This window comes from Paenibacillus sp. J22R98 (assembly GCF_059383835.1).
Window position 1 is genome coordinate 115,344 of record NZ_JBXENW010000004.1, and the last position, 115,343, is coordinate 230,686.

Annotated in this window: 100 protein-coding genes, 2 pseudogenes and 1 riboswitch (2 of these 103 cut by a window edge); of the genes and pseudogenes, 9 read left to right on the forward strand and 93 right to left on the reverse strand. The window is 49.0% G+C overall.

The window, feature by feature from the left end:
• The 20 genes from AC50Y3_RS13885 to AC50Y3_RS13980 form a co-directional block, all read right to left on the reverse strand.
• On the reverse strand, window positions 1–513 hold the start of the coding sequence (locus AC50Y3_RS13885) for an NADH-quinone oxidoreductase subunit N (RefSeq protein WP_494819327.1). Its footprint begins 1,050 nt before the window's first position; 513 of the gene's 1,563 nt are visible here — the first part of the coding sequence; the start codon lies at window positions 511–513; its stop codon lies off the left edge, out of view.
• Between the two features lie 3 nt (window positions 514–516).
• The gene (locus AC50Y3_RS13890) at window positions 517–2,148 is read right to left on the reverse strand and encodes a complex I subunit 4 family protein (protein WP_494819328.1); all 1,632 of its coding nucleotides are present in this window, start codon (window positions 2,146–2,148) and stop codon (window positions 517–519) included.
• Entirely contained in the window at window positions 2,148–4,016 is a 1,869-nt protein-coding gene (gene nuoL / locus AC50Y3_RS13895) for an NADH-quinone oxidoreductase subunit L (protein ID WP_494819329.1), read from the reverse strand. The genes AC50Y3_RS13890 and nuoL overlap by 1 nt, the downstream gene beginning before the upstream one ends.
• 4 nt (window positions 4,017–4,020) lie before the next feature.
• Window positions 4,021–4,323, reverse strand: coding sequence for an NADH-quinone oxidoreductase subunit NuoK (gene nuoK / locus AC50Y3_RS13900; protein WP_090982274.1), 303 nt, complete (start codon window positions 4,321–4,323; stop codon window positions 4,021–4,023).
• 1 nt (window position 4,324) lies between these two features.
• Entirely contained in the window at window positions 4,325–4,843 is a 519-nt protein-coding gene (locus tag AC50Y3_RS13905) for an NADH-quinone oxidoreductase subunit J (RefSeq protein WP_494819330.1), read from the reverse strand.
• A 3-nt stretch (window positions 4,844–4,846) separates the two neighbouring features.
• Window positions 4,847–5,302: an NADH-quinone oxidoreductase subunit NuoI gene (nuoI, locus tag AC50Y3_RS13910; protein ID WP_494819331.1), complete on the reverse strand. Its 456-nt coding sequence runs from the start codon at window positions 5,300–5,302 to the stop codon at window positions 4,847–4,849.
• A gap of 76 nt (window positions 5,303–5,378) precedes the next feature.
• Window positions 5,379–6,389, reverse strand: coding sequence for an NADH-quinone oxidoreductase subunit NuoH (gene nuoH / locus AC50Y3_RS13915; RefSeq protein ID WP_494819332.1), 1,011 nt, complete (start codon window positions 6,387–6,389; stop codon window positions 5,379–5,381).
• Window positions 6,389–7,489: an NADH-quinone oxidoreductase subunit D gene (locus AC50Y3_RS13920; RefSeq protein ID WP_494819333.1), complete on the reverse strand. Its 1,101-nt coding sequence runs from the start codon at window positions 7,487–7,489 to the stop codon at window positions 6,389–6,391. The genes nuoH and AC50Y3_RS13920 overlap by 1 nt, the downstream gene beginning before the upstream one ends.
• 6 nt (window positions 7,490–7,495) lie before the next feature.
• Entirely contained in the window at window positions 7,496–8,635 is a 1,140-nt protein-coding gene (locus AC50Y3_RS13925) for an NADH-quinone oxidoreductase subunit C (protein ID WP_494819334.1), read from the reverse strand.
• Entirely contained in the window at window positions 8,632–9,150 is a 519-nt protein-coding gene (locus AC50Y3_RS13930) for a NuoB/complex I 20 kDa subunit family protein (RefSeq protein WP_090982261.1), read from the reverse strand. The genes AC50Y3_RS13925 and AC50Y3_RS13930 overlap by 4 nt, the downstream gene beginning before the upstream one ends.
• A complete protein-coding gene (locus AC50Y3_RS13935) occupies window positions 9,135–9,521 on the reverse strand; it encodes an NADH-quinone oxidoreductase subunit A (protein ID WP_494819630.1) in 387 nt (128 codons plus the stop codon). Before AC50Y3_RS13935 ends, AC50Y3_RS13930 begins: the two co-directional genes overlap by 16 nt.
• A gap of 731 nt (window positions 9,522–10,252) precedes the next feature.
• Window positions 10,253–11,236 (reverse strand): FTR1 family iron permease, encoded by a 984-nt coding sequence (locus AC50Y3_RS13940; protein WP_494819335.1) that lies wholly within the window; start codon window positions 11,234–11,236, stop codon window positions 10,253–10,255.
• A 113-nt stretch (window positions 11,237–11,349) separates the two neighbouring features.
• Window positions 11,350–12,837, reverse strand: a complete 1,488-nt coding sequence (locus AC50Y3_RS13945) for a copper amine oxidase N-terminal domain-containing protein (RefSeq protein WP_494819336.1) — start codon at window positions 12,835–12,837, stop codon at window positions 11,350–11,352.
• 96 nt (window positions 12,838–12,933) lie between these two features.
• Window positions 12,934–14,130, reverse strand: a complete 1,197-nt coding sequence (locus AC50Y3_RS13950) for a hypothetical protein (RefSeq protein ID WP_494819337.1) — start codon at window positions 14,128–14,130, stop codon at window positions 12,934–12,936.
• A gap of 339 nt (window positions 14,131–14,469) precedes the next feature.
• Entirely contained in the window at window positions 14,470–16,356 is a 1,887-nt protein-coding gene (locus AC50Y3_RS13955; RefSeq protein ID WP_494819338.1) for an ArnT family glycosyltransferase, read from the reverse strand.
• A gap of 54 nt (window positions 16,357–16,410) precedes the next feature.
• Window positions 16,411–17,172 (reverse strand): glycosyltransferase family 2 protein, encoded by a 762-nt coding sequence (locus tag AC50Y3_RS13960; RefSeq protein ID WP_494819339.1) that lies wholly within the window; start codon window positions 17,170–17,172, stop codon window positions 16,411–16,413.
• A 45-nt stretch (window positions 17,173–17,217) separates the two neighbouring features.
• Window positions 17,218–18,696 (reverse strand): alkaline phosphatase family protein, encoded by a 1,479-nt coding sequence (locus AC50Y3_RS13965; RefSeq protein ID WP_494819340.1) that lies wholly within the window; start codon window positions 18,694–18,696, stop codon window positions 17,218–17,220.
• The gene (locus AC50Y3_RS13970; protein WP_494819341.1) at window positions 18,693–19,634 is read right to left on the reverse strand and encodes a lysylphosphatidylglycerol synthase transmembrane domain-containing protein; all 942 of its coding nucleotides are present in this window, start codon (window positions 19,632–19,634) and stop codon (window positions 18,693–18,695) included. Before AC50Y3_RS13970 ends, AC50Y3_RS13965 begins: the two co-directional genes overlap by 4 nt.
• A gap of 184 nt (window positions 19,635–19,818) precedes the next feature.
• Window positions 19,819–20,865: a GDP-mannose 4,6-dehydratase gene (locus AC50Y3_RS13975; RefSeq protein ID WP_494819342.1), complete on the reverse strand. Its 1,047-nt coding sequence runs from the start codon at window positions 20,863–20,865 to the stop codon at window positions 19,819–19,821.
• Window positions 20,837–22,216 (reverse strand): UDP-glucose dehydrogenase family protein, encoded by a 1,380-nt coding sequence (locus AC50Y3_RS13980; protein WP_494819343.1) that lies wholly within the window; start codon window positions 22,214–22,216, stop codon window positions 20,837–20,839. Before AC50Y3_RS13980 ends, AC50Y3_RS13975 begins: the two co-directional genes overlap by 29 nt.
• A 231-nt stretch (window positions 22,217–22,447) precedes the next feature.
• On the opposite strand from AC50Y3_RS13980, the gene AC50Y3_RS13985 reads away from it, so the two are divergent.
• Window positions 22,448–23,989 carry a carbohydrate binding domain-containing protein gene (locus AC50Y3_RS13985; protein WP_494819344.1) on the forward strand — a complete coding sequence of 514 codons (1,542 nt, stop codon included), beginning with the start codon at window positions 22,448–22,450 and terminating at the stop codon, window positions 23,987–23,989.
• A gap of 69 nt (window positions 23,990–24,058) precedes the next feature.
• Here the strand turns inward: AC50Y3_RS13985 and AC50Y3_RS13990 are convergent, their stop codons facing one another.
• The 45 genes and pseudogenes from AC50Y3_RS13990 to ychF form a co-directional block, all read right to left on the reverse strand.
• On the reverse strand, window positions 24,059–25,048 hold the full coding sequence (locus AC50Y3_RS13990) for a copper amine oxidase N-terminal domain-containing protein (protein ID WP_494819345.1): 990 nt from the start codon (window positions 25,046–25,048) through the stop codon (window positions 24,059–24,061).
• A gap of 79 nt (window positions 25,049–25,127) precedes the next feature.
• The gene (gene galE / locus AC50Y3_RS13995) at window positions 25,128–26,165 is read right to left on the reverse strand and encodes a UDP-glucose 4-epimerase GalE (RefSeq protein ID WP_494819346.1); all 1,038 of its coding nucleotides are present in this window, start codon (window positions 26,163–26,165) and stop codon (window positions 25,128–25,130) included.
• Window positions 26,166–26,244: 79 nt separating this feature from the next.
• Entirely contained in the window at window positions 26,245–27,402 is a 1,158-nt protein-coding gene (locus AC50Y3_RS14000; protein ID WP_494819347.1) for a DegT/DnrJ/EryC1/StrS family aminotransferase, read from the reverse strand.
• A complete protein-coding gene (locus AC50Y3_RS14005; RefSeq protein ID WP_494819348.1) occupies window positions 27,392–28,045 on the reverse strand; it encodes an acetyltransferase in 654 nt (217 codons plus the stop codon). The genes AC50Y3_RS14000 and AC50Y3_RS14005 overlap by 11 nt, the downstream gene beginning before the upstream one ends.
• A complete protein-coding gene (locus tag AC50Y3_RS14010; protein ID WP_494819349.1) occupies window positions 28,042–28,635 on the reverse strand; it encodes a sugar transferase in 594 nt (197 codons plus the stop codon). Before AC50Y3_RS14010 ends, AC50Y3_RS14005 begins: the two co-directional genes overlap by 4 nt.
• Window positions 28,636–28,676: 41 nt before the next feature.
• Window positions 28,677–30,194 (reverse strand): lipopolysaccharide biosynthesis protein, encoded by a 1,518-nt coding sequence (locus tag AC50Y3_RS14015; protein ID WP_494819350.1) that lies wholly within the window; start codon window positions 30,192–30,194, stop codon window positions 28,677–28,679.
• Between the two features lie 174 nt (window positions 30,195–30,368).
• Window positions 30,369–31,301, reverse strand: a complete 933-nt coding sequence (locus AC50Y3_RS14020) for a glycosyltransferase family 2 protein (RefSeq protein ID WP_494819351.1) — start codon at window positions 31,299–31,301, stop codon at window positions 30,369–30,371.
• Window positions 31,302–31,373: 72 nt separating this feature from the next.
• Window positions 31,374–31,532, reverse strand: a pseudogene (locus tag AC50Y3_RS14025) (DapH/DapD/GlmU-related protein); the annotation flags it as partial.
• A 105-nt stretch (window positions 31,533–31,637) separates the two neighbouring features.
• Window positions 31,638–31,892 (reverse strand): annotated as a pseudogene (locus AC50Y3_RS14030) (hypothetical protein); the annotation flags it as partial.
• A gap of 18 nt (window positions 31,893–31,910) precedes the next feature.
• On the reverse strand, window positions 31,911–33,398 hold the full coding sequence (wzy, locus tag AC50Y3_RS14035) for an O-antigen polysaccharide polymerase Wzy (protein WP_494819352.1): 1,488 nt from the start codon (window positions 33,396–33,398) through the stop codon (window positions 31,911–31,913).
• Window positions 33,388–34,491, reverse strand: coding sequence for a glycosyltransferase family 1 protein (locus AC50Y3_RS14040; RefSeq protein WP_494819353.1), 1,104 nt, complete (start codon window positions 34,489–34,491; stop codon window positions 33,388–33,390). Before AC50Y3_RS14040 ends, wzy begins: the two co-directional genes overlap by 11 nt.
• A gap of 218 nt (window positions 34,492–34,709) precedes the next feature.
• Complete coding sequence (locus AC50Y3_RS14045) at window positions 34,710–35,606, reverse strand: glycosyltransferase family 2 protein (RefSeq protein ID WP_494819354.1); 897 nt, start codon at window positions 35,604–35,606, stop codon at window positions 34,710–34,712.
• Window positions 35,607–35,619: 13 nt separating this feature from the next.
• Window positions 35,620–36,669 carry a glycosyltransferase gene (locus AC50Y3_RS14050; protein ID WP_494819355.1) on the reverse strand — a complete coding sequence of 350 codons (1,050 nt, stop codon included), beginning with the start codon at window positions 36,667–36,669 and terminating at the stop codon, window positions 35,620–35,622.
• A 9-nt stretch (window positions 36,670–36,678) separates the two neighbouring features.
• On the reverse strand, window positions 36,679–37,788 hold the full coding sequence (locus tag AC50Y3_RS14055) for a glycosyltransferase family 4 protein (protein WP_494819356.1): 1,110 nt from the start codon (window positions 37,786–37,788) through the stop codon (window positions 36,679–36,681).
• 96 nt (window positions 37,789–37,884) lie between these two features.
• Window positions 37,885–38,769 (reverse strand): UTP--glucose-1-phosphate uridylyltransferase GalU, encoded by an 885-nt coding sequence (galU, locus tag AC50Y3_RS14060; protein ID WP_494819357.1) that lies wholly within the window; start codon window positions 38,767–38,769, stop codon window positions 37,885–37,887.
• A gap of 159 nt (window positions 38,770–38,928) precedes the next feature.
• On the reverse strand, window positions 38,929–39,615 hold the full coding sequence (locus tag AC50Y3_RS14065) for a hypothetical protein (protein WP_494819358.1): 687 nt from the start codon (window positions 39,613–39,615) through the stop codon (window positions 38,929–38,931).
• 38 nt (window positions 39,616–39,653) lie between these two features.
• Complete coding sequence (locus tag AC50Y3_RS14070) at window positions 39,654–41,468, reverse strand: polysaccharide biosynthesis protein (RefSeq protein ID WP_494819359.1); 1,815 nt, start codon at window positions 41,466–41,468, stop codon at window positions 39,654–39,656.
• 119 nt (window positions 41,469–41,587) lie between these two features.
• Window positions 41,588–42,280: a CpsD/CapB family tyrosine-protein kinase gene (locus tag AC50Y3_RS14075; protein ID WP_494819360.1), complete on the reverse strand. Its 693-nt coding sequence runs from the start codon at window positions 42,278–42,280 to the stop codon at window positions 41,588–41,590.
• Complete coding sequence (locus tag AC50Y3_RS14080; protein WP_494819631.1) at window positions 42,261–43,025, reverse strand: YveK family protein; 765 nt, start codon at window positions 43,023–43,025, stop codon at window positions 42,261–42,263. Before AC50Y3_RS14080 ends, AC50Y3_RS14075 begins: the two co-directional genes overlap by 20 nt.
• A 122-nt stretch (window positions 43,026–43,147) precedes the next feature.
• The gene (locus tag AC50Y3_RS14085; protein WP_494819361.1) at window positions 43,148–45,508 is read right to left on the reverse strand and encodes an S-layer homology domain-containing protein; all 2,361 of its coding nucleotides are present in this window, start codon (window positions 45,506–45,508) and stop codon (window positions 43,148–43,150) included.
• Window positions 45,509–45,601: 93 nt separating this feature from the next.
• A complete protein-coding gene (locus tag AC50Y3_RS14090) occupies window positions 45,602–46,387 on the reverse strand; it encodes a tyrosine-protein phosphatase (RefSeq protein ID WP_494819362.1) in 786 nt (261 codons plus the stop codon).
• Window positions 46,388–46,544: 157 nt separating this feature from the next.
• Window positions 46,545–46,943 carry a F0F1 ATP synthase subunit epsilon gene (locus tag AC50Y3_RS14095; RefSeq protein ID WP_494819363.1) on the reverse strand — a complete coding sequence of 133 codons (399 nt, stop codon included), beginning with the start codon at window positions 46,941–46,943 and terminating at the stop codon, window positions 46,545–46,547.
• Between the two features lie 26 nt (window positions 46,944–46,969).
• Window positions 46,970–48,388 carry a F0F1 ATP synthase subunit beta gene (gene atpD, locus AC50Y3_RS14100; RefSeq protein ID WP_494819364.1) on the reverse strand — a complete coding sequence of 473 codons (1,419 nt, stop codon included), beginning with the start codon at window positions 48,386–48,388 and terminating at the stop codon, window positions 46,970–46,972.
• Between the two features lie 107 nt (window positions 48,389–48,495).
• Window positions 48,496–49,356, reverse strand: a complete 861-nt coding sequence (atpG, locus tag AC50Y3_RS14105) for an ATP synthase F1 subunit gamma (protein ID WP_494819365.1) — start codon at window positions 49,354–49,356, stop codon at window positions 48,496–48,498.
• 126 nt (window positions 49,357–49,482) lie between these two features.
• A complete protein-coding gene (atpA, locus tag AC50Y3_RS14110) occupies window positions 49,483–50,997 on the reverse strand; it encodes a F0F1 ATP synthase subunit alpha (protein WP_494819366.1) in 1,515 nt (504 codons plus the stop codon).
• Between the two features lie 16 nt (window positions 50,998–51,013).
• Window positions 51,014–51,562, reverse strand: a complete 549-nt coding sequence (locus AC50Y3_RS14115; protein WP_494819367.1) for a F0F1 ATP synthase subunit delta — start codon at window positions 51,560–51,562, stop codon at window positions 51,014–51,016.
• Window positions 51,559–52,041 (reverse strand): F0F1 ATP synthase subunit B, encoded by a 483-nt coding sequence (gene atpF / locus AC50Y3_RS14120; RefSeq protein WP_494819368.1) that lies wholly within the window; start codon window positions 52,039–52,041, stop codon window positions 51,559–51,561. Before atpF ends, AC50Y3_RS14115 begins: the two co-directional genes overlap by 4 nt.
• Before the next feature lie 102 nt (window positions 52,042–52,143).
• Window positions 52,144–52,368, reverse strand: a complete 225-nt coding sequence (atpE, locus tag AC50Y3_RS14125; protein ID WP_494819369.1) for a F0F1 ATP synthase subunit C — start codon at window positions 52,366–52,368, stop codon at window positions 52,144–52,146.
• 71 nt (window positions 52,369–52,439) lie between these two features.
• Window positions 52,440–53,192: a F0F1 ATP synthase subunit A gene (gene atpB, locus AC50Y3_RS14130; protein WP_494819370.1), complete on the reverse strand. Its 753-nt coding sequence runs from the start codon at window positions 53,190–53,192 to the stop codon at window positions 52,440–52,442.
• Window positions 53,192–53,602: an ATP synthase subunit I gene (locus tag AC50Y3_RS14135; RefSeq protein ID WP_494819371.1), complete on the reverse strand. Its 411-nt coding sequence runs from the start codon at window positions 53,600–53,602 to the stop codon at window positions 53,192–53,194. The genes atpB and AC50Y3_RS14135 overlap by 1 nt, the downstream gene beginning before the upstream one ends.
• The gene (locus AC50Y3_RS14140) at window positions 53,602–53,868 is read right to left on the reverse strand and encodes an AtpZ/AtpI family protein (protein WP_494819372.1); all 267 of its coding nucleotides are present in this window, start codon (window positions 53,866–53,868) and stop codon (window positions 53,602–53,604) included. The genes AC50Y3_RS14135 and AC50Y3_RS14140 overlap by 1 nt, the downstream gene beginning before the upstream one ends.
• Window positions 53,869–54,058: 190 nt before the next feature.
• Window positions 54,059–55,207, reverse strand: coding sequence for a non-hydrolyzing UDP-N-acetylglucosamine 2-epimerase (gene wecB, locus AC50Y3_RS14145; protein WP_494819373.1), 1,149 nt, complete (start codon window positions 55,205–55,207; stop codon window positions 54,059–54,061).
• Window positions 55,208–55,258: 51 nt separating this feature from the next.
• Entirely contained in the window at window positions 55,259–55,888 is a 630-nt protein-coding gene (gene upp, locus AC50Y3_RS14150; protein WP_494819374.1) for a uracil phosphoribosyltransferase, read from the reverse strand.
• Window positions 55,889–56,033: 145 nt separating this feature from the next.
• On the reverse strand, window positions 56,034–57,110 hold the full coding sequence (locus tag AC50Y3_RS14155) for a UCP032817 domain-containing protein (RefSeq protein ID WP_494819375.1): 1,077 nt from the start codon (window positions 57,108–57,110) through the stop codon (window positions 56,034–56,036).
• Window positions 57,111–57,286: 176 nt separating this feature from the next.
• Window positions 57,287–58,078, reverse strand: coding sequence for a sugar phosphate isomerase/epimerase family protein (locus tag AC50Y3_RS14160; RefSeq protein ID WP_494819376.1), 792 nt, complete (start codon window positions 58,076–58,078; stop codon window positions 57,287–57,289).
• Window positions 58,079–58,688: 610 nt separating this feature from the next.
• Complete coding sequence (glyA, locus tag AC50Y3_RS14165) at window positions 58,689–59,936, reverse strand: serine hydroxymethyltransferase (RefSeq protein WP_494819377.1); 1,248 nt, start codon at window positions 59,934–59,936, stop codon at window positions 58,689–58,691.
• 32 nt (window positions 59,937–59,968) lie between these two features.
• A complete protein-coding gene (locus tag AC50Y3_RS14170) occupies window positions 59,969–60,577 on the reverse strand; it encodes a TIGR01440 family protein (RefSeq protein WP_494819378.1) in 609 nt (202 codons plus the stop codon).
• A gap of 15 nt (window positions 60,578–60,592) precedes the next feature.
• Window positions 60,593–61,060, reverse strand: a complete 468-nt coding sequence (gene rpiB, locus AC50Y3_RS14175; protein ID WP_494819379.1) for a ribose 5-phosphate isomerase B — start codon at window positions 61,058–61,060, stop codon at window positions 60,593–60,595.
• Window positions 61,061–61,176: 116 nt separating this feature from the next.
• Window positions 61,177–61,259: riboswitch (ZMP/ZTP riboswitch) on the reverse strand.
• Window positions 61,260–61,388: 129 nt separating this feature from the next.
• Window positions 61,389–61,964, reverse strand: a complete 576-nt coding sequence (locus AC50Y3_RS14180; protein ID WP_494819380.1) for a low molecular weight protein arginine phosphatase — start codon at window positions 61,962–61,964, stop codon at window positions 61,389–61,391.
• A 105-nt stretch (window positions 61,965–62,069) separates the two neighbouring features.
• A complete protein-coding gene (locus AC50Y3_RS14185) occupies window positions 62,070–62,630 on the reverse strand; it encodes a manganese efflux pump MntP (RefSeq protein WP_494819381.1) in 561 nt (186 codons plus the stop codon).
• Between the two features lie 417 nt (window positions 62,631–63,047).
• Window positions 63,048–64,211, reverse strand: a complete 1,164-nt coding sequence (locus tag AC50Y3_RS14190; protein ID WP_494819382.1) for an L-threonylcarbamoyladenylate synthase — start codon at window positions 64,209–64,211, stop codon at window positions 63,048–63,050.
• Between the two features lie 90 nt (window positions 64,212–64,301).
• On the reverse strand, window positions 64,302–65,030 hold the full coding sequence (spoIIR, locus tag AC50Y3_RS14195; RefSeq protein ID WP_494819383.1) for a stage II sporulation protein R: 729 nt from the start codon (window positions 65,028–65,030) through the stop codon (window positions 64,302–64,304).
• A 1,131-nt stretch (window positions 65,031–66,161) separates the two neighbouring features.
• Complete coding sequence (prmC, locus tag AC50Y3_RS14200) at window positions 66,162–67,178, reverse strand: peptide chain release factor N(5)-glutamine methyltransferase (protein WP_494819384.1); 1,017 nt, start codon at window positions 67,176–67,178, stop codon at window positions 66,162–66,164.
• A 332-nt stretch (window positions 67,179–67,510) separates the two neighbouring features.
• On the reverse strand, window positions 67,511–68,584 hold the full coding sequence (prfA, locus tag AC50Y3_RS14205; RefSeq protein ID WP_494819385.1) for a peptide chain release factor 1: 1,074 nt from the start codon (window positions 68,582–68,584) through the stop codon (window positions 67,511–67,513).
• A 164-nt stretch (window positions 68,585–68,748) separates the two neighbouring features.
• Complete coding sequence (ychF, locus tag AC50Y3_RS14210; protein WP_091224928.1) at window positions 68,749–69,849, reverse strand: redox-regulated ATPase YchF; 1,101 nt, start codon at window positions 69,847–69,849, stop codon at window positions 68,749–68,751.
• Between the two features lie 233 nt (window positions 69,850–70,082).
• On the opposite strand from ychF, the gene AC50Y3_RS14215 reads away from it, so the two are divergent.
• On the forward strand, window positions 70,083–70,229 hold the full coding sequence (locus AC50Y3_RS14215) for a hypothetical protein (protein ID WP_177186699.1): 147 nt from the start codon (window positions 70,083–70,085) through the stop codon (window positions 70,227–70,229).
• A 129-nt stretch (window positions 70,230–70,358) separates the two neighbouring features.
• Here AC50Y3_RS14215 and AC50Y3_RS14220 read toward each other — a convergent pair whose 3' ends face one another.
• The 5 genes from AC50Y3_RS14220 to AC50Y3_RS14240 form a co-directional block, all read right to left on the reverse strand.
• On the reverse strand, window positions 70,359–71,126 hold the full coding sequence (locus AC50Y3_RS14220) for a MerR family transcriptional regulator (protein ID WP_494819386.1): 768 nt from the start codon (window positions 71,124–71,126) through the stop codon (window positions 70,359–70,361).
• Between the two features lie 91 nt (window positions 71,127–71,217).
• Window positions 71,218–72,447 (reverse strand): molybdopterin-dependent oxidoreductase, encoded by a 1,230-nt coding sequence (locus tag AC50Y3_RS14225; protein WP_494819387.1) that lies wholly within the window; start codon window positions 72,445–72,447, stop codon window positions 71,218–71,220.
• 153 nt (window positions 72,448–72,600) lie between these two features.
• Window positions 72,601–72,912, reverse strand: a complete 312-nt coding sequence (gene trxA / locus AC50Y3_RS14230) for a thioredoxin (protein WP_090982163.1) — start codon at window positions 72,910–72,912, stop codon at window positions 72,601–72,603.
• Between the two features lie 65 nt (window positions 72,913–72,977).
• A complete protein-coding gene (locus AC50Y3_RS14235; RefSeq protein WP_091225085.1) occupies window positions 72,978–73,403 on the reverse strand; it encodes an RrF2 family transcriptional regulator in 426 nt (141 codons plus the stop codon).
• 158 nt (window positions 73,404–73,561) lie between these two features.
• Window positions 73,562–74,449, reverse strand: coding sequence for a DUF72 domain-containing protein (locus AC50Y3_RS14240; RefSeq protein ID WP_494819388.1), 888 nt, complete (start codon window positions 74,447–74,449; stop codon window positions 73,562–73,564).
• A gap of 199 nt (window positions 74,450–74,648) precedes the next feature.
• Here AC50Y3_RS14240 and AC50Y3_RS14245 point away from each other — a divergent pair, with 199 nt between their 5' ends.
• On the forward strand, window positions 74,649–75,284 hold the full coding sequence (locus AC50Y3_RS14245) for a DsbA family oxidoreductase (protein ID WP_494819389.1): 636 nt from the start codon (window positions 74,649–74,651) through the stop codon (window positions 75,282–75,284).
• Between the two features lie 220 nt (window positions 75,285–75,504).
• On the opposite strand, the gene AC50Y3_RS14250 is transcribed toward AC50Y3_RS14245, so the two are convergent.
• From AC50Y3_RS14250 to AC50Y3_RS14260, 3 genes are read right to left on the reverse strand one after another with little or no spacing between them, the layout of a single operon-like run.
• The gene (locus AC50Y3_RS14250) at window positions 75,505–75,828 is read right to left on the reverse strand and encodes a DMT family transporter (protein ID WP_494819390.1); all 324 of its coding nucleotides are present in this window, start codon (window positions 75,826–75,828) and stop codon (window positions 75,505–75,507) included.
• Between the two features lie 16 nt (window positions 75,829–75,844).
• Window positions 75,845–76,213 (reverse strand): DMT family transporter, encoded by a 369-nt coding sequence (locus tag AC50Y3_RS14255; protein ID WP_494819391.1) that lies wholly within the window; start codon window positions 76,211–76,213, stop codon window positions 75,845–75,847.
• A gap of 18 nt (window positions 76,214–76,231) precedes the next feature.
• Window positions 76,232–76,816, reverse strand: coding sequence for a TetR/AcrR family transcriptional regulator (locus tag AC50Y3_RS14260; protein WP_494819392.1), 585 nt, complete (start codon window positions 76,814–76,816; stop codon window positions 76,232–76,234).
• A 291-nt stretch (window positions 76,817–77,107) separates the two neighbouring features.
• Here AC50Y3_RS14260 and AC50Y3_RS14265 point away from each other — a divergent pair, with 291 nt between their 5' ends.
• Window positions 77,108–78,853: an alpha-glycosidase gene (locus AC50Y3_RS14265; RefSeq protein WP_494819393.1), complete on the forward strand. Its 1,746-nt coding sequence runs from the start codon at window positions 77,108–77,110 to the stop codon at window positions 78,851–78,853.
• A 1,120-nt stretch (window positions 78,854–79,973) separates the two neighbouring features.
• Here the strand turns inward: AC50Y3_RS14265 and AC50Y3_RS14270 are convergent.
• The 9 genes from AC50Y3_RS14270 to AC50Y3_RS14310 all read right to left on the reverse strand — a co-directional run bounded on the left by AC50Y3_RS14270 (window position 79,974) and on the right by AC50Y3_RS14310 (window position 92,106).
• A complete protein-coding gene (locus AC50Y3_RS14270) occupies window positions 79,974–80,738 on the reverse strand; it encodes a GTP cyclohydrolase II (protein ID WP_494819394.1) in 765 nt (254 codons plus the stop codon).
• Between the two features lie 119 nt (window positions 80,739–80,857).
• Window positions 80,858–82,672 (reverse strand): ABC transporter ATP-binding protein, encoded by a 1,815-nt coding sequence (locus AC50Y3_RS14275; protein ID WP_494819395.1) that lies wholly within the window; start codon window positions 82,670–82,672, stop codon window positions 80,858–80,860.
• Window positions 82,665–84,491: an ABC transporter ATP-binding protein gene (locus tag AC50Y3_RS14280; RefSeq protein WP_494819396.1), complete on the reverse strand. Its 1,827-nt coding sequence runs from the start codon at window positions 84,489–84,491 to the stop codon at window positions 82,665–82,667. Before AC50Y3_RS14280 ends, AC50Y3_RS14275 begins: the two co-directional genes overlap by 8 nt.
• Before the next feature lie 77 nt (window positions 84,492–84,568).
• Window positions 84,569–85,717: a DUF4097 family beta strand repeat-containing protein gene (locus AC50Y3_RS14285; RefSeq protein WP_494819397.1), complete on the reverse strand. Its 1,149-nt coding sequence runs from the start codon at window positions 85,715–85,717 to the stop codon at window positions 84,569–84,571.
• A 15-nt stretch (window positions 85,718–85,732) separates the two neighbouring features.
• Window positions 85,733–86,131, reverse strand: coding sequence for a DUF2089 domain-containing protein (locus AC50Y3_RS14290; RefSeq protein WP_494819632.1), 399 nt, complete (start codon window positions 86,129–86,131; stop codon window positions 85,733–85,735).
• Window positions 86,132–86,884: 753 nt separating this feature from the next.
• Window positions 86,885–88,522: an alpha-amylase family glycosyl hydrolase gene (locus AC50Y3_RS14295; protein ID WP_494819633.1), complete on the reverse strand. Its 1,638-nt coding sequence runs from the start codon at window positions 88,520–88,522 to the stop codon at window positions 86,885–86,887.
• A complete protein-coding gene (locus tag AC50Y3_RS14300) occupies window positions 88,522–89,361 on the reverse strand; it encodes a sugar ABC transporter permease (RefSeq protein WP_210660868.1) in 840 nt (279 codons plus the stop codon). Before AC50Y3_RS14300 ends, AC50Y3_RS14295 begins: the two co-directional genes overlap by 1 nt.
• Window positions 89,358–90,671, reverse strand: coding sequence for a carbohydrate ABC transporter permease (locus AC50Y3_RS14305; RefSeq protein ID WP_494819398.1), 1,314 nt, complete (start codon window positions 90,669–90,671; stop codon window positions 89,358–89,360). Before AC50Y3_RS14305 ends, AC50Y3_RS14300 begins: the two co-directional genes overlap by 4 nt.
• Before the next feature lie 133 nt (window positions 90,672–90,804).
• Entirely contained in the window at window positions 90,805–92,106 is a 1,302-nt protein-coding gene (locus AC50Y3_RS14310) for a sugar ABC transporter substrate-binding protein (RefSeq protein ID WP_494819399.1), read from the reverse strand.
• Between the two features lie 487 nt (window positions 92,107–92,593).
• Between AC50Y3_RS14310 and AC50Y3_RS14315 the strand changes: the two genes are divergently transcribed.
• Window positions 92,594–93,625: a LacI family DNA-binding transcriptional regulator gene (locus AC50Y3_RS14315; RefSeq protein WP_494819400.1), complete on the forward strand. Its 1,032-nt coding sequence runs from the start codon at window positions 92,594–92,596 to the stop codon at window positions 93,623–93,625.
• 81 nt (window positions 93,626–93,706) lie between these two features.
• Here AC50Y3_RS14315 and nagZ read toward each other — a convergent pair whose 3' ends face one another.
• The 8 genes from nagZ to nirB form a co-directional block, all read right to left on the reverse strand.
• Window positions 93,707–95,029, reverse strand: a complete 1,323-nt coding sequence (gene nagZ, locus AC50Y3_RS14320) for a beta-N-acetylhexosaminidase (protein WP_494819401.1) — start codon at window positions 95,027–95,029, stop codon at window positions 93,707–93,709.
• A 174-nt stretch (window positions 95,030–95,203) separates the two neighbouring features.
• Entirely contained in the window at window positions 95,204–96,028 is an 825-nt protein-coding gene (locus AC50Y3_RS14325) for an alpha/beta hydrolase family protein (protein WP_494819402.1), read from the reverse strand.
• A 101-nt stretch (window positions 96,029–96,129) separates the two neighbouring features.
• Complete coding sequence (locus tag AC50Y3_RS14330; RefSeq protein WP_494819403.1) at window positions 96,130–96,825, reverse strand: DNA alkylation repair protein; 696 nt, start codon at window positions 96,823–96,825, stop codon at window positions 96,130–96,132.
• A gap of 113 nt (window positions 96,826–96,938) precedes the next feature.
• Complete coding sequence (locus AC50Y3_RS14335) at window positions 96,939–97,667, reverse strand: hypothetical protein (RefSeq protein WP_494819404.1); 729 nt, start codon at window positions 97,665–97,667, stop codon at window positions 96,939–96,941.
• Window positions 97,668–97,868: 201 nt separating this feature from the next.
• Window positions 97,869–98,636 carry a uroporphyrinogen-III C-methyltransferase gene (gene cobA / locus AC50Y3_RS14340; RefSeq protein WP_494819405.1) on the reverse strand — a complete coding sequence of 256 codons (768 nt, stop codon included), beginning with the start codon at window positions 98,634–98,636 and terminating at the stop codon, window positions 97,869–97,871.
• Between the two features lie 66 nt (window positions 98,637–98,702).
• A complete protein-coding gene (locus AC50Y3_RS14345; protein WP_494819406.1) occupies window positions 98,703–99,584 on the reverse strand; it encodes a uroporphyrinogen-III synthase in 882 nt (293 codons plus the stop codon).
• 50 nt (window positions 99,585–99,634) lie between these two features.
• A complete protein-coding gene (gene nirD / locus AC50Y3_RS14350; RefSeq protein WP_494819407.1) occupies window positions 99,635–99,973 on the reverse strand; it encodes a nitrite reductase small subunit NirD in 339 nt (112 codons plus the stop codon).
• A gap of 55 nt (window positions 99,974–100,028) precedes the next feature.
• Window positions 100,029–102,494, reverse strand: coding sequence for a nitrite reductase large subunit NirB (gene nirB, locus AC50Y3_RS14355; RefSeq protein WP_494819408.1), 2,466 nt, complete (start codon window positions 102,492–102,494; stop codon window positions 100,029–100,031).
• A gap of 428 nt (window positions 102,495–102,922) precedes the next feature.
• Between nirB and AC50Y3_RS14360 the strand changes: the two genes are divergently transcribed.
• The 3 genes from AC50Y3_RS14360 (at window position 102,923) to AC50Y3_RS14370 (ending at window position 107,211) form a co-directional block, all read left to right on the forward strand.
• Window positions 102,923–103,432 (forward strand): ANTAR domain-containing response regulator, encoded by a 510-nt coding sequence (locus AC50Y3_RS14360; RefSeq protein ID WP_494819409.1) that lies wholly within the window; start codon window positions 102,923–102,925, stop codon window positions 103,430–103,432.
• A 270-nt stretch (window positions 103,433–103,702) separates the two neighbouring features.
• Entirely contained in the window at window positions 103,703–104,944 is a 1,242-nt protein-coding gene (locus tag AC50Y3_RS14365; RefSeq protein ID WP_494819634.1) for a nitrate/nitrite transporter, read from the forward strand.
• 128 nt (window positions 104,945–105,072) lie between these two features.
• The gene (locus tag AC50Y3_RS14370; RefSeq protein WP_494819410.1) at window positions 105,073–107,211 is read left to right on the forward strand and encodes a molybdopterin oxidoreductase family protein; all 2,139 of its coding nucleotides are present in this window, start codon (window positions 105,073–105,075) and stop codon (window positions 107,209–107,211) included.
• 352 nt (window positions 107,212–107,563) lie between these two features.
• Here AC50Y3_RS14370 and AC50Y3_RS14375 read toward each other — a convergent pair whose 3' ends face one another.
• From AC50Y3_RS14375 to AC50Y3_RS14385, 3 genes are all read right to left on the reverse strand, one after another.
• Entirely contained in the window at window positions 107,564–108,211 is a 648-nt protein-coding gene (locus AC50Y3_RS14375) for a molybdenum cofactor guanylyltransferase (RefSeq protein WP_494819411.1), read from the reverse strand.
• A 132-nt stretch (window positions 108,212–108,343) separates the two neighbouring features.
• Window positions 108,344–113,494 carry a S8 family serine peptidase gene (locus tag AC50Y3_RS14380; protein ID WP_494819412.1) on the reverse strand — a complete coding sequence of 1,717 codons (5,151 nt, stop codon included), beginning with the start codon at window positions 113,492–113,494 and terminating at the stop codon, window positions 108,344–108,346.
• A gap of 185 nt (window positions 113,495–113,679) precedes the next feature.
• A complete protein-coding gene (locus tag AC50Y3_RS14385) occupies window positions 113,680–114,789 on the reverse strand; it encodes a glycoside hydrolase family 172 protein (RefSeq protein ID WP_494819413.1) in 1,110 nt (369 codons plus the stop codon).
• Between the two features lie 132 nt (window positions 114,790–114,921).
• Between AC50Y3_RS14385 and AC50Y3_RS14390 the strand changes: the two genes are divergently transcribed.
• Window positions 114,922–115,343, forward strand: partial view of a helix-turn-helix transcriptional regulator gene (locus tag AC50Y3_RS14390; protein WP_494819414.1) — the 5' end (the start) only. It continues 475 nt past the right edge of the window; 422 of the gene's 897 nt are visible here — the first part of the coding sequence; its start codon is at window positions 114,922–114,924; its stop codon lies beyond the right edge, outside the window.

Consider the following 115,343-nt stretch of genomic DNA (forward strand, 5'->3'; position numbering starts at 1 on the left):
CCCGACAAGCACATAAGTCGTAATACTTAACAGCTCGAGCCCGATGTAGAGCGTGATCAGATCCCCCGAGGAAGCCATAATCATGGCACCGACGACTGCCGGAAGAAGCAAGTAATAGAATTCGCCTTTATCCACGATGTCAGACCGTTTCACCGTGCCCAGACTCATCAGCACGATAAGTGCGGTTGCCACCAGGAACACGATTTTGAGCATGCTGGAGAAATAATCGATCCGGTAGCTGTCAGCCATGATTCGAATGACAGTGCTCGTTGGTTGACCGGCTGCTTCCGCATCCGACGCCTTCGAAGCCATATCCAGCATCCGCCATACGACAAAACCAAGCGAGGTCAGAATGCCGCCCAGCGTCAACCAACCAATAATGGACGAACGGCGCGGCAGGAATAAATCCAGTACAGCCAGCACTATCGTAAAGGCGATCAATATCCATTCCGGGGCGAGATAGGCCGCATCGCTCCAGGTGAGCGATTGCAGCTGTTGTTGTGCGACGTCCATCGTCTACCTCCCCGCCTTCTCTGTAAGTTGCTGAAGCAGCATGTCAAAGCCATGCTTCATCGGCTCCGTCAGAACAGCCGGGTACACCCCGATCAGTACGATGAAAGCTAGCAGCGTAATCATCGGCACCGCTTCAACAAGGCGCACATCCCGTGCTGCCCCGAACCGTTCCGGCATCGAGCCGAAGGTAATGCCAAGTATACTCCGAAGCACATAGATCGCGGTTAGAATAACGCCGAGTACCGCAATGCCCGTAATCACGCGCATGGAATCAAACAGTCCCAGGAACGAGAGGAACTCGCCCACGAATCCGGACAAGCCCGGCAACCCGAGCGAAGCCATACCAGCCGTCAGCAGAATGCCGCTCATAAACGGCATGCTTCTCGCCAAACCGCCGAGATCCTTCAGCTCAGTCGACCCAGTACGCTCGTAGATGCTGCCAACTACCAAGAACAGCAGCGCGGAGATAAAGCCGTGCGAGATCAATTGTATGAGCGCGCCGTTCAGCCCGATTTCATTAAAGGAAGCGATCCCGAGCAGCACGATCCCCATATGGCTAATCGAGGAGTAGGCTAGCACGAGTTTGAATTCTTTCTGCACGAGCGCGAGTATCGCGCCATACAGAATATTGACGACACCGAGTATGGCAAGCGCCACCGCCCAATCCTTCGCCACCCCCGGGAACATGAATACCCCGAATCGGAGTAACCCATATGCCCCCATCTTGAGCAGAACACCGGAGTGGATCATAACGACGGAAGGCGGCGCTTCGGCATGTACCTGCAGCATCCACGTATGGAACGGGAAGATCGGCAGCTTAATACCGAATGCGATCAGCAGCAATAAGAAGATGACCCAGCGCATCCGTTCCGAGAGATAGAGCGGATTATCCTGTCCTTGCATCTGATCCGGCGACATATTCACATAGGAGTCCGGATTCGTCAGATTCGAGCTGATCACTTCGTAGCTGCCGCTGTAGCTCAGGTTCGTCTGCTGTTTATCCGGCAGCTGCTCCACTTGGAAACCTGCCGTTGAAACAAGAAGAACGAACGCTAGCAGCATGATCGCAGAACCGATCCCGTTATAGAGAAGAAACTTATTCGCCGCTTTCTCGCGGTTCATATACCCCCAGATCCCGATTAAGAAGAACATCGGAATAAGGGTCATTTCGAAGAAGACGAAGAATAAGAAGACATCGCGTGCCAGGAATACGCCTATCATCCCGATCTCAAGCAGCAAGAACCAGATATAAAACGATTTCCAGCGTTTCTTCACATGTACGGAAGCCAGCGCAGCCATGACACCCACAATCGCTGTGAGCAGCAGCAGCGGCAGCGATAGACCATCTACGCCCATATGATATTGGAAGGAGAACGAATACGAGCTTACGTCGCCTACCGCTTCTTTGTTAAGCGAGGTATTGATCCAAGTTGCCGTCTCTTCATAGACCTTTCCACCCTTGGTGCCGTCATAATCGGCATACAGCCATAACGACAGCAGCAAAGGAAGAATCGTAGCCGAGATCGCAGCCACCTTCAGCCAGCGGCTGCGATGCTTAGGTAGAAGCAGAAGCACCAGAATGCCCAGCAGCGGCGAAAATGTAATGAGAGATAGAATCGGAAGATCAGCCAGCATTACCAGAACCTCCTTCCGACGATTGCGACAATGAGAACGACGAGACCCAGCAGCGTAACCAGACCGTAGGTTTGGATTTGCCCCGATTGCAGCCTTGTTCCGCCGCGGCCAAACAGCACTGCCGTTCCGCCAGCTACGCGAACAAGTCCATCAACTACGTAGTCATCCACCATATTCAGCAGCTGGCCGAGCCCGCGCAGCGGACGTACCAGCAGCATGTCGTACAGCTCATCCATGTAATATTTGTGCTCAAGGAGCCTTACCAGCCATGGCGCTCTTGAAGATACGGCATCGCGTGCAATAGTTCCTTTAACGAAGACCAGCCAGCCCAGATACAAACCTAGCAGACCGACAGCCGCGGAAATGACCATAACGAGACCGCCGCCGCCGTGCTCCTGCTCGGCACCGTCCGTTAACCAGGTTCCAAATGTGTCGTTCCAAGGCGTTTGAATAAACCCTGCCACAACCGCGAGAACGGCTAGGATCATTAACGGAATCGTCATCGAGGACGGTGACTCATGGGCATGGTCGCCCTTCGGCTTGCCCATAAAGACGAGGAAGAACAGCCTCGACATATAGAATGCGGTGAAGAAGGCCGCTACTACGCCGACCACGAAGAGCACCGGTTTCTCGTGAAGCGCCGTATTGAGAATCATATCCTTAGACCAGAAGCCGGAGAACGGCGGAATACCGGAAAGCGCGAGCGCTCCGATACCGAATGTCCAGGTGGTAATGCGCATTTTGGAGCTTAAGCCGCCCATCTCGTGAATGTTTTGCGTATGTACGGCGTGAATGACGCTGCCCGCTCCGAGGAAGAGCAGTGCTTTGAAGAATGCATGGGTGAAGAGATGAAAAATGCCGCCCGTCATCGAGCCAAGACCAAGAGCCATCATCATATAACCTAGCTGGCTGACCGTAGAGTAAGCGAGAATTCGCTTGATATCATTCTGAGCTACACCGATGGTAGCGGCGAATATGGCGGTAAAGCCGCCTACATAAGCGACAATATCCATTGCCGTCTGGGAAGCTTGGAAAATATCAAAAGTCCGTGCAACGAGATAAATCCCTGCAGCAACCATGGTTGCGGCATGGATCAGCGCACTGATTGGCGTCGGGCCTTCCATCGCATCCGGAAGCCAGACATGGAGCGGAAACTGACCGGATTTGCCGACAGCGCCGATGAAGATTAATACCGCAATCCAGGTTGTTACTCCCGCCGCGATCACTCCCGTACCTCCGTCAAAGGCATTGCCGATCCCCACAAAATCAAGCGCATGATCCGGCATGTACCAATAGAGCAGCAAGATACCAAGGAGCAAGCCCGCATCGCCAATCCGCGTCACGATGAACGCTTTCTTGGCCGCGGCTTTCGCCTCCGGTTTACTGTACCAGAACCCGACCAGCAGGAACGAACATACGCCTACCAGCTCCCAGAAAATATAGAGCGTCAGCATATTATCAGCCAGCACGAGGCCTAACATCGAGAACGTAAACAGCGCTACATAGCTGTAGAAAACGGAAATCCGTTCGTCGCTCTTCATGTAACCCGCGGAGTATACATTCACCAGAAAGCTGACTAACGTCACGACTACGAGCATAATCGCCGTTAAATTCGTGACCTCGAAGCCCGCATTCATCACGAGGCTGCCGAGTTGAATCCATTTGAACGCATATTGATAATAAGCAGATCCATCTGCCATATGCTCGATCAATACGAGAATCGACAGCACCAGAGCTGCGAAGGAGCTAATTGCGCCGAGCGTCACCCCAAGCATCCGCTGTCCGCGCCCGAAGGCAAGCAGCAGCAGGAAAGCCGCGAACGGAAAGAGCGGAATCAGCCAGGCTGATTGTGAGAAACTTGTATCCATGCCGTTACCTCCTCATTTCGTCATACTCATCCGCATTGACAGTCCCGCGCGCGCGGAACAGCGCAATCAGTACGGCGATACCGACAGCCGCCTCAGCAGCCGCTACGGCAATGCTGAACAGGGTGAACATTTGTCCTGTCAGCGAAGGGACAACACCATACTTGGAGAATGCGACGAGGTTGAGGTTAACTGCGTTCAGCATGAGCTCGATGGACAACAGGATAATAACGGCATTCCGTTTGACAAGCGCACCGTAAAGTCCAATACAGAACAGAATCGCGGCCATTGTTAAATACGAGGATAACATCCTATTCGGCCTCCTTCTTCGCCAGCACGATCGCCCCGATAAAGGCAACCGTCAGCAGCACCGATACGAGCTCGAACGGAATGACATAACCGGTAAACAGCAGCTTGCCGATCTCCATCGTGTTGTCTCCCGACTGCATAAGCGACTGCTCCGGCTCCGGAAACTCGGACTGACGGATGGCATAGAACAGAATGCCGAAGAGCGCAAGGGCGCCGATTGCCGTCAATGTTTCGCGAAGCGGTTTCACCCGCTCGGCCTCCGCCTCCTGATGCTTCGTCATCATAATGCCGAAGATCATCAGAATGGAGACCGCTCCCGCGTAAATGAGCACCTGCACAAAGGCCAGAAACTCCGCTTCAAGCAGAACGAACATCCCGGCAATGCCGATGAATACAGCCGCAAGCGAGACGACCATGTGTACGACTTTGGTGAAGCTGACCATCAGCACGGCACCGCTAATGATAAGGACGGAGAACACGAAGAAGGCGACGAACTCACCGGAAAAATTGAAGTTGAACATCGTCTATTTCGCGCCCCCCTTGGCCGCTGCAGGGGCACCGATATTGTTATTGTCTTGGCGGACGTTGCGGTTGTTCTCATCCAGCCATTTCAGATCCTTGAACAGCTCATCCCGGCTGTAAGACGCCAATTCGAAATTCCCCGTCATGACGATCGCTTCGGTCGGACAAACTTCCGTGCACAGATCGCAGAGAATGCAGATTTCGAAATTGATGTCATAGGTGTCGATGACCTTCCCTTTTTTGTCCGGATCCGGGTTCGCTTTCCCTACAAGCGAAATGCACTCCGTCGGACATATACGTACACACTGATTGCACACGATGCATTTGTCCGGCTCAAAATGCTGGATGCCGCGGTAGCGATCCGGCATGATGATCGGCACATCGGGATAGGAAGTGGTAACTTTTTTCGCGGTCATTGATTTGAGCGTAACACCAAGCCCTTTTAAGAGACCTTTCATTCCAGTTCCCTCCTGAACATGACTGCCATATTTACTAGAAACGCTTCTCTCAGAGCGATCTGCCTGAGCCGGAAGCTTACTTCACGAACAACTCCATATACACTGCCGTTAGAAACACGTTCAGAATCGCTATAGGCAGCAGCACTTTCCAGCCCAGTCCCATCAGCTGATCAACGCGGATACGCGGCATGGACGCCCGGATCCAGAACAAGAAAAAGACGATCGACGAGAATTTGAGCAGGAACCAGATGATCCCCGGGATCCAAGTCAGGAACGGTGCCGGCGCATGCCATCCGCCTAGGAACAATACCGTCGTGAGTGCCGCAATGGCATACACGTATACATACTCTGTCAGCATGAAGAATGCAAAGCGGAAGCCGCTATATTCGACGTGATAACCGGCTACAAGCTCCGATTCTGCCTCCGGCAAGTCAAATGGCGTACGGTTTAGCTCCGATACCGCCGCAATGACGAAGATCACGAAGCCGATAATTTGCGGAATGAAGTTCCACTGCCAGAACCAGTCGCCCTGCTGCTCCGCAATGGAGCGGAGGTTAAGCGAGCCAGACATCATGATGACGCCGACTACGGAAATGACAAGCGGTACTTCGTAGCTGATCATTTGTGCAGCGGAACGCATTCCGCCAAGCAGCGCGTATTTGTTATTGGAGGACCAACCGCCCAGTACGATCGCAATGGTCGAGATGCCCGACAATGCCACGTAATAGAGCAAGCCCACGTTAATGTCGGCAAAATATAGCTTTTGCGTATACGGGATAACCGCCAGTACGGCAAAAGCAGGCACATACGCAAGCGCAGGAGCGAGAATGAAAAGCACCCGGTCTGCTTTGCGCGGAATCGTATCTTCTTTAATCAGCAGCTTCGTAATATCGGCTACCGATTGCAGCAGCCCCCATGGGCCAACGCGGTTCGGACCAATCCGGAATTGCATCCAGCCGATAACCTTCCGTTCAAAGAAGATCGCATAGGTGACAAAGCCGAGTACAATCACGAGCAGGATGACGCCCCATAGGAAGAACAGCAGCGCGTTTCCCCATGTCAATGTTTCATCGAGCCAAGATCCCATCAGCAGTCAACCTCCCCTACGACAATATCAATGCCGCCCAGAATGGTAATGAGGTTCGTCATGGTTTCCCCGACTAGCAGCTTCGGCAATATTTGCAGGTTTACGAAGGATGGACGACGGAATTTAAGCCGGTATGGCTCCGCTTTACCTTTGGATACGATATGACAGCCGATCTCGCCTCGCGGCGATTCGATCGCGACATAGAGTTCGCCGGCAGGCGGCCGTATAACGCGCGGAACCTTGCCCATAACATCGCCTGATGATGGGAACTGTTCGACGGCTTGCTTTAAGATGCGAAGCGATTGGCGGATCTCTTCAAGGCGGATCAGGTAGCGATCATAGCAATCGCCATTCTTGCCGACCGGTACATCGAATTCGAAGCGGTCGTACAAGCTGTACGGCTTCGCTTTCCGCAAATCCCAGTCAACGCCTGTGGAACGCAAATTCGCACCGGAGAGTCCGTAGTCGATCGCGGTTTGCGCATCGTAGCGGCCAATGCCCTTAATCCGCGCCAGGAAGATTTCGTTGCCGCTGATGAGCTTGTTATACTCATCGAGTTTACCTTCCATATAAGGAATAAACTCGCGCACTTTCTCGATCCAGCCCGGAGGCGCATCCCATTTAACCCCGCCAACGCGCATGTAATTGTACGTTAATCGCGCGCCGCACAGCTCGTTAAACAAATTGATAATGATCTCGCGGTCGCGGAATGCAAAGAGGAATGGACTCATGGCGCCGATATCAAGCAGATACGTGCCCCACCACACCAAGTGGCTGGCTATTCGCTGCAGCTCCATGACGATCAGTCGCATAAACTCTGCCCGCTCCGGAATTTCAAGCTCCATCATCGTCTCTACCGCATGGCAGAGCACATAATTGGTCGTCATCGCCGAGACGTAATCCATCCGGTCGGTATAAGGAATGATTTGAGTATAGTTCAAATCCTCCGCAAGCTTCTCGGTCCCACGGTGCAGGTATCCCATGACCGGCGTTGCTTCCGTAATGACTTCGCCGTCCAGCTTGACGACAATACGGAATACGCCGTGCGTGCTGGGATGCTGTGGGCCGACGTTAAGCAGCAGTTCTTCTGTACGAATCACGGCTCATCACACCTCCGGGTCTAGCGGTTCGTAATCTTTGCGCAGCGGATACCCAACCCAATCGTCCGGCATCATGATGCGGCGCAGGTCGGGATGACCCGGAAAATGAATACCGAGCAAATCATACACTTCGCGCTCATTCCAGTTGGCCGTGTTCCAAACCGGAACAACGGACGGAATTTGCGGATTGTCGCGATCCGTCTTCACTTTCACAGTCAGCTCCCGCTTCGATTGCAGCGATACCAGGTGATACACGGTTTCCAGATGCGTCTCATAATCGACGCCTGATAAGTTCCGCAAATAATCAAATTGTTGCGATTCATGCGACTTTAACAGCTCGGCACTTTCTAGCAGACGATCCGTCCGAATGACAAGCGTCGGCATATGACCGTTTATTTCATTTATGTAGGCTTCCACGATGGCATCATCAGAAACGAGTGAACGTATGAGGGCCGAAGCTTCATCCAGCTGTGGCTGCTTCGGTGACGGAGGCTTCGGTTCAGCCGGAGCGGCTTCGCTCTCGGCTGCTGCTTTGGCCGCCGCCCGTGCTGCGCGCGCTTCCTCGGCAGCTTTGATCTTGGCTGCCTTCTCCGCATCGACATCGCCGGCCGGAGCATCGCCGCTTCCTTCGCCGCCGGCTGCGGCTTTGGCCGCAGCCCGTGCTGCACGCGCTTCCGCGGCAGCTTTCAGCTTCGCTTCGCGCTCCGGATCCACGGCCGCTTGCTCCGCTGCGGGCGGATTCGCCGGCGCGGCGGACGCTTGCTCCGCCGCGGGTTCGCTCGCCGCAGGTGCCGCGGGCTCGCTTGCCGGAGTCGCGGCCGCGGGTTGCGCTGGGGGCTCACTTGCCGAAGCTAACGCAGCAGGCTCGGCAGTTTGCTCGCTCGGCGCTGCTGCTGACACTGCTGGCTGCTCGCTCGGCGCAGCATCTGCGGCCGGCTGAGCCGCCGGCTCACTTGCCGGCGCCGTCACATCAGGCTGGGCCGCGGGCTCGCTCACCGGAGCTGCCACATCAGGCTCGGCAGCTTGTTCGCTCGGCGCTGCTATCGGCTCAGCTGGTTGCGCCTCCGCAGGGGCTGCGCTCTCCGATTGCTCCGATTGATTCGGCTGCTCCTTCTGGCCCAGTTCCTTCTCTTTATCATCACTCATCGATTCGTCACCCGCTTCCCGGTCTTCGCCTCGTAGCGGATCTTCTCTTGAAGCTTATTGATTCCATAGATAAGTGCTGCAGGATTCGGCGGACAGCCCGGTATGTACACATCAACAGGGACGATCTGATCGACGCCCTTCATAACCGCGTAGGATTTCACATACGGTCCGCCTGCGGTCGCGCATGAACCCATGGCGATTACCCATTTGGGCTCTGGCATTTGATCATAGAGCCTGCGAAGCAAAGGTCCCATCTTCTTCGTGACCGTACCCGCCACAATCATAACGTCTGACTGACGAGGAGATGTGCGGAACATCACGCCGAATCGGTCCAAGTCATAGTGGGATGCACCCGTACCCATCATTTCAATCGCGCAGCACGCCAGTCCAAAAGTTAGCGGCCAAAGCGAGTTGCTCCGAGCCCATGCCTTAAGTTCCTCCAGCGTCCCCATAAATACGTTGCGTTCCAGTTCTTTGCGTTCTTCAGGTGTGATCGACTCTAAATTGAATTCCATTTGAGCACCTTCTTTTTCCAGGCATAGAGTAATCCAATTAACAATAATCCTGTGAAAATGGCCATTTCAACAAGCACAAATAAGCCGAGCTGCTTATACGCAACGGCCCAAGGGTATAGGAAAACGGTTTCGACATCAAAGATAACGAACATGAGCGCAAATAAGTAGTAGCGCACATTAAAACGGACCTGACCCTCCCCAACGGGCTCGTTCCCGCTCTCGTAAGTGGTCTTCTTCTCTTCATTCGGTTTGTGCGGACGCAGTATACGGCCGACAGCCAATGCAACCACCGGAAGTAGGATACCGAGTAGAATGAAGATCGTCACAATCACGTAATTGTTGATGTACTTCTCCACACATTTCGCCTCCATGGTTATGAGTCTATAGGGCGGGATAGGTGCTGACGCCTTGGTCAATTTTCCCTCACAATTATAACAAACCCTGCCACTTGCGTCTATGATGTAGTTGGATGCGCTTCCTTTTTACAAAAAAGGCCAGAATCTGCAGGTTTTCCCCATTAGAATGTACATGGGTTGGAAATTTTATGCAAATAAAACTATTGAAAAAGGGTAGGTAATCGCAGAGAGACGTTTTGGGGCTGGGATCTTGATGCTTCAAAATTCTAACGAACCGTAGAGGTCTTATTTAGCCGAATTCCGGCACTTCGAAATTCTAACGAACCGTGGAGGTCTTATATTGAAATAATCGATTCCCAAATCACCAAAAACCATCAAATAGGACCTATACCGTTAGTTAGAATATTTTTGGAGCTGTTTTGGGGCAAATAAGACCTCTACCGTTCGTTAGAGAATTCTGGATTCTGCAGCCCGCATACCGAGTGCCTAGAGCAGCACATCGCGCAACTTATCTCACAGTTCGCACCTTGTACTTAACACCTCACACCCAAACGTTCGGACTGCGCTCTTCACACCTCACGCCTCGCATTCCACATCCCGCATTATTCAATGAGAAATTCCCGAAACACGTCAAGTTGTTAATAGTAGAACACCGTCCCAGCCAAGCAGACGCCCCCTACCCCAACACACGAAAAAAAGCTCCCTCTGCGCCAAATATGGCGAAAGGGAGCCCCTAACACGATTCACTACACTGCAGTTGTGATATCTTTATCAATCGACTTTTTTGGGCCTTCTTGCGGAGTGCCCTCCATAGAAGCGCTCTTATCCGCCGACTCTGCCGACTCTGCAAGTTTCTTCTGCCTCGCTAACAAGACAAATACGAAGCCGTAGTACATCCAATAGAGTACGAATTCCTCCAGCGACGGATCTTGGGTATAACCAAGGAACGCCTTGAAGAAAATGCCGATTTGGCCGTTCAGAATCGGATGATGGCCCGTATCGCGGATATAGTTCGTCTCGTCTATCGGGTGCTCCGGCATGAACCAGGTCAGATCATACATCGCGCCAACCTCGCCGCCCGGCGTATGATAGACGCTGCCGATCAGCTTCAAATCCTGCATGACGCCAACCGCTTGGACGAACAATCCTGCTGCAATCATGATCAGAAATACGCTCGTAATTCTGAAGAACGTGCTGATCTGGATTTTTTTACTGCTTTTGAACACGACGATCCCAAGCACGCCCGCCGCAACTAACCCGAACAACGCTCCCCAGCTTTGCAGCACCTTGGAAATGTCGCCGGAGGAGATGGCAGCAAAGAAAAATACAGTCTCCACGCCTTCCCGAAGGGTAACAAGGAAGGAATGCACAATCATATTCAGCGCGCCGCCGGCCGTAAGAATAAGCGCTACTTTTTGCTGCAGCTTACTTCGCATCTCCCGATTCTGCTTACTCATAAACAGGATCATATGGGTTAACAATCCCGCAGATACCAGCAAAATCCCAATCCGCAAATATTCCCGGCTGCCCATTGTCGCATAACCGTCCAGCACGATTTGGAAGACCAGGGCTACGCCAAGGCTGGCGATAATCGCCATAACAACCCCGAGCCACACCCACTTGTTCCACTTCGACTGGCCGATTCGATTTAAGTACGAAATGATAATGCCGACAATCAAGATGGCTTCGAACGCTTCGCGAAATGTGATGAGAAAGGCTTGCAAATTCATGCGAAGAGTCACTCCTTACCGTTCATAAAATGAGCTAACCCGCCCTGCAAAGAGGACGGGAAGCGGTGGTTGCGGGCAAACGAAAAGCCCCTACTTATTGGATTGCAATAACTCTATTTGATTACGATAACATGACCTTTTTCGAAATAGATATGGTTCCCGGAAAGCTCGGCAATGGCGCGGAGCGGCAGGTAGGTCACGCTGTCTTTTACAACTACCGGTTGATCCAGCTTGAAGTCTGCAACAGGCTCGCCGTTCTTCAGGACTGCATCGCTGCCAATTGTAAGAGCAAGCGTAACGCCATCTTTCGTTACCGAAGCGGTTTTCGTCGTATTGTTGAAATCAACTTGGAAGCCCAGCAATTGCAGGTAACGAGTAGGTACGAGCGTACGGCCGGTAGCTTTCTGGATGAAAGAAGGCGTTACTTCTTGTGCCGTGCCCGATACCGCTACTTCTTTGTCGCCGACATTGAAGGAAATGCCGTCAACCGTAGCTGCATAAGCAGCCATTTTGTAGCCGATTGCGCGAACTGCATCTGCATTGCCTGCAGCGGAAGCTACAAGAATTTCGTCAGTCAGGGATTTCGCTTCTTTGTATGTTGCACCAAGGAACGGCTCAAGAGCAGCGAAGAAACCATAAAGCTCACCGCCTGTACCAGCTGCGCCAGCTACATCGCCCTTCTCGAGTTTCTCAAGAACTTCGATTGTGTACGCACTTACTTTTGCAATGTTACAACGGATGATTGCCTTCTTGATCGCATCATAGTTGAATTGTTTCGCATCGCCGGAAGCGAATGCTTTGTATACGAGATCTGCGTCAGGAGCGTCTCCACCTTTCAGGTAGCCATATACGCTCATGTAATAGAAGTAGCCTTTGATGATTGCCGCAGGTTTCTCAGCTGCAGCGACCTTTTGAACATCATCGGCTGCTGAAAGTGTTGCAAGGGCAAACACCTTGATCAACGTTTTATCGAGCAATTGACGGTGAACGTTAAGCGATATTACGTCTTTCTTCTCGATATCCGCTTTGAAAGCAGGGAACAACGTTTCAGTTACCAATTTGGAAGTAGAAGTGCCGAATTTGCCGTCTGTTGCTTTCACTGTTGCATCGATGGCAGCGTTGTAAACAGCCAGTGTTTTGTCAATGAACTCTTGCGCTTTGACTGTGTCGCCTGAAGTAAGGGCACCTTTCGCACCTACGTTTGTCAGGTTTTTGATCAGGAAGTAGAAGTACCATTGCAGACCTTTATCAACGGCTTGCTGTGTTTGTTCATATGTAAGCTTGCCTGCTACTGCGTTCTCCAGAACGAAGTTGACATTCTCATTGATGACAGGGTCGCCGGCTTTGATGCTGTCGTCAACGCCTTTAACGTTAAGCTTGAAATCCGCTTCGAATTGTTTCTTGATATCGGCTACCGGTTTCTTCTGAGCAAACATGTCGAGCAGGTTTTGGTAAGCTTTCAGTTGGGGTGCTACATCGGTATTTACCGGTGCTTTCTGTGGTGCATCATCAGCAAATGCAGTTGCTGCGAAAGTAAATACGGCAGCTACCAGCATTGAAATCGTAAGAAGGATGGATAAAGACTTCTTCATTCGGTTCATCGTTTTGAACACTCCTTGTTTAATTAGGTATGATTGCCGCTTGCACTTGGAACTGATTATTTGCGCTTACTCTTGCACTTACGCACTTCCTCTTGCTTAGAAAAACCCTTTGCGTCTTGCCCACCAAACCGCACCTGCTCCAATGATGAGGACGCCGCCGATTACACCGACAGTGACGCCCGTATTGGTTTTGTCCGTACGCGCCATTGCGGCATGTTCCTTCGTGCCATCAATGGTCTCAGGCTCTGCTGCCGCAGCTTCGTCCGCTGCTGCCGTATTGTCAGTCGCAGCTGCATCGTCTACTGCATTGTCAGTTGACTCCGAAGCATCGGAGGCTTGATTATCAGCTGTATCAGCAGGCTCTTCGGCTGCTGCCGTTTGATCATCCGCCGGTGCTGCTTGATTGTCACCTGTTGAAGCTTGATCATCAGCAGGCGCTGCATCCGTAGGAGCGGCTTCTTCAGCTGCCGGCTTGTCACCATCGGCTGTTTCCGCTGCATCCGGCGCTGCCGCAACCGGCTTGTCAGCTGGCTGTTCCGTCTGCTTTGCAGGCTCAGTCGGCTTAGTAACCGGTTTATCAGGCTTCTGCGTCGTGCCTTTATCTGTGTTGCCTGAGTTCGTGCTTGGTTTTGCGGTTGTACCTTTATCTGTACTTGTACCGGCACCGGCAGCCGGTTTGGTCGGCTCCTTGTACGCGGTATAAGGAAACAGCGGTTTAAGCGAGCTGTAAATCCGGTTGACAGCATCTTTCAATGCTTTCTCGTCCGCGTCCTTCTGTCCCACGCCGAACAATCCCGGATTGCCGATGGCATCAAGCGCGACATCAAAGTCGTCGCTTAAGCTGCTCATTTTGGCAGAGGAGAGTTTGGCTTCCGCGTAAGGAGTCAGCGTAACGAAGGTTGCGCGTGCTTTGGCAAGCAGCAACTTCGCATTCGTGTAATCACTTACATCCTTCAGCGTGTTCTCGAATCGCCGATCAAGGTTCATGATAAGAATCGCCTTGTAATTGGCAATCGTCTCCTTCGCTTTGAGAGACTTGAAGTTTGCATCTAGCGTAGCGGCTACCGAATTGCCGAAATGAGCGGCAATTTCTTCACGTCTTTCTTTATGAGCTGCCAGCGCAGTGTTCCAGTCCGCAGGAGATTTGCTGAGCGAGGCTACAACAATCTTAAAGGTTTCCGCGACATCCTCTGTATTGGCATCGCCATATGAATAGGCCCACGCCCCCGTTGGTGCAAATGAAAAAAATAGCGCCATGACCAGCATTATGGTCTTTGTAAACGTCAAACGCATGATTGCATATCACCTTCCGTCAGACATAAATTCATATAAAATTCATATTGCAGATGACCCGTTAACAATGATAATCATTTTCAACTGAGGTGTCAATCACTTTTATTTCCTGAAATTGCCTCACCAATATTCTGGTAGATTGGTCCTATTTGGGAGAGAGAGAAGAATGAAGGCGGAAGCCATGGGCTTTGGTGGCGAGTCGTGTTTATGAGGCGGTTGAGAGTGACGGATGCTAAGGCTGAACATGCGATGGTCTAACGGGAGGTTCGAGGAAGTACTGTGCAAAGTAGAAAAGGTGTATTTTGAACGGAGAAAAAGAAAACCCCGCCGCCCGCGAGGTTATTTCTTCGGTTTCCCTATCCACTTGTATAAACGAATCTCGTTATAGACCGGCTCAAACAGCTCCTCGCTCCGATAGACCGCGACCGGCTGCACGCAATCCCGCAACGAGCCCACCTGCGCTTCAAACCCCTTGAGCACATGATCCGTCAACAGAATCGTCGCCTGCGGATCCGCCTGCACATCGGCGATAAAATAATCATAGGTTTCGATTCTACGGTTGGTTACCGGCGAATGGAGGTATTGCAGCACACGCATCTCTTCCCACGTGTAGACGACGAATCGGCTTGAGGGATTGTCGCCGGCCAGTTGCTGCAGCCCCTGCTCCAGCTGATACACAGCGGGCAGCTCCTGCGCCTGCCTGGCGACAAGCGAGCCGCCCACAACCGCCTGCAGCGCAATGATGCAGGCGGCGAGCAGCGCGGCCGCGGCCGCCAGCGCGCGGCGCACGCGCAAGCCGCGCTCCGCCGGCGCCGCGGGCTGCTGCGCAGCAGCGGATGCACCGGGCACCGCCGGTGCATCTGGAGCGGCGGGCCGCGCTAGCGGCGCTGCCGCGCAGAACAGCGCAAGCAGCAGCCACATCACGCCGATGAGCGGCGTGATGTGGCGTGGCTTGTCGATGTTCTGCGCCAGCAGCGCCCAGGCGCCGTAGGCGCTCGCGAGCGCAGCGAGCGCCCCCGGCAGCGCCGGGCGGCGGAGCCATGCCGCCGCCCGGGGCGCCAGGCGCGGCGCGCCCGCGCTCGCGCCGCCGCGGGGCGAGCGTGCCGCGCCCGCGGAGAGCATGGCGGCGAAGAGCAGGCCCGCCGCCGCATAGAGCAGTGCTGCAGAGCGGGCGAACATCCCGCTCCACAGCACATTATCGCCCGCGAAGCGCAGTGCGCGCTCCGCGAAGCTCAGCTTGCTGCCGGCGGATGCAACCCCGCCGCCCCACTCGCTGAAATGTCCTGCGGTAAATGCGGCGGCGAGCTGGATAAACCCGAGCAAGCCGCCTTCGCTAAGCGCCAGCCCGGCCACCCACAACAACTGAAACACAGCGGCCAGCGCACCAAACAGCACAATGCGAGGCCACAGCCTATTCCCCTGTCTTCGCCAGTTCACGCAACTCACGACCAGCAGCCATACCAGCGCCAAGCCAAAAGGCGCAAACGAAAGTCGGATTCCCATCAGCAGCCCGAACGCGAACAAAGCTGCTACCATCCTGCCCCATGTGGACCGCTCCATCGCCCGCCACCAGCTCCATAGAAACCACCACAAGAGCGCGATACCTGCCGCCTCCGACATCGGCCTGACCGATTGCAGCCACAAATAAGGCGCTGTCAGCACTAAGAGCACGGTCAGAACGGACCACAGCGGAGAAAGCATTCGTCTCGCAAGCAGCCAAATCGGAATCGTCGCCAGCGCGGTCAGCCCGATGTTTAACGTCTCAAACGCATAAACAGCATTCGGGATGAATCGCTGTACAGCCAATGCCCCCATGACGAAATACGGATAACCCGGAAAATGAGGCTGCATCGCCAGCAGATCGAAACGATCAAGCGCCAGCACAAAATCAACCTCATCCCAGCTCGCCGCATACGGACTCCTGTGCATGAAGCTGTAAACCACCCACAGGATAACCCCAACAAGAAGAAAAGCCGGTGCAGCCACCGACTCCAACGTCATTTTGTTATCCAGCTTGCTTGCTCCACGAGTTTCCCCGCTTCGACCACCTGTCTGAACCTGCTGCCGCACCTTTCTCCCCCCTTTACAACTGTTACTCATTTCACTCGGTGTTCCCCTTATTTTCACTTCGCGTTTCAATAAAGGTTTCACTTGGTCTTTTCTTTCCACAATTGTTTCACTTAGTCTTTTCTTTATTTCCACTCCGCATTTCAATAATAGGTTCACTTGTGTTTCACTTTATTACTTCACTTGTTTCACTCACTATTTCACAAAACCATTTCACTTCGTCCCACCAGGCCCAATTACAACCGTGCCAGCCTGCTTATGCCGCACACCGCGTTTGTTCCCCACCGGGCGACGCATCTCTTTCCAAACCGCCGGAAGCACATTGAACATGTACTTGCGAAACTTGATGAAGGATTCCCCGTGCGTACGTACTTGGTACGTGATCGGCACTTCTTTCATGACAAAGCCCTGGCGCACCAAATTCAGCGTCAGCACCTGAGCGTAATTGTAATCATGAATGATTTCGGCATGCTCCATAGCTTCCCTTGAGAAGCCGCGCATCCCGGATTGGCCATCCCAGATCATCCGGCGCAGCAGCACTGCCTGCAGCAAGGTGAAACAGATATTGCCCAGACGGCGATGCAGCTTCATCCCGCGAATGACGCCTTTGAAACGCGAGCCCATCGTGTAATCGGTATGTCCCTCTCGAATTGGCGCGATCACATCCGGGATTTCATCAGCCGGATATTCGTTATCCGCATCGATCATCAGCCCAATATCCGCACCGAGCCGCACGCAAGAGGCAAGCCCCTCGCGCACCGCAGCTCCAAGTCCTCGATTTCGGGCAAAAGAAACCACATGGTCCGCTCCCGCTTCCCTTGCTTCTTGCACCGTTCCATCCGCGGAACCATCGTCAATGACAAGCACCTCAACCTGCCAATCCGGATGAAAATCACGCGGGACTCTGGCAATGACCTTGCCGATGTTCTGTTGTTCGTTATGTGCCGGAAGGAACACAATCAATTTCTTTTTCACGTTGCCCAGCTTCCTCCTATCCAAAATTTACAATAGATTAAACTTTCACTTATCCGATTCAAAAGCATCCGAGAGCACCGGTCCACGGCTATGACTCGGCAGCGGAGCACCAAGCAAATAACTAAGCGTCGGCGCGACCGATACGAGCGAGTGCTTCGCCTCAACCTTCACACCTGCACGCACATGAGGCCCATACATAAAGAACGGAACGAAACGCTCTCCTTCATCGAGATGACCATGCCCGCCAATGCCATCCGCTTGTCCATGATCCGCACAGATAATGAACGTAGCATCCTTCGCGTGACCTTGAGCTGTAAGCCATCCCACAAACTCAGCGATGAGCGCATCGGCTTCCTCAATCTTTTGCCGATATTCGTCGTACAGCGCTCCCATGCTATGACCGGTTTGGTCCGTCGCAATAAATTGCACGACGAGCAAGTCCGGATTCTGCTCCGCCATAATAAGCTTTGCACGTTCCATGATGTTGCGGTCCGCTTTGTCGTTATGCATAACGGCCGTCACGCTCTCCACGTCGTCACCCATCGAGTCGATCAGATGAGCGATGCCGAGCAGTCGTCCTTTTTTCCCCACCTTACGCAGGCTGTCGAAGATCGATTCGACTTTAATCCCGAGCTTCCATACCATATTCGAAGTAATCCCGTGCTCGCGCGGATACGTCCCGGTAAACATTGACGAGAAACAGACTACTGTACGTGCAGGATAAAGAGTTTCCATTTGCGTGTATTCCGTACCTTCTGCGCGCCATTTCTTCAGGAATGGGGCATTGGCCTCTTCGAACCGATCCTTGCGCATCCCATCGATGACAAGCACAAACACCTTGCCGCTGCTCGCCTCTTCAGGCTGGGCTTGTACCGGTACCGTATAGCCCTCCACTTCTTTGGGCTTCCAGTCAAACAGATTGCGATGCAGGATCCATGCGTAGAGCGCTACACCCAAGAGGAACAACACATAACTGCTCCATGTAAAATCAACCTGTGCCCCCGCTCCATCCGCGTCCGCCCAGTAGGAGCCTGCCGTATCCATAATAAACAGCAATAGCAGAAACTTCGGCAGCTGCTCTTGGGCATTGCCGCTTGTGGAATCGCTATTTTTCAGGACCAGCTTCCAAAATCGCTTAAAGTTCCACCACGAGGTACCGATGCGCAGATGATAATAGAAGGTGCCCCAGAAGTAGATTGTGAAGAACAAGAACAACCCAATCGCCGTCGTATACAGCCCCATATCCAGATACGCATCCCGCCACAGCACGAGCGCACCGATAACCGGGAACCACAGATAATTACGCAGAAACAGCGGAAAATCAAAATGAAAATAAAGGGCAAACAGCGGCAGCGCCGCCAGAAGTCCAAGTCCAAACTGCTCCCAGAAGCTACCGTCTCCCCAAGCATTCATGTGGTAGAGCAGAAACACACCAACCGTAAAAATCGGCGTAAACGGCTTGCCCTCATTCAACAAGTTCCAGCACCTGGCTGCAACAATTTCAAATCCTGACGCTTTCTTCACGATTTCTTCTGCCTCCCTCTATCCTTTAAGCCGAACCATTCCTTTAATTCCCTCCAGGAAACAGCTCCAAGAACCAACGCTGCCGCTCCTGCGGTATAGGCAAACCCAAATTTATAGCCATGCGATAATAACGCAGCTGTATACCCGTCACTACCGGCAATGCCGAGCAACCCAAGCGAGGCCGTTAAAGTCGTCTCATAGGTTCCGATACCGCCAGGCGTCACATGGAACAGCTGTCCCGCAATCGTCATGCTATTAGCCCAAACGACTTGCAGCAGGCCAACCTGCAAATTGAGCACATGAACCACACCATATACAACCGCACCTTCCAGCACCCAACTGGCGAGTGTAAGCAGCGCAACTGCCGCTCCCCTGCGCGATCGAATCGTCGTCCACAGCCGTTCGAAATGCCGTTGAAACGGTTTCCACTTCCGGCTTAGCCATGCAGCCAGAGCCAGCATGACCGCTCCCAGAACAATCATTACAAGTAGGAAGCGCGGAGAAACCGCCAATCCCAGCGTGATCGCTCCGATCGAACCAATAAACAGCAGCGAAACCATATCCAGCAGCCGCATCATCGCCACAGAGTGAAGCGCATCATCAAACCGCATCTTCGATTGCCGAGCCAGCATCCCTGTCCGCGCCAAATCTCCTAATTTAACAGGCAGTATATGATTAACCAATAGACTAACAAGTAAGGGATACATGTATGTACGCAGCCGATCCTCGTTCTCCCGAGCCACATATAATCGCCAAGCTACCGCTTTCAGCCAAAAGGAACAACTATATCCTACCGTCATTGCTGCAATCCAGCCAGGCGAATGGAGTAGTCTCTTTAAAGCTGCATCAATCTGACGGCCATGAAACCATTGCAGCGACAGCCAAACAAATACGACTGTCATCACCAGACCGCCGCCAATAATTACTGCTCTTTTCATTTTGTCACCTGTATCCTGTTACTCTGTTCTATCACCCTGCTCTATATCTACCGAACAGCATTGTTGAGAACAGTTATCAATTAAGTATAAAGGCCCTGTCGAAGCCCGTCAATTTATATTCCGCGCGACAGCAGAAAAACAGCCCCTTCGCCCCATATCTGGGGCAAGGAGCTGCTTCTAGATTTCATAATGCGGTATTGTTTTCCAACTTTTTAATTCCATAATAGTCGACATACCATGCTGCAAATCTTTCTAATCCCTCTTCAATGGGGGTCTCCGGCTTAAATCCGATTGCCTTCTCTAGAAGCACAGTAGATGCATAGGTGGCGGGTACGTCACCTGGCTGCCGCGGCTTAAATATTTTATGAAAGTCGACCCTTCTGCCTAATGTTTTGCTAAACGCCTTCTCAAGCGTTTCGATAAACACCATTAGCTTCACAGGCTTGTTATTGCCAATGTTATAGATCTTATGAGGGAGCGGTCCAACAGGCGGATTAGGCAGCAGTCGCTCTATACCAACGATAATATCGTCTATATAAGTAAAATCTCGGAAGAGATCATTGTCGGCATCGCCGTTGTTGTAAATATGGATGGGCTCACCTGCAAAATACTTATCCGCAAAGGAATGGTAGGCCATGTCCGGCCGTCCCATCGGACCATAGACCGTAAAGAACCTCAGCCCTGTCGATGGAATTTGGTATAAGTGGCTGTAGGAATTTGCCATGAGTTCATTTGTTTTTTTCGTCGTGGCATAGAGGGATACTTGGTGATCTACCGCATCCGTTTCTTCAAACGGCACTTTCTCATTGGTTCCGTATACCGAGCTCGATGAAGCATAAACCAAATGCTCTACAGGATGATTCCTACACGCTTCAAGAATGTGGAAGAAACCAACAATATTGCTCTGTATATAAACGTCAGGATTCTCAATCGAATAACGCACACCTGCTTGGGCTGCTAAGTTGATTACGATTTGCGGTTTATACATTTCAAAGACAGCATGGATCCCCTTATCCGAAATATCAGCTTTAACAAAAGTAAACTTCGCATATGCCTGCAGCTGCTCTAAACGAGTATATTTTAAACTGACATCGTAATAGTCATTGATTTGATCAACACCGATTACCCGACACCCTTGTGCCAACAGCTTCTTCGCTAAGAAATACCCAATAAAGCCGGCCGCACCAGTAATTAAATAGACCTTACTCGTGTCTAGCTGTTTGATATTCACTTTCCTTGCTCTCCTTTGCCCTGCTTCTCCTGGTTGAATTCCTTCCGATTGAGTAATATTCGACACCGGCTTGCTCCATTGCCTCTATCTCATACAGGTTTCTTCCGTCGAACACCAGCGGCGTTCTCATTCGTTGGTTATAGTCTACCGGTGAAACAGCTTTGATCTCATCCCACTCCGTAAAGATGAAGCAGACATTCGCATCTTCGAGTGCTTCCATTGCATTTGTAACGAACGTTAACCTGCCTTTTCCTTGCTCGCCTTCTGGAAATTGTTTGGAGAAATTTAACGTTCCTGCAGGGTCAAAGGCGTAGACATCTGCACCCTGATCTAACAACAATGGGACATTCGCTAGCGATGCTGCTTCTCTCACATCATCCGTTCCAGGTTTGAAAGTAAGCCCCAGTACAGCTACCTTCAGTCCGTTAAACGTAATCAGTCTTGCACTTGCTTTATGATAAAGTATTGTTTTCTGATCATGATTCACATCGATCGCCGCCGATACCGTTCTCAATTCATAACCATGCTGCCTGGCCATGTACTGCAGCGCTTTTGTATCCTTCGGAAAACAAGATCCGCCATATCCGATGCCTGCTTTTAGGAACCTGCTTCCGATCCGGGTATCGAAGCTCATGCCTTCTATTACATCCTGAATATCCGCTCCAACCCGCTCACACAGATTCGCAATGTCGTTCATATACGAAATTTTGAGAGCTAGGAAATCATTGGAGGCGTATTTGATCATCTCCGCTGATCTACGCGTGACAGATACGATTGGCAAACGGAATGGCTCGTATATCTTCATCAGTAATTCCTCTGCCCACTTGCTTGCGGTCCCAATAATAATTCGTTCTGCATGCAGGGTGTCGTGTACAGCGGAGCCTTGCGCCAGAAACTCTGGGTTTGATGCAACTTCAACCTTCACATCATGTACCAGAAAATCATGGATAAACTGCTCCACCTTATCGTTTGTGCCAACCGGTACGGTCGACTTCACAATGACGAGGCAATCCTTGCAGATCGATTCCGCGATTTGCCTTGCAACGGTCGCTATATTCGCAAGATTCGCCGAACCATCCGGCTGCTCCGGGGTACCGACCCCAATGAAGATGGCATCTGCATCCTTATAAGCATATTGATAGTCAGTCGTAAAATCAATTCTTCCCGCTGCAATGTTCTTCTGCATTAATGCTTCTAGGTTGACCTCATATATTGGCGATACGCCTGACTTCATCGCATTTACTTTATCCTCGTCTACATCGACACAAATCACTTGATGGCCAACTTCGGCGAGGCATACGCCGGCGACCAACCCCACATATCCAGTTCCCGCAACAGCAATCTTAAACATTGTTTTGACATCCCTCCGCCATGGCCGAAGCGTTCGTTTCCCCCAATTATAACAAACTTATATCTCGTACAATTTTAAATTTAAATATTCTATTCCTATTCCAGATTGCAAAAACCTTACCTTTAAATGACCTATTTCTACCCTTTACATAACAATATTCTCTATACGGAACTTCATTATTAGTAAAAAATAGATAATGTAAGCGCTTTACATATGAGAGGAGTGAAATTAATGAAAAAGAATTCACGCTTTATGTCTCTATGTTTGTCACTTGCAATGCTGTTTGGCGCACTAATCTTACCATCTTCGGCCGGAGCGGCGTATGGCGATCGCATTACGATCACCGGTACGAACTTCTATGCAGGCGGTCAGCAGATCTTCATGAACGGAGCCAACACGCCTTGGAACAGCTGGAATGATTTTGGCGGATCCTTCGACTATACGTGGTGGGATAATCATTTCCAGACGCTTCGCAACAACGGAATCAACTCCACGCGGATCTGGATCACCTGCAATGGCGAGGTCGGCATCAACATCAGCGCCAGCGGCGTCGTATCTGGTGCAACAACTGCTCACTGGAACAACCTCGACAGTCTCTTCCAAATCGCGCAAAACCGCGGCGTTTATGTCATGGCAACGTTAATGTCCTTCGACCACTTCAAAAATACCCACACCAACTACAACAGCTGGCGCAATATGCTCAGTACAAATGCCAATATCGACTCCTACGTGAACAATTACCTCATTCCATTCGTGAATCGCTACAAGAGCAACCCATGGCTCTGGTCCATCGACCTGATGAACGAGCCGGATTGGGTGTATGAAGATGCCGCTGCCGGTCAAATCGCATGGGCTCGCCTACAAACGTATTTTGCCAAAGCAGCCGTCGCGATCCACCAGAACAGCAACATTCTAACCACGGTCGGCTTAGGCATGGTCAAGTATAACAGTGCTACTCAATCCGGCTCCACAGACAACAAAATCAGCGATGCTGCCCTGCAGGCCCAAGTCAGCAACACGCTCGCAAAGGTCGACTTCTACTCCCCTCACTACTATGGCTGGCAAGACCCTTACTTCGGCATTCCATTCTATATGACGCCTACCGCGTTCGGTATCGTCCATGATCGCCCTGTCGTGATTGGCGAATCTCCGGCGCTTGGCTCCACCGGTCATACCATAACAAGCGACTTTGCTAATGCTTACACAAACGGATACGCAGGTGTTATGCCTTGGACGTCTAACGGCGTTGATGCCAACGGCAGCATCACGAACCTCGGACCTGCTACACAAGCATTCCGTGACGCACACTACTCCCTGGTATTCCCGCCAGCAACTACGGATGCTGCAAAGTTCAATTTCGAGAACAATTCCCTGCAAAGCTTCTTCGGCCGAAATGGTCTAGCCGTGTCCGCAAGTACAGACCGCGCCTATGCCGGCAGCTATTCCTTAAAAATGACCTCTAGTGCGACTGGCGTGGCTACCTACTATGCTCAGCTCGATAATCCAAGCGGCTTAAGCGCAAACACGACGCTTTCCTTCCGCGTCTGGGTACCAAGCGGCGCGGCCATTGCATCCATCCAACCTTATGTGCAAAGCAATAACTGGACCTGGTACGGCAACTATCAAACCTATGCAAGTTTGACGAAGAACGCATGGAACACCATCACATTAACGATCCCTTCCGGCGCAGCCACTCCGATGAAGAACATCGGCGTTGAGCTCGTCACAACCGGCGCTTGGAGTGGAAGTATTTATGTAGACAGCATTAACTAGAGAAAAAGGCTCCCCATTTGTCATTAATGACGATGGGGAGCCTTTCTTGTAATGACTATGGCTGACGGATTAGGCCATGCCTTTCATAATTTCTCTTCCGGCTTCAACTTGACTGTTAAACTCATCGCGGTACGATTGAATAATATCCGTGCTATAACCGTTAGCCTTCAGCTTCGCTGAAGTTTCGTCAACAATGGTATTGAACGAAACTGTACATGCATCTAGTTTAGCATAACCTTTATTTTTCAAGCTTTCCTTCACTTTCGCATCATCAGTGCTAATATATTGCATACCAATATCCATCAGTGCTGCTTGGCAGCTGTTTTGCAAGGAAGTCAATCGCGCCTCTGCATTAGCTGTAATGGACTCGTAGGAAGGCTTCGTCGTTCCGCCTCCTGGCGCTCCACCACCTGTTGATCCACCGTTGGATCCGCCCGTATTACCACCGTTAGAACCGCCTGTGCTATTGCCGTTATTCGAACCAGCATGCTCAGCCCGATAAGCAGCGGACTCAGCAGAAATCTGCTTCTTCAGCGCATCCCACTGAATAGCTGTCCCAACCGCTTCCGACATGAAGCGTACCGGTACATACAGTGCTCCGTTAACAATGTAGCCCGATTGTCCATTAGGCAGCACTTTCGCTTTACCATCCACAACAACCTTCACAGACTTCGGTGCAAGCTGCACCGTCACTCCACCCTTAGCCGATACTTCACTGCCATGAGCAATTACATTAGTTAGATAATCTTTCAAAACAACAGCTTCTTGTTTACTTGGATCGGATACCGTCACTTTCGAAGCCGCCGCATCCCATTGAACCGTCTTCTGCAGTGCATACGATACAAAACGCAGCGGCACATAAGATGTCCCATCTACAGCGAACACATATTGCCCATCAGGCAGTACAAGCGTCTTGCCGTCAAACACCATGTTGAATGAGCTTGTCTTTACTTTGATCGCAGCAGACGGAGCTGCTGCTACAACGGAATGAAGCATGAGAATAAGAGCGAGTGACAGGATAAGGGATAGAGATAGTTTACTAGACTTTAGATTTAACATTTGAATACACCTCATTATAGTGTTATGTGGCAAAATAACTATCTATTTAATGACCCACATGGTATCTAATTTAATCAAACTAGGCCTTTTGCGCCTCTTGAATGATCTCTTTATAACCATTTGGATTATTTAATTGCCACCGCCAAGCGTCAGCACACATTTCTTCAATTCCTCTCTCTGCTACCCAACCCAACTCATTTTGGGCTTTACTCGGATCTGCGTAACAAACGCCAATATCACCTGGTCTTCGATTATTTATTGAGTATGGAATTCTCTTACCTGAGGCTTGCTCAAAGGCACGAATCATTTCTAGCACACTATGACCTTTACCTGTACCAAGGTTGTATGCCTCTACACCAGTATTGGTCATCACTTTATCTATAGCCTTTAGATGCCCCAAAGCTAGGTCCACCACATGAATATAATCCCTTATCCCTGTTCCATCAGGAGTATTATAGTCATTTCCAAAAACCTTTAGACTATTAAGTTTACCTACGGCAACTTGTGTAATATACGGTATGAGATTATTAGGGATGCCATTTGGATCCTCACCAATTCTACCACTAGTATGGGCTCCAATTGGATTAAAATATCGCAATATTGATATGCTCCAACTTTTATCTGATATAAAAAGATCCCTTAGAATTTCTTCGATCATTAATTTTGTACGACCATATGGGTTAGTCGCTCCTAGGAGAAAGTCCTCTGAGATAGGCCCTGGCTTAGTTGGTGAATAGACAGTAGCTGAAGAACTAAAGACCATTTTCTTGACATCAAACTCCTGCATTACGCGGCAAAGAGAAAGAGTTCCAGTTATATTATTTTCATAATAACTAATGGGCATTTGCACAGATTCACCTACTGCCTTGTAGCCAGCAAAGTGAATAACAGCACCTATTTTATTATCAGAAAAAATTTTTATTAGTTTGTTTTTATCCAATAAATCTGATTCATAAAACTTTATTTGTTTTCCTGTCAATTCTTGTACCCTTTGCAAAGACAGAGTACTACTATTAGCCAAATTATCTACAACAATTACTTCATAGCCTTTATTTAACAATTCAACGCAGGTATGACTACCAATATATCCGGCCCCTCCAGTTACTAATACTTTCATTATTAACTCCTCTTTCTAGCAAAACGAATTATTTAGATATTAACCGTTTCTAAAGACTGACTGCAATTACTCTGTAATTTCATCTAACCGTTGATGAAAGGCAATGTCTCACGCTTTCTATTACTAGCTCCTGTTCTTCTAAAGTCATGTTAGATCCAGACGGCAGACAGATTCCATTTTCGAATAACTTGTCAGACACACTACATTCAGGGCTATGGGAATAATATTGATTCTCTTGGAAAAGTGGTTGTAAATGAAGCGGCTTCCAAACTGGTCTTGCCTCAATATTCTGTTCGGTGAGATAGTCGCAGATTTCAGCTGAAGTAACACCACATCGGTCAGGATCAATGGTCAAAGTAGTCAGCCAACGAGTAGATTTACAATAGCGCGCTTCAGGCATAAAAGTTATACCTATGTGAGACAGCTCTCTATAGTAACGATTAAAAATATCGCGCCGCGAAGCTACTCTTTCGTCTAGTACTTTTAATTGTGCTCTTCCAACACCCGCTAGTATATTACTTAGACGGTAGTTATATCCCATTTCACTATGTTGATAATGTCGAGCGGTATCTCGAGCTTGAGTAGCCCAAAATCGAGCCTTATCCAGTAAAGTCAAGTCATCAGAAACCAACATTCCTCCACCTGAGGTAGTTATAATCTTATTGCCATTAAAAGAGTAAACTCCAAATTTTCCGAAAGTTCCACTTGATTTCCCATTATATGTAGCTCCTAAGGATTCCGCGGCATCCTCTATAATTGGCACGTTATAATAGTCACATAGGTCAATTAAGGATTTAAAATCAGCACTTTGCCCATATAAATTAACAATCAATACAGCCTTAGGTAGTTTTCCTGTTTTCTCAGCATCTTCAAAAGCTCTTTTTAAGGCAAGGGATGACATATTCCAAGTGTCAGGTTCAGAATCTATAAATACAGGTTTTGCATTTAGGTATAAGATCGGATTTGCACTCGCTATAAAAGTAAGTGATGAACAAAAAACCGTATCACCTTGTTCAACTTCTAGTAATCGAAGGGCCAAGTGAATAGCAGCTGTTCCAGAACTTAAAGCCACAGCCCCTTTACTGCCAACATATTCTGCTAATTCTTTTTCAAAAGCATCTACGTTCGGGCCAAGTGGTGCAATCCAATTTGAATCAAATGCCTCTGCGATAAAACTCGATTCTTGACCACTCATATGTGGTGCTGAAAGATAAATACGTTTATTATTACTCTTCATTATTATGCTCCTTCTCACGAGCTTCATTAATTACTTTACCAGGAACACCTACAACCTTGGCACCGTTTCCGATATCTTTTATTATTACTGAACCGGCACCTACTATAACCTTATCGCCAATAGTAATTTGTTGAATGACACAGGAACCAATCCCAAGCCAACTAAACTTCCCAACTTTCACTTCTCCAGCAAGATTCACTCCAGGTGAAAGATGAACTCCTTCTCCAAGGATGCAATCATGTTCTACCGTACATCCAGTATTCAATATAGTCCCGAATCCTATCCTGGCTCCAGCATTTACTGTAGATTTGGCAAAAACAACAGTTCCCTCATCTATTTGTGTGAAATCACTAACATAAGCTGTTGGATGAATTATCGTTGGTATTGAGAATCCCATTGCCTTAAACTCGTTTAACAATTTTAATCGCAACTGATTATTTCCAATTGCTACAATTAGATCATCATAATGATTAAGTAAGGATAGAGCAAACTCTATCTTTCCAATCACTGGCCAAATTATTATATCATCCATAGGAAATCGGTCATCAAGAAATGCAATATTGGACCATCTTCTGGTGGCATATGCCACATCTGCAACGACCTTCCCGTGGCCCCCCGCGCCAACAATCAATAATTTCCTCATTGCGTTTTCCCCTTAAAAGGTCCGGTAGTTACATGGCCATGTTGAGTTATCCCCTCTGACTTGACAACCTTTAAGACGGTTAAGAAAAGGATCTTTAAATCTAGCAAAAAAGATTGATTTTCCACGTACCAAAGATCAAGTTCGAATTTAGCTTCCCAACTAATCGCATTTCTTCCATTTACTTGAGCCCACCCTGTGATGCCAGGCCTTACATTATGCCTTTTCATCTGTTCAGGAGTATAAAGAGGTAAATACTCCATTAATAAGGGCCTTGGGCCTACCAAACTAATTTCTCCTCGCAATACATTTATTAATTGTGGAAGTTCATCTAAACTAAGTTTTCTCAACATTCTTCCAAATGTCGTCAACCGGATGTGATCTGGCAATAGATTACCCTGCATATCTGTCTTATCCGTCATTGTACGAAATTTATAAATATAAAATGGTTTCCCATAAATACCAGGTCGTTTTTGTTTAAACAAAACTGGTGATCCCAATTTATATTGAACAAAAAAAGCAACAATAATAATAACTGGAGATAAGATCAACAGCAGTAATGATGAAACCAAAAAGTCAAATAACCGTTTCATTAACGAATCTCCCTATATAAATATTTTGATTATGTACTCAATCATTTACTAAAAAATTTATTACCTAGAAGGTTTCTAAGTCTTAGAATTAAAGCATTCATGGTTTCCTTTTCAAATAAATAATTAATAACTATGACCACAAACCCAACCCATAAAGAAATTAAGATCGAGGTATAAAACCATTGCAGTAGATTAGTAGGCTCTATTGAATAAACCGAAACAAACGGTAAAGATGCTATTAAAACAATCCCAATTATCCTAATCAATCTTTTAATTGTTTCTTTAAGAGGAGTACGAGTTATTCCCGCAGAATATATCATATCTATCGATCTATATCCAAAACCAATAACACTTCCGATTAGAACACCTTTTAAGCCCCAAAGATTAACTAATATAGTTGATACAACAATAGTTATAACGGCTTGTATAATAGCTCGATGTCTTGTCTCTCTAAAATGTCCCGCTGACATAATAATTGTACTTTGTGGAACTTTCCAATTATCCAATATCCCAACAATAAGAAACAAAATAAATATAGTTTTATTAATGTAATTTGCATCAGTTATGTCTAAAGTGTAAATTTTTATAAATGAGATTCCTAATAATAACGTGCAGGTATATACAAAAGTTAATACGATATAATATAAAAACTCATATTGAGAATAAACTTTTGATAATGTATCTACTTCTTTGCGAGCAATAATTTGCCCAAAACCTGCTGTAACACCATTATTAAATACTCCAACTGTCATATTTATTCCCAGAAAAAGCATTGCATATATCGAATAAACGCTCACTTCAGTTAGTGAACCAAAAATAGTTATTAATATAATAGGCGAACCTGAAACAACTAATGTAGAAATTTGATGAATCAATATATCAAATCTCTTTGTATTAGCTTCTAGATCAGGATTGACATTGAAGTCAATATATTTGAAGTTTCTTTTTGTATACCATACTATGAATACTGTCTGAATTAAGTTAGCAACCAATGAGAATAAAAACACTAATGAAATACTAATTTTATAACTGATGGACACCGAGATTATTGTTGTACTAATTATTAAGTGTATTATTCTGGTGAAAGATACTACATAATTATGTTGAGCCGCTGTCAATAGCACATAATATTTGGAAACCGTGAAATAATTAATGATTCCCGCAGCCCCAATAACAAATATCAATAGCACTACTTCTAGTTTTGATATATTTTCAGTTTTTATGAACAACGGATATATTACCATCATTAATATCAATAATCCGCTGAAATAATAACCTATTTGAGTATATGATTTCTTTGCCGCTGACAAAATACTATTTATCTTGGACAAGTTATTATTAGCAAGTGGATTATATAATGAATATACAAGAGAACCTGCTAACCCCATTTCAATAATATATAAATATCCTATAAACTGTGATACTGACGCTCTAAGTCCATTAATTGCTGATCCATAATTATTCATTATTAATCTCGGTATAATAAGACCAACAATAAATGAGATTATTTGTAATAGTGTAGCTGTGCTAGTATTATATATAGCTTTTTTTGTACGCATTAAGTTACCCCTTCTAGCAATTACTATTGCTTATCAAGTTATTGCTAAGGTAGATACTTCAGAGCTCATTCTCAATTGGATTGATTCTGAATACTTTTATCCTTACTTTTGATTGCTTTTTTTGATCTCTAAATATGAATTAGAGTTAAGTACGGGCTTGTCCCATATAGATTCTTATTTCAATCTTTGAAGGATTACATCATATATCTTAAAAATATAGTATTTACTTTTAAAACAGGATTTTATTACACTACCCATTCCTACAATAAGCCTTCCTTTCTTTATTAAATCTATACCCAACTCGAAACCATCAGCTGCTCTGGTGAATTGAGTTCTTGCAATCGGGGTAGCACGTTTATCTGATTGTTTTAGTAATGTAGAAACCAACCGGGAATCATCCAGTTTTTTGCTATTGTACAATTTTTTTATTCCCCTTGTATTTAAAAACTGTTCGAGGCTATAACTCCGCGAGATACTGCCAGCCCTTATTCTATACATTAGTAAATTTTGATTTATCTTACCTATTTTATAACCTCGAAGCAAACATCTTAGTGAAAAGTCATAATCCTCACAATGTAATACTTCTCTATATCCACTTAACTTATCGTAAACTTCTTTTTTTACAAACCAAGTAGGATGTGTTGATATATTTGCATGTTCCATCTTTTTTTGTAATTCTACAAACGTAAACTCTTCTCTACTTGTCTCATCTAGGTACTGTGAATATTCATCCATAAGAAGCATGCTAGAAAAAATCAAATCTAAATTATTTTCTTCTAGATATTTCTTTTGAATTAGTAATCGATCCCTCATCGATATATCATCTGCATCCATTCTCGCTATATATTTACCATTACAATGTCTTAATGCGTTATTTAGACTTTTAACGAGTCCGATGTTTTGTTCATTTATTATGACCTTTATTCTATTGTCATAGTTCTCATACTGATATAGTAGTTCCTTAATTTTATCGTTATTAGGGTTATCAAGGACTATAATAAATTCTATATTTTGATACGTCTGATTTATGATTGAATCTATACTTTCTGTCACCCAACTTACTTCTTCATTATACGTACTCATAATAACTGAAACTAGATCTTTCATTTAGGTTATCCTTTCAAATCTGTTATCTTATCATAAGTATAAGTAGTATAAATATATCCTCTATTTCTAATTCCTATATTTTATTACTCTTGCAGGTACTCCTCCGACAATTGCATATGGTGGCACGTCTCTACTAACCACGGCTCCTGCACCAACAATTGCACCATCACCAATATGTGTACCAGGCAAAATGACAACTCTTACTCCTATCCAAACGTCATTCCCAATAATAACCGGGTTTACATTTTGAAAACCTTGTTTACACATTGGTATATCAGTACTCTCAAAATTGTGATTTGAAGTATATATGATACAATCAGGGCCCATCATTACATTATCACCAATCCTAACTCCCGTACCAATTACAGCACGAACTCCTATTCCTGAATTATTTCCCAATATAACACTCGAATCAAATTCCGCACCTTTTTCTATATTTACATTACTCCCGCATTGTTTTAATATTAGCTTTCCACATAACTTGCGCAGACTTTTTGCACCAAAATTAAATCTAGCATCCGAAAGAGGTAAGTGCTTAGCCAAAATATTGTAAAATACTTTTCCAATAATTTCTTTTACTTTTTTACGCATTCGTTCTAACCCTCACTTCTATTTTGACTCATATTGATTTCCATATCTATGTAACTTAAAAGGATTCGAATTGCGTCGTTCCACCAGAACTGAATACATAATATATACAGCGAATATAAAGCACGCCCCCCAAATACTATTACGCAATAGAGCACTATACGAACCACGAACCCATATCATTAAACTAAACGTCGGCATTATCAGATAAGCAACTTTAAGGAACTGTCCTTGCTGCAGATAATTTTCGAATTTACTAGATAATGTGCCTATCAATATCCCTAGTAATACAGCTGAAACAACTACTGGTATAAATCTAAAACTGTAGTACAATTCAGCAATATAGGATCCACCTATTGCATCAGTATTTAGAAACAAAACAAAATTCGATTTTTGATTGATCTCTGTGAAAAAACCATTGTAATTTGGTAGTACAGATGCAAAACTCGTTAAAAATTGCGCTCCATTTGAATAATTTATTTCGTTTGGGACTTTCAATACTGTGATACATACAGTATAAATAGTTGCTCCGAATTCTTCTAATATATTGTAAATTGGATTGTTATTTAAACTATACATAAATGCTTTACTTATGGATTCATAGTTTTTCAGCCCACTGCTCCTTATATCTGCAACAGTATTAAGTAATACAACTAAAAATGAACCGGACAATAATATAGTAAACCCATTCTTTAATGATATTTTAATTTTTGTGGAATGGAATAGAACATATATAAGTAATAACAATGAGATTAGCTGGTATATTCGACTTCCACTCAACATCGTAATTACTTCGTATGTTGCATAAGTTAAGTAGATTATGATTGATTTTTTAGGCTTATTACTATATCCCATAATTAATAGTGCAAATCCTATTAAATGAAACCGTGCAAACTGGCTCATTACTCCGCTAGTTTCCACTCTTAGCACTTCTCCATAGCCAGCCCCTATTGCAGCCATTAATTTATTAATCGAATAATAAACTTCAATTGGAAATGTAATCAATAGAATTATTATACCTACTTTAATCAACAACTTATATGGTACAATTTCTTGTGTCGCATACGACTTTGACTGACTAAAGTATTGACTTCTATTTCTAGTTATCACCTTTGAAAACAACATTCCTAAAGATACTAATGAAATCATTGCTAGACTGAATGTCACAGCCTGCCTATATGTATCAGTTGAAATAATTAACGAAACATCAAATGAATACTGATAATTATTTGGTATACCTTTCAATATAACTTGCCCCATATGGAAAATATAGGAAATTACAACAAATATACTCGAAATACTTGTTAAGTTTATTCCAGCAGACTTAAAACAAATAAGTGTTATAAAGATATGAGATATTACTATCCAAAAGAATAATCTATTCCAAGATTCATAATCCGTTAGTTTTTGATTGTTTGCCACAAAAAAAATAACAATTAAATAAATACAATATAATGTAATTATAGTAACAGACAATAACTTGTTCCCTTGAATATTATTAATTTTCATATATTTTTTCCAACTGTCTTATTGTAGTAAAAATATCAAATCCACTTGATAACATCTCATTTGATTTATTTTTTCTCACTATTCTTGTAGAATCCAGAATTTTTTTCGCCCATACCTCTGCACTTTCTTTTAATGAAATGAAAGTAATTAAATCACTCACTTTAACCGCTGATGTTACATTCTTTGAAACTATTGATGCTACCCCCGATGCTTGTGCCTCTATCATTGTTACTGGAAATCCTTCATATAGCGATGGAAAGACTACTATATCAATCGCTTGTAAAAGTTCAGAAACATCATTCCTCATTCCAGTAATTGTTACACTATTTAGCAATTTTAATTTTTCTACTTTATTTTCAATTACTCCCCTCAACTCACCGTCGCCAACAATTAACAGTGCTACATCCTCATTCAATTCTTTAAGTTCTTTAAATACATCCAAAAGAAAATCATGATTTTTAGCTGCCGTAAGCCTCCCAATATGTCCAACAACTATTTTCCCATTCACTCCTAGCTCTTTGCGCACCGTTTCTCTCACTTCTTCATTGAAAGCAAATTTCTTGATGTCAATTGCGTTATTTACTATTATCCCCTTTTCCTTAAGTGTTTTTTTTCCATATAAGTATTCACCTGCATCAACCCCACATGCAATAAAATCCGTTGCATACTTTTTAATCATTTTCTTCATAAAAAATGAATATACTTTATAGAGTAAATTTTCTTTCCGACCACTGTCAGTACTATGAGAATGAGATAAGCGACTCTTTATCTTCAGATCATTTGCAACTTTTAAAGTTAATCCATTATTCAATAATGTGTGAGTATGAACAACATCGTAGTTACCCTCAATTAGAATTTCCTTTAATTTATTCATATAATTTCTATACCCTTTATGGGGCGGGTCTATATGAATTACTTTAGATCCTAAACTAATAGCTTCATTCTCATACTCTCCTACTGATTCACCAAACACCAAGTAGTCACACTGAAACTTATCTTTATTCAAATAACGAGAAAAATTCATAGCTATGTTTTCTGCGCCGCCTATATGTAATGATCCTATAACTTGTAAAATTCTTTTTTTTTCTTTCATTTCACATCAATCCCTTTTATCTTAATATTATAGCCATTCAAATATGGGCTTGAATGTTGAAGAGAACAGTAATTTAAGAGACTTTAAAGTCAACATTATCTTATAGTGAGGACATCGATTAAAAAGTATTAATAATAATAAATTCGAATGTATTAAAATTTATGCGAAAATGTAGAATTAAAGAATAACTTATATAAAAGTATCAATCAAACTAAAAATTACATATATTTCAGTTTCCACAAAATATATAACCCAAAACCAAACGGTAAATTAATAAGTATTAAAAGTATCCTATCGCTCTCTTGTAACATACTTTTAATTGATTTCTTTGCAAAAAAACCATACGCAATATAAAGCCAAGCATTCTTCATTTTAATTTCTAAATTTATACTTGATTTAAAATATTCCTTTGCATGAATCATTCCACCTACTGGATTGTTAACACGCATATTTCGCCCGGATTTTGTCAAGCCACCTTCTAGATACTCACAAATGTATATTAATTTGTTAATGTATATTGTATTGTATTCACGCGCTACTTTAACCCAAAGATACCCTTCGCCAATAAACTTCTCACCAGTGATTTCTGGGAACGGAAATTCCTTTAATATGCTTGTTCTAATAATCTCGCACTTATCCCCTTGGATGTTTCCGTTGATCCGACATGTTATATGATCAGAACAATACTCATTTTGAGGAAACTTTGAACCAACAGCTGTAAGCTCACCATCAACTTCTTTTCCTTTCAGAAAAGAAAGTCCACATATAGTAACGATATTTTCGTACTTGCTCCAATAAGTTGCAATCGCACTAACTGCATCTTGGACCAAATAATCATCACTATCTAAAATTAAAACAATATCACCTTTTATATAAGTATGTGCAAAGTTTATTGCTGAATGCTTACCGCCATTTTTCTTATAATAGTAATCAATTTGGAAGCTATGTGGCTGTTGTTTTAATTTATTAATTAAGATTTCTGTTTCATCGCTACTACCATCGTCCACAATCAACCACTGAAAATCTGTTGATGTTTGATTACATAAACTATCAAAACATTTTTTCAAAGTATCGCAGCGATTAAAAGTCGGAGTTAGTATTGTTAAACTTTTCACATTCTCACCTTAACTAGTTAATTATTTTAAAGTACATGCTCTCGATCTGTTCTATATACTTATCTATATTATTCATCTCTTTAGCTCTCTGAAAAGCACCTTTAGATTTCAAATTTAAGTATATATCATCCGTGATTAGCTTTTTTATCTCCTGTTGGAACTCTTCATCTGTATTACACAACTTACCACATTTATCATCGATTATTCCTGGCAGTCCACCAACCGGTGTTGCGACAACCGGTACACCTAGAGTGAGAGCTTCTACTGCGACTAGCCCAAAACCTTCCCAATCAGATGTCATGCATAGCATTTTCGATCTGGATAGTATTTTATAAGGGTTGTCTATAAAACCTGTTAAAATAATGTTATTAACTAAACCGAGATTATTAATCTGTTTGACACATTCATCTCGTAATTCTCCATCACCAATCATAGTTACTCTTAAGTCCGGTATATAATTCACTAATTCCCTTACTAGATTAATAAATCGAAAAATGTTCTTTTGTCGAGTAAGCCTGCCAATAAAAACAATATCATTATCAGTTACGCTTTCATTTTTTTTTATTTTCGCCTTTGCTTGCACATTTGAGATATCTATTGGATTAGAAACCACCATAGACTTCTTTCTTATCCACTTTCCAAAAACATACTCATCGAATACAGATGAGGATACTCCCAATATTTTTTTATAGCGAATACAAGAGAGTAAGAATAAAAAGGAAAATGGATGAAAGGTCTTTATCCATGGTGAGTTATTATGCAAATGAGAAATAATAGGGGTTTTTATTCCTGATAAGGTGCAGATAATACTAGTAGTGAAATCATGAGCATGAATGATATCTGGTTTCATCAATTTATCAATACGACGTATTTCTGCAATTGATGCTTTCTGAATCGGCAGAAAAGAAATACCATTTTTATCTAACACTTCTCTAATAGAGCCATCCATTGAAACATACCTGCAGTCAAAGTCAGAACTCATATTATTAATAATTGTAATCACCACATTCTCTGCACCAGAGTATGAAGATGTATTTAGAATGTGTAAAATCCTCTTTTTCATAGATTCACCTTATTTCCCAACAACAGTATATATTCTTCTCATCTCTTCTATTACACTATCAATATTAAAATGCTTAATTTTTTCGATATTATATAATACCTTTTCACTTCGCAACTCTTTTTCTCCAACCATTGTTTGAATACCTTTCTTAAAGCCATCAATGTCTTCTGGGGACACAAGATATCCGCCCTTCTCGTGCTCAATTAAATCCCGATTGCCCCTAATATTGGAACAAACAACAGGTAGACCTCCTGCCATTGATTCCATAAGAGCTACTGATAACCCCTCACGGAATGAAGGAAATACAAACATATCAACTACTTGATAAATTTCGCTCACATCTGTTCTATAACCAATCAACTTGACTTTATCTGATATTCCATATTCAATTGCTAGTTTTTCAAGATGCTCCCGCAGAATCCCATCACCACATATTAAATAATAAATATCAGGATTATTTAGCTTAGCAAGAGCCTTTATCACGGTCTCATGGTTTTTATTTTTATTTAATTCTCCAACTGACACTAATATAAATGCCTCACTAGGAACGCCTATCTCTGTTCTCTTTACCTCTCTATCGATTGATTTATTTCCAAATCTATGTATGTTTAACCCTACTCCTTGAACATATGAAACTTTCTTTGACTTGAAATTCTGTGACCTGGCATAATCTTCTTTATTTATCGTAATGAGCATATCTGTATAGCGTGATAGGATTCTTTCTACCGGATAATATATCAACCAATTTTTTATAGGCGCTCCTTTGAAAAAATGGAATCCATGCGCCGTATAAATGACTTTAGTCCCTTTCTTCCTAGACTCTCTTACCACCCAACGACCAAACGCACTTGCAATAGGAGTATGGAAATGAATTAACTCGTAGTTATTCTCTGTAACGATTTGTTTTAATTGTCGACTAGCAGCTACATTTAATTTCGTGAACAAAGAGCGTTGAAATGGCAAGTCGTAAACACAATTTACTATTCCATCTAATTCATTAACATCTTTATAGCCGGCCACATCAACCGTATACCCCATTTCCTGCAATAATCGAATATGCGGAATGAGAAAAGCTTTAATTGTTGATAATATTGTTGTACAAATTAATATCCGTTTCATAGCCATTACTCCTCATTCAAGCCGTTATATCATTATATAAATTTATACTTTTTCATTTGAACCATTATTCACATAATTCACTAAAACACTTATTAGTTATTTTAGTTCAACGAATTCATGTTCAACTAATTGCCTAAGGTATTTAAGCAATTCTTCCCTTAAGTCCTGACGATGTAATGCAAACTCCAGTGTGGTTTTTATAAACCCTGGTATCTCTCCAACATCATATCTTTTTCCTTTAAAGTTATAGGCATATACAGATTCAATTCGATTTAGTTCAGCTATGGCATCCGTCAACTGAATCTCCCCACCAACAGTAGGCTGTTGTCTGTCTAATATTCCAAAAATTTTTGGACTTAATATGTAGCGTCCCATAATGGCTAGGTTGGAGGGAGCTTCTTCTTTCCTAGGTTTTTCTATTAAATTGTTGACACAAAATAATCCCTTATCAATCTCATTTCCATCCACAATTCCATATCTTGAAACCTCATCTTCCAATACACGCTGTACGCCTATTAACGAAGTTCCATATAGATCATACTGTTCAATCATTTGTTTGAGACAAGGCTTATCAGCCTTTACAATATCATCACCTAACAACACTGCGAATGGCTCATCACCAATAAACTTTCTTGCACACCAGATCGCATGTCCTAATCCCTTTGGTTCCTTTTGACGAATATAATGAATATCCACCATTTTTGATGACTTTTGTACCTCACTTAATAGTTTTAATTTCCCTTTTTCTAATAAGTTTTGTTCTAATTCAAAAGAGTTATCGAAATGATCCTCAATAGCCCTTTTTCCTTTACCCGTCACAATGATAATATCTTCTATTCCCGATTCAATAGCCTCTTCAACTATATATTGAATTGTCGGCTTATCGACAATCGGCAGCATCTCTTTCGGCATTGCCTTTGTAGCAGGTAAAAACCTTGTCCCTAGTCCAGCAGCTGGAATAATCGCTTTTCTTATTTTCATCTAGAACTCCTCATTCCTCTACACCTATTCCCATTGTTCCTGGAGTATGTAGTCCCTATTAACAAAATATCGCTTTCCGAATACTGTTGTTATTATTAACAGTAGACAGAAAGCAATATATTATTGAATATTCAATTCAGCAACATTATTTCAATTAATCTATTTACCCACGTTCTCTTCTTGTAATACCTCATCGTACTTCTTACCTTGGCTTACACCATAGCTCTTTGCAATGCTTGAAAGTTGATTATATTGGTCAGGGCTAACTTCATTTAAAATAATTTTACGAGCTTCTCTCTTTTCCTCAATAGTTAGCCCACCATTCGCAAGTTTTTGTAACTTTTTTATATCGCTAATATTCAGTTTGCCAATAAGAATCGATGTCACAGTTGCTTTATCTTTAATTGAAACATTGCCTTGGATTTCTTTAGTTTTATTTGCAGACACTTCCGCTGAATACTTGCTTGATTTATCTTCATTTGTTGCTACGCTATCTGCAACTACTGGTACCTCTTTTACCGTGTTAGGATTAGAAGATTGATCTTTCTTTGGAGGTGGTGTATTATCACCCACTTGCTGATCAGTACTAGTGTCATTGCTCGAACTTACCTGATTTATTTCTTCTGTTGAATTACTTTCTGCTGAATTATTATTATTGTTTGAGTTTTCAACTGTTTCCTCATTTATAACAGCGATATTTCCATCTGCTGGCTCTAATTGTTCAGCTAAAGATCCAATTACTTTATTTACAACATAATTCGCCAAAAACAACCCGGATATTCCAAGCACTAACGCGATAGATAAACACCAAAACATCACTTTTTTCCACTTTTTCATTCCACGCAACAGGCTCATCCCTCTCACGTTCTTTTAAATGTGTTGACTTAAGAAACATCCTTATATAAAGGAACAATATATTCAATTACGTCTCTTATAACATCCTTCTCTTCACCAATTGCTCTTTCCAGTCGTTTAAACTGAAGCTCCAGTTCTCCGCGATTAATGCCGAGTGGCTTTCCAATAAAAATTCTGTTGTGCTTCGTCTTAGCTACCTCTTCCTCATTAAGAAGGAGCTCCTCGTAAAGCTTTTCGCCTTCACGAATACCGGTGAATTCAATAGGGATTTCTGAATAAGGTTCGAAACCAGATAAACGAATGACATCTTCCGCTAGTTCTACTATTTTGACGGGCTTACCCATATCAAGCACAAAAATTTCACCACCTGCAGCAAAAGCACCTGCTTGTATTACAAGTTGAACAGCCTCAGGAATTGTCATGAAATAACGAACCATTTCGGGATGAGTAACGGTTACAGGTCCACCTACAGCGATTTGTTCTTTAAACCTAGGAATAACACTTCCTCTACTTCCAAGAACATTCCCAAAACGCACTGCTACATATTTTGTATTACTTTGAAGGTCTAAACTCTGTATGTACATTTCAGCAATTCGTTTTGTAGCCCCCATAATACTAGAAGGGTTCACTGCCTTGTCTGAAGAAATGAGAACGAATCGTTCCACTCCATATCGATCAGCAGCATCCGCAACATTCCTTGATCCAAAAACATTATTCTTAACGGCCTCAGCCGGATTTCTCTCCATCAATGGAACATGCTTATGTGCTGCTGCGTGGAACACAACATTAGGCTTTAACAATCGGAATACTTCATCTATACGAGAACGGTCTTGGATATCAGCAATAATGGTCTCTAGTCTTATATCAGAAAACTTTGACCGCAATTCCATCTCAATCGTATATATACTGTTCTCGCCATGCCCTAGCAATATTAATAATTTCGGTCTAAAGATCGATATCTGCCGACAAAGTTCTGATCCAATAGATCCACCTGCACCTGTTACTAGTACAACTCTGTTCTCAACATATTCCGCAATCCCTTTTAGGTCTGGAAGTATTGGATCCCTTCCAAGTAAATCCTCTAAGTCAACATCTCTCATTGCATTAATTGAGACCTTACCAGCAATAAGATCATTCAATGCAGGGATAATCTTGACTTTGGCTCCTGTTGCTTTACAGGTTGATATCACATCCACAAGTTCAGATTTATTTGCAGAAGGAATGGCAATAATAATCTCCTGTACTGCATTGCTTTTAACAACTTCTTCAATTGCATTACGATTTCCAATGACCGGTTTACCAAGTATACGTTGACGAAGCTTACTATTGTCATCGTCAATGAAACCCACTATGGACAGCTCCGAGTTTACATTACTCATAATTTCTCTTGCGATAATTGCACCACAATCACCCGCACCAATAATCAATACTTTCGTTTTATCTTGATTCTCACTAACTCCATTTTTTAACATGCGCCATATGAAACGAATACCACCCATGCAAAGCACCATCGTTTCAACAGTACGAACTGATACTGAAACAGCAATGTGTTCATGAATGAAGAAGTTAGTAATGCCATACGAAATCATCCACCCAAGCAACACAGCTTTCAGCAAAGAGACAATCTCACCTATACTTGCATACTTCCACAGCCTTTGATACATCCTGAAATAGATCATCATCACACCGCATATTACTGCAGTAAACAAAGTATAGGTTATCATTTGAGATACATACTCTTGGATACTTGAACCATATCGCAAGAAATATGCCGCTCCGACACTAAAACAAACTATTAAAATATCGATCAGGAACAAAACTAGTGAACGCTTCTTGTACAGCATTGGACTTCCTCCATGTTCATTTTATTATATTTTGGGGTCTTACCCTTATTTGGCAACTTTCGACAATATACCCAAATATAATAATAGAACTTTTTTACTAGACTAACAATACTCAAGAACTATTTTTCTGAATTACTATAGTAATAATAGTAGTAGCCATCACTATTTTTCTTTTTTATGTTGTTCAAAACAACACCGAGCATTCTAGCGTTAACCTGAGTAAGCTGCTGCTTTGCTTTAATGACCATATCACGTTTGACCCTACCTGAATCTAGGACTAATAGTGTTCCATCACATTTTGTAGAAACAATTTGAGCATCCGTTACAGCAAGAGTTGGAGGTGTGTCAATTAGAATGATGTCGTACTTGCTTCGCAACTCTTCTATTAGCAAGCTCATACGCTGTGAAGCTACCATTTCAGATGGATTTGGTGGTATTGGGCCTGAAGTAATGACAAACAGGTTGGGAATCTCAGTAGCTTGTACAACTTCCTCTAATTCACTCTGCCGAGACAATACGGACGATAATCCTTTGCGATTGCTTACAGCAAACGTATGATGCATCGTTGGCTTTCGCATATCCGAGTCTATGAGAACAACCTTCTTATCCGCTTGTGCATATACGACTGCCAAATTACTAATAGTTGTTGATTTCCCCTCACCAGGTGATGCAGAGGTCGTCATAATTACTTGAATTTTATCATCAATAGAGGAAAAATCGATATTTGTACGAAGTGCTCGATAAGCTTCAGAGACTGGAGACTTTGGCTCAGTAAAGGAGATAAGATGCCTCTTATTTGCCGACTTGGACATGATTCATTTCACCCGCCTTTATTTTTTGAGCTTTTACTGACTCGCTTTGTCCATTAGATTCATTATCCATTCTTGAAATTTGTCCGATTGTTGGAAGATCTAAATAACGCCAAACATCAGCTTCTGTTTTAATTGTGTCATCCATATACTCTCTCAGGAAAGCTATGCCCACTGCAGCTAGTGTAGAGACAAAAAATGCTAGAGCAATATTTAACGTAGTATTTGGACTAACCGGTACAGGCACTTTTCCTGAGTTAGTCTCAGCTAAGTTCAAAATAGTCACATTCTGCACATTGAAAATTGAAGGAATTTGTTCTTTAAATACGAGAGAAATCGCGTTAACGATCTCGGCAGCCCTTTGATAAGAGGGATCATCAACAATCAACGTCATTACTTGGGTGTTATTTACTGAACTGACCTTCACTTTTGCAACCAATTCATCGGCAGTCATATTGAACTCCGGGTGCTGCTTTGCTACTTGTTCCATAATTGCTGGTGTTTTAATAACTTCTTTGTATGTTGCTATTAACTGAAGATTTACAGTTACTTCGCTTGGATTAAATTGATTTTCAGTTGTAGTTGCTGTCGTACGGTTTACAACAATTTTCGTTGTCGCTTCATACATTGGCTTAATCATGTAGTTACTATATAACCCCGCTGCCATTGAGCATAGTAGAACAACGGCTACAATCATCCACTTTCGTTTTAGAATAATCTGGACGTAGTCTCGGAGCTCAAATTCCATCTGCACGTCATATCCCTCGCATTTTCCTCAAGTAGTATGGATTAATTTGGCTTTATTTTGCTTATAAAGTAATATACATCCCCCGCTGAAGGGGGATGTATATTCAAGGCATAACTACACAATTAGTTCGAGAAGTTAAATGCGCGGTAGATGATAACTGCAGCTTGAGCACGAGTAGCTGTTGCATTAGGGTTGAATTTACCTTTATCGCCTACAACGAGACCATTGTTAGCTGCAAATGCTACACCGTCTTTCAGGCTAGCATTGATTGTAGCAGCGTCCTTGAATGCTTCAAGAGCTTTCAGATCATCTGCGGAAGCCTTAACGCCTTTAGTAGCTTCCAAACCACGTGCAACCATTACTGCCATCTCTGCACGAGTAATTGTAGCGTTAGGTGCGAAGGATGTTTCTGTGCGGCCTTTGATGATGCCTGCATCAGATGCAGCTGCTACGAATGGAGCGAACCAGTCAGTTGCATTCACATCGCTAAAGCCTTCCTTAGCCAATACGTTGTCAAGATCAAGTGCGCGAACAAGCATTTTAGCGAACTCAGCGCGAGTTACTTCGCCATTCGGTACGAAAGCACCGTTAGCGCGGCCTTGAATTGCGCCTTTAGCTGCCATAACTTCGATTTGACGACCAGCCCATGCTTTTACTTTATTGATATCTTTGAATGCGACTTTGTTCTCAACAACTACATAAGTGGAGAAATGGTCGCGTTTCTCGGTGATGACACCGTCGTGATATACGCCCCCATAATAAGTCGTTCCATCGAATACTGTAAGAAGATCTTTGTCGACGCCTGTCGTGTTTACAGGGATATTAACTTCAATTGGATTGCTGAACTCATGAACTTCTTTACCGCCTACAGTAAGGCCAAAGTCATATGCATCAGATACAGCTTTCAACGAACTTGCTGGACCTTCTGCGGCTTTGTTTTTCACATTGAAGTTCAGCGTGTCATTGATTTCATCGCCAACTGGCAAAGTAGCGCTGAAGCCATTGAAGTTAAACTTAAAGCCGAAAATTCCAGCCTCGGAAGCTTTATCTATGCTACCGTTCTCTACTGTTACTGTTACGTCTTTAGATGCAACAGTTCCGAGATCGATATTCAGTACCAATTTGTTAAGCGCTGATTCTGAACCAGGTGCAGCATCTTTCAAAGCAGCGATAATTTTAGCGATTTCGTCGATCGCTTTATTAATATCGGAAGAACTTACTGTTACAGTTGCTTTACCATCTACAACTTTAACGTCATCTTTAGCATCAATCTTAGCAAGCTCTTGAGCAGCAGCTAGTGCTTTATCAACAGCCTCTTGGATGAGTTTAGCTTTCTCTTCACCAGTTGCCTTCGCGATTTGGCCTTTCAGATCACCAAGGGCTTCAATAACGGATGGGTTAGATGGAATGATCACAATTGGCGAAGAACTGTATGTTAGTGTAATTGCTTTCTCAAATACTACTTTGCCTAGGAGACGCGCTTGAAGAGTTGTTGTTCCTGTGCTAGCAGAATCTGAAAGAGACACAACACCAGTTGTTCCATTAACAGAAACGGTAGCATCACCAGATGCGCTCCAAGCTAGGAACATGGAAGGGATTTCAATACCTTCCAGCGACAAGGTATATGCTTGTGTACGGCCATTGTTCGTAGAAACTACTTGGCTAGTTGCTTCTGCACGAACAAATGCAACCGCTAATGCTTTCGTAGCAGCTTCTACTGTATCAGCAGTAGCTTGATCAACTGTAATGGCTTCAAGAACCGATGCTGCTGCTTCAGCAAAATCTTCTCTTGGAACATTGTTCTCGACTGCGAACCAGTTAATCAATTTGTTTACGTTTAGAGTACTGTTGCCCAACACTTCATTAGTAGCATTCTCAATCATGGTAAAAGCGATCGAGGATGGATCTTCGCCTGCTAATAGCGCTTGTGCAATTGCTGCTTTGTTCGTATTGAGCTGGTTAACCGTAGCACGTTCAACCGCGTCACCGAAAGCAAGCAAATCATTTACTGTTAGTCTAGTTCCAGTGAGTACTGCCAGTTCATCTAGTGCTGGTTTGATGTTAGTACGAACATCTGCGATTTCTTCTGTACGTGTGCTGTACATAATAGAACCAAGACCTTGGAATAGATTGAACAGTGCTTCTTTGAAATCTACATTTGCATTGTTTTTAATTGATGTAGGAAGCAGGTCCCACACTGGATTTACTAGATTCTTATTGTCGTCATAGTTCAACGAAGCAATAATACCACGTAGATTGCGAACGCTTTGTGCGTCATTAGCATCGCCAGCAAGCAATGCTGCGTGGATGCGGCTAATTCTAGCCGTGAAATCCGCATATGTTGTTTGAGTTGCTGCGGAAGCAACATTCGTAAATCCTAGTTGATCTGCCAATCCTTTGTTGCTTAGTGGCAATCCTGCAAGCGAACCCGTTACTAGGCTGGCTGCGATTGTTGTTACTGCTAATTTTCTTTTGAAAGTCACTTTCAAGTCACCTCTGCCTCAATATTTGTATTAATTTGCCGCATTATGTAACAATCACTACCAATAGTACCATCGTACACTATCTATGGTCAATTAGTTCCTAAAGAAATTCAGGATATTTATCCAACCTTTACCTTTTGTTCTTATTTCTGTAAAGGGAGGCTCTATTAACTCTCTATTCGCAAGTATAGCCTCTGCATTATTCCTATAACATCGCTCGAAACCCTCGCCTAGCTCATCTCTCACTCTGGTATAAGCCACTTGAAGACGGAACCCTCGGCGCGTTATATGATGTGCATCAGAGGATACTGTATGGATGAGCCCTTCTTTGCAGAGCTGCCATGCCGCACGTTCGATCTGCTTGCCAAAACCGCCCAGTAGAGAGTGTGTTGTCACTTGTCCGTATGCGCCTGCGTCTACCATTTCTCTTAACTTTTCCGGTTTCTGTACGACTTCAGCATTACGCTCCGGATGAGCTATGATGGGACGAATCCCCATGATTGCGAATTCATGAATGTACTCTAACATTCTCTTGGGTACTGTCGATGAAGGCATTTCTAAGAGAATGAATTTAGACTCAGCTAACGTGCACAGCTCACCTGCGCTCCAAGCATCAAACATATCACTATGTACACGAACTTCCTGCCCTGTATATAACTGAAGGGGGATACCAGCGCTGGACAAAGATTCTCTTAATAGAGCTACCCGCTCGCGAATAGAGGCAGCATCGTTCATATACTTTCCATTAGCGTGGTGAGGAGTTGCTATTAACCCAGTAATGCCATCAGCAACTGCCGCCCTAGCCAAATCTAGTGACTCTTCTATATCTGCAGCGCCATCATCGATAGATGGCAATATATGTGTATGTATATCAATCATACCCAAATCTCCTTGTCATTCCCTTTTGTCAGTATACTATATCATGCGCAAAATAGGACTGTTTTCGACAATATCTTTAGAAGATTATCACATACAAAAAAACTGATCCTCTCACAGAATACTTCTGCGAAAGAATCAGTCCTCTTCGCTTGCGATCTTAGCGCGACTTTACGGCGATCCGGTTAAGCGCACGCTGCAATGCGAGCTCAGCGCGAAGTTGGTCGTACTCATCACGCTTGCCGTTTAGGCGTTGCTCTGCACGCTGCTTCGCTGATTCTGCGCGGGACAGATCGATGTCGCCCGGCAGCTCAGCGCTCTCAGCCAAGATAACCACTTTATCCTTACGGATCTCAAGGAACCCGCCGTTAACGGCGATTGTTTCTTCAGAGCGGTCTTTCTTGATCGTAACAGGAGCAATTCGCAAAGGCGTTACCATCGGAATGTGATTAGGCATAATACCCATCTCACCCTCGGAGCCTTTAACGATAATCATATTTACATCCTCCGCGTAAACTTTACGCTCAGGTGTTACAATTTCCAATAAAAAGGAGCTCATGATATTACCTCCCTAGCTATGAGCGATTAAACCTCTTGAGCAAGTTTTTCCGCTTTAGCAACCGCGTCTTCGATCGTTCCGACGTTATGGAATGCCGATTCTGGAAGGTGGTCGTACTTACCTTCAAGAATTTCTTTGAAGCTGCGTACCGTTTCTTTAACAGGAACGTACAAGCCCGGGATACCATTGAACGCTTCCGCAACGTGTAGTGGTTGCGCGAAGAACACTTGAATACGACGCGCACGGTGAACGATCAGCTTGTCTTCTTCAGACAATTCGTCCATACCGAGGATCGCGATGATATCCAGAAGCTCTTTATAACGTTGCAGAACTTTCTTAACGGTTTGCGCTACTTGGTAGTGCTCTTCGCCAAGAATTTCAGGTGTCAGGATACGGGAAGACGAAGCGAGTGGATCTACGGCCGGGAAGATACCCATTGCAGCGATGTTACGCTCAAGGTTAGTCGTTGCATCCAAGTGGGCAAACGCCGTTGCAGGAGCCGGATCCGTATAGTCATCGGCAGGAACGTAGATCGCTTGAATGGAAGTAACGGAACCCTTCTTCGTGGAAGTGATACGCTCTTGCAGTTGACCCATTTCAGTTGCCAATGTTGGTTGGTAACCTACTGCGGATGGCATACGGCCCAGCAAAGCGGATACTTCAGAACCAGCTTGCGTGAAGCGGAAGATGTTATCGACGAACAGAAGAACGTCTCTTCCTTCTTCATCACGGAAATACTCAGCCATTGTAAGACCTGTCAAAGCTACGCGAAGACGCGCACCCGGAGGCTCATTCATTTGACCGAATACCATCGCTGTCTTAGCGATAACGCCGGAGTCGCTCATCTCGTGGTAAAGGTCATTACCTTCACGAGTACGCTCACCAACGCCGGCGAATACGGAGATACCGCCGTGCTCTTGTGCGATGTTGTGGATAAGCTCTTGCATCGTTACGGTTTTACCTACGCCCGCACCGCCGAAGAGACCGATTTTACCACCCTTGGAGTAAGGAGCCATCAAGTCGATAACTTTGATCCCTGTTTCCAAGATTTCTTGTGAAGTCGACAATTCTTCAAACGGAGGTGCTTGACGGTGGATCGGGTTAGAGATCGTACGGTCAACGTCACCATTGTTATCGATTGGATCACCAAGTACGTTAAATACACGGCCAAGTGTTGCTGGTCCTACAGGTACTGTGATCGGTTTACCCAAATCCACAGCTTCTGTTCCTCTGACAAGACCGTCAGTGGAAGACATCGCAACGCAGCGAACCAGATTGTCGCCGAGGTGAGTTGCTACTTCAACCGTAAGGTTGATATCGCGCTCGCCTGCGTTTTGAGCCGCTCTTTCGATTTTTATCGCATTAAGAATCTCAGGCAATTGTCCGTTGTCGAACGCAATGTCGACTACCGGTCCTGTTACCTGGACTACACGCCCCTTGCTCATTCTTGTACCTCCTTCATGTTTTCCGGAGCTGCACCGCCGGAAGTGAAATGGCCGTTAAACCGATCACAACCAGCTGGTGCTTACTTCGGATGCATTAATGGTGAAGCTTATGCCTGTGCGTTAGCTCCGCCGACGATCTCTGCGATTTCTTGTGTGATTGCTGCCTGACGTGCACGGTTGTACGTCAACGTCAAGCCTGCTATCATCTTCGTCGCGTTCTTCGTTGCATTGCCCATCGCTGTCATACGTGCGCCGAACTCGCTCGCTTTACCTTCCAATACCGCGCTGTAAACAACCGTTTCCGCGTATTTCGGCAATAGAACGTCGAGTACCTTCTCAGGTGACGGCTCATATTCGTAACTTGCCTTCGCGCCTGTAAATTGAGACTGATCCAGTGGAAGCAGCTGCTTAATAACAGGAACTTGGGTAATTGCATTATAGAATTGGTTATACACCAGGTTTAGCTCGTCATATTTACCGCTTTCGAAGCCTTTAACAGCAGCTGCTGCCAACGACTTGATATCGGCAAACTTCGGTGAATCGGAAAGTCCCGTTACTTCATCAGCAAGGTTGATGTTTCGGCGTTTGAAGTAATCCCGGCCTTTACGTCCGATGACGAAAACGTCGTATTCAGCAGCAGACTTATGCTTCTCCTGAATCTCCGTCCATACTTTACGAAGCACGTTCGCATTGTATCCGCCCGCCAAACCGCGGTCCGACGTGACGACCAGGTAGGCCGTACGTTTGACTTCGCGGCTTTGCAGCATAGGATGCTTAATCGCGCCCCCGCCCGATGCAATGCTCGCTACGACTTCCTTGATCTTGTCGGTATATGGACGTGATGCTACAGCGGCATCTTGAGCTCTCTTGAGCTTGGCGGATGCAACCATTTCCATTGCCTTCGTGATCTGTTTCGTATTCTGCTTACTCTTGATCGAGCGCTTAATTTCGCGCATACCTTTAGCCATTCGTTGTCACCACCTTATTACCGGCCGTATGGGTGAAGCAAGCCTCACCCTAACCAGTTCTATTCCGCACAGTATTCAAACGGTATACGATAAGCAGCATACCGTTTGAATGATTAATGAAAGGTTTTAAACCGACACTGCAAAGCTGTTCTTGAACGATTTGATCGCTTCAACAAGCACTTTCTCATTGTCGGAAGTCAAATCTTTCGTATCGCGGATGGAAGCGAAAATTTCTGGTTTGTTAGCATCCACGTAAGCCAGAAGGCCAGCTTCGAAGCGGCGTACATCTTGAACCGGAATATCATCAACGTGTCCACGTGTAACCGTGTAAAGGGAAACGACCTGGCGCTCTACCGGCAATGGCGCATTAACGCCTTGCTTCAAGATTTCCAGTGTGCGCTCACCGCGGTTTAGACGGGATTGCGTTACTTTATCAAGATCAGATCCGAATGCTGCAAATGCTGCCAATTCGCGGTATTGAGCAAGGTCAGTTTTGAGCGTGCCCGCAACTTTCTTCATGGCTTTGATTTGAGCGGAGCTACCTACACGGGATACAGAGTTACCAACGTTAACCGCTGGACGCTGACCGGAGTAGAACAGGTCGGACTCTAGGAAGATTTGACCGTCCGTAATCGAAATTACGTTTGTCGGGATGTAAGCCGAGATATCGCCGGCTTGCGTCTCGATGAATGGCAAAGCAGTCAAGGAACCGCCGCCTAGCTCATCGTTCAGCTTAGCTGCGCGCTCAAGCAAACGGGAGTGAAGGTAGAATACGTCCCCTGGATAAGCCTCACGGCCCGGCGGACGGCGAAGCAGCAAGGAAAGCTCACGGTATGCTGCCGCTTGTTTAGAAAGGTCATCATAGATAACAAGTACGTGTTTGCCGTTGTACATGAAGTACTCGCCCATCGAGCAGCCTGTGTAAGGTGCAAGGTAAAGAAGTGGGGACGGCTCGGAAGCGCTCGCTGTTACGACGATTGTGTATTCCAAAGCGCCTTGTTGGCGAAGGGATTCAACAACGGTACGAACAGTGGATTGCTTTTGACCGATTGCAACGTAGATACAGATAACGCCGTTGCCTTTTTGGTTAACGATCGTGTCGATCGCGATTTGTGTTTTACCTGTTTGACGGTCGCCGATGATAAGCTCACGTTGACCGCGGCCGATTGGAATCATCGCATCGATTGCTTTGATACCTGTTTGCATCGGCTCGAATACCGATTTACGAGCCATTACGCCCGGTGCCGGAGATTCGATTGGACGTGCTGCAGTTGTGTTGATTGGTCCGTTGCCGTCAACCGGTTGGCCCAGTGCGTTTACTACGCGGCCAAGCAAAGCTTCGCCAACTGGAACTTCCATGATACGACCTGTTCTCTTCACTTGGTCGCCTTCGCGGATGCCTGTGTAAGGTCCCATGATAACGACACCGACGTTGCTCTCTTCAAGGTTAAGGGCCATACCCATAACGCCGTTCGAGAATTCGAGCAATTCGCCGGCCATAGCGTTCTCAAGGCCGTGCACACGTGCGATACCGTCACCGACTTGGATGACCGTACCGACATCAACGACTTGAATTTCGGATTTAAATTGTTCGATCTGTTGTTTAATCAGCGTGCTGATTTCATCAGGTCTGATACTCAATTCCGTTCACCCCTATCTACAATGCTTGAGTTTTCAAAGCTTTTTCAAGTCGAGCGAGCTTGCCGGAGAGGCTGCCGTCATACAAACGGTCGCCGATGCGCACTTGTACGCCGCCGAGCAGAGCTGGTTCAACGATTTGTTTTGCGATGATGCGTTTGCCAACCATTGTACCGAATTGCGCAGCCACTTTGGACAGCTCATCTGCGGACAAGGATTTAGCCGTATATATAGTAGCGTGTGCCTGACCGAGCGCATCGCCCGCTACTTTCGTATAAGCTTCGTACACTTCTGCGATCGCGTCATGACGGCCGCGGATAATGAGCAGCTCTACTGTATTCAGTACCATTACCGACACTTTGTCAGATAGCGCACCTTTAATAATGTCGATCTTCTTCGTCACTTCGACGTTTGGCAGACCAAGAAATTTGCGAATTTGCGCATCTCCGGTCAGGGCGTCAACGACGATTTTCAGCTGTTTCTCAACATCTGCAACCGCATTATTGCTTTGTGCAAGTTCAAACAGCGCTTTAGCGTAGCGTTTAGCTACGACGCTCTCGCGGCTCATTTGCTTCCAACCTCATTCAAGTATTGGTCAACAAGCTGCTCTTGCGATTTATCATCGATTTGTTTCTCGATGATTTTGGAAGCGATCATGACGGACATACCGCTAACTTGACTGCGGAGTGCAGAAATCGCTTTGTTTTTCTCGCTTTCGATATCTTTGACAGCGTCGTCCTTCAGGCGTGTAGCCTCGGATTTAGCAGCATGTACGATTTCATCTGCTTGCTTCGAGCTAGTTTGTTTCGCTTGCTCGATAATTTCATAAGCATCTTTACGTGCTTGTTGAAGGGTTTGCTTCTGCTCTTCATACTGTGCTTCGGCTTGTTTGCGGCTGTTCTCCGCGCTCTCAAGCTGTTCTTTCACGAACTGCTTGCGCTGTTCCATGATGGAGAATAGCGGACCGAAAGCGTAACGGCTAAGCAGCCAGTAAAGTATTCCGAAAGCAACCAGTTGGATGAAAAAATTGGACCATACGATATCCAACGTACGTCACTCCTTTCCGTAGATTAGCCGGCTTTCAATTGAAGCAGGCAAAAGGAAGGCGCGGAGGCTGATTGCACTCCCCGCCATAATGCATTAGTAATCTTACGATTTGCCCAAGAAGATGAACGCTAGTACTAGGGAAATAACTGGAAGTGCCTCTACAAGCGCTACCCCGATGAACATTGTAGTTTGAAGAGTACCGCGAAGTTCTGGTTGACGGGAAATACCTTCAACTGTACGACCTACGATCAAACCGTTACCGATACCTGCACCCAGTGCTCCAAGACCGAATACAATTGCTGCTGCAACTAATGCTAAAGCTCCCATTAGAGAAATCCTCCTTAAAATGTTTACATATAGTTTTATTGTTTCCTGCCAGTAGCAGGTTTGTTACTGTCTTAATGCTCTTCGTGAACGATCGCTTGCGACATGTAAACCATGGTCAACATGACGAATACGAAGGACTGAATTGCACCTACGAAAACACTGAAACCTTGCCACACGATCAGTGCAGGGATACCAAACCATCCCATGCCCATGATGACACCAATCATAACCTCACCCGCGAAAATGTTACCGTATAGACGAAGCGAAAGCGATAGCGGCTTAGCGACTTCTTTGATTACGTTAAGCGGGAAGAATGCTGCATAAGGTTCGAAGTAATGCTTGAGGTAATGCTTACGGTTGCGACGCAGGCCCTCGATGTGCGTGAGCACGATTACGATAGCCATTAGTGCGCCTGAAACCGCGACATCGGCAGTCGGTGATTTCCACCATGCGATGTGTGCTTCCTCTTCACCATGCAAGTTAAGATCCATGCCGAAGAATGTTGCTCCGTGATGCGCCTCGGTAATGATACCGAATGGAAGACCCAGCAAGTTGGCAACAAACAGGTACATGATCATAGCAATACCCAGCGTCAAGTACGGACGACCTTTCTTCAGGTCCATCGTTGTACCGATAATGTTCTGTACGAATTCGATCACCCATTCCAAGAAGTTCTGCATCTTGGTCGGATTGGTCACCGAAGCGTTGCGAACCGCCAGCTTTGCAATAATAAATACGATAATGCTGGTGATAACTATCATGATAATGGCAGCCAAATCAAATCGAATGCCACCCAGACTTACTTCAGGAAAAATATGATCCATTAGTTGTTTTCACCCCTTTCATCGGTGGATTGCCGTACGGCCGGATCTCTCTTGGCTTTAAATCCCAATATGAGTGTTGCCAATTGAGCAACAAATAATCCAGCTACTGTTCCATAGAGGCTAAACGAAAAGTACTTGGTTGCAATCACAACCGCTAACAAGGCAATACATGCGCGAGTCAGAAAACCGAGATTATGGCGTTTCTGAATACCCGCAGCCGATATAGCGCCGATCCGCTGTACTTTCCAAGAAAGATGGAAGGCGTTTGCAAGACTTGCCGCAGTTCCGAGAACAAGACCGCCGAAGAACGGTTTATATTCCGGAAGAAGGGCCCATCCAATAAAGCATAGAGACAAAAAAAAGAACGTAATACGCTTAACCGTTCGAAGGTGGCCGGACAAATCATCCATTATTTCGCTTTGCCCCCAGTAAACGCCTTGATCAGAATGATGGTGATGAAGACCGCGACAACAAAACCTAAAGCCATGCCAACAATGGAGCTGTACCCGGTGTCTTGCGCTTGATCGACCTTGAGTCCAATCCAGTAGCCCAGTCCAAGACAGGCGCCGATTGTACCGCCAACGGATCCGATCAGACCCATTGCGCGCCAAGGATTATCTCCGAAGCTGCCGTTATCCGTGTTGCGATTATTGTCGTTATGGGACGGATTCGTCATCCTAGAATCACTCCAAAACTCTTATTTATTTTAGCCAAGCGGGTTCACTTTTGTCAATTGATATAAATTCAAACATTTAGTGAACGGATGCCCGAAAACCCTTGATTTACCTGGGGTTTCCGGGTTTCCAAACCGTACAGTAGCACTGTATGCTGTTGCGTTGCTCGGAATGCAATCCTACTGATGTAAACTATGAACGTTGTGTGAACGACTCCGGACGCTTGTCCGCTTTTCCAAAATGATGCAGGATCGCCTGGACAATACGAACAGATGCTTGCCCATCGCCATAAGGATTGGCTGCTTGGCTCATTTTCTCATAGAGTTTCGTGTCGGATAGAAGCGCATGAGCACGCTCGTAAACAACCTCTTCGTCCGTGCCTACCAGCTCCAGTGTTCCTGCATCGATACCTTCCGGACGCTCGGTTGTATCACGTAGCACCAGCGTCGGAACGCCGAAGGATGGCGCTTCTTCCTGCAGACCGCCGGAATCCGTCATAATCATGTAGGTGTGCGGATAGAAGTTATGGAATTCAAACACGTCGAGCGGCTCGATTAGCTTAATACGCGGATGATTGCCAAGGATTTCATTCGCCGGCTCACGAACAGCTGGATTCAAATGCACCGCATAGACAATAACAACATCTTCGAATTCATCGGCAATTCGTTTCACCGCGCGGAAAATATTACGGTGAGGCTCGCCCAGCGCTTCGCGGCGATGAGCCGTCATTAGAATCATGCGCTTGCCAGCCGCCCATTCGATTACCGGATGCGTGAAGGATTTGTCTACCGTATATTGGAATACGTCTGTCGCCGTGTTGCCGGTTATGTAGATCGTAGACTCCGATTTGTTCTCTTTGCGCAGGTTGTCTGCCGCTCTGTCCGTTGGCGCGAAATGCACATCCGAGAGTACGCCTGCCAATTGACGGTTCATCTCTTCCGGATACGGAGACATCTTGTTCCACGTACGAAGACCTGCTTCTACATGTCCAACCTGAATCTGCTGTACAAAGGAAGCATAGCTGGCTAAGAAACAAGTCTGCGTATCGCCATGTACGAGTACGATATCCGGTTTCGCTTCACGCAGGATCGGCTCAAGGCCTTCCAGCACTTTGACGGTTGTTTCCGTCAGCGTCTGCCGATCTTTCATGACGTTCAGATCGTATTCCGGCTGGATTTTGAAGAAGTCGAGTACTTGATCGAGCATCTGGCGATGCTGCGCCGTCACGCAGACAACGGATTCAATTTGCTCTGGGTGCTTCTGCAGCTCCAGCACCAATGGCGCCATCTTAACCGCTTCCGGTCTGGTGCCAAAAATCGTCATAACCTTTATTTTAGCCAAAGTATGTCACTCCTAAATTTACTCGCAGCAGTTATTGCTCCGAAAGCAGTATTATTTGGTGCCAAACATACGGTCACCGGCATCGCCCAAACCCGGAACGATGTAGCCGTGATCATTAAGATGGCTGTCGAGCGAAGCTAAGAAAATATCAACTTCCGGATGCGCCTTCTGCACAGCCGCTACACCCTCCGGTGCCGCGATAAGGCACATTAGCTTAATTTGCGTACAGCCGCGGGTCTTCAGCGCTTGGATAGCCGCATTCGCCGATCCGCCAGTAGCGAGCATCGGATCAATCACAATTAACTGACGCTCCGTTGCATCAGACGGCAGGTTGACGTAATACTCCACCGGCTCAAGTGTTTCCGGATTACGGAACAGCCCGATGTGGCCGACTTTAGCCGAAGGAATCAACTTGAGCATCCCTTCCACCATGCCGAGCCCTGCGCGCAAAATCGGAATAAGCCCAACCATGCGTCCGGACACGACTTTGCTCGTCGCTTCTACGACAGGCGTTGTAACGGTAACCGTCTCAAGCGGTAGATCTCTTGTAATTTCATATGCCATCATGGTGGCGACTTCATCGACCAGTTCACGGAAATCTTTGGTCTTCGTATCTTTGTCGCGAATAAAGGTCAGCTTATGCTGGATAAGCGGATGGTCACAAATTGTGAGATTGCCCATAGGTCTATTCATCCTCCTGAAATGCTTCTTCAACTGACAATTATAACATTCGACGCATCAATGTGCTATGTGGGCCACGGAGTGCAAGAAACACATGCAAAGTATACCCGAAAGAAGCATGAATTACGTCAAAAGCATCTCAGTCTCAGCTGCCTCCGCCGCAGCTGCTTCCACAGGATGAACCGCTTCCCGAATCGCCGCCGCCGGAACAAGAATTGCCCCCGCCATCGAAGCCCCCTCCGTTACCGGAATCCCCGTTGCCGCCGTCATTAAAGTCAGATGTGCCACCGTCGTTGCCGCCGCTGCAGATAGGTCCGGTTCCGCCGCTATAGTCGCTGTTCGCATCACGCTGTTCCTGCGTTTGATTCTCATCCATCTGATTATGGAAGTTATCGCTCGGTCCGAATGAAGAGTAGAAAAACATCCCGGAGAGCAAGCCTGTCGTCATCATGTCGGAGGAGGAGTCTGATTGGCGGTTATGGACTGGCTGCTCTTTGGCTGAAGCGAACTGCCTCCCACGATCAATTAAGTAATCGATGGTTGCGTTCAAATCGCCAAACTGAGCTGCCGCCTTCTCGTTGAAGCGTTTGCTGCGCAGTTCATCCGGTGAGCCTGTCTCCAGCTCGTACATTAGCTCATGCGGCAATGGCGTCCGATAGAAGGCTCCCCACAGCTGTCCGCTTACCGGAACGGGCAGAAACAATTCTCCGTAAATCCAATCGAACCACGCGCGTTCTCCGGGTTCAGGCTTCGCCTCAGGACCATGCGGAGCATGATGGATCGTTCCCCCGCAAAATTGCTTGCAGAACTGCTCATACTCCCGAGTAAACATCAGCATTTCATGCCAAACCTCATCTACCCGCACACTGTACATCGGAACATTCCGAAGCATACCGCACATGAGAAAATAACGCTTCAGCTCAAACCACTGCCACTGCCATTCGCCCTCACGCATGCTTGGGGTACGCTTGAACACGCGGTCTTTCACGCGTGCCTCGAAGTCCGGCGACAGTGCGGCTTCAAGCCGCTCAGCAGCTGATCTTGCGGGATGCTGTTCGGGTACGCCGAGATATTCCGGAGGCTTGCGCATCGTCACGGCTGGTCGGCGAGCGCCGACCGAATTGAAACCACTAGGACGTGACTGCTGGGTACCTCGAGATTGAAAGAGCTTCAGCACAATAAACACTAAAATGATTATGAAAACAATCGTAAATAAACTCATACGCCGGAGGCTCACCGCCTTTGTTATAGATATATGGTTATCATATCATGCCGAAGCTGATGCACTGCTCATTTTTCGCTAAAATCAGGAAAAAGTTGCGGGAGCTATCGGGCATGAAAAAGGCTGCACCGCTTATTGCGATACAGCCATTCATTCTGGTGGAGAGACTAATTGGATTAACCGCGAAGCAGCAGACGGTTAAAGTAGTCGATTGTGTACTGAACGCCTTTGTCCCCAAGCTCCCCTGTCCACGTATGGGAATGAGGTTCGATGCTCAGCCCGCCTTGGTAGCCGACTCCATAAAGGATGGACATAAACGTGCCCCAATCGGTTTGATCCATGCCAGCCGGCGGATCGTCGAAGCGTTTACCGTCAATGATGACGGAGCCTTTGATGTGGATATGCTTGATGCGTGAGCCCCAGTTCACGATTTCTTTTAAATAATCTTGCCCTGCATAACGAGCATGGGACGGATCGTACTTGATGCCAAGCTCAGGCAAATGACCATGAATAAGCTTCCATGCCGCTTCGTCCACGATGTAATTGTTCCAGTGGCAGTTGTATGTCGCAATAGTAATGCCGCGCGTTTTGCCATATTCAATCAGAACGGTAAAGTAGTTAATCGCCGCCGTGATGTTATCGTAGTAGGAGAGCTCTTCAATATAGTTACAGCCGCCCACAAATACCGGACAGCCAAGCTCTTGGCATGCGTCGATCAGCGCCTGCGCCGCCTGCAACTCCTCTTCGTTGATACTGCCGTCTTTATTGATGCGATCAGGACCCCAGCGTCCGATGGAAGCAACCGCAACGCCAGTCCGCTCACTTGCGGCTTTCAGCTCTGGCACAAGGTTCGTGAAGGTAGAAGCCGGAATGTCCACATTGACGCAAAACTCTAAAAAGGCCAAGCCGAGATTAGCCGCATAATCGAAGCTTTCAGCACGATAATCTGCAATAATTCCAAGTTTCATATTCGGTTCGACTCCTTCGTCTTCATCCTTTTATGACACATCTCCGAAACGTTTCGGATTGACACGCACTACCACTATATATCCAGCGAGAAAGCGATTGCAACATAAATTTATCGACAAGCGGTAAGTGACCGGAGTGAGTGATTCGGATGGGCGGCGGTTCATTGCGGGAGAGCAGGCGGTGGATGGTCAGTGGGACGGCGGATGGCGGTGAGACGATGGGTGGCGGATGGTGGACGGCGGTGGCGGGATGGCGAGGCAGCTTGTTACTTTGGTAATCGCTAACGAATCGTGGTGGTCTTATTTGAGCGCAATCAGACCATAAAATTTTCTAACGAATCGTGGCGGCCTTATATGAGCGAATTGGGGCGGTATACGTCATTTTAAAACCAAATAAGACCTGTAGGGTTCGTTAGATTTTAAAATGGCGTGATTTGGGCGAAATAAGACCTCTACGGTTCGTTAGAGTTGAGAATTCGGTGGAATGAGTAGCGTAATACAGCTATATTACACGCCTGACCAAAGATTTCGGCTCCGCAGCATGCTGCGGAACGCAAAAAAAGGCGGCATAGGGAGGAACCCTCTGCCACCTTTTTTTTTGATTTTCCGCTTAGTAAGTCATGCCCGGGTAAAGCGGGTATTGCGACATAAGGTCGCTTACCATGCCGCGTGCTTTTTCCAGAACAGACTCGTCTTTTGGATTCTTAAGCGTCATTGCAATTACTTCTGCGATTGTAGCCATTGCGTCTACGCCCATGCCGCGCGAAGTCGCTGCAGGCGTACCGATACGGATACCGCTAGTGATGAATGGGCTTGTTGGATCGAACGGAATCGCGTTTTTGTTAACTGTGATTTGAACGGAATCGAGTACGTGCTCCGCATCTTTACCTGTGATGTTCAGGTTGCGAAGGTCGATCAGCATCAAGTGGTTGTCCGTACCGCCGGAAACGATGTTGATGCCTCTCTCGATCAAACCGTCAGCGAGCGCCTTAGCGTTGTCGACAACGTTCTTGCCGTATTCTTTGAACGAAGGCTGAAGCGCTTCGCCGAAAGCTACTGCTTTAGCCGCGATAATGTGCATCAGAGGTCCGCCTTGGGAACCCGGGAATACTGCTTTATCTATCGCTTGCGCCCATGCTTTGCGGCAAAGGATCATACCACCGCGAGGACCGCGAAGCGTTTTGTGCGTAGTTGTTGTTACAAAGTGAGCATGTGGAACCGGGCTCGGGTGCAAGCCTGCAGCTACAAGACCTGCGATATGCGCCATGTCAACGAAGAGCAATGCGCCTACGTCATTAGCAATGCGGCCAAGCTCTTCGAAATCGATGATGCGCGGGTAAGCCGATGCGCCTGCAACGATCATACGAGGACGGTGTTTGAACGCCAGTTTGCGTACTTCTGCATAGTCGATTGTAAATGTGTTCTCGTTAACGCCGTAAGCTACGAAGTTGTACAGAAGACCGGAAGCATTAACCGGGCTGCCGTGCGTCAAGTGACCGCCATGCGCCAGGTTCATACCAAGAACCGTGTCGCCAGGGTTTAGCGCCGCTAGGTAAACAGCCATGTTCGCTTGTGCGCCGGAGTGAGGCTGCACGTTCGCGTGCTCAGCACCGAACAATTCTTTGGCACGGTTGCGTGCGATATCTTCCGCGATATCGACATGCTCACAGCCGCCGTAGTAACGTTTGCCCGGGTAGCCTTCCGCGTATTTGTTCGTCAGCACCGTGCCCATTGCTTCCAATACCGCTTCAGAAACGATGTTCTCGGATGCGATCAGCTCGATGTTGTCGCGTTGGCGCTGCAGCTCAAGGCCAAGGGCTTTCATGATTTCGGGATCTTGTTTACGTAGGTTTTCCATGTTGATGAGTCCTCCTCAAGATAATAAGTATATTAGTCGCATGTGCCGGCATCCGTTGCCGGGCCTGCCGCTTCTCGCGTGTAAACCGCACGTTCCCCGCCAATTAGCTTCGGACGGGTATAAGCCATCGTCAAATGCGCGGATCCGATTGCTCGAATCGTTGGTCGCACCGGTACCGCAACACGCTTCAAATGCATGCCGATGAAGGTGTCGCCGATATCGATGCCCGCATGAGCTTGAACCGTCTCGGTCAGCACAGCATCCTGCAGCGTTTGGAACGCGTAGGCTGCCATCGAGCCGCCGGCTTTACGCACAGGGACCGCCGAAACGAGGTCCAGGCCGTATCGCTCAGCGGCTTCCCGTTCCATCACGAGCGCCCTGTTGAGATGTTCACAGCACTGATAAACGGGATAAAACTGCAATTCTTGCCGTACCTTCTCGACCCCCGCGTAGATCGCGGCTGCCGTTTCCAGCGTGCCTGATGTACCAATCCGTTCGCCGAGCACCTCGCTGGTGGACACGCCGATTACAAGCAGCTGTCCCTGACGAATGCCCGATGCGGCTGCCAGCTCGCGGACTACGGTTTCTACATCCTTGGTCAGCTGCGCCGAGTCCATGTTGCTTATTCCGTGGTCGCTCATCGCTGGATACGCCCCTTACTCGGATTTCGCCGCATCGGCGTATTGTGCTTCAAGCTTCATCACTTTGCTCACGCGGCCGATATGACGCTCGCCATTGGAGAACGGTGTCTCAAGCCAAATCCGGATAATCTCTTGGGCTACGCCCGGGCCAATGACGCGCTCGCCCATTGCCAGCACGTTGGTGTCGTTGTGCTCGCGGGTTGCTTTAGCCGAGAACATATCGTGCACCAGCGCGCAGCGAATGCCTTTGACTTTGTTAGCCGCGATGGACATGCCGATTCCCGTGCCGCAAATGAGAATGCCGCGTTCTGCCTTGCCTTGCGCTACAAGCTCAGCAACCGGAAGTGCATAATCCGGGTAGTCTACGGATTGATCGCAATCGCAGCCTACGTCCTCAATGTCGTGACCAAGCGATTTGATAAACGGAACTAGCTCATCTTTCAAGCGGTAGCCCGCGTGGTCTGCGCCGATGGCGATTTTCATATCCATTTTCCTCCCAATAAGACCGCACATGGCGGAAATTGTCGATTCACAATGGCATTAGTATACCTGATTTCGCCGAAAAAGACGAAAAAAGAGCAAGCATGCTTACGCACGCTGCTCTTTGCCCAGGCGACCGGCCGTATGATCCGATGCTCCACCGTGGTTTAACCCACTTTCGTCGCCAGTTACATCGGAAACCGTCTTTAATTGCTTTTATCATAACGGATTTTGGTGTCAAAATCAATCGTTGCCGGAAGAAACGGCGCTTGCCATCCTTTGGCAAAGGAAGAGGTGAACAGCAAGGAAAATACAACGATCCCTATACTTCTTAGCCGTTCAGGCGATCAAGAAGGCGGTTTAACGCGGCTTCGATTTGGGTCGCGCTCTGCTCATAAACAGCCAGCGAACCGCCGAAAGGATCCGCCACATCGAAACTTGGGATCTGCTGCTCCAGCTGAAGCAACCTTGACCGTTCCTGCGCCGTCATCGGCTGGCCAAGCGCTTGCTTGATCTGCCAGCTCGAATACAGCCCTTCCAGCTCCGCGATGTCAGCCAGTACGTTGGGATCCGTATTCACGAATTCGAGCAGCGTATGCGTCTTGTCCACGGCAGCCGGAAAATGCTGCAGCAGCTGCCTCTTATGGCTGGCGGTCATGGTCAAAATAAGATCAGCCCACGCAATCGAGCCGCCTTCCAGCGCTTTTGAAGTGCCGTTGTGCGCGATATCGCGTTTGGACAGCGCCGTACGTGCATGATTGGAAACAGGCAGTCCATCGATCGTGGACACGCCTGCGGAACGAATATCGAGCTGCATGCCCCTTTGCTGGGACATCGCCCGAAGCAGCGCTTCAGCCATTGGTGAACGGCAAGTATTGCCGGTGCACACGAATAGTATCCGTTTCACGATTGATACACTCCTTTTCGTAGGTGTGGGTTTGGTGATTGATCTATAGGTTATAAAATTGAAATTGTTTGTGATAAAAGATAAAGGGCATAGGTTGCTGGTCTGTTAAAACAGGAACAGCAATCCGAATGTGAATAAGATCACGCCGCCGCACGCTTCCCCGTAGCCGCCGAGACTTGTACCCACTTTACGGCCGAGCAGCAGCCCAAATACGGACATCATCCCGCCGGCAACGCCGAACAGCAGTACCGTCAGCAGCATGTCCGTATCGAACATGCCAAGAGAGATCCCGACGGAAAAAGAGTCGATGCTCACGCCGAGTGCGAACAACAGCATTCCCCACGAGCTTCGGTAATCGATCGACTCCACGGCATCGCCGCGCAGCGAGCTATAAATCATATGCCCGCCGAGGAGCAGCAGCAGCGCGCCGGCCGCAGTCGTCGCAACGCCACCAAGCAGCGTACTGACATATTTGCCCGTAAAGATGCCCATGAGCGGCATAATCGTGTGAAAAAGCGCAATGATCGCGCTAAGCTTTGCTATATCCATCAGCCGAATGCCTTTGAGCCCGATGCCGACACCCAGCGAAAAAGCATCCATCCCCAGTGCCATAGCGATAATCAGCAGCGTCAGCAATTGTCCGGCATGCATGCCCGCCTCAACCATTTCATCCTCTCCTTGTCCGCAACCTCTGAGTAAGCATATGCGGACAAGATGGGAAAGATGACCTGTGGAGACGGGGGAGCAGGACGCGCACGCGCTAGTTTTCGAGAGCAAGGGCGTGGTGGCGCTTGGTGCGCGGAGCGAGCAGGTTTGGTGCGAGCTAGTGCAGCGGTGCTTGGCGCGCGGCGAGCAGGTCTGGTGCGAGCTTGCGCTGCGGTGCTTGGCTCGCGGTGAGCAGGTCTGGTGCGAGCTAGCCCAGCGGCTTGGCGCGCGGCGAGCAGGTCTGGTGCGAGCTAGCCCAGCGGCTTGGCGCGCGGCGAGCAGGTCTGGTGCGAGCTAGCCCAGCGGCTTGGCGCGCGGCGAGCCAGGTTGCTGCGAGTTAGTCCAGCGGCGCTTGGCGCGCGGCCGGAAACCTTGTCGCTAGACGTGGACCACCGCGTGACCGGCCGCTTTGGATAAGCGATTCATGAGCGCGTGGCCGATACCCTGCTCCGAGCAGGTCTCGGCCCAAATGCGCTGTACGCCGCGGTTGTCGAACTCGCGCAGCGCGTTGTAGAGGCCGTGCGCAGCCGTTTCCAGCTGCGCCAGGCTGCCGACGACGAGCACGCAGTCGGCGTCGTACCGAGCAGCATGCTCGGCAAAGGCGAGCACGCCTGTGCGCTCGCCGCGAGCCCTCGCTGCGCCGACTTCCGCCTCAATATAGGCGGAGACGGCGTCAGCGTCGCCTTTGACCAAGTGCATCAGCCCCTGTGGGGCGTAATGCGCATATTTCATGCCCGGCGAACGCGGCGCATGCGTTTCCGCCGCGGGAGCTCCCGCCGCCGCAGGCGCAGAGGCGGCGGCTATGCCGGCGCCGGGCGCAGCCACGGCGTCGTAATCGACCCGTGCTGCAACCTCGCGCAGCGCTTCGGCCGTCACGCCGCCGGGGCGCAAAATGCGGACAAGATCGCCGTCAACCTCCACGACGGTCGATTCAAGTCCTACCCCAGCAGCTCCGCCGTCGACAATACCGTCGATTAGGCCGCTAAGGTCATCGCGCACATGAGAGGCCAGTGTCGGACTTGGCCGACCGGAGCGATTCGCGCTAGGTGCCGCCAGCGGGCAGCCAGACGCAGCAATAAGCTGCAGCGCCACAGGGTGAGCAGGCATCCGCACCGCGACTGTAGCAAGTCCCGCCGTTACCCGCGGCGATACAGCCCCCGGCTTCACCGGCAGCACAATCGTTAGCGGCCCCGGCCAGAAGCGATCCATGAGCCTCCCGGCAAGCATGGATGACTCTCCTTCCAGCGGAAGCGTCAGCTCTTCCAGCTGCTTGCGATCCGAGATATGAACGATTAGCGGATTGTCGGAAGGGCGTCCTTTTGCCTCAAAAATCCGTTCAACCGCCGCCGTGCTCCTCGCATCCGCACCTAGTCCGTAGACCGTTTCGGTCGGAAAAGCTACAGTCCCGCCTTCTCGCAGCAAGGCAGAAGCCTCGTCCAGTTCACTTTCGCGCGGGTGGTGGCTATCCACTTCCCACAGTAATGTTTTTCGTAGATGGATGGTCAATGTCGTATCCCCAGCTTCTGCTTTGTTTTGCCCCATTATACCATACGCCGCCTGGCACCATCCAAACGCCCTCCCCTATCCAATAAAAGCCCAATCGCGGAGTGCACGACTGAGCTTAGTGCATGATTAGCTGAAAAGGCTGCGGAAGAAGCTAATAATCGACTTGATGACTTCCCACAGAAAAAACTTCACTTCCGGCTGTTTGACTTCACCCGCTTGAACATTTTGATCAGAAGCTTTATCTTTGGCAGGCGCATCTGCTACAGCTGAGGTTGCTTGAGCGTTGTTGTCTGCTTTTGCACTCACGCTTGCCGTTGTAGCCACCGCCGGAGTTGACGCTTCCCCGCTTACCGCATCCACGAAGCAGAGGGGTGGAAACAGCACGCACCACCAGTTTTGTCCGGCACCGGCACCGAGCGTGATGCGAAGCGCTTCGTAATTACCGGCAGGATATACTTGAGTGCCATATATTTTAGTTGGAAACGGCACGTTGCCGAGTTCCGCTTTGAATCCATAGTGAAAACCGCGTGCGCTAAGTTTAGCAGCAATAATACCTTCGATATCGCTCATATGATTGCGGATGGTGTTGCGTGCTTCTTCGATCGTTTGCGGTCCAGCCACCCAGTTGTTCATTTCCGCTACGATGGCATCACGAACCTCGCGTTTCACCGCTTGATCGGACGCATGATCCGAATTCGCCAGAATGCGCAGACGGATAGATTCGGAAGGAATGCTGCCGCCGGCAATAGCCGCATCGGCACGTTGACTTTCCCAGCTCATAAGCAATACTGCAGCGATAAGAAGGACATACCCATAAATCGGACGATAAGGAAAACGGGAATAAGTGCGAATCATAACGACAAGCTCCTTTGTGGCACCCGTCGGTGCATCGGCTTGCGTTCCGGAACGATCATATCCCCATTATGTCCCTCGCGGCGGCTCTCTAAACCTATCAATCCACTTAAAAAGAGTTTCGTAGAGTAAAAGAAAAAAGCCTCTCAATGTGCGCCTCGACTAGTCGAAGCGGTGGTGCGGCTTTGTTAGCGGAATAGCCGCTAAAGAAGGTAGAAGTCGGCTGGTTTGGCTCGTTTTAGCGGTATATCCGCTTATTGCGAGGAGAGTGGGCGATTGCGTACCACTTTCGATGGGTTCGAGCAACTGTAAGCGGAATAGCCGCTAAAAAGAGTAGATATCAGCTAGTTTGACCGTATTTAGCGGTATATCCGCTTATTGCGAGGATAGTGGGCGATTGCATGCCACTTTAGATGGGTTCGAGCTACTGTAAGCGGAATAGCCTCTAAAGAGAGTAGAATACAGCTGGTTTGGCTCGTTTTAGCGGTATATCCGCTTATTGCGAGGATAGTGGGCGATTGCGTACCACTTTCGATGGGTTCGAGCAACTGTAAGCGGAATAGCCGCTAAAGAGAGTAGAATTCAGCTAGTTTGGCTCGTTTTAGCGGTATATCCGCTTATTGCGAGGATAGTGGGCGATTGCGTGCCACTTTCGATGGGTTCGAGCAACTGTAAGCGGAATAGCCGCTAAAGAGAGTAGATATCAGCTAGTTTGATTGTTTTTAGCGATATATCCGCTAATAAGCAAAGTTTCGTGGAGTTCGCGGCCACTCGGCTTCCACCCTAAGCTTAATCCGGTCAACAAAAAGCCTGAGAGTTCGATTTCCGAACTCTCAGGCTCTATTTCTCACTATTTCGCTGCTGAGAGTTTATTTTTCGCACTCTCAATTCACAATACACGCTGCATTACGCTGATTGTGATGGTGAGAGTGCGATTTTGGAACTCTCAGCAGCTTTTTGGTGCCATTTCACTGCTGAGAGTTTGATTTCTGCACTCTCAGCTCCCGATGCACGCTATATTCCGCTGATTGCGGTGCGGAGAGTTCCATTTCCGAACTTTCAACATCTTTTTAATGCCATTTCGCTGCTGAGAGTTTGATTTTCGCACTCTCAGCTCCTGGTAAGCAGTGATCGCTACTCCACTGCGAGCACATGGCGGTCAATCCCTGCATAGTCGGGGATGATGCGCACTTCGCGCCAAGCGCCGATGCCGCGGAGCAGGTCGGCGACGGCTTCGGCCTGACCCATGCCAAGCTCAAAGCCGACGATACGCGGCATCGAAGACAGCTGCAGCAGCTGCTCTGCCATGCGCCGATACGGCGTCAGGCCGTCATCGCCGCCATCGAGGGCGAGGCGCGGCTCGTGGTCGCGCACTTCCGGCTGCAAGCCGGCAATATCCCCCGCCGGAATATACGGCGGGTTTGAAACCAGCACGTCGATGCGCAGGCCGGCTACGCTGCCGAGCGCATCGTTGCGCTCCCCGGGCCGCGGCTGCGCGAACGGCCCGAGCAGGTCGCCCTGCACGAACGTCATGCGCGCCGCTGCGCCATGGCGCTCCGCGTTCGTGCGGGCAACAGCCAGCGCGTCCGGCGACAAATCGGACGCACATACGCGCCACTGCGGACGCAGCGTGGCCAGCGTCACGCCAATGGCGCCACTACCGGTGCCGACATCAACCACCGTCAGCCCCGTATAGCCTCGATGCGCAGCGCCGACACTCGACCTACTCGCTTCTGCGTCTTCACCTAGCGCTTCGCCCACTGCCCCCGGCCACAGCTTATCCGCTGCTTCCAGCACAGCTTCAACGAGCAGCTCCGTCTCGGGGCGCGGGATGAGCACCGCTGGTGTGACCTCATAAGGCAAGCCATAAAACCACTGCTCGCCGATCAAATACTGCACCGGTTCGCCGGCTGCTTTGCGGGCAAGCAGCGTTTCCCACTCAGCGGTGTGCTGCTGCGGAAAAGGGTCTCGCCAATCGCGGATCAGCGCGGCCCGTTCCATTCCGAGCACATGCAGCAGCAGCAGCTCCGCGTTATTGCGAGGTTCGCTGATACCGCGTGCTTCAAGCATCTTCGTCGCACTTACACAGACTTCCCCGATCGTAAGCAGCTCCCCGCCTCCAGCCAGACCATTTACCTCCACAACAAACACTCCCTATTCTCAAACTCAGACCCCGTCTGCACGCTGCGACTTCTAATCACTCTGCATCCTACAGGTTTCAACCATCCCTCAGGATCTTGCACTCGACGGTAATAACATCAGCCTTAGCGCAGCCATTGCCGAAATGGGACCGTCTACAGCTTCGTTTATTTATTCTCATTAATTCATCATCACGCTCACGCCCAAGAAAGTCGCTGCCACTACCCCCAGCGACAATCTCCAGGCTACACAAACGGGAGCAGCCAAGGCCGCTCCCGTCATTCCTAACTATGATTGCGCTCTAAGATTACCTTTACCGATAGATTACTCTTTTTACCGCGCTCTTACACCAAATTCTCGCGTTCCATCAGTTCTGTCTGAGCCGTCAATGTCAGCGCATTGATGATCTCTTCCATATCGCCGTTCAACACGGAGTCGAGCTTGTGCAGCGTAAGGCCGATGCGGTGATCGGTTACCCGGCTTTGCGGGTAGTTGTACGTCCGAATCCGCTCGCTGCGGTCGCCTGTGCCGACTTTGCTTTTGCGTTCGCCGGCATACTTGGCTTCTTCTTCTTGGCGGCGGATATCCGAGATCCGTGCACGGAGAACTTGAAGAGCTTTCGCTTTGTTCTCGTTCTGCGATTTACCATCCTGACACTGAGCCATGATGCCCGTCGGAACGTGAAGCACACGCACCGCGGATTTAGTTGTATTAACGGACTGACCGCCTGCACCGCTGGAGCAGAACGTATCGATCCGAATATCTTTATCGAGAATTTCGATCTCGACCTCTTCAACCTCCGGCATAACGGCAACCGTTGATGTCGATGTGTGAATTCGGCCGCCGGACTCCGTCACCGGAATCCGCTGTACGCGATGCGCGCCGCTCTCGAATTTCAGCTTACTGTATGCGCCTTTGCCGGTTACCATGAAGATAACCTCTTTGAAGCCGCCAAGATCGCTCTCGCTGAATTCCAGCAGCTCCACGCGCCAGCCTTGGGTATCCGCAAATTTCATATACATGCGGTACAAATCCGATGCGAACAAAGCCGCTTCGTCGCCGCCGGCAGCGCCGCGGATCTCAACGATCACGTTTTTGTCGTCATTCGGGTCTTTCGGCAACAAGAGAACATGGATATGTTCTTCAAGCTCAGCTTGGCGCGTACTCAGCTCATCGATTTCCATCTTCACCATTTCGCGCATTTCATCGTCAAGCTTCTCGTTCTGCATTACTTTTGCTTCATCAAGCTGCTCGGATACTTGCTTATATTCCGTATATGCCTCATAAGGAGCTTGCAAATCTGACTGCTCCTTGGAGTAGTCGCGCAGCTTCTTCGGATCGCTAGCCACATCCGGATCGCACAACAGCTCGCTCAATTTCTCATACCGGTCAGCGAGTGCCTGTAAACGGTCCAACACTGTCATTCACCTCTACTTTAGAATAAATCCAATTGATTGTTCCTTTAGTATAACATAACGCACTACAAACCATAAACGTGACAATTCTGGTTAATTTGCCGACTTCCGCAAGGCATAGCAAAAGGACCCGAGAATTTCGGGCCCCAAAACCAACCATTCAACCGCTAAACGTTGAAACGGAAATGCATAACGTCGCCGTCTTGCACCACGTATTCTTTACCCTCAAGGCGAAGCTGTCCTTTTTCCTTAGCCGCATTCATGGAGCCTGCCGCCATCAGATCTTCATAGGACACAACCTCAGCACGGATAAAGCCGCGTTCAAAATCGGTATGAATAACGCCGGCAGCTTGCGGCGCCTTCATGCCTTTACGGATCGTCCATGCACGCACTTCTTGCACGCCCGCCGTAAAGTAAGTGTACAGACCAAGCAGCTTGTATGCTGCGCGGATCAAGCGGTTCAGGCCGGATTCCGTGAGGCCAAGCTCCTCCAGGAACATCTCTTTGTCTTCGCCTTCAAGCTCAGCGATTTCGGATTCTACTTTCGCGCTGATCGGCACTACTTCCGCGCCTTCCGCTTTTGCGAATTCGCGAACCAATTCCACGTAGCTGTTGCCGTCGGAGTTTGCCGCCTCGCCTTCGCTAACGTTAGCCGCGTACAAGACCGGTTTCATCGTAAGCAGGTGAAGATCGCGAATGATCGCTTTCTCATCCTCGGAGAGGTCCAGACTGCGCGCCGGCAGATCGTTGTACAACGCTTCTTTCACGCGCTCGAGTGTTTCCACCTCTTGCACGACCTTCTTGTCGCCGCCTTTGAGGTTTTTGCGGGAACGCTCGATTTTGCGATCAACGGAATCGATATCCGCCAAAATCAACTCCAGGTTGATCGTGTTGATATCGCCGATTGGATCCACTTTACCCGATACGTGCGTGATGTTGTCATCTTGGAAGCAGCGAACCACGTGAACGATCGCATCCACTTCGCGGATGTGCGCAAGGAATTTGTTGCCAAGGCCTTCGCCTTTGCTCGCGCCTTTCACAATACCTGCAATATCGATGAATTCAAAAGCAGTCGGAACGGTTTTGTTCGGCACAACAAGCTCCGTCAATTTATCAAGACGCTCATCCGGTACCTCTACGACGCCCACGTTCGGGTCGATCGTACAGAACGGATAGTTCGCGGATTCCGCGCCCGCTTGCGTTATTGCATTAAATAAAGTCGATTTACCTACGTTCGGCAGGCCGACGATTCCAGCTTTCAAAGCCATGTATGAAGACACCCCTGTTCCGTAATAAACAATCTCATGACATTATACATGAAGGGGGGGAAATAAAAAAGGAGACTCCGCGGATTCCCAGCTTGCAAATGTTTGATTTTCCCCGATAATCAGCTAATACTGGATAAATTGTTCGGCTTCCGGACGCTACACCCAACCGCATGCCGCTCCCCTCTTCCGAACATACTACCTTGTGTGCGACCATCCTTCGGAGGTGAACCGACATGGAAAACCAAACCCATAAAGGCAACTACAAAGGCACAACCAAGATGCACGCCAAAAATCAGGATATGGCCTTCGTCAACGATACGATCGAGGATGCCAAGTCCATCACCAACTTCAACCATGTGAAGAAGAAAACCGATAAGTAAGCCGATCTCGCGGACCCTCCCTCTGCGAAGCAGCGGCACGACTAAAAGGGTGTCCCACCGGATCGTCGCTGATCCGCGGGCACCCTTTTTCTTGTTCGCCTTGCGCCGCGCCATTAGCTACAATGTCGCCTAAGGCCTACTTACGCCTGTATAGATATGAATGGCATCTCGCAGAAACTCAGCCGATCCCGGTTGATCAACGTCGTAATACGCCTTAAACCGCTCGTCGTCTACGTACATTTGCGACAGGTTCGCATGGGCTTCCTTGCTGTACTGAGCCCAGTAGAAGCTCAGCCATTGCCGGTGCAAATCCGCCGTCTTCTGCGCGAGCTCGCCCGCCGGATCGCCTTGTTTGAAAGCCTCCGCCAACGTTTCCTTAACTTCCTCTGCCAGACGGGTTACGCGGTCGTGGTCTTCCTGCGACATGCCCTTTACTTTGGCATTCGACTTGTTTACGGCATCATCGCCGTATTTCTCGCGCGCTTCCTTGCCGTATTTCTGCTCATTCTCGTCAATCAGGCGCTGCTTAAAGCCTTCAAATTTCTGTTTATCGCTCATCGAAATTCTCCCTTCAGCCGCAGCGATGGTTTGATCTACGTTTGCGATCAGCGCATCAAGCTGCCGTCTTCTGTCGAGAAGCTGTTCCCGATGCTGGATCAAGGCTGCGGTGCCATTGAAGGCCGGATCCGTCAGAAGCTCTTTAATGCGATCCAAGCTGACGCCAAGCTCCCGGTAAAATAAAATCTGCTGCAGCCTGTCGACCTCCGCCTGACCATAGATGCGGTAGCCCGAAGAGTTCATTCTTGCCGGCTTAAGAATGCCTACTTCGTCATAGAACCGCAATGTCCTCGTACTGATTCCCGCGAGCCTGCCCAGCTTCTGAACGGTATATTCCACCTTCATCACCTCCCGACAAACCCACTTTACACCTTTACGTAACGTGAATGTCAAACCCATTTTTTAATCTAAAATGCCCGCTTGCCGCTCCCTATACCCACGCATCCGTATCATAGCCGCGTTCTTCCCAATACCCGGTATGATTCCCATCAATAAGCTCAATCCGATTCAGCCATTTGACCGACTTATAGGCGTACATCTTCGGAACGATCAGCCGCACCGGACCCCCGAGGTCGCTCGGAATCGGCTTGCCGTCATGCATAACCGCAACCATCACATCATCCATATCGGCCTGCTCCAGTGTGAGGGAATCCGTATACACGCCGTCGCCGGAGTACAGTTTTACCGTTTTCGCTGAGGGCTTCACGCCTGCCAGCTTCAAGAAATCCTTCAGCTTGATGCCTTCCCACGTATTGCCGAGAACCGACCAGCCGGTCACGCAATGGAAATCACTCACTTGCACTTCCCGCTTCAGCGCCACAAACTGCTCCCAGTTCCATTGCAGCCGCTTCTCCACAAGCCCATCCACAATGAAGGAAAAGGTACTGTTGTCGAACTCCGGAATCGGTGTCACGGTATAAATACGGAACGATCCGCGGCTTCCCCCGCCAATCGGCGGCGATGAGGCCGGAAGCGGAAGCGGGGCAGGGATAAGCGAATTTGCGTCGTGTTCGACCAGATCATCCAGATTCGCGCTTGGCGTTAGTTGATTGCTGAACCATTTTAGAAAAGAAGGACCGATGGCAACGGCGATACCCGCTCCTACCGCGACTCGAATAAACGAACGCCTCGACATGACCGCCTCCGGTTTGGCTGCCGGATGAAGTCCCTCCCCTTGTTGTCCGGTCTTAATCGTGCGGCGATGCGGCTCCTTGAGCCATTTCAGCCTTGTGATGGAGTGGTAGATGATATAGGGAAGTCCAACCCATGTCAGCAGGTCATGGATGGTGAGCGCATTTCCTGACCATGCCGGACCAACCGCCTTGAATTGCCACAAAAGCACGCCGGATAGCAGCCAGCCGACCAACAGACCCAGCACGATGATAACGTTTGCCTTCTGCCACGTCTTTCCTTTCAGCTGTTTCCAGTGCTTCGCGGCCAGCACCAAATAGAACACGACCGGCAACAGCGACGCGATGCCGACCACAATATGCGCGTAGCGGATGATAACCCTGCCTTCTCCGAGAATGCCGCGCCACAGTCCTTGGAACAGCACAAGCCCTGTCAGTGCCAGAATCACGACAATCCAACCGTTTATTGCATGCAGCTTTACCAGCTTCTTGCCGTAGCCTTTGCGAAGCTGCGCGAGCCATTTCTGCATAGAAGACTCTGCCCCCTTGACGGTTTATTCACTACCTATATAGACGTATATAAACTTGGGAACGGATCACGATAGCACGTAGTAATATGTATGCTCATTGTTGCACAACGAAGCCCTCACACCATAAAGGCGCGAGGGCTCGTAAAGCAATGCTTAGATTTGGCCTTGAATTTTGTTTTTCAGGGCGTCTTTGGATTGCAGACCAACCATTTTATCAACCGGTTGACCGTCTTTGAAAAGAATTAGTGTCGGGATCGACATGACGCCGAATTGGGATGCCAATTCAGGCTCCTCGTCCACGTTGATTTTAGCGATTGTAGCTGTACCAGCAAGCTCGCCGGAAAGCTCTTCTACGATCGGAAGCTGCATTTTGCAAGGTCCGCACCATGGTGCCCAGAAATCAACGAGCGTTACGCCGCTCTCGATGCTTTTGTTGAATGTGTCTTTCGTCAATGCTACTGCCATATTCAATCATCCTCTCTACAATAAGTTCACAAGCTTATGGGAAGGGAAACCCCGTCACACCTTGTTCAACACTCTTCGCATTCCTTGATTTGACCCAGCACATCGGAGATCGTAATGCCGCCGAAATAATTCTCCAGCTGCTTCTCCGCTCTGCAAAAGATCCCATCCATGACTTCACGCATGTTGGAGCCGACAACACAATCCATCTCTGGATTGCCCGAGCACCAGCTCGGAATAACGGAGCCTTGCGCCATTAACCGGTAGATGTCGGCAAGGTTGACGATGGCCGGATCCAGTGTAAGCCGATATCCGCCGCCTGCGCCTTCCCTTGTGTCGACATAACCGCCTCGCTTCAAACAGCTCATCACCTTGCGGATTCTGGCAGGATTGGTCGAGACATTATCGGCAATGGCTTCACTCGGAGCCATGCGTTCGGGCAAAAAAGCCAAGTAAACCAAACTGTGTACGGCAATGGTGAATTCGCTGTTCATGCTTAACGGCACCCCGCTTTGTACTGTAATCATATCAGTTACAGTTGAACCTGTCAACGGCGGTTGTACTTCTATTTTGCGAATATGAGCATGCGTCTATTCAAAAGCCAGTGATTGCCGGGCTGCAGGCAGCTTTGAGTTTCATAGCCCGCTGCCCATTAATCGAACAGCTCCAGCTGCTGAGCTGTTTCCTGCGGCGGCGGTGCCAGCTTAAACGAGCCGCGAGGCGGCAGCTGATGCAGCATCGCCATGAGCTGTAAGGCGTTATCCGCCGCATCCCCGCCGGAGTTATTATTGAACAGCACGCATACCGTGCCGGTCAACTGCTCCAAGCGTCGCAGCCGCTCCACCCACTCTGACAGCTCCGTTTCATTATAACGGTACAAATAACGAACATCCCGCCAGTTAGGTTGTCCTGCCGAAACCCAGCCATCCGTATTGCGTCCATGCAGGCGAACAAGGGTGAATTGATCATCCGTGGCCGCTTCTACGATCGGAATGGAGCCATCTCCGGCCTGCGGCTCATCGCAAACCGTATGAATCCAGCCTTCGCGGCGCGTGAAAGCAATGGTTTTCTCACTCATTTCGTTCGTGAACCAGCTTTGGTTTCGAAATTCGAGCGCGCAAGGGATATCGCCCATTCGCGCCTTGGCCGTGCGCAGCGTCTCTACGTTAGGCCGCGTGCAATTAAACCATGGCGGGTATTGAAATAGGACGGCAAGCAGCTTGCCTGCGGCGCGGATCGGTTCGATTGCCTCTCGGAATGCTTGAAACATCGCCGCCTCGCTTTCGTAAGGATGATGCCCTTTTCCCCCGCGCGCATGCCCTGTCATCCCTTGATACGCTTTAATGACGAAGCGGAAGTGATCCGGTGTTTCCGTCGCCCATTTCTCCATCACCTGCGGGGACTGAATGGCATAGAAGGTGCTGTCTACTTCGACGACCCGGAACCATTGCGCATAGGCAGGCAGCTTATTCTTTTCCTTGCCCGCTTCCCGATACAGCTCCGAATGATCGCCCCAGCCGCATAGACCGATTTCAATCATACCGTCCCCCTCCTCATTGACCGAAGTACTCTATACCCAATAGTTTACTGCCCTCCTAAATCACAAAGCAAATCGCGAAAATGCACAGCGCGCCGTATCTGCCCTTGCTTGATATGCAAAACTACATTAGCATGGTGATGTAACCTGCAACAATTGAAGAGAAGAACTGACAAACTATTCGAAAGGTTGTCGTTTCCATATGCATATTGACCTGTACTCGGATGTGGTCTGCCCTTGGTGCCGCATCGGCAAGCAAAATCTATACCGTGCGCTGGCGCTTTGGTCGGAGAAGAACGATGAGCCGGTCACTGTCACCTATCACGCGTATCAGCTTGATCCCGGGCTGCCCGAAGAAGGAAAACCGTTCGATGATGTAATGGCTAAGAAAATGGGCGGCCTCGAATCGATGAAACGTGCCACCCAGCAGGTAACGCAAGCCGGAGCGGCTGTAGGCGTGACGTTCCATTTTGACCGGGTCACTCGGATGCCCAACACGCGTCTTGCGCATCGTTTCGTTGCTATTCTGCCTGAGGAGCGTAAAGCAGAGGCAGTGGAAGAGCTGTTCCGCGCTTATTTCGAAGAAGGCCTGGACGTGGCGCAGATGAGCGTAATCATGACGATTGCTGAGCGACTTGACGTTTTTACACCGGAGCTGCAAGCTCGGCTTGAGAACGGCGAAGGCGGCGAGGCGGTTGACGCCGATCTGAAACGCGCGCAGCAAATCGGCGTGACGGGCGTTCCCTTCTTCGTCTTCAACAACCGCTATGCGCTGTCCGGCGCTTATCCCGCTGAGGAGCTGCTCGGCTTGATGGGCGGCGTGAACACCGGCGTTTAGTCAGGCGAAAGCTAGCTAGTGCTATGCTTGATAATAGCTCGGCCTGAACACGATTACGCTTAGCCTTCAGCCCGCATGAGAAGTAACCATTACCTCTCTTGGGGGCTTTTATCATGATTTCGGTGTATGTACGGTAACCCGTACCTCAATTGCCGCTATATTGGCCATTTTTGACTTATCTGCGGTATCTGTTACCTCACAACAAAAAAGCAGCAGTCCATTAATGACCGCCGCCTGTAATACGTAAACCCGCAACACTAATTATGATCATAGCGATAAAGAGCAATTTCCGTTTATCCTTCGACTCACCGAACACCAACATGCCAAGTACGACGCTGCCGACAGATCCGATCCCCGTCCAAACCCCGTAAGCGGTACTGATCGGGACATCCTGCAGCGATCGAGATAAGAAATAAAAGCTGACCATCCCGGATCCTAACGCGAGCAGCGTTCCCTTCCAGTTTTTAAACCCATTCGACAGCTTCATGCCCGTCACGCCGCCTACTTCACCCAGCCCAGATATGAGCAAGAACAACCAGGCCACTTGCAGCCACCTCCCCTTACTCCGTTCCCTCAGAAGCAGCAAGCTCCGCTTGAGGTTCTTTCTTTTCATCTTTGCTTGCAATCACTTTAAGTCCCACAATGCCTCCGATCAGCATCGCGATAAACAGCAATTTGAGCAGATCGGCCGGCTCGCCACGGACAATGCCGACGATCACGGTACCCACGGTTCCGATTCCGGTAAATATGGCGTACGCCGTGCCGATTTCGATGGTCCGCATCGCCCGGGCAAACAAGATAAAACTTATAATTAACAGCACAATGGTTATCACACTGGGCAGCCATTCGGTAAACCCATCAGACGCCTGCATGCCATAAGCCCAACCCACCTCAAGGAGTCCGGCCAGCAGCAAAAACAGCCATGCCATCGCGACTCATCCCCCTCTCTACGCCGTTCCCGGCTTCAACGCCTCCTGCAGCCAGCTCCAAAGCTGTTCCTGCCTCTTCCGATAGAGCGCCGAATCATACAATTTATGTTCAACCAGCAAGCCGTCAATTAGCGCGTAAAACAAAGCAAGCAGCCGTTCAGCCTGTAACTCGCCGAGCGTTCCCTCGTTTGAACTGCCCCGAAGCAGCGCCAATACATGTACCGTTACTTCTTCTTCATAAGTCGTAAAATATTGACTAAGCCGCGACTCTAAATGCCGTGGCGGGACAAGCATCGTTCGCTTAAGGAAGGATTGCCCCTTCGTAATTTGATCCAAATCGGTGTAAAACAAGAACACCGCATACAGCCGCTCTATAGGCGGATAATCCTCCATGCCCTGAAGCAGCAGCAGAAGCTTCTCCCGCTCCTCCCGAATCGCGTCCTCCAGCAGCTCAATAAACAGCTGTTCCTTGGAGTCAAAATGAGCATAGATCGACGGTGTCTTAATGCCCACTGATTTTGCGATTTCCGATAAGGACACACCTTCATAGCCCGAATCCGCAAATAACGTCAATGCAGCTTGCTTCAAGCGATTCGCCGTCATCCTTAGTTCTCCCCTTGCATGGTCCGTATTATCGCCTAACGAACGTTAGTTAGCCTCAAGTGATAATAGCTCCTTTGGCTGTACGTGTCAAGCAGTGGACAGGCTCAATCCAAACTTTGGGGTAAAAAGCGCCGGAGCGATGATTATGAACGTGAATAATTGCGTGCGGATGTGGTACAATAGACGTAATTAAAAGGCCATGCTACCGCAAAGGTACAACCTCGCTATGAATGACGAGGTTGTACCTTTTTTGCATTGGTTTAGATCTATTTTTAGGAGAGTGACCTTATTATGATGCTCGAAGCCATTTATCATCGTCCGAAGCAAAACTGGTCGTACGCATACGACCGTTCCACCCTGCATCTGCGTATTCGCACACAGAAAGGCGATATGGATGCCGTTCAAGCTGTTGTAGGCGATAAATACGCATGGGACAAAACGATGCAAATCGTGCCTATGCGCGTTTTTGCAACGGACGCTATGTTCGACTACTGGGAAGTTGCCGTGGAACCGCCGTTTCGCCGGCTGCGCTACGCGTTCCAATTGGAGAAAGGCCCGAAGACGCTGTGGCTGACCGAAAGTGGTTTCGTGGGCGAGCTGCCGGCTGACTGCCTCACGTTCTACGACTATCCGTTCATCAATCCAATCGATGTGTTCCAGCCGCCGGCTTGGGTGAAAGAAGCGGTTTTCTATCAGATCTTCCCGGAACGTTTTGCGAACGGCGACCCGTCGCTCGATCCCGAGAACGTAGAACCATGGGGCGGCAAGCCGACTCCTAAAAACTTCTTCGGCGGCGATATTCAGGGGGTTATCGATCACTTGGATTACCTGGAGACATTGGGCGTTAATGCGATTTATTTTACCCCTGTATTCGAAGCGACCACGAACCACAAATATGATACGCAGGATTATTTGAAGGTCGACCCTCATTTCGGCACCAATGAGCTCATGAAAGAGCTCGTGGATATCTGCCACAAGCGCGGCATGCGCGTGCTTCTTGATGCGGTATTCAACCATGCCGGCGCAACCTTCCCTCCATTCCTTGATGTACAGGAGAAAGGTGCAGAGTCGAAGTATGCAGGCTGGTTCCATGTGCGTGAATGGCCGCTTCGCATCGAGGATGGTATCCCTACTTACGACACGTTTGCTTTTGAACCGATCATGCCGAAGCTGAACACCGAGAATCCGGACGTCAAAAAGTACCTGCTGGACGTAGCCCGCTACTGGGTGGAGGAAGTCGGCATCGACGGCTGGCGGCTTGATGTCGCGAATGAGGTCGATCATCATTTCTGGCGCGACTTCCGCAAGACGGTTAAGGTCGTCAATCCGGATGCCTACATTTTGGGAGAGATTTGGCATGATTCGATGATGTGGCTGGAGGGCGATCAATTCGACGCGGTCATGAACTATCCGTTCACCAATGCCGTGCTCGATTATGCCGCTTATGGCAAACTCGACGGTCGCAGCTTCGCGAACGCCATCGGCACGCAGCTGGCGAACTATCCGCAGCAAGCTACCGAGGTTGCGTTCAACCTGCTGGATAGCCACGACACGCCGCGGCTGCTCACGCTGTGCGATGGAGATGAGAGCCGAATGAAGCTGGCCGCGCTGTTCCAAATGACATACCCGGGTACGCCGTGCATCTATTACGGTGACGAAGTCGGCATGTCCGGTGCGGGCGATCCCGACTGCCGACAGTGCATGGTGTGGGAAGAGGAGCAGCAGAACGGCGATATGCTGAAGTTCTATCAGACGCTGATCGCGCTTCGCAAGCAGCATGCCGCTCTACGCTCCATGGACATTACGTTCCTGCACGCAGAGGCGGATGACGCAGCAGTAGTCTACGCTCGCCGCAGCGGCAATGAGCAATTCATCATCGCGATGAACGCAGGTGCGAAGGCTTGCAGCCTCACTGTGCCGGCTGCAAATGGGAAGTGGCAGGATATGTTCGCCGGTTCGCCGGTGGAGTCGAAGGGCAAGCAGCTCTCCATCGCGCTGGATGGCTTCGGATTTGTTGTGTATAAGCTTTTGGGTTAGTTTGTTGCGCACGCTGGCTGCCGTGCAAGTTAGTGCGCGCAGGCACGGTTTTGGAGCCGAGAGTCGGGATTTTCGATTCTCGGCTCTTTTTTGTGGCGATTTAGGTGCTGAGAGTCGGTTTTTCCTACTCTCAGCATCCCTCCACCACCGCTCGGGGCTGATTTCAGAGCTGAGAGTCGCTTTTTCCTACTTAGCCACCTATTGACCACCCATATGTTGCTCTAGTTGCGACTCTGCTGCTCAATTCGTCGGTTACTAACCAATGTGTTGCTCTGAATGCTACTCTTATGCTCGATTCGTCGGTTTCTAACCAATGTGTTGCTCTGAATGCTACTCTTATGCTCGATTCGTCGGTTTCTAACCAATGTGTTGCTCTGAATGCTACTCTTGCGCTCGATTCGTCAGTTTCTAACCCATGTGTTGCTCTGGGAGCTACTCTTGCGCTCGATTCGTCAGTTTCTAACCCATGTGTTGCTCTGGGAGCTACTCTTTCGCTCGATTCGTCAGTTTCTAACCCATGTGTTGCTCTGAATGCTACTCTTGCGCTAGATTCGTCAGTTTCTAAACAATGTGTTGCTCTGAATGCTACTCTTGCGCTAGATTCGTCAGTTTCTAAACAATGTGTTGCTCTGAATGCTACTCTTGTGCTCGATTCGTCGGTTTCTAACCAATGTGTTGCTCTGGATACTACTCTTCTGTCTGAGTTACCCACCATGTAGATCTCTGGTTGAGCTACTTTGTCTCTTTTTGCGAATTTTCGACTAATGTAGATCTCTGTGTAAGCTACTTTCTTACTTTCCCCCAAATTCCTGCCAATGTAGATCCCTAGGTAAGCTTCTCCGATTTCCATCTTTCCACCAGCTCTTATTTGCGATCGGCTTGGCGCTAAGAGTGCGATTTTCCGACTCTCGGCTCATTTTTCCGGCGATTTTGGTGCTGAGAGTCGGTTTTTCCTACTCTCAGCTTCCCTCCACCGCCAAGCGGGACTACTTCTATAACCTTGAAGCGGGTTCCCCTACAAAGAAAAAAAGACCAACCCTTCATCTACGATGAAGAGTTGGCCTTTCCCACCTCGGTAAGGGAACATCATTTCCTCTGCAAGTCGTCCATCCTTATCCCGTCAAGGGATAGGCAGCTCCTCCGCGAAGTGGCCGGAGCGGTTCACTTTGGTCTCCAGATACTTGCGGTTGAACTCCGAAATGTCGCCCCAGAGCGGGACTCGGTCGTCCACGTTCATGCCGGATGCTTTGAGCGCCGCGAGCTTCTTGGGATTGTTCGTGATGAGCGTGACCGGCTTGCTGCGGAGATGGGCGAGGACGAGCAGCGTTTCCTCGTAGCTGCGCGTATCATCCTTGAACCCGAGCTCCAGGTTCGCCTCGACCGTGTCGTATCCTTTCTCCTGCAGAAGATAAGCCATCGCCTTACTGAACAGCCCGATTCCCCGCCCTTCATGGTTGGCCAAGTAGAACAGAGCCCCGGTGCCATGCGAGGTGATCATCTTCATCGACTGATGCAGCTGATACCCGCAATCGCAGCGCTTGCTCCCAAAAATATCCCCCGTATGACAGATGCTATGCATACGAATCAATGCATCTTCACTGTCCTTAAAGTCGCCGTACACGAGTGCGCTCGATTGCTGTTTCTCCGCCAGATTGGACGCGGACAGCTGCTCGATCAGAAACTCGGTCCGCTCCTTTTCCTTACAGCCGCCCTCTGTATGGACCAAATCCCTGCACGGAAGCCAGCAATACCACTGGAAGGTGTGCGTTTCCCCCTCCAAGTTCACCGGCAGCTGAATGGGTCCAACCAAGATTAAAGTACCGTTCTTACCTTTGATCGTTTCAATGCGATCATCCAGAATGCCAACGATTTTCTCATCAATCATGCCATGCCGCCTTTCCCGCTTCTGACAGTAAACCTCAGGTTAGTGTTTATTGCGCGGAGAGGAAATATGCAGTCCTAAGCGGCACTCCTATTTGTTCCAATCCCGACGAACCGAGAAAATTATCCCGCCTGCGCCGTCCCCTCATCCACATAATACTGCGCCTGCGCGTTGAACATCTCCGCATATTTGCCTTCCTGCTCCAGCATCAGCTCATCATGACTGCCATACTGGATGAGCCGGCCTTGATGGAAGACGGCGATGACATCGCAGAACCTGCAGCTGGACAAGCGATGCGAAATGTACACGGCTGTTTTGCCTGAAATGATCTCGTTAAACCGATTGTAGATCTCATATTCGGCAATCGGATCCAGCGCCGCGGTCGGTTCATCGAGCACCACGACCGGCGCATCCTTATACAACGAGCGTGCGAGCGCGATCTTCTGCGTCTCTCCACCGGAGAACTCCACGCCATCCTCGTCAAAATATTTATAAACCGCCGTATCGACACCCTTCTCCAGCGTCTCCACAACGCTTGCCAACCCAGCTTTATCGATGACCTCATGCAGCTTCTCGGCCTGGTCGCCCATCGTCATCTGGATGTTCTCCTTCATGCTGAAAGCGAAGATCGCAAAGTCCTGGAACACAACCGAGAACAGCTTCTCGTATTCAGCCAGCTCGATCGTCCGAATATCTACCCCATTCAGCAAAATCTGACCTTCAGTCGGATCATACAGCCGCGTCAGAAGCTTAATAAACGTCGTCTTGCCCGCACCGTTCATCCCCACAACAGAGAGCTTTTGCCCGAACGGAATCGTAATGGAGAAGTCCTTCAATATCATCTCCGAGCTTCCCGGATACTTGAACGACACATCCCGAAACTCGATGACAAAATCCCGCTCCGCCGGCAGCGCACCCTGCCCCCGCGGCTTCACATCCTCAAGCTCCGCGAACCGAACGAACTCGGCCAAATACTTAGCATGCTCCCGCAGCCGCAGCGTCTCGCCGAAGACGTTCTCGATACTGTCCTTCAGCGCCGAAGCAGCCGCAATGTACATCGTAAAACTACCGATGGTGATCGCACCCACAAACACCTTCGCCGCAAAATACCCGTACAGCACCATTTGCTGCAGCACATTCAAGAAGTTGAACAGCATGTTGTATTTCACATTCAGGCTGGACCACTCACCGGATATTTTGCGATTGAATTGAATGCTCTCTTGCTGCCGACTAAGGATCAAACCCGAAGCATCGTACAGCCGAATATCCTTGCCGAATTTGAAATCCTTCAGGATACCGCGGAAATAATCGAACATCCGGTTATAACCCGACATTTTACCCCAGAAGCTGTGGTTGGCCTCAGACAATTTTGCGCCAAAGTACAAGTTAGCGGCGACAAACAGAAGAACCAGCGCAACAATCCACCACTCCACCGTGGAGAAGACATAACCCAGACCTGCTAGCGTAATGATACCTGCGAGAATCTCGACAGTCTTGGAGGTGACCCCGTACATGCCCCAAGTGCCCCACTTCATAGAAGAGGTCGCTCGCTCCGACATGTTCAGCACCGCTGCATTCTCGATATGCTCGTAATCCATCTCCATGGCTTTATTGATGATGACAAAATCGAGCAGCTTATTCGTCCGCATATTGATAAACTGCAGCAAATGATTGCACACCGACAGCAGAGATGAGATCACAAGATTGCTTCCGATCAGCAGCGCCGTGTACAGCACGAGCTTCTCAACGCTTTTGCCGCCGATGAGTTCATCGATGATAGATTTAGGGAACAGAATGTTCGGAAACGGGACAACGGCTTTGAGCAAAATACTCAGTACCAAATAGAGCGGATAACGTTTGTTGTGCTTCCATGTGAAGCGATAGAAATAACCCAGCGTTCGCAGCGTGCCAACGTGACTTCGATTCCGATTAGCCAACGACCTTCACCTCATTGCTGTAGTATACGGCCTGCATATCGAACATCTTCTTGTAGGTGCCGCCCTGCGCGATGAGCGCTTGATGCGTGCCGTATTCTTCAATCCGGCCATCGTTGAACACCGCGATGTTCGTGCAAAACCGCGTACTGGAGAGTCGGTGCGAAATATAAATGGCGGTCTTATCCCCGATCATCCGATCAAAGCTTTGATAGACCTCGTACTCCGCCAAGGCATCAAGGGCGGAAGTCGGTTCATCCAGCACAACAATCGGTGCATCCTTATAGAGCGCCCTTGCGAGGGCGATCTTCTGATTCTGGCCGCCGGAGAACTCGATTCCCTCTTCGTCCAGCACTTTCTGCACATAGGTGTCGTAGCCCTTCGGCAATCCTGCGACTTTGTCGCCTAGTCCGGCCCCTTTAACGGCGCGCTCGACTTTACCGGCATCCAGCGCATCCAGCTCCCTCACGGCGACATTCTCCTTAACCGAGAAGGCAAACATCATAATCTCCTGGAACACGACGGAGAACATTTGGTAGTACGTTTTCTTATCAAAATGGCGAATATCCGTTCCGTTCAGCAAAATCCGCCCTTCCGTCGGCTCATAAATCCGCGTCAGCAGTTTGATGAAGGTGGTCTTGCCAGCGCCGTTCAGTCCGATAATCGCCAGACGTTCTTTGGGCTTCAAGATAATTGAAACGTTTCGAAGCGCATACTCATCCCGGCCCGTATACATAAATGAAACATTTTCGAATTCGATGGTATAGGAAGCATTGCGATCAGGAGTAAGCGCAATTCGCTCCAAGGAATTGTCCCGAATCGGCAGCTCGATAAACGCCAGATAGTCGTCCACGCGCATATTTTGCTGCAAATATTCTGCGAATCGTTCCAGCAGCTGACCAAAGCTCGAAGAGAATGCCCGAACGGCAGCCGCATACATCGTAAAGTCCGCAATCGACAAATCCGCATACAGCACTTTATAGATCAGCCACGCGTAAAGCACAGCCTCCTGCACGACGATTCCAACGTTGTACACCGCGTCGATGATGATATAGCGTTTGCGGAGCAGCCAGCTCTTGGCGATGTCAACGCTTACAACACTCCAAAACTTATCCGACAGCCACTTGCGCAAACCGAACAAACGGATGTCTTTGCCAAACTTAAAATTTTTCGTAGCCGCCATGATGTAGTCCGTCTGCCGAAATATCGTAGAGAGGGAATCAAGGATGCTTTTCTCCACGTAACGATTGCGCAAATTCACATAGAAGTTGATGGAAATGATAATACCGAGAACAAGGATCACGACGACATTCAGATTAAGCAGTATGGCTGAGCAGCCGATGACGACCAATGACCGATTCAAAATCTCCGTTACGTTATGAAGCAGCCCCTCGACCCCATTCCCGTCATTCTCCACCGCGTTGTCCGCTTTCTGACTGAAATCCAGCACAATCGCATTCTCAATATCCTCCTGGTTCATCTCCATGAACTTCTTCCCCGACAGACGGATGAGCTGCATGCGGAAGGTGGAGTAGCGGGGCCATACCTGGTGCGTCGACCAAGTGGCGACCGCTTGAGCTGCGAACAGAAACAAACCGAGCCCGATAATGACGGTGTATAGTGCCTTCATATCACTGCTTTGTGTTATGGCATCGAGCACTAATTTGGGGATAAGGACAACAATCAGCGGTACAACCGCCTCGGCAACCGCAGCCACCGCCATGAAGAGGACCGCTGCTTTATCATGCTGCCACAGGGTGGTCAGGATCCACTTCAGGTTGCGGATAAGCGTTTTCTTCGGATTGAGTGCTTGTGTTTCCACAATCATCCTTCTTTCAAAATGGAAGTATAAGGAATTCCCAGTATAAGAGATGTCTTCTCAGGAGCAATACATGCAAGCTAAAATTCGTCGCTCACATGGATCGATCCGTTGTGGGAAGAAGCCTCCACATAGGTTAATTCCTCGTCTCCTTGACGGAATGTTTGGCAGTTGTCAGCTTCATCGCCCTGTTTCTTGTCGACCAGCTGTTGGCCATTCAAGCGGCAGGCCGCGCGACCATGATTGACGTTTAATTCGCCGTAAACACCGGTCGAATGAGCCGGGAACTGAATTGTAATGTTGCCATTATGTGTTTTAGCGGTAATGCTGCTTTCTGAGGTCGCATTCGCTACCAGAATCTCAATCTTCCCATTTTGCGATTTGCATGCCAATTCCTCGAACTGACAGTTCGCTTTGATGTTGCCATTCTGCGTGTGTATCTCTATCGTCTCGGCTATAACGCCGTCCGTATGGACGGAACCGTTCGTCGTGCGGCATTCCAGCTGTTCCAGTTGGCCTTTCGCTGTAATCTTGCCGTTCGTTGTTGTAAGCACAGCCGATTCGGCTTGGAGTCCGCCTATGTGAATAAAGCCGTTAACCGTTGTTACATTCACCTGCTCAACCTGGATGCCTTCAATCTCGATATTTCCGTTTGTCGATGTGAATGCAGCCGTCTCCGCGGAGATCTGCTGGACATCAATGAACCCGTTCGTCGCGGACATGTGGAACAACTCGTAGGCTTGTCCTTGCGGAACTCGAATGGTTACAGCCACATCGATCTGACGGTCATCTAGATCATCCATACTCACGCTGAACCGATAGCGTTCATCATCGGAGCTTTGCGTAACCGCCTCTTGCAGCCAGCTGTGCAAATCGAAGCTGTTGTTTGGTTTGTCCATCTTCGCCGTCACATTCACCTGCGTGAAAGCTTGATCCCATGTCCGGTACTGGATGGAGCCGTTATCCGTCTTAAATTCCACATACTCCGTCGGAAAAGAGTGGAGCTTGCTTTCCCAGTAAGCCTCTCCCTGTCCGGCTTGTCCTCCATGAACGACGGAATTGCTCACCGGCGGCTGTTCTTCCTTATGAAGCGGGGCTGGGACGACCGCATCCTCCTCGGCGGGCGTACTCTCGCCTCGCTCAAGCGCTTCAAGCAGTGCCAGACCTTGCTCTACGGTAATTTTCCGTTCCTCGATCATTCTTGTAATCATTGTCCGTTCTTCACGCATTTCGCAATCGCTCCTTTATTTTTTACTCGCTTGAATGAGCTTCAATGCTTCTTCAACCGTGATCGCACCTTCATCGAGCTTCGATAGAATCTGCTTGCGCTGTGAATCCTCTGCGGCCGCTGCCGTCTCTGGCGCGGGTGAGGCCTGGTAACCAAGCGCCTCCACAATGTGGTCAAGCCGGTTCCGAACAGTCGGATACGATATGCTGAGTTCCTTTTCCATCTCGCGGATGTTCCCCCGAACCTTCAGGAACACCTCCACGAACTTCAACTGCTCGTCGTTAAGGGAGGCCAGTCTGGTCGATTCGAAGCTGCCTTTAATCGTGGTGTGGCAATGATCGCATTTGAGCTCTTGGATCGTCAGCTTATTCTCGCATACGGGACATTGCTGCGGTGGTGGGTATTTCAGAACAATCCCTCCTCAGGTTGTGATTTTAAATTATTCAGTCGTATATTGAATTATATTAAATAATAATATTCAATTTTACAAGTTATAAATTAAATAATTTAATATTTTATTTTCTCCGCATCAAATCCTTTGCGGTACGACGGTGGAAGGGGCACCCGGAAAGAAATTGCGAATTCCAGAGGCAGCCAAATGAGCTTTCGCTTCCGCGGATGCGGACTATGTACTTAGGAACCCTAACCCTGAAGGACTTATATTCACGAAACTAACCGCTATTCTAAGCTAATGAAGCGTGGGAGACAGTCGATGAAAAGCTAACGAACCGTAGGGGCCTTATTTGGCCGGATTTATTGCCTTTAGGAATCTAACGAACCGTACAGGCCTTATTACCGCAATATCCCCACATTTCCGCTCACAAACCTCCGAATAGCGTCTCTACGGTTCGTTAGAATTTTTTCGGGCCAAATTTAAGGCAAATAAGCGTTGTACGGTTCGTTAGAGCTTTCCTCTGGGGTTCGTTAGGTTTCCAAACCGAGCAACGGGCCGATATAAGGGTTCTAGGGTTCATTACCGCGAAGGCCTCCATGGGATGGCTGACACCATCGCACAGTACAGCATGCACCATTTTCGGTTATCCCCAGGCTTACGCACATATTATCCACAGAATCCACAACTTACTCACAATACTGCTCAAAACAAAAAAGAGCTGCCCCACCCGAAATCATCCTGCGATGACCTCGAGTGGGACAACCCAGCCCCTGTTTATTGCAATATAACCGTGCTATAAGGCGGGAGCTTCAGCTTGCCTTCGCCCAGTTTGGCGCCGTCCTTGGTGGAGCGCGCGATTTCTTTAAAAGCATCCTTCGCCACGGTACCGCCTGATGTCAGATCAATAATCTGCTCAGCCGCCGACATATTGTGAACAACGAGAACCTTCTGTTCGTTCGTTTCGCGGTAATACGCGGCAACGGACGGGCTATCGGTGTTCTTCTCTACAATCGTGCCATCGCGAAGCGCTGGCAGTTCATTGCGCCAAGCAATCAGCTTCTTATAATGCGAGAGCAGCGAGTTCGGGTCAGCCTGCTCCGCTTCAACCGAAACCGTATTCGGCGTCGTGTTGTAGCGGGAGGCTTCCCAGGTCGTCTGCCCTTTGCCGCTCGCTGCGCCTGAGGCATACCAAGGCATCGGCTCGCGAATTGCTTCGTCGGGCTTCATCCCCTGCATGCCCAGCTCCTCACCGTAGTAGATAAACGGATTGCCCGGAAGCGTAAGCAGCAACCCTGCCGCCATCTTGGCATGATCCACATTGCCGCCAAGCTCGCTCATCGTTCGGTTCTGGTCATGATTCGTCAGAAACGGCGCATCCAAGAACGCACCATTCGATGACTTGTTGTACATCTCATATACGCGGCCAAGACTAAACGCGACATCGGGATTCTGCTCCCGGTCTGCGCCGGAGAGCAGCTTCTTCGCCAAATCAAAGTTAAAGGCGGAATCGAGCGCTTGGTCCAGGTATGGCGCGATGATAACCGAGGAATCCCAGACTTCGCCTACGAGATAAGCGTCCTTTTTCGTACCACTAATACCTTTACGGAACTCCTGCCACCACTTCTGGTTGCTCGCTTTGACGGCATCGGTGTTAATGGTAGACGCAAAATCGCCGTAGATATGCTTCGCCGCATCCAGTCGGAATCCATCTATGCCTTGCTCCAGCCAGTAGTTGCCGATCGCGATCATCTCGCTGCGAACTTCAGGCTCGTCAAAGTTGAGATCGGGCATCCCTTCCCAGAAGTCGCCCAAGTACTTCAAGCTCCCGAACGGATGCCACGGATTACCGCCGACAGCGCCATCTGCCGGCACCTGTGCATCCGCTTGCTTAATATGATACCAATTGCGATAGGGGCTCTTCGGATCAGCGATCGCGGATTTGAACCAAGGATGCTCGTTGCTCGTATGATTGACCACCAGATCCATAATGACCTTGATTCCAAGCTTATGTGCAGCCTCCGTTAATTTCTTCAAATCCTCCATCGTGCCATAATCCTTGTTGATGCCAAAATAATCCGTCACATCGTAGCCGTGATAGCTGGGGGAAGGATTAATCGGCATCAGCCAAATCCCGCCAATACCCAGCTCCTTCAAGTAGCTCAGCTTCTCGGTCACGCCATTCAGATCGCCGATGCCGTCTCCATTAGAATCCGAGAAGGAACGAACAAAGATTTCATAATAAACCGTTCCCGGCTGCTCATCGACCTGTGCCGCAGCCGCTTCTTTCCCAACCTTCTTCTCTTGCTCGTGTTCATCCTTCGAGGAGGAGCAGCCTGCCAGCAAGGTGATTAGAAGAGCGGCGGCCAATGTGGCCGCCGCGAATTTGTTGCTTATAAAGGTACGGATGATCATCACCCCTTGGATGCTCCGGCAGTAAGTCCTTCAACAAGGAACTTCTGCAGAAACGCGAACAGAATCATAATCGGAATGGCAATCATAACGGCGCCTGCCGCGAACATCGTGAAGTTACTGTTCTGGAAGTTAGCCACCATATCCCACATGCCGACTGCAAGCGTCCAGTTTTCTTTGGAACGCAGAACAAGTCTTGCGAAGATAAAGTCTACCCATGCACCCGTAAACGTCGTTAGCCCGATGTACGTAAGCATTGGGCGTGACAATGGCAGCATAATGCGCCAGAAGATCGTCAAATGGCTTGCTCCGTCAATCCGCGCTGCTTCATCCAAACTCCGCGGAATCGTATCGTAGAACCCTTTTACAATGAAGCCGCCAAGCACAGAGCCCGAAGAATACACGAGTACGAGCGCTGCATGCGTATCCAGCAAATCCAGCTGAAGCAGCAGGATATAGATCGCGACCATGCTCATGAAACCCGGGAACATCCCAAGGACGAGCATCGTAGTTAGTAACGTTTTACGACCCTTGAAGCGGAAACGCGACAAAGCGTACATGCTCAGCGTAGTCAGCAAGGTCGACAGAAGCATCGACAGTGTAGCGATCTTCAGCGTGTTCCAATACCAGCGGCCGAAGCTGAAGCTTGGTGAAGTGAACAGCTCCTTGAAATGGATAAGCGTCGGATGGCTCGGGAAGAACTGTTCGCTAAACAGTGCGCTGCCGGGACGCAGAGCGGAGAACAGCACCCATACGGCCGGATAAATCGCGCAAATCGCGATCAGTGTCAGAATGATATAGGTCAACGTTAAACGGAAGACGTTCCTCGATTTCATACTCATTGGATCATATCCTCCTCTTTAAACGACCGTGAACGACGGTAGCTCCAAATCGAGAGCGAAGCGACAATCACGAAGATGATAATCCCGATCGCGGATGCAAAATTGTACTTGTTGTTATTAAGCGTCAGCTTGTACAGCCATGTAACGAGCAAGTCGGTGCTGCCCGCGTACTGATAGTCACCCTTAACCGGGTCACCATTCGTCAGCAGGAAGATGACGTTGAAGTTATTGATATTACCTGCAAATTGCGTAATCAGAATCGGTGTTGTAGCAAAGAACACGAAAGGCAATGTAATGACGCGGAGCTTCTGGAACGCTGTAGCGCCATCCACCTCGGCAGCCTCGTACATATCTCTTGGGATCGCGGTAAGCACACCCAGAATAAGGACCATGGAGACCGGAATCCCGACCCACATGTTGACGAGAATAACCGTAACCTTCGCCCAGAACGGATCGGTCAGCCAAGGAAGCTTGCCAATCCCGAAATAGCCGAGATACTGATTGATCGGCCCGAATTGGCCGTTAAATAAGTTACGCATGACAAGCAGCGAGATTAACTGTGGAATCGCGTAAGGAATGATAAAGATCGAACGCCACATCCCTTTGAAACGAATGCCCTGCTGATTGATCATCAGCGCGACGAACAAACCGCCGAAATAGGTTGTAACGGTGGCGATAACCGCCCAAATAACCGTCCAAATGAACACGCCGTAGAACGTATGGCTCCACGTCTTTAATTGGAGCAAATCGATAAACGTCTGGAACCCAACCCAATCGACAAGCTTCGCAGGCGGAATATGCTCCGGTGCGGAGTAGTTAGTGAATGCCAGCAGGATCGCCATCAATATCGGCATGATCGTTAAGAACAGCACGGAGATAGCAGGCAGCGTAAGCAGCAGCTGAGGGAACCGTTTGTCGGTTACATAGCTGACGGATTGTTTAAACGATGCCGGTTTGCCGCCTTCATCCCGCAGCTTGCCGGTTCGGTTCGCATCCCTGACGTTCATTACATAGATGACAACAAATAAGCTGAATAAAATCAGAATAACAAGTCCGCCGATTAGCAAGTTGACGGAGTGGTCACCGACTACGTTCTTATAGCGTTTGCCGACTTTAACAAGCTTTGTCGGTGTATCACCAAGGGTAACGAGACCCCAAATGGCATGTGGAAGCTTCTGAATGAAGTAGTAGCCGCCCATAATTTCAACGCAAAGCAGAAGAATGCCTTTCACGAACTGACGATTATACAGTTGACCAAGACCCATCGCGAGAACAGATAAAATAGTTGCTGTTTTTTGATGCCGCTGCATCCACCTCCAGCTCCTTTCCCTTGTCCGAATAAAGTTACGTCACCCGCCCCTTATAAGAAAGGGCGGGTGACGGCATTGTATGGTTGTTTATTCGCAGCCATTTGGCTGCTTCCGATACCGCGACTGCCGCGAATTACTTCGCTACAGCTGCATTAGCATCTTCGATTTGCTTCACAGCATTATCAAGCGTTGCTTTTGGATCTTTGCCAGCGTTCCAGATGTCGGAAAGCGCTGCGCCGATTGGAGTCCAAACGTTACCCATTTCAGGGATCGAAGGCATTGGCTGCGAGTTTTTGAACTGCTCTACGAATGCTTTTACAATTTCATCGCCTTGGATCTTCGGATCTTCTGTCGCTTCCTTGTTTGCAGGAATAGCGCCAGTCAAAGTGAAGTCATCCAATTGCGCTTCTTTCGTGGAAGCAAAACGCGCGAACAATTTCGCTGCATTAGGGTATTTCGTGTACGAGTTTACGTACCAAGCTTTAACGCCGGAGAACGATACGGACGGTTTGCCGTTGATGCTAGGGATTGGCGCTGCACCGAAGTTGATGCCGGATTTCTTGATATCGCCGATTGCCCATGGGCCGTCGATGTTCATAGCAAGCGTACCGCCTGTGAACAGACCTTTCTTGATGTCGTACGTCACATCGCCGGATTTAAGCGGCAATACGTCTTTCTTCAGCGAAGCGAAGTAAGTTGCGCCTTCTACTGCACCGGCGTTGTTAAGGCCGATTTCCGCTTTATCTTGGCCGTTGTTGCCATATACGAAGCCGCCTGTTGTAGCTAGGAACGGATAACTGAAGTAGAAGTTTCCGATATCCCACATGAATGCATATTTATTCTTTTTACCGTCGTTGAACGTTTTCGCGAATTCTTTCACTTCGTCAAACGTTGTTGGAGGCGTTGCGATTAGATCTTTGTTGTAGAACATTGCGTATGTTTCAACTGCACGCGGGAAGCCGTATAGTACGCCATCGTACGAAACTGCTTGAACGGCAACGTCACTGTTCTCCGATTTTGCTTCTTCTTCGTATACATCATTCGGAAGCACAAGACCGGCCGCTACTGCTTTACCAAGGTTATCGTGCGGGAACAATACAACGTCTGCGCCGATTCCGGCAGGACCGTCAGTTGTCAATTTCGCTACTTGGTCGCCAGCGCCAAGCTCTTCCATTTTCACTTCAACGCCGTATTTCTCTTTAAATTCTTTCATCATTTTCTCAACGAAAGGACGCTCTTCTTTAGCTTCCCATACAAGCAAAGTTGCGCCATCTTCAGGTACAAGCTCAGCATCTTCAGCCGTGTTGTTGCCCGTTCCGTTGTTTACTGTACCGGTGTTGGTTTCACCCGTGTTTTCATTGTTGTTTTTCGAGCCGCATGCTGTCAGTGTGGCAGCAAGTGTTAAAACAAGAAGCAAGGATACTGTCTTTTTCATTCTATTTAACCCCTCTCGTTATTAAAGCGTAATCGCCGGAGCATAAGCCTAGCGTAACCAATTATCGACATCCTATTACGAATAGCGCGATTGCCTTGGATGATGCAATAACCCGAGCCATGCATGTTGCATAAAAATGCGGCTCTTGCATTGTACACGATCCTTTGCATTTGTGCAAACGTTTGTACAGATGGCCATGGAAATGGTAATTCGAGGCTTTAATTTCCTTCTTTTTATGAAAGAAAGCGTTTTACCGACGCCCTTACTATACACTAAGGCCTGCTGGTTGGGAAAACGTTTGCACAGTTCGTTTGCACAAATAATTACGGACCGTTCTTCCATTTCCTCTGTTTTTCTCCCCCTATCTCAGAAAATTAAATTTGTGCATGAAAAACTTTTCAATGATATACTCTAGGTAAAGTACAGATTAAGCATCGGCTTACATAAACAATGATAAGTGCATACGTTTGCGCAATTGGGGGATTTTATGTCAGTCACGATTAAAGATATTGCAAAAATCGCCGGCGTCTCGCCTTCCACGGTATCGAGAGTCGTCTCGAACCATCCGCGAATCAGCCGGGAAACGTCCCGCAAGGTGAAAGAGATCATGGATCAGCTCGGCTATCATCCGAACATGATGGCGAAGAGTCTGGTGTCGAAAACAACGCAAACCATCGGTATCGTCTTGCCGCGCCCTGCTGAAGAGCTGTTTCTGAACTTCTTCTTCGGCGAATTGATACGCGGCATCGTTACGCAGGCGACCAGAGCCGGCTACGACATGCTGATGACGACGGTTACCTCCGATTCCAATGAGCTTGAAGCCATCTCGCGCCTCGTTATGGGACGCCGCGTCGATGGTATTTTGCTGTTGTCCTCGCGCACCTCCGATCCGATCATCGGATTCTTGAAGCAGCAGAACTTCCCCTTCGTGCTCATCGGGCGAAGCGACGAGTTTCCGGATGTGCTGTCGATCGATAACAACAATATTCAAGCGAGCTATGACGCCACAAGCCACTTTATCGCACAAGGCCATAAGCGAATCGGCTTTATTAGCGGTCCGCCGAATCTCGTCGTATCCCAGGATCGTCTCTTTGGGTATAAGAAAGCGCTCAAGGAAGCGAACCTGCCATTTCAACAAGAGTGGGTATTGGAAGGGGATCTGCTGCAGCAAAGCGGATATCGGGCGATGTCTTTCTTCATGAGCTTGCCGGATCGGCCGTCTGCCCTTGTCATCTTCGACGATTTGCTCGCCTTTGGCGTGTTGCGCGGGCTGACAGAGCTTGGCTACAGTGTTCCGCAGGACATCTGCATCGTCAGCTTTAACAATATTCCGCTGTCTGAGCTTGCATCCACGCCGATCAGCTCCATCGATATCGGCACCTATCAGCTCGGCTACACCGCTTCACAATCCTTGCTGCGCATCGTGCATGATGAGCCGCTCTCGCAGAATCATATCATCATTCCGCATCGCCTGATCGTGCGGGAATCGTCGATCAATTCGGGCGGCAAGAAAACATAACAAAAGGCATCCTCCGCTGTCCGGCTGGAAGATGCCTTTTTATTATGCCTCCGTACTCGTACTCCTGCAGAACCGGGCCTATTATTGATAAACGGCAACTGCTTTTTGAATCGCAGCATTGAGTGCATTCAGATCCGGCGTCGACGGCGTCTTCGTGTCTGTCAGCTCGTATTTCTGCTTCAGCATTAGAATCCGCTTCACACTTTCGTCCACCCGCTCCACAGTAATGCCGCCGTTGTTCACGCTTTTCTTGAGCGCTGCAAGTATGGCATCCACATTCTTATACTCATGGGCCACGAGCAAAATATCACTGCCCGCCTTCACCGACATGACCGCCGCTTCTCCCATGCCATAATTCTTCGCGATTGCCCCCATCGTCAAATCGTCCGTCATGACGACGCCTTCGTAACCGAGCTCGCCGCGAAGCTCATCTGTGATGACCCGTTTGGATAGGGAGGCCGGCACTTTGTCGTCCACTTTCGGGTAGAGAATATGCGCGATCATGACCGCATCTACCCCTTTATCAATCGCCTCTTGGAAAGGGACCCACTCGAAGGCTTTGAGCGCGGCTTCGCTTTTGTTGACAACCGGCAGCTCCAAGTGCGAGTCAACCGACGTATCCCCATGCCCCGGAAAATGTTTCACAACCGGAATGACCCCCTCCGCCTCGATAGCCTCCATGACGGAGATGCCCATCTTCGTCACGACCTTAGGCGTCGAACCGTAGGATCGGTCGCCGATGACCGGGTTCTTCGGGTTGCTGTTAATGTCCAGCACCGGCGCGAAGTCCACGTTAAAGCCCATCTCCTTGCTCGCGTCTCCGAGTATGCTGCCAATCTTCGTTGCGTACGCGCTGTTGCCCGTGTCTCCGATCGCCTTGGCGGTTGGCAGCTTCACAAGTCCGGGAAGCCGGCTCACTCGGCCGCCTTCCTGGTCGACGGAGACAATGAGCGGCGATGGATTGTCTTTGTTCCACGCCTTCAGCTGGTTCACATAGGCGATAACCCCTTTAGGGGTCTCAATATTATTCGCGTAGAAGATAACGCCGCCCACATGCTGATTCACGATCATTCGTTTCGCTGCCTGGCCGCCCGTCGTACCGTCCACTCCGGCAATAATCATCGTCCCTAGCTTCTCATCAAGCGACATCTTCTCGATCTGCTGCGTGATGGCATCTTCCGGCGGTTGCTCAGGTTGCTCCGGCTGCTCGGGAGTCTCCGGCACTGCCGGCGTTGCCGGCTCTTCGGGGGTTTCCGGCGTTTCCGTTGGCGTCTCATCCGCCGGCTGCTCCGAGTCAGGCGGCGAAACGACGACCGGCGGCTGTTCGCCGGTCTCTCCCTTATGTGTACAACCGCCTAATAGTCCAATCGACAAAGCCATTAATCCAATAGCAAGTTTCTTCATCTGTCCGTTCACCCGTTCCTCTTCACGTACTTATTGCAATTGTAACCATTAGAACGTAAGAAGAACCGCCAAAAGTTGCAGAATAAGAATTTATTAATCCGTAAACTTGCGTGTCAACGCCAAAAAACCGCCTTCCCCCTCGAAGAGGAAAAGCGGTCCCACACTAGTATTCGATTAGATCGTCCACAAGCTCCAATCGTTGCGTCTGCGGCCGATGGAATCGATCCAGCGCAGCGTTACATCGAACAGCTCGTCACGCGAGGCTTTCGAGGAGAACGTATGGTCACCCTGCAAAATAACCTCTTTATCGCAATTGCCCTCTTTGCGCAGCCAGAACATTTTCTGATACAAGAAGCAGTAGTCGACAGGGATCACCGTGTCCGCCGTGCCATGCACGATCAGCACATCCCCGTTGTAGCCTCGCAGCTCAGTCAATGGCTGGAATTGCGCCAACGAATCGGTAAACTTCTTCGTAAACTGGTAATGCATATGGTCAGTCGTACCTGCGGTGTCGATCTCTTGGATCGCCTTGGTTCCGATAATGTTGCGAATATCCATGAACGGGTGGGCGACCGGCGCCCACATGACCAATGACTTCACGCGCGAGTCGCGAGCAGCCGTCAGCACTGCGACCGCACCGCCCAGGCTGTGGCCCACAAGAATAAGCCGCTCGGCATCCACCATGTCGAGACTGAGCGCGTAATCGATGACCGTTCTCGTCTGTCCGATCATCTCATCCAAACCACCGCTTCCGTAATCGCCGGTGCTCTCGCCGCAGCCGCCGTAATCAAAGCGCAGCACAAGATAACCGCTGCGAGTCAGCCGATCAGCCGCCTCAACAAATAACCGGTCCGTACCCATGCGATTGCCGATAAAGCCGTGGCAAATGATGATAATCGGGTATTTGGCAGCTCTCTTCTCTTCGCGATCTACTACGGGATACTGCAGCACGCCGGACAATTCTACCTCGCCGCTGCGGATTGATATGGGATGATTCATGATCGGCACCACCTTATTCCTATAATTCCTACCTACTTTGTTGGAATTAAGAATATCACGGAAGCGCGACATCGTCAATCGTCATTTTGCCCGGCATCCGGCTATGCTTGTGCACCTACATGCTTGAGCGCTTCGCGTACGCTGAGCGGCGATAATGTCGTGTCCGCCACGAACCGCTGCACTGCAGCCGCATCGGTCTTCGCATATTCGCGCAGTGCCCAGCCGATCGCTTTGCGGATGAAGAACTCTTCCTCATGCGCAGTACGCCGAATGAGCGAGAAGAGCAGCTCCGCATCCGTTCGGCCTTTATAGCCGAGCTGAAACAAGATGGCGGAACGGCGCAGCCATAGGTTGTCCGATGAAATCCATTTCTCCGTGTAGGCGGGCACAAGTTCCGGATAACGTGTAAACATGGTTCCCACAAGATGACTTGCTATCAAATCGACCGTATCCCACCAGGAATGGGTCGTGATGAGATGTTCGATAAACCCTACCTGGTCAATCGTCAGATCTTTCTTCCGCTTCTCAAGCAGAATCATGGCCGTGTAATGGAACTCCCGCTCCGGCAGCGACCATAGCTTCCGAGCAATCTGCTCAAGCTCCGCACCCGATGGCACACCGTGCTCTTTCATAAACTGCTTCGTCACCGCAGCGCGTTCCGGTGTCCGAATGCCCAGAAACGGAAACAAATCACGCATATAAGCCGTCATCGGACCGGCGATTTCTTCATTTGCATGACTGCGGAGCATCGACTCGAGCTCCTCGCAGTATGTTTCCGATACCCTATTCTCTTTCACAAGGCAGCAGCCTCCTTTTTTATATCCCATTATACCAAACCTCCCCCGCTTCCCTAGCAAGACACGCAGCATAAAAAGACGACCGATGATCAAACCATCCGCCGCCTCGAGCATTACTTCTTATAGATCAGCTTTCGCTGCTCTTCTACCAACCGCTTCAGCTCTTCCGTCGCATAGGCGCCCGGGCTCAACACGCCGAATTTGATCCAGTAACTCACCCCAAACGACGAGCCGTCATCCAAAATCACACGCAAACTGTAACTCCCGCCCGCTAAATTCTTCGTTTGTTTGGCAAGCGCCATGCGGTCGACCACCTTCAGCTTTACGTACTCCTCCGCAAACTCCGTGACCGCTTCCGGCGTGAAGTCTTTAAGCGGCGAACCATCGTTTCCGCTTACGAAACGAACATTCTTGATTCGGCCCGTAATATCATAGAGGTCGCCTACCGTAGCCGCAGCCTTATTCTCTAAGACTTGAAAGAGCTCGCCGCCTGCCAGAAGGCGATAGCTTTGCTTATACCCCTTAACCTCGAACAGCTCCGTCCCGATTTCCAGCAGCGTAGCATCCCCGTCCTGCATCTTATAATCCTCGCAGGCATGATCGGATAGCTTATAGCCGATTTGTCCGATTTTCTGTCCTTGCTGCACGAAGCTTGCTTCTTCGCTGTCCCCCATAGACATATACAGGATGCCATTCCAACGCAGCACCGGCGCATAGTCGATAATGGAGGTCTTATCGCGGCATTCCCTTCGATCAGCGCCTCCTACCTTGGTGCCCGGCAATTGAAACGAACAACCAGACAGCAGCACTAGACAGCTCAATAGAAGAAGCACTGCTCGCATGGCATATAACCTCCGGCCATAACCTTGCTTCATTGATCCTCACTCCGACTCTCATTCTTGCACCTATAGACGAGGCTATTATGAGATTGGTTGCAGTATATGGTCAATGATACAGGATCTGGATGCATCGTCAAAATAAAAAGCCGCCTCCGCGTGCCTACTCGCTCGCGGATAACGACTCATGGATCGGTTTATAGCGAATTAATTCAACGCAGCCTCAACAGCCTGCCACTTCAGCTTGTCCCGCATAGCGACGACCGGGCCGATGACGATGGCGACTGGGCTAACCAACTCCGCAACCTCAGGCTGTGAGGTTATCGTCCGAAGTGTACCAACAACCGTTCTTTGCTCGGAACAGGTTCCGCTTTGCACGAGCGCGATCGGCGTGCCTGGCGGTTTATCATGGCCGAGCAGCTGCTCCACGATGTACGGAAGCTGGGCCAGCCCCATCAGCACGACAAGCGTTTCCGCGCCGGCCGCCCATGCCCAATCGACACAGGCGCTGTCCTTGTCGGTACATTCGTGGCCGGTAATGACCGCGAAGGAAGCAGCCAGCTTCCGATGCGTAACCGGAATCCCGGCGTATGCAGGGGCGGCGATGCAAGAGGAGATACCTGGCACGATTTCGAATTCAATCCCGCGCTCCGCTAAGTGGGCGGCCTCTTCGCCGCCGCGCCCGAACACGAAGGGATCGCCTCCCTTCAGCCGGGTAACGGTCAGACCACGCATCGCGCGCTCGGCAAGAAGAGCATTAATCTCTTCTTGCCCCAGTGTATGTCGACCGGAGGCTTTGCCAACATAGATCAGCTCCGCATCTACCCGAGCCTCCTTAACCAGTTCCCCTGACACGAGCCTGTCATAAACAACGACATCGGCCAGTCGGATACTCTCCAGCCCGCGGACCGTAATCAGCTTCGGGTCGCCCGGACCCGCTCCTGTTAAGTACACCTTCCCATAATCGCCGCCCATACGCCCACTCTCCCTAACTCAGCTATGTCTTGCTGCCATTATGTTGTATAACTATCCACTCACGGACTATGCACTTGCACTTGCACCGCTCGCGCAGTCGCCCGACACGGCACCAACGGCCGCCTCGCCCTCCGTCAGCTGCCCGCCGCCGCCGAAATATTTGCTCATGGCAACAACCATACTGCCCATCCGCTCCTCTTCCGGGAACAACACACGCTCCACGCCCTCCTCTTGCAGCGCCTCCGCCGTCACCTTGCCAACGGCAACCGCCAGCACTCGCTCCGCGAAGGCGGCGCGAACTGCCTCCAGCTTGCCGAGCTTCGCCGCGCAGCCCATCACATAGCGCACTTGAACGGTACTCGTGAGCGTCACAGCATCCACATCGCCGCTTACAATTTCGTCGATCAACGTCTCGACGATATCGCCCTGCGGCGGGATGTGCCGATAAGGCAGCAGCTCCTCGCATAGCGCACCGCGACCGGCAAGCTCGCCGATCAGACGCGGGGCAGGATCGCCATACAGCTGCAGAGCGACGGTCCGACCATACAAATCATGAGCGCCCATTAAGCGGAGCAACCCCGCTGTCGTCCCGTCATCATCGCGAACCTCCGGCGTGATGCCAAGCTTGCGCAGCGCATTCACCGTCTTATAGCCGCGAGCCGCTATGCGCATCCCGCTCAGCGCATACATGAACTGCTCCGCCAGACCGAGCCGCTCGGCAATTTGCACGAGCGCCTCCGTTCCAACGCCCGTCGTCAGCACGAGCCAATCGGCCGGGCGCGCGATGAGCGAGCTTAGCTGCTCTTCAATCCCGGAATCGTCGAGAAACACCGTACCCTGGGCAGGACGAATTACCGAAGTTCCACCGAATTTGGCAATCATTTTGCTCAGCTCATCCGCCTTGCGCGGTCCCGTCACTGCGATCCTTTTCCCCTCTAAACGCGCCATAGCCGCCGCCCCCAGTCCACTCGTTATCAACGCACATCAAGGCAGCAATCTTAAGACACTTTTCTTGCGGAAGCCCCGTCCTGCACCAGCAAAATCACATTTCCCGCACCATCAACCATCGTGCTGTACGTATTCACGCAGCCCTCGTCCGGCGCTTGCACGAGCCCATCGTGTAAATTAATCTTCCAATCATGCAGCGGACAATAGACATGATGGTCGCACACAATCCCTTCGGAGAGCTTGCCGTTCTTATGCGGGCATAAATTCTCGATCGCCTTGACCGTTCCATCGGTCAGTTTAAACAGTGCGAGCTCTAGATCACCAAGCCGAACAACGCGTCCGCTCCGCTCAGGAAACTCTGAAATGTGTCCAATGATCAGTTCGTTCATCTTCTCATCCGCTCCTTCCGCCGCTGCCGCACACAAGCCGCAGCGCTGTCTCTATTTATGGCTTACCTGTTGCATCTGCCGCGGCAGCTTCCGGACTCATCGGCGCTGTCAGCGCATCGAATGCGCTGCGCAGATCGTCACTCTCGATAATTTGCTGCCATGGATCCTTCATGAGATCAAGCGTCTTATCAATGCGCGCATTCAGGGCGTCACGATCCTCCGGCTTTTCCAGCGCCGCCTTAATCGTATCCAGACCAATTCGAAGCGACCACTCACTTGTTCGCTCCATATAGTTGGCGGTTTCCCGGTAGTATTGCAAGTAAGCGCCCGTCCACGCCAGAACTTCTTCCTCCGTCTTCACCTTTGTCAGCAAATCTGCCGCGCGTACGCGAGTACCTCCATTGCCGGCCACGTAAATCTCCCATCCGCCGTCAATCGCGACAACGCCGAGGTCTTTAATGGTTGCCTCTGCGCAGTTACGCGGGCAGCCCGAGACAGCGAGCTTCACTTTATGCGGGGTGTTCAGCCGTTCAAATTTCTTCTCGAGGTCGATCCCCATCTTGATCGCATCTTGCGTTCCAAACCGGCAAAACGTGTTACCCACGCAAGTTTTCACTGTGCGCAGCGCCTTGCCGTACGCATAACCGGAAGGCATATCGAGATCCTTCCACATCCCCGGCAAGTCTTCTTTCTTCACGCCGAGCAGGTCAATCCGCTGGCCTCCTGTTATTTTCACAAGCGGCACTTGGTATTTCTCCGCGACCGTTGCGATTTTCATTAAATCCTCCGGCGTCGTGACGCCTCCATAAATGCGGGGAACAACGGAGAATGTACCGTCCTTCTGAATATTCGCATGGTTGCGTTCATTAACGAAACGGGATTCCAACTCATCCTCATGTTCGTCCGGAAACGCCATGCCGAGGTAATAATTGAGCGCCGGCCGGCATTTGGAGCAGCCCTCCGGGTTGTTCCACTCCAGCACATGCATAACTTCCTTCGTCGTCGTCAGGTGCATTTGCTGAATCGCATTCACCACTTCATCCCGCGAGAGTGTCGTGCATCCGCAGATCCCTTCTTTTACTACTGCTATCTGATCTGCGCCTAGCGTAGTTGTCAGAATAGCTTCCACAAGCGGCTTACAGCCGCCGCACCCGCCGGAAGCTTTGGTGCAGGCCTTCAGCTCGCCCACACTGACGCAGCCTTTCTCTGTAATGGCCTCCACCAATGTGTCCTTCGTAACGCCATTGCAGCCACAGACGATTTCGTCCCCGCTCATCGCGGTGACGAGATCCGCCGTGCTCACCGACTTCCCGCCCCCGCTTCCGCCTGACGGTCCGAACAGCACCTCTTTTTCACTTCCCGTGAAATCCTTGCCGCTGCGAATAACCGAGAAAAGTCTGGAGCTGTCGCTGGTATCACCGAACAACACCGCACCAACAACCTTCCCGTTCTCAAACACGACCTTCTTATAAATACCGTCCAAATCATCCTGTACGCGAAGCGCCTTCGTACCCGGTTCATCCGCAAATCGTCCCGCCGAGAATACGTTAACCCCCGACACCTTCAGCTTGGTTGACAGCACCGAGCCTTGATACCCATCACTTTCGACCCCTGCTAGCTTCTTCGCGAGAATGGCGCCTTGTTCGTAGAGAGGCGCTACCAGACCATACACAGTTCCGCGATGCTCAGCACACTCACCTACCGCGTGTATGTTAGCTATACTCCCCTGGAGATAGTCGTTGACCACAATACCCCGATTCACTTCCACGCCGGCACCCTTCGCCAGCTGTACGTTAGGTCTAATCCCGGCTGCCATAACGATGAGGTCCGCTTCCACATGCGTCCCATCCTTGAACGTCAGACCCGTTACCCGCTCTTCGCCCGTAATGAAATCGGACTGTTTCTCCAGCAGAAACTTCATCCCCTGCCGTTCCAATTCCGCTTGCAGCAGCCGTGACGCCGTCGCATCAAGCTGCCGTTCCATTAAGTAGCTGAAAATATGAACAACGTTTACTTCCATGCCGAGATTGACCAGCCCGCGTGCCGCCTCAATACCTAACAAGCCGCCGCCAATGACAACCGCCTTCCGATACTTTTTCGCTGTATCGATCATCGTTTCGCAGTCTTTTATATCTCGGAATGCGATGACGCCTTCCTTATCCGCACCCGGTATCGGAGGCATGAAAGGCAGCGATCCCGTAGCAAAAACAAGCTCGTCGTACGCCAATGTCAGCCCTTGATCGGTTGTTACCGTTCGCGCCTCCGTATCCACTTTAGCAGCTTGCTGACCGGCATGCAGCGCAATGCCATTATCACGGTACCAATCCCAATCGTTCAAAATAATATCCTTCATGCTGGCATCCCCTGCAAGCACCGACGACAGCATAATGCGGTTATAGTTGGGATGCGGCTCCGCCCCAATAATCGAGATTTCGTAGCGATGCGGATTCAGCTTTAGCAGCTGCTCAACGAATGACACGCCGGCCATCCCATTGCCAATCATGACTAATTTCTTTCTCATGGCTATCTCTCCTAAAAGTTAGTGCGTCGCACGAGGTACGACCCTTATTGCGCTGCAGCCCCGGCCGCTTCCGAAAACATAAAAAGCCTATCCACTCGTCGCAATTGACGAAAGAATAGGCTCCATTGCCGGATTTAAGAGGGCACGCCATTGTGCCGTCGTAAAGATCTTGGCTTCAGTATAGATCTTGAAGATACACATGTCAATATATCTAACATAAAATAGGATGTTAGGTGCCACTTTTAGTCACTCGCCTAAAATTTAGGAAAAATAGTTGAAATGAACGTCGACATTCTGAGGAAGGGTATGTTATATTTTATTACAAATTTGCAGGCAGGGCTCTAAAGCTGGACAAATGCTATGCCTAACCGAGGTGACCGATGATGAGATCAATCCTTTTTCTAGAGGAAGGAAGGCCTCCCGTTTCGATGCATAGCTTGCAGCAAAACTGCCGTACCTTGCACCGAGCAGCTAATGCCGAAGAGGTTAAGAGCCTGATTAGCGTTGTGGATGCTGCGGTCATGCATGTTCCCGTTGAACGGATGCAGAATTGGCAATCTACAATTGCGGGAATGAGAAGACTGCCAACACTTTGGCTCTGTTCCGATAGCGCGGTTCCGAGTGAGCTCGAGTTCGGATTTACGCTGGACGGCGTCCTCTTCAGCTCCATGAACACCTTGGAAATGGGCATTGCTTTGAAATGGGGGCAGCGAGTATTCCAGCAGCGCAAGCGATGGGCCGAGGAACGGGAGCAGCTGCTTCAGCGGATCGATGAGCGCAAATGGATCGATCAAGCGAAGGCTGTACTGTGCGAAATCAAAGGAATTTCCGAAGCGGAAGCCTATGATTTTCTACGAAAGCAGGCCATGAATGAACGCAAACGGATGGGCGATATCGCAGCCTCCATCGTGAAAGTCTACCAACTCATCCACGGCTAACCCTCCGGAACAAGTCCCCCTCGACGTTCTGAAAATTTATATGTTAGATATATTGACATCCTCCTCGCAAGCCCCCTATAATTGCAACTAAGATCACAATGACGTGAATCGAACGATAATTTGGCTGCCACACCGACGTGGAGCCGATGGCAAAGAGGCCGTATTGCAGTTATTCAACTGCGATGCGGCCTTTTATTGTGTTAGAAACGCTTACAAACAAAAAAAAGAGAGAAAACCGGAATGAACAATGGAGAGGAGCAACTTGCAATGATGAATCGCGATGGATTTTTAAAAAGCGGACACAGCCCGTCCTTACTGAGTGCATTTTTGTATTTTGACATGAGCTTCATGGTGTGGGTGCTGCTGGGGCCGCTGGCTGTCATTATTATGAGCGACTATCAGATGGATGCCGCGCAGAAAGCAAACCTGGTTGCCTTGCCGGTACTCGGCGGTTCCATCCTTCGCTTAGTGCTCGGTTATTTCACCGATGTTATCGGACCGAAGCGCACGGGACAAATCGGCATTGCGCTGACGATGATCCCGCTGATCTGGGGCTGGAAATTCGTCGACTCCCTGGGCGAGCTGTATATCGTCGCGCTGCTGCTCGGCGTTGCCGGCGCTTCCTTCGCTGCTGCCCTCCCACTCGCAAGTCGCTGGTATCCGCCGAAATATCAGGGCCTCGCGATGGGAATCGCCGGCGCAGGCAACAGCGGAACGGTATTCGCCACGCTGTTCGCTAATCGAATCGCTCAGCATTATGGCAGCTGGCATGCAGTGTTTGGCTTAGCGCTCATTCCGATCGCGATTGTCTTTGTCGTCTTCACCGCGCTCGCCAAGGACAGCCCGAACCAACCCTCCCCGCGCAAGCTGTCCGATTACGGGGCAGTGCTGAAACAGCGAGATACTTGGATGTTCTGTATGCTGTATGCAGTCACATTCGGCGGTTTCGTTGGGATGTCCAACTATTTGACGATTTTCTTCAACACCCAGTATGGCTTGAGCCCCGTGCGAGCGGCTGACTTCGCTACAATCTGCGTCATCGCAGGCAGCTTCTTCCGTCCGGTCGGCGGGTGGCTTGCCGATCGAATCGGCGGCCTTCGCATGCTGATAGCCTTGTATGCGGTCGTCGCCATTATGATGGCCTGCATCTCCACGCTGCCGCCTCTTCCGGCCATGATCGTCCTGCTGTTCATCGGAATGATAGCCCTCGGCATGGGCAACGGCTCTGTGTTCCAGCTTGTACCGCAGCGCTTCCAGAACGAGATCGGCATCGTCACCGGTATTGTTGGCGCCGCCGGGGGACTCGGGGGTTATTTTCTCCCGAAGGTTCTCGGCAATCTGAAGCTCTCCTCCGGCTCCTATACACCGGGCTTCCTCATTCTTAGCGGCGTGGCACTGATCTGTATCGTCCTCATCTTCCTCGTGCAAGGTGCCTGGAAGAAATCCTGGATCGGCAGCGGCGGCAAAGCTCGCATCGATACGGCAGGCATGCAGAACACAGCCACCTCTTAATTGATTTCGCTAGGCGGACTGCTTAGCCCGAATGATCACCGCACTGCGCACATCATCCGGGGCGGACGGAACAAAGTCGTTCCGTCTGCACGCCTTAACTCTACGCAAGCGGAAATGGAGGAAACCTCATGTGCGCACTACCTATAGCAGCTGATCCGAATGCGACTCGCATTAGCTCCCATTGCTGCTTTTGCAGTATGCAGTGCGGAATTGAGCTGCTTCCGGAAGACAATTCGGCAGGCTTCGAAATTAAGCCCAGCCCGGATTTTCCGGTGGCAACGGGCCGCTTATGTCAGAAAGGACTGAATGCCTTGGGGCATACCGTCCATGAGGAGCGTCTCCTTGTACCGCAACGCAGAATCGGCTCTGCGCTGCCAGGTTCGACATGGCAGCAAACCAGCTGGGAAGATACGCTGGATGTCATTGCCTCCTCGATCTTGTCCATTCAAGAGCAGCATGGCCGTGATGCCGTATCCGTCTTCGGCGGCGGCTCGCTCACGAATGAAGTCTGTTACCTGCTCGGCAAGTTCACACGTGTCGCTTTACGCTCCAAATATGTGGATTACAACGGACGCTACTGCATGTCCTCCGCTGCGGCGGCGCAAATGCGCGCCTTCGGCATCGACAGAGGGATGAATGTGCCGCTGGATGATTTGATGATGGCAAACTATATTATTTTGGCCGGAACCAATATTGCGGAATGCCAGCCGACGATGGTTCCATATCTAATGGCAGCCAAGAAGCGCGGGGCCATTATTGTCACGATCGACCCACGCCCTACCATGACCTCCAAACTAGCTGATATTCATGTGAATTTACAGCCGGGGTTCGACTCCGTCTTCGTCAACGGCCTGCTCCATGTCATCTTGAGCGAGAATCTATATGACAAAGCCTACGTAGACGCTCACACGACCGGAATCGAGGAGGTCCGGGAGTCCGTTCGTGATTTCTCGCCCGATACGGTGTCCGGGTACATCGGCATCCCCAAGGAGGTCATCCGCACCATCGCGCGCGGATTCGCCCGTGCGGAAACTGGTATCGTCCTCACCGCACGCGGATTGGAACAGCAAATTAACGGCGTGGAACACACGCTGAACTATATCAATCTCTGTCTGTTAACCGGCAAAATGGGCCGACCCGGCTGCGGATTCGGACCGGTTACCGGCCAAGCCAACGGTCAAGGCGGCCGTGAGCATGGTCAGAAAGCCGACCAACTCCCGGGCTACCGCATGATTGACGACCCCGAAGCACGGCGGCATGTCGCGTCGGTTTGGGGAATTGACCCCGAGGAGATCCCGGATAAAGGCGTGTCGGCGTACGAGCTGTTTGATCGCATTCTTGAAGGCGAGATCAAAGCAATGATCGTGCTTGGGTCCAATCCGCTTGTATCGAGTCCGAATAACTCACGAGTGGAAGAGGCATTGAAGAAGCTGGAGCTGCTCGTTGTTATCGATCTCTTCGAGACGGAAACCGCCGCTTATGCACATTGGCTGCTTCCGGGTTCGACATTTCTGGAGGCGGAGGGTACGCTAACTAATCTCGAAGGCCGCGTATTTCATCGTCCGCGTGCGCTGAAGACGCCCGGTGAAGTGATGGAGGACTACAAGCTCATTGCTGCACTGGCAGAGCGACTTGGGCGCGGTGCTTATTTTCAATATGAATCACCTGAAGCGGTGTTCGACGAGCTGAGCCGTGCAAGCGCAGGCGGAAAAGCAGACTACAGCGGCATGTCCTATTCACGGATCAAGGAGAAGAAGGGTCTGTTTTGGCCTTGTCCATCACCGGAGCACCCCGGGACGCCGCGCATGTTCGAGAACGGCGTCTATTACCATCCGAACGGACGCGCCAAGCTGCATGGGATAACGCCAAAGAAACCCGCCGAGACGACGAGTTCCGAGTATCCTTATATCCTTACGACAGGCAGGCTTGGCAACCATTACTTGAGCGGCACCCAAACGAGGCGCACCGCCGCACTAATGAAGAAAGCGCCTGTTCCCGTCGCTGAAATTCACCCCTCTGCAGCCGAGAAACTACTGCTGCGTCCCGGCGACCGCCTCCGCCTCACCACGCGGCGCGGTACGATGGTCATCGACGTGAAGGTGGTGCAGGATATTCACCCCACCACCGTATTCGTTCCCTTCCACTGGGGCGGCGAATTGGCAATTAATAGGCTGACCAACGATGCGCTGCATCCCATCAGCCGCATGCCTGAATTCAAGCTATGCGCGGTCCGGCTTGAGCGGGAGGCGGCGCCGCAAGCGAAATGAGAAAAGCACCCCTTTGGGTGCTTTTCTTGCGATGAAAAACTACCTTTCGCTTCGGCGATAGCGCTACATAAGAGATAACTGCTACCGCTCTTTAGCGGGAATGCGGCTATTTTGTTATATGAGAGGTACCTGTTACCGTTCTTTTGCGGAAATGTGGCACTATTGGGAGGCTCGCTGTTTAGTAGCAAAGGGAAAGTAGCTCACAGAGCTACACTTCCGCAACTAAATGCCGATTTCTGTTCATGTGTGGCTCCACGAGCAACACATTCTCGCATAATTGGCGTTTTAAGCAGATGTGTTGCCCCTAGTATAATACATCCACAAGCAGTTAGGGTAAAAGTGACATCTACAGCTATAAACTACCTCTCGAACGCACATAGTCAGCGTACAATTCGGGAGTATTCAGATTCACAAAAGCCTCTTCTTCCTCCGGAAGCGGCTGCACCTGAGCGGTATGAAGCGCATCAAGCAGCGACATGAGGCGCAGCTCACGCCGCTCGAGCCGCAGCTGCAATTCGCTCGCCACGCTCGTATGATAAAGCGCATGGAAAGGCTGCTTCGCCGTGCGAATGACTTGCGGCACGCCCGCTTCTGGCCGCGATACCGCCTCCTCGCTTGCTAAGTGCAGCATCCGTGCCAGCAGCGAGCCCGACAACAACGGCATATCACATGCCATCGCAAAGCCATAACCCGGCTCTTGCATAGCAGACAACGCAGCATGCAGTCCGGCCAGCGGACCGCAATCCGGATAGGTATCGCGCACGAATCGAACCCGGCCAAGCAGCCCGTCCAGCCTCGACCTGTACGCGTCCTCCCGCTGACTGTCGCCAACGGATACAATGACGCACGGCATGCCAAGTGCCAGCATTTGCTCGGCGATCACCTTCAGGATCACGTCACCCTTAGTCCCAACGAGCAGCAATGCCTTATCGGACCCCATGCGCGAGCTTCGTCCACCTGCAAGAATGATGCCCGTCACCTTCGATAGCGGTATCGACAAAACCGTTCCCCTCCGCCCACAAAATAGTTGCCCTTAGTATACCAGCCATCAGCGGATAGCTGTACTAGCTTCTAATAAAAAAGACCGAAGACAGAGTTTCCACTCTGCTTCGGCCCAGGCTCGTTATGCTTCTTACTTCTTGGAAGAAGCCTTCTTCTGCGCTTCTGCCTTCAGCATGTTTTTGTACACTTTTTCAATCTCGGTTGTATCGATCTTGCTCTTCTTCAAGCTGCTAATGAGGTTCGCCAGCTGCTTCGATGAAGTAGCGGACTCTTTCACGAAGTTCGCAATAACATCCTTGCTCACCTTATTGTTCATCACTTTCACGAATTCCAAAATCGCAGGTGAAGCCAGGTTCGCTTTGCCGGCACGGTTAAACTCCGCGATGATCGCTTCGTATTGCCCCATTACGATAGCAACTTTTGCGATATCCACATTCCCGTTCTTATCCGCTTTGATCGCTGCAGCCGCTTTACCAGCCTGCACCAACAGTTGCTGTGCATCCTTAACATTCTTCAGCTGCTTATCTACTCTAGCTTGGGCCGCTTCAGCCTGTTTAATGATAGCCGCGTCTTTGGCCTTCGCTTTCGCTTCTGCCTCTGCTTTCGCTTTGGCTGCCGCTTCTGCCTTCGCTTTTGCTTCTGCCTCTGCCTTGGCTCTCGCTTCAGCTTCTGCCTTTTCTTTCGCCTCCGCTTCCGCTTTAGCTTTCGCCTCTGCTTCTGCTTTCGCCTTTTCCTCAGCTTCTTTCGCAGGGTCTCCCGTTGGTACTGGCGGTACAATTACCGGCGGAGCCACAACTTCTTCGCTTTCAATAGCAGCGATTTTCTCTTCTGCAGCAGCAATCTTGTTATAGCCTGTAAAGCCGGCAACCTCTTCCGCTGTCCAACCTGCACCAATTGCGTCAGTTACAGCTGCTTTAGCTTCGGCTACAGCTGCTTCAACCGCTGCTTTCGTAGCACTTGTAATTGCATCCGCATCGGGAATCAGCGCAAAAGTTGCTTCACCCGACAGTCTTGCATCGATTTTATCAATAATGTTGTCGATCTCAACGCCTTGGTACTTCTGCCTTGGATTCGGCGTGAATTCAACCGTAGGATTGGATACTAAATAGTTGCGAAGCACATAAATGAGATCGTACACATCTACCGTACCGTCATAATTGATATCTGCTGCACGGTCGTTCGTTCCCCAAACTTGCTCGATATAGAGTGCGTCCATAATATCAATGACGTCATCCTTGTTCACATCGCCGGCAATCGCCGGATTGTAAGGAAGAAGTAAATTTTGGGTCGTAATATTTCCCGCATCATCGCGGAATCCTATCGAGAAATTACTGTGAATCGTAAAGTGACCCGGTATATCCAGTGCGAATGTATAGGTATCGTCTGTCAATGGCAGATTCGGAACTTCAAAGCTTGCCGCGTAATAGCCGCCAACCGGATACTCCGTACCGTTCGAGCTTGTAACCTTTACTTGAGCACCAATCTGGGAATAATCCAAGCTCTTCGGATTAGCAGCCAATGTTCCATAACCATTGTACAGCCCCTCTGCGCTCATCGATCCGCGCAATACGGAGTAGGTGCTGATTTTAAAGCTAGCCGAATTGCCCATGAATAACACAGGTTTGATCGTATCCGAGCCATCTGTATAGGTAACGGAGAACAAATATCCTTGGTCCATTACAGGCTGTACAGTCGTTTCATAGGACAGATTAAAAGCTACGTCCGCCAAGGAAAGATTTCCGGACAAGGTGCCTTCTACGCCCTCTTTGCGGGTTAAAGTAATGGTAGCTTCATAGTTATACGAACCTTCCACATTAGGGTGCTGCTCCAATGTCACGTCAAAATAATCACTGTAAGCAGGATTCAGAACGATATCTTCCGGTTTCAGTAGGTTGCTGATTTTGGAATTATAGTAGAATTTAAATTCCGCACCTTTAACATCGCTGGCATTGTTCAACGATAACGTACTATGCAAGGCTTCGCCCATGTTTTTGGCACGTTTTTCAGGTTGCATGTAAGCGTAATTCTCGCCTTTTTTCACAATAAACAAGTTTCTTCCGAGATTAAACGTTTTGTTGGACGCCGCATCCCATCCATAGAATTCAAGCGTCATCGGCTTGGTCGGATTGATATTGATATACGTCGAGAAGTTACCGTTCACATCCGGAACGATTACTTTTGCCGTACAAGCACCGAGCAAATTCGACTGACATAATGGATCTCTATAGTAAATGAAGTTGTTTCTCTTGGTAACACCAGGGAAATCGTCCGGATGTGCCATCATCTCTTCCGTTCCTTTATCCGAAATGGAACCGGAAATCAGGATTCTGGAATCAACAGCCGGATCGTATTCGTACACATCTTGATCCGAATCCGCGCCATGCACGTTTGGCACATTGGTCAAGTTGTTCACTTGTACATTAAACGTCGGAGCTATATTTTCAAAATAAACAGCTGCACTTGTTGTAAAGGTTCGACCCTCATCATTGGTACCGATAAGCTTCAAACGATACATGCCCGGTTTCGTCAGAACGGGGTTATACGCAATCGGATGATCCAGTCGGCCTGTAAACGGATAATAGTAACCCGAGAAGATCGAGGTGATCTGCATATTCGTGTTGTCATTCATCTTCAGGCCATCGAATGTACCGATATAACCGACGTCTTGGTTATTCATATCCGTCAGAATCACGTCAATCATGCGCATATGAGATTTCAATTTCAGATAGCCATTTGTATAGAGCAGCTGGCCAGGGTATGCGGAATCAGATGGTCTTGTAAAAGCTTTCGGGCTTAGCGAGAAGGAATCGATGCCCTCTACGATGGTACGGATGGCAAATGGCACTTGATACATCTCATTCGCATCGTCTGCATTCGTATAAGTGACATAACCTTCATAGGTGCCAAGTGCCGCTGATGCCGGAATTGCAATAGACACATCTGTGCGCTTCTTGGAAGCCGAGCCTACTGTTACTGCGGAATCCGTTGTAATCGTCACATGATTAGCAGCGGCATCAAGTGAACCTCTGCGATCCTTCTGGAACGCGACCGCTACGTTAAAGGTCTTCGCTGTTTTGCTATTGTTATAGATATAGAGGGAACGTTGATCCGATACAGCCGCTCCGCCCGGTACATGTGTACCAAACGCTATCGCGCCTGTTTGATTCGTTACGTATTGCTGAGAGCCTGTTGAATCTGTACGATCCAGCACTTCAACACGTGCTTGCGAATGAACAGCCTCATAAGGATCGACGACGCCAGCGCCTACTTCAAACACGCTATAGTTGTCATTTAGCGGATCCGCCGTATTCATTAATGTCTCTTTCACTTGCGCCGGCGTAAGATCAGGGTTGGCTTGCAATAACAATGCCGCTACGCCTGCTACGTTTGGCGATGCCATCGATGTTCCGGACAAATGCTCGTAAGCATACGTATAATTGCCAATTTGATCGGGTCCGTGCATATAAGGCGGCACCGAGGAGAATGTAGATACGCCAGGAGCCGTCACTTCCGGCTTAATATCGTAAGTAATCCGTGCTGGGCCACGTGAGCTAAAGCCCGCCAATGTGCTGCCCGGAGTTACCGTCTCACTGAGCGTATCAATCGAGAAGGTGGAGAGCAAGCCAATCTTAGGCGACATCACATCTGCCGAAGCTTTCGTTAATGAGAAGGTCGGAATAAGACCGTAAGACTCGCCTAAGTAGGACGAAATAAAGGTTTCTCCGCCTGCATTGGTGTTATTAGCAAGCAATACCGCTTTCGCGCCATGTTTTGCCGCTTCTTTGATTTTGATATCGAGCGCGATCTCGCCTCTATTTACATATGCAATTTTGCCAGCTACATCTAAATCTTTGTAGTCAGCAGCTTCACCTAGTTTAGGAATCGCAACGATAGGCAGATTCAAGCCGCGCAGCTCTTCCAGCTTGTCTCCATAGCCTTTGCCAAGCAGGCGCAAATCTGTTGTTGCAGCTGCTGTTGCATCAGCTGCACTGACATGCATCGTGCCTGTAGCAGTCGCAATCTTCTCCGAAACATCGCTTGCGCCTACAGTAATGGCTAATGCAGATGCACCCGGTGAACCTAGCGTATACATGCCACTTCCGGAGTTTCCGGCAGATACCGCTACAGTTACGCCTGACAGCACCGCATTATTTAATGCAATACTCTCAAGCTGAAGCGGATTGTTCGTGTTTGATCCCAGTGATAGATTAATAACATCCATTCCATCGTAAATCGCCTTATCAATACCGCCCAGAATGGCATCCGTCGAACCTGAGCCATATGGACCTAATACGCGGTATACATAGAGATCTGCGTCAGGCGCTACGCCGGTCACTTTGAGCTCTCCTGTATTTTTACCTCGACCTGCTATGATACCCGATACGTGTGTACCGTGCTCCGTGTAGTAAGGCGAACCACCGTCGTACTCACCATTACCGGACTTCTGCCAGTCCTCGTACGTGGTTTCCATTGGATCAGCATCGTTATCTACAAAGTCCCAACCTTTTACCGTGCTGGGATTGATACGCTTCGGATCTACACCCGCTTGCGCACGATAACCTTTGTAAGCATCGGTTAGATCAGGATGATTGTAATCAACCCCTGTATCGATAACCCCTACCTTTATTCCCTTCCCCGTAAAGCCTTCGGCATGTAATTTATCAATGCCCGGGAATGTATACTGTGTCGCGACCGCTTGATCTCCTGCAACTGCTTCTTGCTTCACCGGCGGTTCAACATGGACTTCGGTATTGCTCCACACTGCTTTAACCGCGCTCGATTGAAGCAATTGCTGGACTTGATTCGCCGGAAGCTGCATCGCAACGCCATTGATAGAGTTCTTATAGACTCTCGTAATCTTATAAAAACTAGCATCAGAGCTCAGCTCTTCTTTATAGATCGTTTTCAAATCTTTCTGGAATGTTGCTTGCGCTGCATCTGCATTTTTACTAGCTTCATTCATGGACAAGGATTTTCCATTAAGCGCCTGCTTGAGAACAGCGCTTTGGGCCGGCTCCGCCTTAAACTCTACGATGACCGAAGCTGGCGCAGGGCTGTTTAAGTTGACGGAAGGATCTAGCTGAAGCCCGCTCTCATCCGTAGCATCAAGCTGGTGCAACGCTTGGCGTTGCAAAGGCGTCATCCCAGCCAGTACTTCCTCCAGCGATTGCGTCGTGTTCGTCTGTGCCATCGAATGACCGCTTCCAATCGTCATTCCGCTAAGGAGAACGGTCGTGCTAATTGTCATGATAGCTGTTCGTTTCATCCATTTACTTCTCATGATAATCTCCCTTTCTTCCAGTCAATGCTGTTTGTTGGTCTCATTATAAGGAGAGTTGCTGTAAAATGGATTTTGCGAAATTCGTACAAATCGATGGGAAGTTTCTTCCCATGCGCATCCTACAAACACAAAAAAAGCCTAATTCGAGGTCATCGAACTAGGCTTCTTCTGCTTATTACAATGGTTTACTTTTCATTGCCCCACAATGTAGGCTTGCTGCCGTTTGCATTGCGCCATGCATGCCGCCAGCGATGCACATCAACGACGCCGACTTCCGGCATGTTGCCCCGCTCTTCCTTCGGAGGAAGCGCCGGAAATGGTTGATGCGGCTCGCTTTGATACCAATACGCAACGGTCGACAGATCGAGCGTCAAGCTATTGTCGTGTCCGTGCTCGATGCTCGCGTGCAGCGATTTCTCGAATCGGATCGGATCTTCCAAGAAGAAGCGGTAGCAATGTGTGCGACCCATCCAGCCCAGCTTATTCGGTACTTTAGCGTAACCGAAGTACGGATGCGCATACACTTCGTTCGGGCACCAGGAGCTGTTAAAGAAGTCCTCCGTCCCTGTTCCGTGCAGGGAACCCGGCCAATCCTCGCCATCGATCAGCCACATGTCATCGCCCTCGCCGTACCACATTGGACCCGGGTTATCCACGTAGTAGTTGATACCGACAAACTGTCCGCTGCCGACGATATTTGCGAACACATAGTTATGCTCGGTTGTCGGGTTCTTTCCCTGCGGTGCGATAACACCCCACTCCGTCTCTCCTTCTTGAGGTTGCACGCCCGTAATCTCGCGATTCCACCAAGCGTGGAACCTGCCCTCACTGGCAGGAATCTCCGGGTGCTGCTCGAAATCAATATAATAATAGAAGTTCGTAATCGGCTCATCCGATTGGTTCTCAATCGTAATTCTTGCCCCGTCGCCAAACGGCATCGGAAAATAACAGTTAAACGCTTTGCCATTTACAGGCGCCGCAGCAAGCGGAAGCGAGGCGAAATTGTACTCTTCGCCAAATCCTTGTCCGAAGAAATCGCCCATCGGGGATTCGACGCTCGGCTCGGTCTCGCCATCCCAATACATGCGAATGACGGCATTGCGGCGAATGAACTTGTCCGGTGCATTGACCGTGATCCAAATATGTTTTACGATGCCAGCGCCGGCAATGACAGCAAGATCCGCTGTTTCTCCTGCGGGAATCGAAATAAAGTCGGCGTTCCCTCCACTGCGGTCGTAGCTCGAAATTCGTTTTGTTTTGATGCCAGGTTGAATCTTACTGATATGGTTTAACATATTCGTCTCCTCTCACTAGCTCCGTGATAGCTAGATTATAACGAACCGCTTCGGAGAAATATTTATCAGGACCATGTGACTTTTTAACAGCAATTGCTCTTCTAGTAGATTGCAGCCAGGGAGGCAACGTAGTTGGAAGAACAAGATATCCTCACGAGGCTTAGCCCTTATGTTCGCATAGCGATGGCAAGCATCGTCCCTTCGCATTGGTCTATTCCCGCGCGGCAAATTTGGGATTACGAGCTTCTCTATTTGCAGGAGGGGCGTTTGCTTGTAACGGTGGAAGGCGTTGCTTACGAGGGAGTTCCCGGCGACATCTTCTTGTTTAAACCGCGGCAGACACATTCCATTCAGGTGCTTGGCGATGCGGCCGTAAGTCAGCCTCATGTGCATTTTGACCTGATCGAGATGCCGGACAGTCCGGAGCTGTCGGTATCCTTCCACATGCCCAGCCATATGTCGAAGGAACAGCTGGCATGGTTTCGGCCGGACCGGATGTCTGAAGGACCGCTCGCGCTCCCGAATCACATTCGGCTCCGACAACCGAAGCGATT

Coding starts and splice junctions, on each gene's coding strand:
- AC50Y3_RS14310 (WP_494819399.1), bottom strand. CDS start 92,106: ATGAAAAAGACAGTATCCTTGCTTCTTGTTTTAACACTTGCTGCCACA.
- nuoH (WP_494819332.1), bottom strand. CDS start 6,389: ATGGGATCTTGGCTCGATGAAACATTGACATGGGGAAACGCGCTGCTG.
- AC50Y3_RS14255 (WP_494819391.1), bottom strand. CDS start 76,213: ATGGCATGGCTGTTTTTGCTGCTGGCCGGACTCCTTGAGGTGGGTTGG.
- AC50Y3_RS14080 (WP_494819631.1), bottom strand. CDS start 43,025: ATGGAATTTGAGCTCCGAGACTACGTCCAGATTATTCTAAAACGAAAG.
- AC50Y3_RS13890 (WP_494819328.1), bottom strand. CDS start 2,148: ATGCTGGCTGATCTTCCGATTCTATCTCTCATTACATTTTCGCCGCTG.
- AC50Y3_RS14190 (WP_494819382.1), bottom strand. CDS start 64,211: ATGGGGCAAAACAAAGCAGAAGCTGGGGATACGACATTGACCATCCAT.
- AC50Y3_RS14070 (WP_494819359.1), bottom strand. CDS start 41,468: ATGCTGTACAAGAAGCGTTCACTAGTTTTGTTCCTGATCGATATTTTA.
- AC50Y3_RS13930 (WP_090982261.1), bottom strand. CDS start 9,150: ATGGAATTCAATTTAGAGTCGATCACACCTGAAGAACGCAAAGAACTG.
- galE (WP_494819346.1), bottom strand. CDS start 26,165: ATGAAAGTATTAGTAACTGGAGGGGCCGGATATATTGGTAGTCATACC.
- AC50Y3_RS14050 (WP_494819355.1), bottom strand. CDS start 36,669: ATGAAAAAGAGGATTTTACACATTCTAAATACATCTTCATACTCTGGT.
- AC50Y3_RS13950 (WP_494819337.1), bottom strand. CDS start 14,130: ATGCGTTTGACGTTTACAAAGACCATAATGCTGGTCATGGCGCTATTT.
- AC50Y3_RS14005 (WP_494819348.1), bottom strand. CDS start 28,045: ATGAGGAAATTATTGATTGTTGGCGCGGGGGGCCACGGGAAGGTCGTT.
- AC50Y3_RS14155 (WP_494819375.1), bottom strand. CDS start 57,110: ATGAGTTTATTTACGATTGTTTTCATAATCATTTTAGTGTTTATTGTG.
- AC50Y3_RS13990 (WP_494819345.1), bottom strand. CDS start 25,048: ATGTTAAATCTAAAGTCTAGTAAACTATCTCTATCCCTTATCCTGTCA.
- nuoL (WP_494819329.1), bottom strand. CDS start 4,016: ATGGATACAAGTTTCTCACAATCAGCCTGGCTGATTCCGCTCTTTCCG.
- AC50Y3_RS14305 (WP_494819398.1), bottom strand. CDS start 90,671: ATGCAGCGGCATCAAAAAACAGCAACTATTTTATCTGTTCTCGCGATG.
- AC50Y3_RS14020 (WP_494819351.1), bottom strand. CDS start 31,301: ATGAAAGATCTAGTTTCAGTTATTATGAGTACGTATAATGAAGAAGTA.
- AC50Y3_RS14365 (WP_494819634.1), top strand. CDS start 103,703: ATGAATCGCGATGGATTTTTAAAAAGCGGACACAGCCCGTCCTTACTG.
- AC50Y3_RS13940 (WP_494819335.1), bottom strand. CDS start 11,236: ATGAATTTGCAAGCCTTTCTCATCACATTTCGCGAAGCGTTCGAAGCC.
- galU (WP_494819357.1), bottom strand. CDS start 38,769: ATGAAAATAAGAAAAGCGATTATTCCAGCTGCTGGACTAGGGACAAGG.
- AC50Y3_RS14315 (WP_494819400.1), top strand. CDS start 92,594: ATGTCAGTCACGATTAAAGATATTGCAAAAATCGCCGGCGTCTCGCCT.
- AC50Y3_RS13985 (WP_494819344.1), top strand. CDS start 22,448: ATGAAAAAGAATTCACGCTTTATGTCTCTATGTTTGTCACTTGCAATG.
- AC50Y3_RS14265 (WP_494819393.1), top strand. CDS start 77,108: ATGATGCTCGAAGCCATTTATCATCGTCCGAAGCAAAACTGGTCGTAC.
- AC50Y3_RS14300 (WP_210660868.1), bottom strand. CDS start 89,361: ATGAGTATGAAATCGAGGAACGTCTTCCGTTTAACGTTGACCTATATC.
- nuoI (WP_494819331.1), bottom strand. CDS start 5,302: ATGAAAGGTCTCTTAAAAGGGCTTGGTGTTACGCTCAAATCAATGACC.
- atpB (WP_494819370.1), bottom strand. CDS start 53,192: ATGGATCATATTTTTCCTGAAGTAAGTCTGGGTGGCATTCGATTTGAT.
- spoIIR (WP_494819383.1), bottom strand. CDS start 65,030: ATGATTCGCACTTATTCCCGTTTTCCTTATCGTCCGATTTATGGGTAT.
- AC50Y3_RS14345 (WP_494819406.1), bottom strand. CDS start 99,584: ATGGCGCGTTTAGAGGGGAAAAGGATCGCAGTGACGGGACCGCGCAAG.
- AC50Y3_RS13925 (WP_494819334.1), bottom strand. CDS start 8,635: ATGAGTGATGATAAAGAGAAGGAACTGGGCCAGAAGGAGCAGCCGAAT.
- AC50Y3_RS14370 (WP_494819410.1), top strand. CDS start 105,073: ATGTGCGCACTACCTATAGCAGCTGATCCGAATGCGACTCGCATTAGC.
- atpE (WP_494819369.1), bottom strand. CDS start 52,368: ATGGGAGCTTTAGCATTAGTTGCAGCAGCAATTGTATTCGGTCTTGGA.
- nagZ (WP_494819401.1), bottom strand. CDS start 95,029: ATGAAGAAACTTGCTATTGGATTAATGGCTTTGTCGATTGGACTATTA.
- AC50Y3_RS14260 (WP_494819392.1), bottom strand. CDS start 76,816: ATGACGGCGAATCGCTTGAAGCAAGCTGCATTGACGTTATTTGCGGAT.
- AC50Y3_RS14270 (WP_494819394.1), bottom strand. CDS start 80,738: ATGATTGATGAGAAAATCGTTGGCATTCTGGATGATCGCATTGAAACG.
- AC50Y3_RS14135 (WP_494819371.1), bottom strand. CDS start 53,602: ATGGATGATTTGTCCGGCCACCTTCGAACGGTTAAGCGTATTACGTTC.
- AC50Y3_RS14215 (WP_177186699.1), top strand. CDS start 70,083: ATGGAAAACCAAACCCATAAAGGCAACTACAAAGGCACAACCAAGATG.
- AC50Y3_RS14380 (WP_494819412.1), bottom strand. CDS start 113,494: ATGAGAAGTAAATGGATGAAACGAACAGCTATCATGACAATTAGCACG.
- AC50Y3_RS14140 (WP_494819372.1), bottom strand. CDS start 53,868: ATGACGAATCCGTCCCATAACGACAATAATCGCAACACGGATAACGGC.
- atpD (WP_494819364.1), bottom strand. CDS start 48,388: ATGAGCAAGGGGCGTGTAGTCCAGGTAACAGGACCGGTAGTCGACATT.
- AC50Y3_RS14075 (WP_494819360.1), bottom strand. CDS start 42,280: ATGTCCAAGTCGGCAAATAAGAGGCATCTTATCTCCTTTACTGAGCCA.
- AC50Y3_RS14055 (WP_494819356.1), bottom strand. CDS start 37,788: ATGAAACGGATATTAATTTGTACAACAATATTATCAACAATTAAAGCT.
- trxA (WP_090982163.1), bottom strand. CDS start 72,912: ATGGCAGTAGCATTGACGAAAGACACATTCAACAAAAGCATCGAGAGC.
- nirD (WP_494819407.1), bottom strand. CDS start 99,973: ATGAACGAACTGATCATTGGACACATTTCAGAGTTTCCTGAGCGGAGC.
- AC50Y3_RS13905 (WP_494819330.1), bottom strand. CDS start 4,843: ATGTTCAACTTCAATTTTTCCGGTGAGTTCGTCGCCTTCTTCGTGTTC.
- AC50Y3_RS14240 (WP_494819388.1), bottom strand. CDS start 74,449: ATGATTGAAATCGGTCTATGCGGCTGGGGCGATCATTCGGAGCTGTAT.
- AC50Y3_RS14010 (WP_494819349.1), bottom strand. CDS start 28,635: ATGAAACGGTTATTTGACTTTTTGGTTTCATCATTACTGCTGTTGATC.
- AC50Y3_RS14360 (WP_494819409.1), top strand. CDS start 102,923: ATGCATAGCTTGCAGCAAAACTGCCGTACCTTGCACCGAGCAGCTAAT.
- upp (WP_494819374.1), bottom strand. CDS start 55,888: ATGGGCAATCTCACAATTTGTGACCATCCGCTTATCCAGCATAAGCTG.
- cobA (WP_494819405.1), bottom strand. CDS start 98,636: ATGGGCGGCGATTATGGGAAGGTGTACTTAACAGGAGCGGGTCCGGGC.
- atpG (WP_494819365.1), bottom strand. CDS start 49,356: ATGGCTAAAGGTATGCGCGAAATTAAGCGCTCGATCAAGAGTAAGCAG.
- AC50Y3_RS14115 (WP_494819367.1), bottom strand. CDS start 51,562: ATGAGCCGCGAGAGCGTCGTAGCTAAACGCTACGCTAAAGCGCTGTTT.
- rpiB (WP_494819379.1), bottom strand. CDS start 61,060: ATGAAAATCGCCATCGGCGCAGACCACGCGGGCTACCGCTTGAAAGAT.
- AC50Y3_RS14235 (WP_091225085.1), bottom strand. CDS start 73,403: ATGAACAGCGAATTCACCATTGCCGTACACAGTTTGGTTTACTTGGCT.
- AC50Y3_RS14185 (WP_494819381.1), bottom strand. CDS start 62,630: ATGGTTGAGGCGGGCATGCATGCCGGACAATTGCTGACGCTGCTGATT.
- AC50Y3_RS14015 (WP_494819350.1), bottom strand. CDS start 30,194: ATGCGTACAAAAAAAGCTATATATAATACTAGCACAGCTACACTATTA.
- wzy (WP_494819352.1), bottom strand. CDS start 33,398: ATGAAAATTAATAATATTCAAGGGAACAAGTTATTGTCTGTTACTATA.
- AC50Y3_RS14040 (WP_494819353.1), bottom strand. CDS start 34,491: ATGAAAGAAAAAAAAAGAATTTTACAAGTTATAGGATCATTACATATA.
- AC50Y3_RS13970 (WP_494819341.1), bottom strand. CDS start 19,634: ATGAAAAGAGCAGTAATTATTGGCGGCGGTCTGGTGATGACAGTCGTA.
- AC50Y3_RS14385 (WP_494819413.1), bottom strand. CDS start 114,789: ATGTTAAACCATATCAGTAAGATTCAACCTGGCATCAAAACAAAACGA.
- AC50Y3_RS13980 (WP_494819343.1), bottom strand. CDS start 22,216: ATGTTTAAGATTGCTGTTGCGGGAACTGGATATGTGGGGTTGGTCGCC.
- AC50Y3_RS14295 (WP_494819633.1), bottom strand. CDS start 88,522: ATGATCATCCGTACCTTTATAAGCAACAAATTCGCGGCGGCCACATTG.
- AC50Y3_RS14160 (WP_494819376.1), bottom strand. CDS start 58,078: ATGAAACTTGGAATTATTGCAGATTATCGTGCTGAAAGCTTCGATTAT.
- AC50Y3_RS14325 (WP_494819402.1), bottom strand. CDS start 96,028: ATGAATCATCCCATATCAATCCGCAGCGGCGAGGTAGAATTGTCCGGC.
- AC50Y3_RS14245 (WP_494819389.1), top strand. CDS start 74,649: ATGCATATTGACCTGTACTCGGATGTGGTCTGCCCTTGGTGCCGCATC.
- AC50Y3_RS14170 (WP_494819378.1), bottom strand. CDS start 60,577: ATGAGCGACCACGGAATAAGCAACATGGACTCGGCGCAGCTGACCAAG.
- nirB (WP_494819408.1), bottom strand. CDS start 102,494: ATGAGAAAGAAATTAGTCATGATTGGCAATGGGATGGCCGGCGTGTCA.
- AC50Y3_RS14225 (WP_494819387.1), bottom strand. CDS start 72,447: ATGCAGAAATGGCTCGCGCAGCTTCGCAAAGGCTACGGCAAGAAGCTG.
- AC50Y3_RS14095 (WP_494819363.1), bottom strand. CDS start 46,943: ATGAGCTCCTTTTTATTGGAAATTGTAACACCTGAGCGTAAAGTTTAC.
- AC50Y3_RS14000 (WP_494819347.1), bottom strand. CDS start 27,402: ATGAAGAGTAATAATAAACGTATTTATCTTTCAGCACCACATATGAGT.
- AC50Y3_RS14090 (WP_494819362.1), bottom strand. CDS start 46,387: ATGATTGATATACATACACATATATTGCCATCTATCGATGATGGCGCT.
- glyA (WP_494819377.1), bottom strand. CDS start 59,936: ATGGAAAACCTACGTAAACAAGATCCCGAAATCATGAAAGCCCTTGGC.
- nuoK (WP_090982274.1), bottom strand. CDS start 4,323: ATGTTATCCTCGTATTTAACAATGGCCGCGATTCTGTTCTGTATTGGA.
- AC50Y3_RS13935 (WP_494819630.1), bottom strand. CDS start 9,521: ATGGAGGCGAAATGTGTGGAGAAGTACATCAACAATTACGTGATTGTG.
- AC50Y3_RS13945 (WP_494819336.1), bottom strand. CDS start 12,837: ATGAACCGAATGAAGAAGTCTTTATCCATCCTTCTTACGATTTCAATG.
- AC50Y3_RS14335 (WP_494819404.1), bottom strand. CDS start 97,667: ATGCGAGCAGTGCTTCTTCTATTGAGCTGTCTAGTGCTGCTGTCTGGT.
- ychF (WP_091224928.1), bottom strand. CDS start 69,849: ATGGCTTTGAAAGCTGGAATCGTCGGCCTGCCGAACGTAGGTAAATCG.
- AC50Y3_RS14285 (WP_494819397.1), bottom strand. CDS start 85,717: ATGCGTGAAGAACGGACAATGATTACAAGAATGATCGAGGAACGGAAA.